The sequence below is a fragment of the Sulfitobacter sp. SK011 genome (assembly GCF_003352065.1).
Taxonomy (GTDB): Bacteria; Pseudomonadota; Alphaproteobacteria; order Rhodobacterales; family Rhodobacteraceae; genus Sulfitobacter.
This window is the reverse complement of record NZ_CP025803.1, coordinates 2396711-2512053: the sequence shown is the minus strand read 5'-3', so window position 1 is coordinate 2512053 and position 115343 is coordinate 2396711. Positions and strand designations below refer to the sequence as shown.

The window sequence follows — 115343 nt, the reverse complement described above, 5'->3', positions numbered from 1 at the left end:
TCAGCCGTAATGCGGGTGCCGTCGGCCATCTCAATGCCTGTCGCGCGACCATTTTCAACCGTGATCCGGCGCACTTGCGCGTTTGTCTTGACGGTCAGGTTCGGGCGGGATTTTGCGGGTGCCAGAAAAGCCATCGCCGCGGACGATCTGCGCGCATTGCGTTGGGTAAGCTGGTAGTATCCCGCACCGTCCTGCCTTGGGCCGTTTACATCCGTTGTCTTTGGAATGCCGATCTGTCCTGCGGCATCGATGAACGCATCGCAGATCGGCAAGGGGGCCGCTGGCATTGACACGCCCATGGGGCCGCCTTTGCCATGATATTCGCCGCTGTAGGTATCGTTGTCTTCGGATTTCCTGAAATAGGGCAGGACGTCGTCGTATGCCCAGCCTTCACACCCCATTTGCCGCCATTCGTCATAATCCTGCGCGGCACCCCTCGTGTATATCTGCGCATTGATGGCAGAGCCGCCGCCGATCACCTTGGCTTGGGTGTAGTTGAACACCTTGTCTTGCATTGACCTTTGCGGGACGGTTGACCAACCCCATGCGCCGATGCCCTTGGTCATTTTGGCAAAGCCAGCGGGCAGATGAAAAAACGGGTGCCAGTCGCTGCCGCCGGCCTCGAGCAGCAGAACGCGCGCCTGTGCGCTTTCTGACAGGCGCGCCGCAATGACCGAGCCTGCGGACCCGCCACCGATGACGATGAAATCGTAGCCCTCGACGGTCATGCGGCAAACTCCGTTTCCGCGATGTGGCGACCGGCGCGAAGTGCGAGAGCAGCGATCGTGAGGGCCGGGTTTACGGCGGCCGACGTGGGCAGAACAGAGGCGTCAACGATAAACAGGTTTCTGTGGTCGTGGCTGCGGCAGAATGTGTCAACAACGCTTGATTTCGGGTCTGCCCCCATCCGTGCCGTGCCGCATTGGTGCGACGGGGTGCGCCGATCAAACGATTGCGACAGAACAACCGGGAACCCCGCGCGGCGCAAGACGCGTTTCAGCCTGGCCACCAGCATTTCATGCGCATCCAAATTGGACCGCTGCCAGTCGAGTTTGATTTGCCCGGCCTTCAACGCCACTCTGCTGTCCGGGTTGGGCAGGTCTTCGGACATGGCGTAGAAATCAAAGCTGCGTGCGGCGATCCAGCCCGCCAGCCATGCGGGAAGCTTTGAATTGGCGGCAAGGATTGGTCCGGTGATCTTGCCCAGCATCTGCACATTGCCCAAAGGGGGTGCACCATCAGAGGCGAGGTAAAAATCGTTCAGCATCAGGGTCTTTTGATACACTGCACGATTGCGGCGCAGGGGATGCAAGGCCAACAGGGCCGAGCAATTATGGTTCATGAAGTTGCGCCCGACCTGATCAGAGCGGTTGGCCAGCCCGGTGTGCCAATTGTCGTTGGCAGAGGCCAGCAAAAGTGCTGCGGTTTGCACCGCGCCAGCGGCGACGACGACGATCGGGGTTTTGATCGTCTCTGAACTGCCGCCGCACTCTACGACAATGCTCGCAATCTGATCATCGGTCCCGGTTTGAAGCGCTGTCACACGACATCCCGTGCGCAGTTCAACATTCGGATGGGCCAATGCGGCTTTCAACCCGCAGGTTTCTGCATCCATCTTGGCACCGCACGTGTTGGGATAGCCATCCCAGGTTGTCTGCCCCGCAGCGAGCCATTCTGCCAGATCGACGCCCAGAGGAATGGAAGAGGGGTGCAGGCCCGCGGCCTTCAATCGCGCGCGCAAGTCCACGATGTCAGCTTCGTCGGGAATAGGAGCATGGGGATAACCGCCGGAATGCGGGGGCTCGGTCGGGTCTTCGCTTTGGGTTCCGCGTACGGCATAAAGCTGCTCTGCCGCCTGATAATCGCGTTCAAGATCATCATAAGAGATTGGCCAGCCCGGCGTTTGCCCCCCCCTATGGTGCACCGGGGCAAAGTCGGTTTCGCGGTACCGGATCAGCGCCGCGCCGTAAAATTTCGAATTGCCACCTACGTTGTAAAAGTTCCCCGGATTGAAAGGCGTGTTCGTGCCGTCAAGCCAATCCTCATCACTGCGGAAGGTACCTTCGCCAAAAATCGCAGCCGCGTCGCGATCTTGCGGCGACGGGCGCAGGTGCTCTCCGCGTTCAAGAATCAGGATCCGCCGCCCTGTGGGGGCCAGTGCCGCCGCCAAGGTCGCCCCGCCCATGCCAGAGCCGATGATGACGAGATCGGGCTGCATCAGGGCGCGATCCGGTTCTCGGTCTTGGGATCAAAGGCAACAGCCTTTTCCATGTTCACAGCAAAATCAAAGTCCGCGCCCGGACGCACATCCGCGTCAGAACGCATGCGCGCGATCACGTCCTTGCCGCCAAGTGTCATCGTCACGAAAGTATCTGAACCCGCCGGTTCGGTGACCACAATCCGGTTGGTCATCCGGGCGATGTTGGACGACTTGCGGTCTGCGGCGTCTTCATCGGTGATCGTCTCGGGGCGGACGCCGAGCAAGATGTCCTTGCCCGCCCAATCCGCCATATTATCCTGACTGAAGGGCAGCGCCACCAGCGCCCCGTCATGAAGGGCCACCTGCGCCACCGGGCGGCCGTTTTCCATCGCGACTTTGGCTTGCACCACATTCATCGCGGGCGATCCCATGAAGGTTGCGACAAAAATATTCGCGGGTGTGTCGTAAATTTCCTGGGGGGTTCCAAGCTGCTGGACATAGCCGCCGTTCATCACGGCAATGCGCGTTGACAGGGTCATGGCTTCGATCTGGTCATGGGTGACATAGACGATGGTGGTGCCCAGTTTCTGGTGCAGTTTCTTGATCTCGGTGCGCATATCCACGCGCAGCTTGGCGTCGAGGTTCGACAGCGGTTCGTCAAACAAAAACACATCCGGGTTGCGCACCAGGGCGCGGCCCATCGCCACCCGCTGACGCTGTCCGCCCGATAAGGCACCGGGTTTACGGTCCAGCAAGGCCTCGATTTGTAACAGGCTGGCCGCTTCTTTCATGGCCTTTTCCCGTTCCGCCTTGGGCACACCATGCATTTCAAGCCCAAAGGTAATGTTCTGGCCCACGGTCATGTTGGGGTAGAGCGCGTAGGACTGGAACACCATCGCGATATTGCGCTTGGACGGATGCACCCCGTTCATCAGATTGTCCTTGATGCGTATCTCACCGCTGGTGATTTCCTCAAGGCCCGCAATCATGTTCAACAGGGTGGATTTGCCACATCCGGACGGGCCAACAAGCACAAGGAATTCACCTTCCTGCACCGATATGTCGACGTTGTGCAGAACCTCGACTGATCCGTAAGCTTTGGTTGTGTTGTCGATATCAAGAAAGCCCATCGGTCTTATCCTTTGACTGAACCCGCCATCAGACCGCGCACGAAATAGCGGCCCGCGACGATGTAGACGAGAAGTGTTGGAAGTGCGGCAAGGATGGCACCGGCGAAATGGACATTGTATTCCTTCACGCCGTGGCTGGCCTGCACCAGATTATTGAGCGCAACCGTCATGGGCTGGCTGTCGGCACCCGCAAAAGAGGCACCGAACAGGAAGTCGTTCCAGATGTTGGTGAACTGCCAGATGACCGAAACAACGGCGATCGGCCCAGAGGACGGTAGCAGGATGCGCCAGAATATCTGAAAGAAACCGGCACCATCAATTTGCGCCGCGCGGATCAGCTCTGTCGGGAAGACGGCATAGTAGTTGCGGAAATAAAGCGTCGTGAAGCCGATCCCGTAGACCACATGCACAAGCACCAGACCCCAGGTTGTTCCGGCAAGCCCCATCAACCCCAGCATCTTTGCCATGGGGATGAGAACGATCTGAAACGGGATAAAGCAGGCAAACAATATCAGCCCGAACAGGATGGTGTCGTATTTGAACCGCCATTTGGTCAGCACATACCCGTTGAGCGCACCAAGCACGGTCGAAATGGCCACGGCGGGCACGACCATCTTGATCGAATTCCAGAAGTAGGGCGACAGGCCCGTTGGCTGAACACCAATCTGGGCCGAGGACCAGGCCTTGGCCCAAGGTTCAAGCGTAAAGACCTGCGGCAGGTTCATCATGCCGCCGCCAGTGATCTCGTCCAGTGGTTTGACCGAATTGATGACCATGACGTAGAGCGGCAGCATGTAGAACAGGGCGAACAGCAGCAGCACAAGATAGATCAATGTGCGCATGACGCGGCCCGTGCGGATGGCGGTATCTTGAGACGCGACTGACATCAGTTCTTCTCCCGCAGTTCAGCATAAAGGTAGGGGATCATGATCGCCGCAATCGTCATCAACATGATCGTGGCCGACGCCGCGCCAATGCCCATCTGGTTGCGCGAGAACGTGTAGGAATACATGAACGTCGCAGGCAGTTCCGTGGCCCGGCCCGGTCCCCCTCCGGTCAGCGCGATGACCAGATCGAAGGTCTTGATCGCCAGATGGCTCAGGATCACGAAAGCCGACAGAAATGCAGGGCGCAATTGCGGAATGATGATCCGTCGATACAGGTTCCAGTTGGACGCGCCGTCCATCTGGGCGGCCTTGAGGATTTCGTTGTCGATGCCGCGCAGCCCGGCCAGGAACATTGCCATGACAAACCCGCTGGTCTGCCAGACCGCCGCCAGGACAACGGTATAGATCGCAAAGTCGCGGTTCTTGATCCAGTCGAATTCGAAACTGGTCCAACCCCAGCTTTGCATGACATTTTCAAGACCGATCCCGGGATCAAGGAACCACTTCCAGGCGGTGCCTGTCACGATGAAACTGAGCGCCATCGGATAGAGATAGATTGTGCGGATCATGCCTTCGCCGCGAATTTTCTGATCAAGGAAGATGGCGAGGCCAAGACCCAGAACTGTGCAGATCCCGATATAGAGGGCGGCGAAAATGCCCATATTGGTGATCGATGTTTCCCAGTGGCTCAGACGCCAAAGCTTTGAGTAATTTTCCCAGCCCACCCAACCGAATGACGGCAGCAACCGGCTGTCGGTAAAGGACAGATACACCGAGAACAGAATGAACCCGTAGACGAACACCAACACCATCGCCAAGGATGGCGACAGTACCAGCTTTGGCAACCAATGCTGAAACCGTGTTTTAAAGTCTGCGTTGGCGGACAGGGGCATAAAGTAGCCTCCTTGTGCTCATGTGACGGGGCAGGGTAGGGACGGGGCAACAATTTTTGCTGCCCCGCCCGCGTGGTGGTTACTTGGCGATTTCGACCGCATCGACGAGTTCCTGGACAGCCGTTTCGCTGTCGTACTCGCCGTTAAAATGCGCGGTGATCACGTCATACATCGCGTTCTTGACGGATGCCTCATTGGCGTGCCCATGTGCCATGGACCCAAAAAGGTTGTTGCTTGCCGCAGCAGCAGCCAAGTCCGCCATGCCTTTCTGACCGCAGGCATCGAATGCCTCGTTAGACACATCGGTGCGTGCAGGAACGGAGCCTTTGACCACATTGAAGGCTGATTGGAACGACGGCGACAGGATCGCTGTTGCCAATGCGGCCTGCTCGGCGGACACGTCACCGCCTTGGTCGAACATCATGAACTGGTCGGCATTGAATGTGACCTGTTCAGATGTGCCGGGGAAGCGGAAACACAGGAAATCCTCGCCGGGGACTTTGCCTGCGTTGATGAATTCACCCTTCGCCCAGTCGCCCATCATCTGGAAACCAGCTTCGCCATTGATGACCATGGCTGTTGCAAGGTTCCAGTCGCGGCCCGAAAAGTTATCGTCCACATTGGCGCGGATCACGGCCATGCGGTCAAAGGCTTCTTTCATGCCGTCACCGCCCAGAACCGCTGGATCAAGGTCGATGAACGCCGCCTTGTAGCCGTCTGGCCCAAGTACAGACATGGCAACCGCATCAAAAACGGTGGCTTCCTGCCAGGCCTGACCGCCATGGGCAATCGGGGTGATGCCCGCTGCGGACAAAGTCTCCATTGCCGCGACGAAATCTTCCCATGTTTCGGGCATCGCGATGCCATTGGCATCCAGAACCGCCTTGTTGGCCCAGACCCAGTTGGTAGAGTGAACGTTTACAGGTGCAGAAACCCATGCGCCGTCAACTTTGGCAAATTGCTGCAAGGCTGCGGGCACGACATCGTCCCAACCTTCAGCCGCTGCCACATCATTGAGGTTCGCCAACGACCCCTGTTTCGCCCAGTCGAGGATGTCAAAGCCGAGACCTTGAACGGCGGTTGGCGCGTTGCCCGCTGTGACGCGCGCGCGCAGAACCGTCATGGCCTGCTCACCACCGCCACCGGCGACGGGCATATCGGTCCAGCCGATGCCCTGGCTTTCGAGGTCGTCTTTCAACACATTGAGTGCTGCCGCTTCACCACCGGATGTCCACCAGTGCAGAACTTCAACACCACTGTGGCTATCAGCAACCGCAGTGCCCGCGGTGACGGACAAAGCGAGCGCAATCGCTGTTTTCGTTTTCAAGAATGAACGCATGGTATCCTCCCATAATTGCGTTTCGTGTTTTGACGCCTGTCTTAAGCGTCTTGTTTTACCCAAGGTGTCCGGCTGCGCCCGACGCGCATAACCAGCGATTTTACCTCGAGAAATTCTTCAAATCCGTAGTGGCCGATCTCGCGGCCTTGACCTGATTGTTTGACACCGCCAAACGCAAGTTCAGGATAGCCGTCCATCCAGGTGTTCGTCCAGACCGTGCCCGCCTGAGCGCGCCGCGCAAATTCAAGACAGGTATGAATATTCTCGCTCCAGATCCCAGCCGAAAGCCCGTAGTCGCTGTCATTTGTCAGCGCGATGGCCTCGTCGAGGGTGCGGTAGGTCAGCACAACCAGAACCGGGCCAAAGACCTCTTCGCGCGCAATTGCCATGCTGGGCAAGACGCCACTGACAACCGTGGGTTGGTAAAACTGTTCGCCAAGACCACCAACAGGCAGCACACCACCGCCCAGTTCCAGTGTTGCACCCTCTGCAATCGCGGCCTGAACGTAAGTGTCAATCTTGGCATTGTGTTCGGCCGTCACGATGGCACCGACCTGCGTGTCGGGATCAAGCGGATCACCGAATTTCACCTTGCGCGACAGGGCCACAACGCGGGCCACGAAATCCTCTGCGATATCTTCATGCACGATGATCCGGCTTGAGGAATTGCAGCACTGCCCAACGTTGAAATAGACGCCAAACGTGACGGCATCAGCGGCACTTTCCAGATCGGCATCGGGGCAGATCACCTGCGGGTTCTTGCCACCCAGTTCCAGCGCCACCTTTTTCAGCGTGCCGGACGCGGCCTGCGTGATCAGCTTGCCGACCGCTGTTGATCCGGTGAATGTCACCATGTCTACATCCTTGTGGGATGACATCATGCTGCCCACGGGCTGGCCATGGCCCAGGACGATGTTGCAGACACCTGCGGGCAATCCGGCCTCCAGCAGCAATTCGCCCATCATCACCGTGGATGACGGTGTCATTTCGGACGGTTTCACAACGACGGTGCAGCCTGCGGCAAGTGCGAAGGGCAGCTTTTGGGACAAGATCCAGAATGGGAAATTCCATGGCGTGATGATCGACACAACGCCAATCGGATCTTTGATCACAACGCCCAACATGTCCGCGCCCAGTGTGTTGTGGCTGTCACCATGAGCCGTGCGCGCCAGAGACGCAGCAAAGCGCCACAGGTCCGCCGCACCGCCAACTTCACCGCGCGATTGGGAAATCGGTTTGCCGCTTTCCAATGTTTCAAGCAGCGCAATGCGGTCGATATTTGCCTCGATCAGGTCCGCAACTTTCAATAAGACCGCGGCGCGGTCCTTGCCAGAAATACGGCTCCAGGTGCCGGCCGCAAACGCACCGCGCGCCGCATTGATCGCTTTCTCGGTCACCGCCTCATCGCCTTGTGCGCAGACGCTGACCACGGTGCCGTGGGAAGGCGACACGCGCTCAAACGTCTCCGCGCTTTCAACCCATTCACCGGCAATCAAGTGCCTGCCGATGAAAGGCGAGGGAAGATCGAAATCAATCGCGTCGTTGATTGTGAGGTCTTTCATGGGTCACTGTCCGTTGAATTTAGGGGAACGCTTTTCGATGAAGGCTTGAACGCCTTCGTCGCGGTCAGCGCTTGCGGCGGCAGCAGCACTGCCCAGCATTTCAATCGCGGCGGCGCGATCTTCGCCCACCGCACCATGGATCATGGCTTTGGCAATTTCATTGGCGCGTGGGGATATGTCGGTGAGCGTTGCGACAATGTCCTGGGCCCAGATCATGGGATCCTCAACCACCTCAGCGGCAAACCCCAGTGCAAAGGCCCTTTCAGCAGAGATGCGGCGACCAAAGAGCGCCATTTCCTTGACCACAGCTTCCGGCAGCAAGCGCGCCACCCGTTGGGTGCCGGACCAGCCCGGCACAATGCCGACTTTTGCCTCTGGCAATGCAAGCGTGGCGCGGGGGGCCATTACGCGGATATCGCAACAGGCGGCAAGTTCCAGTCCACCGCCAAAGGCATGCCCGTTCAGCGCGCCAATTGTTGGCTTGGACAAGCGGGCCAGTCGATCAAAGACCCGGTGCCCGTCGCGGACCCAGTTGCGGGCGAACTCCGCCGGGGCGAGGGGCCCCCATTCGGCAATATCGGCACCGCAACAGAATGCCCTTGGCCCTTCACCGGTCACGATGACGGCGCGCACGTCGCTGTTGCAGTCAAGATCGGTCAAATGCGCCTCAAGCTGGTGCAGCATATCCGTGGTCAGCGCGTTCAACTTTGCCGGGTTGCACAGCGTCAGGACAGCAGCGCCGTCGTCGTATGTGCAGGTCACCGTGCTCACAGCGTCAGGCCCATTGGCGCTTCGGCCAAGAGAGATTTGGGCATGGTGGTGGCGTTTTCCGCCACCTGGACACGGCCCTTGGATGGACCCACGATATGTTTTTGCGGATCAATGCCCGGCATGATTTCGGTGGCCACCAAGCCGTTTTCCGTCAATCGGATCACGCAGCGCTCGGTGACGTAGATCACGTTTTGCCCCTGCTCAACTGCGCGAGGGCCCGAGAATGTGACATGCTCAACCTCATCCACCATTTTGGTGAATTTGCCGGGAGCGGCGATGTCGATGCCGTTCCCCGTCAGGTTGATCTTGGCCCCGGCCTCGAACCAGCCGGAGAAGACGATGTTTTTTGCGCGCGCAGTAATGTCCACGAACCCGCCACAACCAGCGGTCAGATAAGGTTTTTTGCCAAGCTTTGAGACGTTGACGTTCCCAAGGGTATCGACCTCTAGGAATGACAGGAACGAGATGTCGAATCCCGCGCCTTGGAAATAGATGAACTGCTGTGGGGACGGCATGAAAGCGTCGGCGTTTGACGCACAGCCAAACGCAAAGCCGGTCAGGGGTATGCCGCCGACGGCACCCTGTTCAATCGCCCATGTCACCGCGTCTTGATGCCCTTCTTCCAATAGAACGCGGGGGATCATTGCGCTGATGCCAAAGCCCAGATTGGCGGTCATGCCGCGACGCAACTCTTGCGCGGCACGGCGCGCGATGACTTTTTCCACCCCATGCTCTGGCAGACCGAAACTGTCCCATGGGCGCATGACTTCGCCAGATATTGCCGGGTCATATTGTGTTTCCGTGGTCTGCTTTTGATCGGGATCGACCACAATGCAATCGACCAGATGTCCGGGCACACGCACGTCATGGGGGCGCAGGCTGCCTGCTGCGGTCACCCGTTTGACCTGCGCGATGACCAGTCCGCCATTGTTTCGCACGCAGATCGCCTGTTCCAGCCCGCCCAGATATGCGCCTTCATGTTCATAGGTCAGGTTGCCCCGTTCATCCGCTGTGGTGGCCCGGATAATCGCGACGTTCGGCACGACATTGGGAAAATGCAGCCAGGTTTCACCGGCGAAATCGGTGCGGGACACGATCGGTGCCGCAGCACCCAGATCGTTCATCGCGCAGCCTTGCCTTTTGGGATCTACGAAGGTGTCCAGGCCGACCTTGGTCAGAACGCCGGGACGGTGCGCTGCGGCCTCTCGGTGCATATCAAACATGATGCCCGAGGGAACGTTGTATGCCGCGACACGGTTATCGACGATCATCTTCCAGATTTCCGGCATTTCAACGCTTGAGGGGCCGGATGGATACGAACCGGCAAGAACACGGGTCAGCAAGCCATCTTTTGCAATATGATCCATCCCTTTGACGCCATAGACGTCGCCCGCCGCAATTGGATGCAAAGATGTAATGCCGCGCGGATGTCCCTCGTGCGCAAACCGATCACCGATTGCCTTTAGAACAGCATCCGGGCATCCAAGGGTCGAGGACGACGAAACAGACAAGATCGCGGCGTCCGGAATACGGCCGACAGCCTCACTGACTGGAACGATCTTACTCATTGTAGCCCCCCGAGTGTCCAATCCCTGCATGTAGGGGCTGGAACGTTCCATAAATTGTTACTGGAACGTTCCAATTTTCGCAAGGAAAAAAATTTAACGCTGTAACGTCATGAAATTAGTAAGATTATTCCTTAACTCATTTCGTAAAGTTCGATGGGCAGCCCATCCGGATCGGCAAAGAAAGTGAATCTCGCCCCGGTGTTTTCATCGATTCTGACGTGTTCCATTGCGACGTCTTTCGACGATAGCAACCGCATGGAAGCGTCAAGGTCCAAGACCCGAAAGGCAAGATGCCGTAAGCCACAGGCCTCTGGTTGTGTCGGTCTCTCGGGCGTGCTGGGAAAACTGAAAACCTCCAGTTGTCCGCCATCGCTGAGCTGCAGGTCAAGTTTCCATGAGCGCCGCTCCTCCCGATAGGTCTCAAGGATGACTGGCAGACCGAGTGTCTCAGTGTAAAACCGTTTGGACGTCTCGTAATCACTTACAATAATTGCGACATGGTGAAATTTCAGATCCATCTGGGCCCCATTTGAACATCGGTTACAATGTCTATCTACATGTATTTGTTGATCAGGCTGACGACAATCTGCGCCGAACTTTGCGTTGATAGGAAAGTATTTTGATTTGAGCGATGAAATGCCAGTTCAGCCGAATTAACCCCCATCAATTCAGGATTTGGCCGTGGTTTACATGCTGTGGTGCGGGGCACCATGCTTCCGCAAATTGGAAGTGCTTCGGGACCTGATCGGTGAAACGAAAAAGGGCGTGATATGGCGAAGCTGACAAAACGGCTGATCGAAGGTTTAGAGGTCGAAAAAATGGTTTAACTCCTTTGGGATGATGAGGTGTCCGGCTTTGGCATTCGTGTTTTTCCGTCTGGTCGCAAAACGTACTTGGTCCAGTATCGCGCCCAAGGACGCACCCGGCGGCGGGCGATTGGACAACTTGGCGTACTGACCGCTGATGAGGCCCGCAAAGAGGCTCGTAAGCTGCTTGGTGAGGTTGCCAAAGGGGGGTAACCCGTCTGAGGAGCGCAAAAGGCACCTACAGGCCCCTGCAATGACCTTCCTGTGCGATAAGTTTCTTGGGGACTATGCGGCGCATCATTGTAAGCCTAGCACGGCAACGGGGTATGAAATTGTCAAGCTCGCGATCTCGGATCTGGTGCGGCTGATGAAGGGGCGGTCATCCCACAAGGTGCAGCGGGAATTCCCGCAATTGAAGCGCAGATATTGGGGACGACGCTTTTGGGGTCGTGGGTATTTTTCAACCACCAACGGTGCCGTCACGGAAGACATCGTACTTCAGTATCTGGAGTAGCACATCACCGATCCTACCGGTGCCAGCCGGTAGTGGTTCAGTTTTTTGGTGCCGATCACATGTAGTGCTTACAGTTTCCAAAAGGAGAGATGTGGCCGCAAGGGCGCATCTCGTTCCTTGACGGATCGAAGTGGAGGGGCAACTACTGCAGTTTTGGGTCGGTACCGAAACGTTGCGAAGCGTTTGTCTGGCTCATTTGGGCCCTGTCTGAAGAGGCACAGGCCGAAAGTGCCAAAACGCCCGTTAGCAACAAATGTTTCAATTGATATCCTTTTTCAGTGTCTGACGTCAGCACCCGCGGGACAGATTTGAGGGTTTGAATAAGGGAGGATTTCTGGTTCATCTTATCGATTAGGAGATCGAGATGACGAAGAAAGCCCAGACGTCCAAAGACGCTGCCGACAAGGTAGTTAAGAACATCCGCCGTAAGACCCGGCAGACATATTCAGCTGAAGAGAAGATCCGCATTGTATTGGCAGGCTTGCGCGGCGAGGAAAGCATCTCGGTGCTGTGTCGCCGCGAAGGTATCGCTGAGAGCCTTTATTACAGCTGGTCGAAGGAATTTCTCGAAGCTGGCAAGCGCCGGTTATCTGGCGACACGGCACGGCAGGCCACATCGCCTGAGGTAAAGGATTTGCGTTCTGAGTCCTTGGCCCTGAAAGAATGCGTTGCCGATCTGACCCTTGAGAACCGTCTGCTCAAAAAAGCATGACAGGGGCTGGGGAGTTCGAGGAATGAGATACCCTGCGTCTGAGAAACTGGAGATCATCCGCACCGTTGAGGGATCGCATCTGCCAGTCAAGCAGACCCTCGACATGCTGGGCATCCCACGCACGACATTCTATCGATGGTACGATCTCTATGTCGACGGCGGCCTGGATGGACTGGCTGACAGATCTCCACGCCCAAGATCGGTCTGGAACCGCATCCCGGATGCCCGCCGTGGCGACCTGATTGAGTTTGCGCTGGAACATGAAGAGCTGACCACCCGGGAACTGGCCGTCAAATACACGGATGAGAAGCGGTATTTTATATCTGAATCGTCAGCTTATCGCATTCTCAAAGCTGCTGATCTCATCACCGCACCGGATTACGTGGTGATCAAAGCGGCCGATGAGTTCAAAGATAAGACAACGGCCATCAACGAGATGTGGCAGACCGACTTCACCTACTTCAAGATCATTGGCTGGGGTTGGTATTATCTCAGCACGATCCTGGACGATTACAGCCGCTACATCATCGCCTGGAAGCTCTGCACAAATATGCGGGCCGAAGATGTGACAGACACGATTGAACTGGCTCTGACAGCATCAGGCTGCGACCAGGCTGTTGTGCGGCACAAGCCACGTCTGCTTAGCGACAACGGCTCATGCTACATCTCAGGCGATCTGACCAAGTGGTTGGAGGATCAAAAAATGACGCATGTCCGCGGCGCGCCATTCCACCCGCAGACCCAAGGCAAGATCGAACGCTGGCACCAGACCATGAAGAACAGGGTTCTGCTGGAGAACTACTACCTACCCGGTGATCTCGAACGCCAAATCGGGGCCTTCGTCGAATACTACAACAACCAGCGTTACCACGAGAGCCTGAACAACGTCACACCCGCAGACGTCTACTTCGGTCGCGACAAAGCCATTCTCAGGGAAAGGAAGAAGATCAAGAAACAGACAATCCAACAACGTCGCTTGCAACATCAAAAACAAGCAGCATAATCAATCACACAAACGAGCCAGAGCCTCCAATGCTCAAGCCGCTCTGATGTTCCATTTTATATGAAGACGGACAAACCACCCCACGACAGCGAAGCCACAATAAGAATGTAGTGATCTCACTCAGAAATGCGTTCTTGTAGGAACTCCCGGAATGTCAGATTTTCAACGATCACTGAGTTACTGGTGAGAGAGCCTGCCATTTCTTTCGGTAGGCCGAGGCGGAGATACCGACGCGCTTTCGGAATGCCGAGCGGAAGCTCGACGGTTCGGAATAGCCGACCTCTGCGGCGATCTCGTCGATCGGCGCACCGGTGGTTTCCAGAAGCTGCTTGGCTTCCTCGACCCGCAATGTCTGGATGTACTCGACAGGTGCTTGACCGGTCGCCCTTTTGAACCGGCGATGGAAGCCGCGTTCGGTCATGCCACTTCGTTCGGCCATGGCTGCAACCGGGCTTGACGTGTCGTAGTGCTGCGCCGCCCAGACCTGTGCCCCGGCGATCAACTGGTCCTGGTGCTGGCGCGAGGTGGTCAGCGAAGCATACATCAATTGCCCGTCAAGGTGCGGATCGATCAGATAAATCTTCGCGATCCTGCGCGCTTCCTCGGCCCCCGCGAAACGCCCGATCAGATAGAGCATGAGGTCTTCCCACGCCGACATGCCGCCGGCGGTGATGACGCGGTGACCCTCGCCTGCGGGCACGAGGATGCGTTCGCGACAGACGTTTACCGTGGGGAAATCCCGGCCCAGCATGTCGGCATAGCCCCAATGGGTCGTCGCCTCCTTCCCGTCGAGCACGCCAGCCATGCCAAGGAGCACCGCGCCAGAGCAGACCGAGGCGACGATGGCACCGCGCGCATAAGCATCGGCGATCGAGTCGGCGATCGAGGCGAAGTCTTCGGGCAGCCCGGTTTCCGGGGCAAACAAAAGATCGGGCACGATGATCAGGTCAGGCACGGGCGCTTCGTCCAACTTCGCGTCCGGCGTGATCTTGCGCCCGTTGACGTCCCAGTATGGTGCCCCGTCCAGGGTCCGCAGACTGACCTCGAAAATCGGTTCCGCCGCCGGGATGCCATGCAGCATGGCCCAGTCACGCCCGACCGAGGCCAGCACGTCGAGGATCGAGAACACCACAGAGGATCCGGCAAGGCGCGATCCGATAACAGCAGTATTTATGCTCATTTGTTCCTCCTGATCACTGAATTGGTCCGATAAGAACCGTTTTGGTCTTTTCCTCTTCTAACGCGACTCGCAGGCTGCGTCCATATGACAGCCCAGGAAACGGCCGTGTGGGCCAACCAAAAGCAAAAAAGGGACCAAGATGACTATTCAAAACCAAAGCCCGGCATTTCACACCGACGCGATCCGTGGCTACCTCGCCGACCCGCGCATTTACCTGACCGATGGCGGTTTCGAAACTTCCATGCTGTTCCTCGAAGGGTTCGACCTGCCGGCCTTCGCCGCTTGCGTCCTGCTCGAAGACGAGGCCGCCTGTGCGGCGATGGACCGGTATTTCGACCGCTATCTCGCGATGGCCGAGACGGCGGGAACCGGGTTTGTTCTCGATACCAACACCTGGCGCTCGGGGACGCATTGGGCCGAAGCAGTCGGCCGGTCGCCCGACCAAATGCAGGACCTCACCCGCGAGGCCGTCAGGTTTGCCATGGCGATCCGGGCACGGTGGCAAGATCGCGTATCGCCGATCCTAGTGAATGGCGTGATCGGACCTGCCGGTGACGCCTATGACGGTTCGCTCACCCTTGATGCGGCCACCGCCGAGGCTATCCACGCGCCGCAGATCGCGTTGCTTGGCTCATGCGGGGTTGATCTGGTCAGCGCCCTGACCTTCGGCAGCCTGTCCGAAGCGATCGGGTTCACCCGTGCGGGTGTCAAGGCAGGGGTGCCCGTCGTGATCTCCTACACGGTTGAGACGGACGGACGCCTGCCGGACGGAACGCCGCTCGAACGTGCCGTGCTCGAGGCGGATGCAGCAACCGAGCAAGCACCGCTCTACTACATGATCAACTGCGCACATCCTGAGCACTTTCGCGACGTTCTCAACAACCAAGCCTGGTGCCGCCGCATCCGCGGTGTCCGCGCGAACGCATCGCGGCTGAGCCACGCGGAACTCGACGCGGCAGAAACCCTGGACGATGGCGACCCTGAAGAGTTTGGCACCCTCCATGCCGCTCTGTCCCAAAAGTTCCCGGCGCTGAAAGTCGTCGGCGGGTGCTGCGGCACGGATCACCGGCATGTCGGTTGCATGGCAAACGCCATGCTTCCCTCGACCGCTGCCTGAAATCCTCGTCGCGTCAATGTTCACACGGAACGGATCTCGATCGACCGTTCTGATCTGGGTGTGGGCGCCCGAATGCAAAAATTATCACTCGCGCCTGAGCGCTTATCAACAAGGACGAACAACATGACCATGATTTCCATCCACGCCAGCGCTCCGCGCCGACACCTTTCGCGCATTGCCACGTCGCTGCTCAACCTGATGGCAGAAGCCGCGAAGCGGCGGCGCATCCGCAAGGAGATGAGAGAGCTGCCTCGGCTGCCCCGGCACCTCCTTCGGGACATGGGCCTCGAGCAGTACGCGGAGCCGCCCGATCCCATCATCCATCACCGTTTCTTTTAGTCGGGATCACCGACCACCAACCGAACAGCTTGAGGCACGCACTTCGCGCTTCGACTGTGAACTTTGTTTTTCAAATCAACCCAGAAAAGGAAATACCATGTTAAAACCAACTCTCTGTGCAATTGCCTTGATGGCGATGGCGACCACCCATGCCGTCGCGAGCGATACGCCGATGTCCTTCGACGTGGCCGAAGACATGAGCCGCTTCGTTTTTGCTTCGGCCCCTGTCTTCGATGACGGCATGCCTGCCTATGGCAATGCGTTCATCACGCAGGGCTACATCTACGAGGACGGCACGCTTGACAGCGGGGTCGAAGGCACGCTGCCCGACGGCAGCCCCGCCTTCCCAGACAAGGTGATCGGCCGCTGGACCTGTGACGGGTATTTCGTCGGTGACGGGATGCGCACGCAAACCGGTGCGGTGGTCATCACCCGGCAGGTTTTTGAATTCGACAACGGGGATATCCTGATCAACCAGGGTGCCGAACTGGTAGACATCAATGTCAAGGCCCCGCGTGTCATCACCGGCGGTACTGGCGCTTTTGCAGGAATGTCGGGGGAGATGACGCAGGTTCTCCTCGGCATGTCTGACGGCTACGGCGTGCGCCTGCTGATCGACGTCAAGCCTGAAGAGCATGCCAGCCTCTCTGTCGACCAGTTCGAATTTCACGAGGACTGAGGACGTCAAGCGACAAAGAAGTTCGCTTTCGCCGCCCTGGCGCGGCGAAAGCACCAACCGAGGACGTGATCATGAGATCCCCGCTAACCATCGCCTTGCTTCTGACCACCTGTATCGGTGCATATGCTGCCGATCTGCCCGATCCGCTGGAGGACAGGGATTTTCTATGGGACGGAGCCCCCAGCCCGGAGCTTTACGAGCTGGGGCGAAGCCTCTTCTTTGATCCCGTTCTTTCCGGCAATAAGAACATCGCCTGTGCGACCTGCCACGATCCGGCGCTCGGGACAGGCGATGGCGTCTCTTTGTCTATCGGCGAAGGAGGCAGCGGCTTTGGCCCCGAACGCGTCACGCAGGATGGTGTGATCGGGCGGGTGCCCCGCAATGCGCAACCGCTCTATAACATCGGTGCGCGCGCCTATACGTCGATGTTTCATGACGGGCGACTTGAGCTTGACCACATGGGTGGATTTCCAAGTCGTCTCAGAAGTCCGGCCAAAGAGCAATTGCCCGAGGGGCTCGACAACGCCCTGACCGCGCAAGCGATGTTCCCGGTCCTTTCAGCGATAGAAATGGCGGGCCAGCCCGGCGAAAACCCTGTCGCCGACGCCGTCGCGGAACGTGACTTCAAACAGGCTTGGCGCTACTTGGCTGTTCGGCTGGCCGCAAACCCTGCCTATGCCCAGCAGTTCATGACGGCCTTCGACGATATCGAGGTCGCGGGCGATATCCGGTTTGACCACGCCGCCACGGCAATTGCCGCCTTTGAAACAGCGGCCTTCCGGTCTGACTGGAGCCGTTTCGATGCGCGTCTTGCTGGCTGGCCGATGACCATGACCGAGGAAGCCGGGTTAGAGCTGTTCTATGGCAAGGCGGGGTGCAGTTCGTGTCACAGTGGCCCGTTGCTGACGGATCACGCATTTCACGCAATCGCGGTTCCACAGATCGGACCGGGCAAAGATCAGGGATCAGACGGCAGCTATGCTGTCCATTCCGGCTATCCGCATCGGGTCGAGGATCAGGGCCGTTTCAACGTGACCGGTGATGATGCCGACCTGTTCGCTTTTCGCACTCCGTCGTTGAGGAATGTCGCGCTGACCGGACCGTGGGGACATGACGGCGCCTTTGCCTCCCTTGAGGATATGGTGCGTCACCATCTCCATGCGGTGGCATCGCTGGCGCGCTACACCCCGGCAGAGCTTCCGCCGCTTGATACAGTGATCCAGCCGGTGCGCAGCAGAGCCGGCGTCAGCTACCAAGCCCTAAGCCCGATGCAGCGCGGCGCCTACGACATGCGCGACAGCTGGATTCACAGTTCGAAACCGCTGCGGGGCAGGATTGCCCGCGCCAACACACTCGCGCCGGTGGATCTGTCGGATGAAGAGGTGTCGCGCATTCTTGCGTTTTTGGAAACGCTGACCGACCCGACGGCGATTGATCGCTCATACCTTGTGCCGACAGCCGTGCCGTCCGGCCTGACGCCGCAACCCGGTCGTGACGACGCGTGCTTAAGAGACAGCCATTCCTTGGCAGGCGCAAAGGCATTGCCGGGAGAAGCGGAAGACCTGCCGGAGCCGCGCTGCGTCGGCCGGGGAGACAATACACAGCATTAGCCCAATACCACAGCGGCCCTGGCTTGCCGAAGCGGCCCCCCGAAAATTCTCACACGCATCAATACGAAAGTTACACCATGAAATACCTTATTTTTGCCTACGCGCTCATCACCTACGCCCTGTTTGGAGTTGTCTTTGTCTGGATTGCCGCCTTTCTGCACAATGTCGGGGATCTGCGCGGTCCGGCGTCACGTCCCGCAGTGGATGCCGCCCTCATCAATCTGGCGCTGATCCTGCTATTCGGCGTAGTTCACAGCGTGATGGCACGGCCCGCTTTCAAGAGGGTCTGGACCCGCATCATCCCGCCCGCGGCCGAACGCGCGACCTACGTGCTGCAATCCTCTTTGCTGCTGGGCTTGATCATCTGGCAGTGGCAGCCGATCCCGGCGGTCATCTGGCAGGTGGAAGGGCCGGCGGTCTGGATCTTTTTCGCAGCTTCAGCGCTTGGGGCGGTGATCATACTAGTCGCGACGTTTCTGCTGGGTCACTTCGAGTTCGTCGGCCTGTCACAAGCATGGCACAACCTAAGGGGCACCCCGACGCCGCCGGCGACATTCCGGACCCCGATGCTCTACCGTATCGTGCGCCACCCGCTGCAGTTCGGTCTTCTGATCATAATGGTCGCAACCCCTGTCATGACACTGGGCCATCTGATTTTCGTTCTGGCGATGGCCCTCTATATCGCCATCGGTCTGCGCTTTGAGGAACGTGCGCTGCTACGGGAATTCGGCGCGGCATACGCGGCCTACCAGCGTGACGTACCCATGCTGATCCCCAATCCATTCCGTCGCTCACGCGGGTCTGTTCGCGGTGCCCCTTAACGGCCCATCGCGAACCCGACCACTTCATCCTTAAACGTCTCAGTCGCCCAGTGGCGACCACCGAACAGAAAGACCAACCATGGAAACCAACATTCCAAATAACGTCCTGATCGTCGGTGCGGGCCTGTCCGGTCTGGCCGCTGCAGAGACACTCCGGCACCGCGGCATCGCGGTCACCATCCTCGAGGCGCAGGATCGCGTTGCCGAACCCTGGCGCAGACGCCATCCCGCATTGCGGCTTAACATCCATCGCCATTTCGCCCGGCTGCCGGGGATGCGCCCGCCACGCGCCGATGGCACCTATCTGCGGCGTGACAGCGTTGTCAGCTACCTAGAGTGCTATGCGCGCCAGATCGGGGTTCCTATCCGCTTCGGTGTGAACGTGGAGGCGATTGAACGCGACGGCTGTGGATGGCTCGTTCGCACCTCGGCAGGGGTGTTAGGTGCCGCGCATGTCATTTTCGCCACGGGACGCGACAGCGTTCCGCATGTCCCCGACTGGCCGGGATTGCGGGGTTTCGAAGGTCTGGTTTTGCATGCCGCTGACCTTGGTGATGTGGGCCGTTTCGATGGTAAGCGGGTCCTTGTGGTGGGCGCGGGCAATTCCGGCAGCGACGTGCTGAACCACCTCGCGCGCCATCAGCCGACGGACGTTATGATTTCCGTCCGATACGGCCCCGCGATAGTGCCCAATCGCGTTGTCGGGTTTCCATTGCACCGCGCGGCGCGATTGTTCGAGGCCTTGCCGATAACGCTCGTCGACCGCGCATTCTCACTGACCCAGCGGCTATTCTTTGGCGATCTGGGTCGCCATGGCATGACCACCCATCCGCTTGGCGGTGGCACCCGTCTGGCGCAGGACGGCACGGCGTTTGCCATCGACGATGGGTTTGTCGCAGCGATCAAGAGCGGTCGTTTCAAAGTCGTTCCGGCGGTCAGTGAATTCCATGGCTCTCAAGTCATCTTTGAAGGCGGAAGAAGCTTTGAACCCGATGTCGTGATCTGCGCCACGGGATACCGTACAAGTCTCGAACCGCTGGTGGGGCATCTCGGCGTTCTCGGCCCCGGAGGCAACCCTGTCCGCCCTGCGGGAGAACGTGACCCGAAGCACCCGGGGCTTTGGTTCACTGGCTACAAACCCCAGTTCACAGGTTACTTCGAAGCCGCGCGGATTGCAGCAAAACGCATTGGAAACGGCATTGCCTCTGACCTGCAACGTCCAGCTCAAAGTTCATCTTCATTCGACCAACGCAACGTGGTGCCCGAGGCTGCCGAAAGCTGACGGCCCTGCGGTTGCCAAGAAGTCCCGACACGATTGGTCGGGCCATACCCAGGATAAGATTCATGACCTCTTTTGATATCACGCGCCCAACGCGCCACGCTAGGAAGCGCTTAGGTCGCCATGTGAACAAATCGGAAGCCGGAGCAATCCTGCGCCTTGCCGCGCCGCTGACCGGCCTCGCTCTTGTCAACATGGCGATGAGTGTGACCGACACGATGATGACGGCCGCCTTCGGGATGGAGGCCCTTGCGGCGGTCGCCGTTGCGAGCGATTTCTATTCGATCTTCTTCTATCTCGCCATCGGCTGCATCGGCGGTCTTGGCCCTCTATACGCGGCGGCCCACGCTGCGGGTGATACGGGCCGGCTGGCGCGGCTCAGGACAGCGGGCGCTATTGTCTGGATTGTTCTTGCCATTCCGATTTGCTTCCTGTTGTGGCAGACGCCGTTGTTTCTCAGCCTGCTCGGCATCGAACCCGGTCTTGTCGAGGCGGGGACGGGCTACGTCCGTGCGATGGCGCTGACCTTGGTTCCGATGCTGGCCGTTGGCGTCTTGCGCACCCGGCTGACCGCGATTGAACGCCCAGGCGTCATGTTGCGAATTACGCTCTGCGCGGTGCCGCTGAACGGTTTCTTCAACTACCTGTTCATGTATGGCGCTCTGGGTCTGCCAGAGTTTGGCGTGACAGGTGCGGGCGTGTCCTCGCTGCTGGTTGGCTTACTGACCCTCGCGGCCTTGTCGTGGGAAACCCGCCGCGCCGGCGACAGTGGAGCGCGTTGGGCGGACCGGGGCGACGTTGTCGAGATATTCCGCATCGGTGTACCGATCGCGGTCGCCACGTTGGCAGAGGTTGGCATCTATCTGGGTGCCACGATCTATGCCGCATCACTTTCCGTGACAGACGCCGCGGCCCATTCCGTGGCGATCCGCTTGGCAGGGATCGGCTACACCTTTTACTTCGGCCTGCAACAGGCGGCGATGACCCGGCTTGCAAGAGTCGATCCCATGTCAGATCGCGCGAATGAAGTGAAGAACACGGCGATGCTGCTTGGCGTTGCAATCGGTGTGTCGCTTTGCGTGACCCTTCTGACAGTGGCGTCACCGGTTGCGCATTATATGCTACAGAGTTCGACACCTGCCGCCGTCAGTGTCGCAATTGCGGTCATCGGAGCGCTCGCCATGGCGGAGTTCTTTGGCCCGGCTGGAGCGGGAGCCGCCGGATTGCTGCGTGCGAGGAAAGTGACACGCCCTGTCATGATATACTCTCTGATCGGAAACTGGGGGGTGGCGGCACCCCTGATCGGTATTTCAACGATTGTCTTCGACATGGGTGTGATCGGCATCTGGATATCGATGGCGACAGGAACCATTGTGTATTCAGGGCTGTGTGTGCTGGCGCTTCGCAACCTGCCAGCCAACGGGGCGGCAGAATGAAACTCTATTTCATGCCAGGCGCTTGCTCTTCGGCGCCGCACATCGACCTTCTGGAGGCGGGTCTGCCATTCAGCCTTGTCGCGGTAGACTACCGGACGCGAAAAACGGCAGGCGGCGGCGACTTCTACAAGATCAGTCTCAAGGGTTATGTCCCCGCGCTGGTTCTGGACAATGGCGAGGTCTTACCGAGGTGCCGGTGATCTTTCAATTCGTGGACAGCAAGATGCCGGAGGCCGCCCTGTTGCCGGCCTCCGGCCTGAAACGTCTGCGGTCGCTGGAATGGTTGAATTTCATTGCAACCGAGATCCACAAGAGTTTCAGTCCGCTTTTCCGGCCCGAAACCCCGACGTCTTTCTGTGTGCCAGGCAGGTTGCACCTGTGTCGACGGCTTTCGATCGTCGAGGACCATCTTTGCCAACACGAATACCTGATGGGAGGCGATTTCTCTCTGGCGGATGTCTACCTGTTCGTCCTTTGCCGCTGGTTAACGGACCAGGACATGACGCTTGCGGATTGGTCGTCTCTGCACAGGCATTCCGAGAAAATCAGGATGCGCCCCTCTGTTCAGCAGGCAATGGGCTGGGAAGGATTGTTGTAATGCCCATTTCAAAAGACAAATGTGCCGACCGGCGCGCCATGTACCGCGAGTTGCAACGCACTATGCCGGGGCTCGACGGCATGTACCGGCTTGTTCACGCTCTCATTGCGGGCTGCGACGACAAGACGTCCGGGGTTCTGATCGTCGGAGCTGGCGGAGGCCGCGAGCTTGAAGAGCTTGCCAAGGGGCGGTTCGATGGCCAGATCACGGCGCTTGATCCGTCGGTGCCCAATCTCGATTTGGCACGGGATGTCGCCAGCGATCATGGATCATCTCTGGATGTCCGGTTTTTGGTCGGCACGGTGGACGATATCCCCCAAAGGGAGAGGTTCAAGATCGTCACGTCGCTTCTGGTTATGCACCATCTTCGGGACGACGGCGCAAAACTTGCCTATCTGAAAGGCCTTCTGGACAGGCTCGCCCCCGGTGGTCGCCTTGTCCACGCCGATGTTTGCTTCGATGAAATCGAGGACTTCGACCGACTGGCCCCAATTTATTTGGCGCACGCGGATATCTTCGGCGTGTCAGTCGACGCAACGCGTTTGGAACTAAATGCGATTCCCAACTTGCCGATCATATCAGGGACGCGCACCCGCGTGCTCTTTTCCGAAGCGGGTCTGACCGAGCCGTTCGAGATTTTCCGCAGTCTCTGGTACAGATGCTGGACCAGCAGCCGAGCCCCTAAATGATCAAGTCCGAATGCCGCAATTAAAGGAGACACACCATGCCCGACTTGCCAGTCTTGTTGACATATGTTGCCGTTTTGACAGGATTCGTCTTCTTTCCTGGCCCGTCGATCTTACTCATGCTCACCCGGTCATCAACCTCGGGAATACGCGTTGGTGTCGCAACAAGTCTTGGCATCGGACTCGGTGACCTCGTCCATACGGTTATGGCGGTTGTCGGAATTTCTGCGATCCTGCTGGCCTCGGCGCAGGCATTTACGCTGATCAAGCTGCTCGGAGCAGGATACCTGATCTATATCGGCCTGCGCTCCCTATTAGAGGGCCGCTTTCGCAAGACCTCTGGAGCCGCGCCGCCGATTTCGACAGGTCAGGCATTCAGACAAGCGTGTCTCGCCGAAATTCTGAACCCCAAATCCGCGATGTTCTTTTCGGCTTTCCTACCGCAATTGGTTGATCCGCGCCTCGGCCAGATCGCACTTCAACTGACGATTTTCGGATTGCTCTTCGTGCTTATGGGCACGCTGGCGACCCTGGTATTGGCAATCGCGGCTGGCCATACCGGTCGGTTTCTCCGGCAAAATCCGGATATCCAGCGCTGGCAGTCGAAAGTCGTGGGCAGCATCTACTGCGGGCTTTGCATCAGGCTGGCGTTTCAGGAGCGTTGACCGACTGGGATATCCGCCCAAAAACATCGCAAGTAAAGGTGAAAAAATGCAACAGCTCATTTACGACGTCGCCGTCTCAATCGACGGATACATTTCCGGGCCTGGCGGCGATATTTCGCAGTTTGCCCAGGAAGGTGCGGTGGTCGAAGACTATTCAGCCCGCCTTGAAACATACGCGACCGCGATCATGGGTCGGGCAACCTACGAGTTCGGCTATCGTTTCGGCATGCAGCCGGGCCAGAACCCCTATGCGCACATGGAAACCATCATCCTTTCGAAGTCGCTTGACCTGCCGGATGGCACCGATGTCGCAGTGCAGAGATCCAGCGACGCCGAGGCAATCGACGCCATAAGAACCCGATCTAGCGGGCCGATATACCTCTGTGGGGGAGGTGCGCTCGCCGGATCGCTTCTTGCCATGGGAAAGATTGATGTTCTGCGCCTCAAGCGTGCACCAATCATCCTCGGTGGCGGTGTTGCGCTATTCGGAGACACTAGGGAACCGTTCAGCTTAGAGCATACGGAAACACGAGACTATGGTGGTGGGTACCTGTTTCAGGAATACCGTGTTCTCCATGCGTAGCGATGGGCAACGCTGCACGCGCCATTTCACCTTCAAACAGGGGCACGAAAATGACTGCTCGAATACTACAGAAATGCCTTTCACTCATTTTTCTCCTATTGGGTTCGTGGTGCTTGTTCTTCCCGAGCATGGTCGTTGAAGTAACATTCCGCCCGGAGCTTGCTTTCGCCTCGGAGCAGGCTCGGTTCATCATGGGCTGCTTTGGAGCGCAGGCGGTGTTGACGGGCACAATTATTTTGACCGCCCGTTTTTCTTCAATGACTTTCCTTGTGTTCGGTTTGGCTGGGTCAGTCCCATTCTTCGTTTTCAACTTCTGGTTTCTGTACATCGAACCGGTCCTAGGCTCCAGACTCATTGATTTAAAGCCAGAACAAGACGGTGGCTGCGAGCGCGATGGCGGACAGGAACACTTTGGGGCTTCTGTCGTAACGCGTGGCCATGCGTCTCCAGTCTTTCAAGCGTCCGAACATGATCTCGATCCGGTTGCGCCGTTTGTAGCGACGCTTGTCGTATTTGATGGGCTTGTCGCGTGACTTCCGCCCCGGGATGCAGGGCGTTATTCCCTTGACTACAAGGGCCTCACGGAACCAATCCGCATCATATCCTCGGTCACCCAAGAGCCAGTCGGCGGCGGGTAGGCTATTTACCAAAGCCCTGGCCCCGGTATAGTCGCTGACCCACTGCCCGACAGTCGAAACGACGTTTCGATGAGAGGGGGGCCGGCGGTCATGAAGAACCGGATCGGCCGCCCACTTGCATCGGTGACGGCATGCAGCTTTGTGTTCATACCGCCTTTCGTTCGCCCCCCCTCTCATCGCTATAAACAGCGACTGCCGGGCAGTGATCAGACGTCCACGGCCCCCTTTTTTAACCGCAGGCTCGAGGCCGTGCGGTGCGCTTTGAGGTAGGTTGCGTCGATTGAGATCGTCTTATTGTCAGGTGCCTCGGCAGCCAGCCCCGTCATGATCCGCGCGAATACCCCCATGTCGCTCCACCGCTTCCATCGGTTGTACAGGGTCTTCGCCGGTCCGTAATCGGCAGGCGCATCACTCCATCACAACCCATTGCGATTGATGAAGATAATGCCACTGAGCACGCGCCGGTCATCAACGCGGGGCACACCATGGCTCTTCGGAAAGTATGGCCGAAGCCGCGCCATTTGCTCGTCGTTCAGCCAGAAAAGATTGCTCATCATACCCCCTTAAGTTTGGGAGCTTGAATCATGCGGCCAGAACAGCCTCAAGTCGATTAATGGGTCCAGACCCTAGCGCCAACATCTCCCAACGCGCATGCCCACAAGTACGGCGTGCTCTTCGTGTTTGCGGCGGGTATACTGTGGTCAACGGTCGGCCTTGGCATTCGCCTGATCGAAGATGCTGTCGTGTGGCAGATCCTGCTCTATCGGTCGATCAGCATGTCGCTGTTTCTCTACGTGCTTATCCGAGTGCGGTCGGGCGAAAGTCCCTTTGTTCAGATCCGCCGCATCGGTGCCCCTGCCATCATCGCTGGACTTTCACTGGTCGCAGCCTATTCGGGCGGCATCTATGCGATCCAGAACACTTCGGTTGCGAATGCCATGCTCTTGTTTGCGACCGCACCGTTTATGGCTGCGATGCTCGGATGGATCGTGTTGCGAGAACCCGTTCGTGCTGCAACCTGGATAGCAATCACCATCGCAATCGGCGGGATCGCGATTATGGTCGCAGATAAGTCCGGAGGCGTCGCCCTGAAGGGTAGCCTTGCCGCGCTTGGATCTGCATTTGGTTTTGCTGTCTTCACCGTGGCGCTGCGATGGGGCCGCACAGGGGAAATGCTGCCAGCGGTGTTCCTGTCGGGCCTCTTCGCGATCGTCATCACCTTGGCGATCTGCCTTGCCCTCGGTCTCTCGCTGGTGCTCAGCCCCAATGACGGCGGCATCGCTATGGGCATGGGGGTGTTCCAGGTTGGGGCCGGCCTGATCCTCTACACGCTGGGGTCGCGCAGCCTTCCCGCAGCAGAGCTCGCCCTGTTGTCCTTAGCCGAAGTGCTACTCGGCCCGCTCTGGGTCTGGCTGTTTCTGGGGGAAACAGCGACCGTAAATACCCTAATCGGAGGTGCTGTTCTGCTAGCGGCGATTGCGGGCAATGCGCTGTCAGGCAAGCGAAGAAAACCACCGCCCATCACCGCACCTTAGAAGGGGGAGCCCGGCCCATTGCCGACCTTGGTCGGATAGTCTCGTGCTGCGTTGCAGCCTCCGCATAGCGGGCATCTGCAAACTACGCAGCATTTTTCCATTTGACCGGGGTAACGTAAACGATGCCATCATCAACACTAACCATCACATCGCCGTCCTGAATATTAACTTGCAGCTTCATCGAGCGACTTGCCAGTTTGCTCAGTTCGTTGGTGTCCTTCACCGAAAAATTTATAACCCGAAGGTTATCAAACCGGGTGGTGCTATTTTTGATTTTCTCCCACCACACCTCAGCCGTCCTGCCGCCGTAACAATAGACAATCACCTTGTTGGCTTTACCGCAGGACTGGCGGACACTCTTCTCGCTGGGAAGTCCCAACGCCACCCATAAATCAAGCTCGCCGCTCAGGCTTTTTTGCCAAATGTCTGGCTCGTCATCAGTTGAAAGGCCCTTAGTCAGTTCCAATTGCTCGTGGGCATTCAGTGCAAAAGCGAGAATACGCACCATTAATCGTTCATCCGTCTCCGAAGGGTGTTTGGCAACGGTCAGTTTATGGGTCTCATAATAGTGACTATCCATATCGGAAACGGACAGTTCAACTTTATAAATGGTGGCTTTTTCTGCCATGGTTTTCCCAGAATTGCGAAGATTAGGGATGCCTAATGCGTCTGGTGACTTTGTGAAAGCAGATAAAAAAGGCACGCGGAACTTCGGCCCCAAGCCGACCTTCGTGGGCGGAGCAGCGAACGGCGGTTCATGGGCCCAAAGCAGACATGGTCCGGCATCTATACTCGCAGATGCAGCAACTCAGTTGAACGAAACCATTAGTTGCGCCGCAGAAAGAAAAGTGGCCGTTGGTGCAATCCGCAGCAAACTCGACAGGGACTATGACCGGGTTCACGCGAATATTTTCGGCTAACGAAAATGCTCCTACGGGCCAGAAATTCGCGCATTTCAAGCCCGAACCTACTCAATTGCATCGACCTGAAAGTCCCCAAGGCGATCTGATATCCTATCGTAAAAACCCGCCAGCCCCGGCTCGATTTCAAGGGCGATTGACCTGCATCGCTCAACGGCTTGTGTGGACCATATAGCCCCGCGATGTCCCTTCATTGCAGCAAGCAAATCAGAATGGTGGCTTTGCAACCTCTGGAAGATCTCCGATTGGCGGGTGTCACGACCTCCAACAACTAGAAAAAGAAGTTCGCGCTTGTTCACGCCTTTCAATGCCACGGACCCGCCTTGCAAAAGGGCCAGTTGATCGCGCGACGCTAGCGCCATAGTCTCGGAAATAACAACGTCATAGGCCAAGTGCCGACAGGCTGTTTCAATCCGTGACGCGACATTCACAACTTCGCCGATGGCCGTATAGTTGAACCGGTTTTGAGACCCAATGTTGCCAACACAAGCCTCTCCGGTCGCGCACCCGATCGCAATACCGATGGGAACTTGATGCCCCTCGCTCCTCACCGTGTTGAAATGCCTCAAAGAAGTACGCATCGCCAAAGCAGCATTTGCGCAATGTAGTGGGTGGTTTTCGACACGGACGGGCGCGTTCCAAAATGCCATGACCGAGTCGCCAATAAATTTGTCGATCGTACCACTGTGGGCAAGAATGTCCTGTCCCAATGCCGTAAACAATTCATTGAGCATCGCCACGAGATCGGTTGCGGGCATTGTTTCGCTCAAAGGAGTAAACCCGCGAATGTCCGCAAACATTACTGTGATTTCCTGGTTTTCGCCACCAAGCTGCAAGTCCTGCCCGCTTTCCTCAAGCCGTTCGAGAATTTCTGGTGCGACGTATTGAGAAAATGATCGCCGGATCGTGTTCTTCTCCCTTTCAGTCGCAAAAAACAAAAACCCTGCCAGAATGCCAAAATTCACCATGCCGCCAATCAGTGGAAAGGTGGCGTCAAACAAAACAGAGTTTTGTGTAAATGCGACCCAACTCAACGCCAGGACACTCGATGCCGCCACGCCGCCGGCAATAAATGATGGCACCGCGCCAGAAATTGACATGACACTGACAACAATCACCCCCAAAGCGATGAAAGCAACCAGTTCGAGTGCCGCTATGGTGTCGGATCGCTGCAACACTTTGTTTTCAAGGATTTGCTCGATCAACTGTGCGTGGATTGAAACACCTGGAACAGACTGACCCAGAGATGTTTCGCGAATATCAACCAGACCCGCGGCCGAAGTTCCGACCAATATTATCCGGCCTTCAATCTCAGAACGCAGCTGTTCATTATCTTTTTCATCCAAAACGTCTGCGGCCGATAAATAGAGGCCTGGATTGTCTGGACGGTAATGCATCCAAACCTGGCCGATTTCGTCTGTTGGGATATGAAATGCACCGAGCGATACAGAGAGAACTATACCCCTTTCGTTCTCGGCACCTTCGACAAAAATGTTCTGTTCTGCGATCGCGAGACGCAGGGCTTCGATACCGAGACCTGGTATGATTCCGGTTGGGCCTTGCCACAAAAGCGGAACCGTACGCACGACCGAGATTTGCCCAGCCGGGGACACATTGATCCCGCCTATTCCAACAGCCGTTTCATTCAAAGGCACCGCCAATGGCGTCCAAGACAAAGCCCGGGGCAGAAGAAGCCCTGGCTGGTCCCCTATTTCTATAATACCCGCCCGCGGCACTATTTGCTTCGTCTTCAGATCTGGCCTTGCTGCGACTCCCAAGGCGACTGGCCTTCCTGTAATCGCATTGGAAAACCTCTGATCATTGTCCAATTTATTGAGGTCGATTGCGTCCCGTAAATAACCTGCAAAAATCGGATCTTCCGCAAGGCGGTGCGGTGAATACCTGTCAGGCTCAGCAAAGAGTATGTCGAATGCAATCGACGCTGCACCATAGCCTTCCAGCTTTTCGACCAGTCTGGCGACTTTTGATCTGGGCCAAGGCCACTGGCCCAATTGCGACAAAGAGGCCTCGTCGATGTCCACCACACGGACAGGCAGGTCGGCATCAAAGGTTCTGGGTGCCAGCCTTTGCAGGAAGTCAAAATATATCAGGCGTGATATTTCAACCGGATAGGGATCTGACACGCGCAATATGCACCCCATTAGTACAAGAGCAAAACCCAGCCCTCGAACAATCCATTTACGATTGATCCGGAGTGAATTACCCGCCATCAAACCGCGCCCAGGTTTTTCATGAGAATAATTTCGCCTCCCCCCGGCGTTGCCAAAATCATTGTTGCCACCACAATTCTTGGTCCCTTAGCCATCATCGGTGCCAGCACCATTTTGCCCGGCGCTGCCCGAGTTGCCTGTGCCCTGACTGGGGCTGGAATTTTCGCTGGGCCCTCAAAATCCCTCAGAATTCTCTTCTGGAGCCGATGGCGGTTCCGGCGGGTCAGGGGCTTGTGGCTCAGGTTCAGGCTCAGGTTCAGTTTCAGTTTCAGGCTCAGTTTCAGGTTCAGGCTGAGGTTCAGGCTCAGGTTCAGGCTCGGTTCGTTCGATCGCCTTTGTTGGAGACGCGATATTGGCTCCCCGCGATGGCGGCATAAAATGCTGGCCGCAAGTCCCGACATTTGCGCGCAAGGGTTCGCGAAGCGAGCGTTGCGAAATGATGAAGGGGAATCCGTTGACAATAGTGCGTTCCGATTCCTCAATATCGCGTGGTGCGGCGACCTGACCTCGCGGTGATGTAGCGACAAGCTCGCATCTGCCTTTGACATTCCGACATCCACCACGCCCGCACATTCGTACGGATCCATTCAGGAGCGCGAGCGATGTCTGACGCTGATTCAGCACCCAAAAATCGAATGTGGTGCCTCTGATCCCCATGGTTGCTGTCGGGGTAGTAATCTTATAGGCGGACTTTTTACTGTTTCCGGAAATGAACCTGAAACTGCCACCTAATGCCTTGACTGTGAAACTATTCGCTCGATTGCCACCGCGCATCATCGACACGTCCAGCACCATGCTTGCATTGGGTCCGACGGCAATTTTGGTCTGATCAATAAAGATTAACTGGACAATTCCGGTGCTGTTGGTTCGGATCACGTCTCCGGATTCCACAGGCATTCCAACGCGCAGCTTAAGGTTGCGGCCACCTGTGGTAAGTGTCGCACCAGGATTGACTTCCAAAACTTTTCCAATTTCGGCATAGGCTGCCGGAACATTCAAAAAGAGAAAAAAAGAATAAACAATAAAAACGCATTTAATTCGAACATGCATCTCAACCTCACTTTCCTGAGGCCCGAGCAGGTTCCTGTTTCGGCAAAATTACCTCATGGAACCACCAAGCATGATCGCTGCATCAACGGCTGTTTTTTGATTTTCTAGAGATTATCATAATTCTACCGAGTTTGGCAATTACAAGACAACAAAGCACATTTAATAAGGTATTGAAAATGCGCCGCTAAAAGGTGTTGCGTTCCCGAAAAAGGTCACTCTAGGTTGAAGTTGACAATGTGCCAAATGGTACTTCCACGAATTTCCGGTTGATCGCAGGCACACTTATCCGTCTCGTTTTGTTCCGCTGCTGTCCAATGGCGATACCGCGCTTGCGGCTGTCTATCTTGACAGTCTGTAATTCGGGCAAAATCTGTCACTCGCATAATAGTCAGATCTTTCCATTCATATACAAACTGGATGGCCCTCAATCCCGAGACGCATTTCGCTGGTTAATGGAAAGATGAACGCAAATTTTGCTTGGCCGGGGCGCAAGTGAGGTCGAATGTCGATCTGCTGGATAAGAAAACCTCTGAATAGCCCCTGGATTTGTAGGCGCTTTCTTCCCTAACTTTGAGGCAAGGAGGCCGTTATGGGGAAGCCAGATTTCAGTGAAGATTTCAAGCGCGATGCAGTCCATCAGATAACAGCGCGGGGGTATGCCGTTCGCGAGGTTTCGGAGCGGTTGGGCGTCAGTACATATTCGCTCTACAAATGGATGAAGCTCTACGCAAAAGCTGCGTCACAGGCATCATCTGTTGACCATGAAGCTGAGAACCGCAGGCTCAAGCGTGAGCTGGCGCGGATGACGGAGGAGCGCGATATCCTAAAAAAGGCAGCCGCGTACTTCGCCAAGGATGCAAGATGAAGTACGCGTTCGTGGCCGAGCATCGCCCTCAGTATTCGGTGCGCAGGATGTGTCGCTGCCTCAACATCCATCCCAGCGGGTTCTATGCATGGATTAAGAATCCATTAAGCCACCGTGCGCATGAGGATGCCCGCCAAACCAAGCTGCTCAAAGATGCGTGGAAGGACAGTGGCAAGGTTTATGGGTATCGCAAGCTTCATGATGATCTCGTTGAACAAGGCGAGACCAGTTGCCCAAATCGTATTGCCAGACTGGCCCGTTTGGCAGGTGTCCAAGCTCAGATCGGCTACAAGCGCAGGCCTGGGACGTATGGCGGCAAACCATCTGTCGTCGTCGATAATACGCTAGACCGGCAGTTTGATGTGGCAGCACCAGATACCGCATGGGTGTCAGATATTACCTACATTAAGACCTGCGAAGGGTTCTTGTATCTAGCCGTCGTCATCGACTTATACTCACGACGTGTCATCGGTTGGGCGACACAATCACGGCAGCCCACAGACCTCGTGTTGCAAGCCCTGCTCATGGCCGTTTGGCGACGCAAGCCCAAGCAACCGATCCTGATCCACACAGACCAAGGTTCGCAATACACCAGCCGAGATTGGGCGGCGTTTCTAAGGGCCCACAACATTGAGCATTCCATGAGCAGGCGCGGCAATTGCCATGACAACGCTGTCGCCGAAAGCTTCTTCAACCTACTCAAACGTGAGCGCGTTCGCCGTCGGACCTACAAAACTCGTGAGGATGCTAGACGCGACATCTTCGACTACATCGAAATGTTCTATAACCCGAAACGCAAACATACCAGAAACGGGATGCTGTCGCCCGTCGACTTCGAAAACAGACAGCAAAATGTGAACCAAGAAGGTGTCTAGGGAACTAGGGGCTATTCATTAGAAGCAATTCTCCTATGCCAAATTACAACCCAGTTCGCGGTCTGCTGGCTAGACGTTCATGCGTCGTGGATGCAACCTCCGAGTAACAGCAGCGAAATGGATCAAAGAGGCGCAGTCCGCCGGTTGGCGTGTCACATCCGCCAAGGATCGCACAATACGAATGCAATGCGCAAAACAAGGCTGTCCGGGTGTGCTTTCCCTTCCCATAGATAACCTGGGGCCAACGCCCGCGACGTATGATCTGCCCCACGTGGGACAATACGGCGCGCCAGCCTATAATCAGTATAAAGCCCTCGTGGCGCAACTGGTGCGCAAGCGCCGCGCGCTCGGTATGTCGCAAGAGGATATCAACGCCGCCGCCGGGATGGCGGAGGCGCACCTAAACAAGCTAGAATCATTCGCCCGCACTGCACAATTTTCCACAATGCAGCTATGGGCCGAAACCCTTGGCCTCGCGATTACCCTAGCGCCCTCATCAATCCCCGCGGCTACGGCCCGCGCCATCGAAACACGGGTAGCGCAGCCCTTGTGCGAAGCCAAATCTCACTACAAACACGATGCGCCAACAGCACTGCAGCTTTCTCATGACCGATAAAGTCCCAGCCACCCCCAAGAAGAAAACCCGTGTTCGCATTAGCGACGAGATGCGCCAATGCGTTGAGCTCATGGCTACCGAGGGCCTACCAGTACATGTTGCCGCTGAACGCGCCAATATCACCCGTGACACAGCCGTGAGGAATATGCGCAAAGCCCACGTGTTGAAGCTGTTCAACCAGCGAGCAAAGGATGTGCGGGAAAACGCCTCACAGGCCGCCTACATGCGCATCAATCACCTTTCGGTGGCCTCGACAAACGAACGCGTAATGCTTGACGCTAGCAAGTGGGTGGCAGGTGTTGATGGGATATCTCCTGTTCAGAAAGTGCAGGGCCAGCACAATCACAGTCATGTATTTGGTGGTTTTGGGTATCCCGATTTGGATCCAGTAGACGTGACGCCGGAAGATGATAACTAACGATATTTCTCCGAGCAGGAAAGTCTGCTGTGCGGACTTTTCCAACCTTCGCTGCGGCTGTGCCAATGGCCGCTTAGGCGATTAAGTAAAACGTGGTAGGGTAGAAATTCACAAACTGGAAAAAGTTGATTGTCATGAATACCGATGAGAAAATTTCCATCCACTATCGCCACGGCGATCTGCTAACCGCGATTCAGGCTGGCCTTGAAAAACAGGGCATTAAACCTGAAAATGCCAGTGTTGAAGATCTTGGCCCAGTGGATGAATTTCACATTGGTGGGCGGGCAGCGAGCATTCATTTTCTGGACCAGTTAAAGATATCGCCGTCCCAAAGCATACTCGATATCGGTTGCGGCTTGGGAGGTTCGGCGCGTTTCGCTGCAAAGACTTACGGAGCAAAGATGGCTGGAATTGATCTGACTTCTGAATACGTAGAGGTTGGGCAGCAACTTTGCGGTTGGGTCGGCTTGTCCGATAGCATCAGATTGCAGCAAGGTAGTGCACTGTCGCTTCCTTTTGAAGATGCGAGTTTTGACGGCGCATTCATGATGCATGTCGGCATGAACATAGAAGATAAGCATGCGCTGATCGCTGAGGTGTCCCGTGTTCTGAAATCCGGTGCGAAGTTTGGTATCTACGATATCATGAAGGGCAACGAAGAAGAGCTTATTTATCCTGTGCCCTGGGCAACAACCTCTGAAACAAGCTGGGTTTCTGACCCCAAAGACTATAGAATGGCATTCGAAGCTAATGGTTTTGTAGTCGTCGAGGAAAATAACCGCCGCGAATTTGCTATGGATTTCTTTAAGAAAATGAAGGCCTCCAGCGGAGCCGCTGGAGGACCGCCCCCATTGGGTTTGCACGTTCTCATGCAGCAGGCGACCGCAGAAAAAATCCCAAATATGGTGGCAAATTTGGCTGCGGGGCGCATCTCACCTATCGAAATGATTGCGGTCAAGGGAATATAGACTTTAGGATATAGCGTCGCGCTCTCGGTGTAATGAGGACGGTCGGATTAACTTGGATGCATAGAACAGCGGACATCCGGGCAGCTTGCAGCATCAGTCGAAGAGGGCTCGAAGCGCCCGCCTTCACGAAAGGCGGAGAGCCGCCATTCGTCGCGCTCGCAAAGTAGAATGGGCAATCCGAAGAAAGCGGACGCTCGGGGCCGCGCCCGAGCACTTTTTGGGGTGCATACGCAGCGAAGGTCGGCAGTGAGTCGATTGTGTTGAAAAACTCTTTGTTTTCGACCTGTCGAAGTCGGCTATCGCGTTGATTTATTTGGAGCGTCCCTAGGTCGACCACCTTTTATCCGGTGGCGGGCACCATTGGCTTGAGTTTTGCTAGTTTGCGAAGGTTTTGGGCGGTAGCAGCGAGGGTAAATTCGTCCTGGACGCCACATGGGCCACGTAATCGGAGCCTGCCCAATCCGAGGATGCGTTTGAGATGTGCGAAGAGCATTTCGACTTTCTTGCGTCGGGCCTGAGCCTTCGGATTGAACTCCGAGGCTGTGCATGCTCGGGCAAAGTCTCTGACAACTTCATATTTCTCTCGATGAACCGAACGCCTTTCAGCGTTAGGGCAGCACTTTGCCTTTAATTCACATCCTGTGCAGTCTGACATCAGTGCTCGATAATTTCTGGCTTTCCAAACTGGCGCATTTCGGGCCGGATCGGAATAGTTTCGCCTCGTGTGCAACATCTCCTTGCCACCTGGGCAGATGTAGCGGTCGTTCTCGTCATCCCAAGTGAAGTCGGACCGCGAGAAGGTGCCGTCTTTGCGTTCACCTTTGTCAAAGACTGGGATGAACGGCAGGATTTTCCGCTTCAGTGTCAACCAAACCAGATTGTCGGCAGCACCATACGCGGTATCAGCGGCAATCCAATCAGGCTTCACACCAAAGCGCTCTTCGGTGCGGTCGATCATCTTGCGCATGGCTCCTACCTCGGCGGTTCTATTCGAGCGGCTGGCGTCGACGTCCATGATGATGCTGTGATCTGTATCGATCAGATAATTGGTAGAATAAGCAAAGAAAGCGGGGCCTTTGCGGGCTGCTGTCCACTGGCTAGCTGGGTCCGCATGAGCCGTGAACTTGGGCTTGGTCGTCGTGGCCGCACCAAAAGCCTCGTCGTCCAGCGTTTCGAGATATTCTCGCACCGCACGCGGTGCATCATTGGCGTCAGCCATACGGGCGACCCAGTCTTCAAGATTGCTGGAGTTCTGTTTCTGGACATCAGCACTGATCAAGCTGGCATCCACGGCAAATCCCTGACCGCCTACAAGGCCTTCTTGCATGCATCGCGCAACGGTCGTCTCAAATACGTGGCGCAGAAGATCGCTCTCGCGGAACCTACCATGACGGTTCTTTGAAAAGCTGGAGTGGTCAGGAATCCGATCAGTCAAATCAAGGCGACAAAACCAACGGTAAGCAAGGTTCAGATGCACCTCTTCGCAAAGCCGACGCTCAGAGCGGATGCCAAAGCAATAGCCCACCAGCAACATCCGGATCAGCAACTCAGGGTCGATGGAGGGGCGACCGGTGTGGCTGTAGAAGTCTGAAAGATGCGCACGGATACTGCTCAGATCAACGAACCGATCTATTGACCGCAGAAGATGATCTTGTGGGACATGATCCTCCGAGGAGAACTCGTAAAACAACGCCGCTTGCGCCACCTGCTTTGGTCCCATCATCGCCAAGTCCCCCAATCAATAAAGGAATTGAATCAGCGATTACCCCTTCGATCAAGCAACAGTTTTTCAACACAATCAGTCCAGACTACTGAACGCTGCACAATGTACGAAGGAATATCCGATCAAACCGTCTTCATCCAAACACCCTAAGAAATGTTTCCGCTCGATCAGCCGAACATGGTAGACAGGATCTGTAATTGGGGACTTAGCGAACATGGACCACCGCCTTGCAGTTGTTATGGCCACAGACATGGTCGGCTATTCGCGTCTTATGGAAATCGATGAATTGGGGGTTCTGGCGCGCCTCAAGAAATATCGTCAAGAATTAATCGATCCAGAAATTACCCGAAGTCGTGGCGATATTGTTAAAACGACTGGCGACGGCATGTTGGTCACCTTCGAGTCTGTTCGGGATGCTGTAGCTTGCGCGATCACGATCCAAGAGCAAATGGTTAGCTTTGAAGATGAGATCTGTGAGGAGAAGAAGATCCGTTTCAGAGTTGGTATCAATCTCGGGGATATCATCTTTGACGAGGATGACATATTTGGCGACGGCGTAAACGTCGCGGCGCGTCTCGAAGGCTTGGCTGAACCCGGAGGCATCTCCGTCTCCGATATCGTGCATCAATCGGTGTCGGATCGCATTGATGCCCCTTTCCGTGACATGGGCGCGCAACGGGTCAAGAATATTTCGCGACCTATCAGGGTGTGGCAGTGGGCACCGTACGAGCCGCCGACCCGGAAAGCCCCGGAAATCTCTCTGAATCAACGTGTGAATTATTGCCAGTCCGCAGACGGCACTCACCTTGCTTGGGCATCTACCGGAGCAGGAACGCCTGTCTTGAAAGCTCCGAACTGGCTCAACCATATCGAATACGAGTGGACCAGCCCGGTTTGGGGTGATTTTCTGTCGGAGTATTCCAAACTGTGCCGACTTGTCCGATTTGATCAGCGGGGTAACGGCCTTTCGGATTGGGAGGTCGACGACATCTCCGAAGACCGCATGATCGACGATATGTTGGCGGTAGCGGATGCCGCTGAACTCGAGAGTTTTGGTCTCTTCGGGATTAGTCAGGGAGCGGCCTTCAGCATGCGATTTGCTGCGAAATATCCCAAGCGGGTCAAATTTCTTATTCTTCTTGGCGGCTACGCACGCGGCAGGATGATGCGCGACGACCCCGATGCAGCCCAGTTCTACGAGGCTTCCAAGGCAATGGTTTCTGCCGGCTGGGGATCGCCCAGTCCTTTTTACAGGCATTTCTTCACGAGCGCCTATATTCCCGATGCCACAAAGTTGGAGGGTGATAGTTTCGACGAAATGCAGCGCGTCTCAACCAGTCCCGAAAACGCAATGAAGATTATGGGCATGAACGCATATGTGGACGCTCGTATAGAGGCGCGCAGTATTCGTGTTCCTACACTTGTGCTTCATGCCAAAGGCGACATGGCAGTACCTATTAAAGAAGGGCGGGAAATAGCGCGAACAATACCAGCAGCTGGATTTGTGGAATTGCCCGGTGCCAATCATTGTATGATCCGCGGCCACCCTGGGTTTGACGAATTCTTCCAAGAAATAGGGCCTTTTCTGACTGAGAACAGCATTTGAAAAATAAACCAACCATCCAGTACAATGCGTGAGTGGGAAGAGCGCCTGTTCAAGGTATATCTACTGGAAGTTTATGAGCCCTACCTACTGAGCCGTAATCGACTGGACGATCAAGGAAGCTACAATTCGGAATTTGAAGGACCTGTTGATGTTTGCTCAGGGACTATTCGCGATAGTCTGGACCTTGATGTGGAAGGCCCCAAGTTCCAATATATGGGCCGTCCTTGCAAGGCGTTGGTACATTACCGGCGAAAATGCTGCGATCTATCTAATGACGTCAGTGAGCCTCTGATTGTGAGTTGTGACTACGCTAATTGCGCCCAATGGTGTGAGGCTTGTCAAAGATTGTCGCATCTATCGGAGAGCCATCATTTTCAGTTGCGTGTTTATTGTAGGTGTCAAAATGCGGTGGAATTACCGTACCTTTCAGTGCGAAATCCAAGAAGATGTGTTTGGAGTTCTGCGGTGTAATTTTCAATCAGTTGGGGTCGTCGAGTGTTCCACCGTAGAGGCCAACAGCACCTTCAAAACGCTCAAAAGTCAAATACAACTTCGTTCCGCAGGTGTCTCAGAAATGGATGTTTACTTCCTTCCTACTACCCTCTGACACGTGCGTATAACGCTTCGGCTTGCCCCGAATTATTGTGAAGTCTGCGTCATCGAATACTGGCTCAACCAGATATGCGCCACCTGTCGCTCGTTGACAGAATTTGCAATGACACATGGACGTTCTTGCTGGTTGCTTTTGGACTTCATACCTCAGTGCTCCACAAAGGCATCCACCTTGGGCAATCGTCATCTTAGATACTCCCGACCATGAAAATCGCTACAATAGCACAAGTTCAGGTTGCTGTCTTGACGGAAGCTTTGTGCCACATACCGTGAGTTCGAGCAGCCTAAGACCACGCACCTGCAGCGAATGGCGGCAATACGGGCTGCGACCGCAGAATCCGAAGTTGGGTCGAGAGACCGCAATGGGCCGGAAACGCAGAGTCACTGGAACAGCGCCAGCATTGCCTCGAAGGGCTATATCCAGCGTCGAACCCGCTTCTTATAGGCAAGGTACTTGCCGCCGAACTTTCGTTCGAGATACTCCTCTTCTGGCAAAATCACTAAGAAATGCAGGAGCAGAGAGCAAACCGGCGTCAGAACTATAATCCAGATGTTGGCCAACAAAATGGCAAAACCAATGCATATCAGCACCATCTGTAGATACATAGGATTGCGCGTTAGGCGATACGGTCCTTTCTCGATGATTTCGGTGGTCGTCTTGTACGGATTTTCCGATTGCCCAGACCTGCGCATCATCGAGACGGCTCGAAAACCTAAAAAATAGATTGACCCAAGAATGATCGCGCCGCCCAACCAATACCGCAGCGGGCCGTCGGGCAACAAGCGTAGGCCAACCGGCCAAATCCACTCCAGCCCCGCGCCCGCAACAACCGTCCCAAGAGGAACGCCGGGCGGAAAAATTCGAACCGCCGCTGCGTCTTTCTCAGTGTTGCTTGAGGTTTTGGGTACGTCTGGCTCGGCCATAGCCCAAGCTTAGGATAAGTCAGCCGTTGAGTCACGAACCCGCGATGGCTTGCATCACAACGCCCATTTTGTTCCACCCTACTTGTCGCGAATGGCGCAAATTGCTGCGGTCTGAATTAATGTCCAGAATGCGAAAGCCGCACTGCGGCGCGGCTTAATTGCGCCAAGGGCAGCAAAGGGCCGTTCTCGTCATTCAACACTAATGGGCCGTTAACTATTCCGATATTCAAAGCAATCGGTCGGATCCTAGCTGAGGGCAAAGCCGCAAAGGTTGATTAATTGGTACCGCAGCATTGTTTGTACTTGCGGCCTGAGCCGCAGGGGCAGGGGGCGTTTCTGCCGACCTTGCTTCCATGAATCGGTGCTTGGGGTTGATTTGCCGCAGCCCAGGCGGGGAACGGAGCAGCGGACGTCCCGGATTTGGTCCAGGCGTTAAGGGTCTGCACCAAGTTTGGGATAATGTCCGGCGCTCCGGCAGTGAGAGTTTTGATTGACGCCTTGGGAAGATCGCTTTGACCTTCGGCAATGTTGAAAAGCGCCAGCATCATGTTGACTGATGCAGCAGCCTCCTCGTCTTTGCTCTCCGCAATCTGCTCCCACGCATCCGGCCGCAGACGCATTGCACGCTCGAACCCACAGCACCATGATTCCCAGAGGATTTCCCCTGTTTGGGTGTCTTCGTCATAGAGGGGACCGTAGTCATTTGCCGGAGGCATCAAGGACTGTGCGACGTTATTGTAGTGACGCATCAGCAGGTCGGTGACATTCTGCACATCCTTGGGTGTTTCCAAGTGTTCTGTGCTGCTCCCCCAGACACAAGATAACCATTCCCCAGGCATGACAATTTCTGGACAGACGATGAGACCGGCGCAAAACCCATCGAACTCACTGAGGAGCATGCCATCCTCATTGGTATGGGACAGCAGCAGCGCGTCCAATTGGTCAAGTTCGTCATCGCTTAGCATCATATCAGTCCAGTATCTGCAAACCCGCTAAAACCGTTCGACCCATGGGCGTACGACGACCTCATTGGTCCAGGCACTGCGGTCCTGCTCAATCAGATGGCGGTAGGTGCGGGCAATGGCGTCAGGCCGAAGCATGGATCCAGGTTTGTCGTCTGGCTCTGCCCGACCGGGGTTCAGTATGCCACCGTCGATGTTGACCCAAGCGACATGGACCCCTTGTGGGTGCAGTTCGCGTGCCATGCTTTCGGCCAAGCCGCGCTGGGCGAACTTGCCCATGGCAAATGGTGCAGATTGCGGAAAGCCTTTGACGCCTGCTGATGCTCCTGTGAAAAGAATGGTCCCTTTCTTCCCGTCAATGGCCTCTGCTTTTAGCATATGCTTTGCGGCGTGTTTGCCGGTCAGGAACGCGCCGATGGCGGTAACATCGACAGCCCGGCGCACGTCCTCGGTGGAGAGGTCGGTGATTGGTCCGCGAACACGTGCAGACGGGTTGTAGATGGCAACCCTCGGAGCTGCAGGCAGATTATCGAACAGAGCGGCGATAGCGCTTTCATCCGTTGCGTCCAAAAGAACTGTGCGTGCCCCGGTCTCGTCAGCAAGAGACTGCATCTTGTCCGCGCTGCGTGCGGCCAGCGTCAAAGAAAAATCTGCCATCAGGTTCCGCGCCAAAGCAGCGGACAGCCCGTCACCTACGCCAATGATAACAGCATTCGGTTTACGCATCGAAATTCCTCTCACTTTGTTCAGCAGATGCTTGACCTCTGAAAGAGCATGAAATACGACTTACCACGCTGAGCGGGCGTTGTGTAATGGTTAAGACCTCAGTTTTCCAAGCTGATACCTTTGAATAAGTGCTTGATCTGCCGAGAACAATTTTTTCCCGACAAATTACATACAAAAAGCAGCACGCACCTAGTCTAAGTTGCAGCATGTTTTTATTTATTAATGCCCTGTGACTATAAGGATGTTTGACCGTCCTGAATAAGGTCGTGATGATCGTACGGCTTTGAACTGAAAGCTACCTCTACAAACAATTTGTAAATTTTGGATGTTGTGGGCTGCAGGCTCCTAAAGCAGGAAGGGCATCCTCAGCCAGGTCCGTTGCTTTGCATTTGCAGCGCGTGAAATTCCACGTCCAATTTCCAGTCCCGAAAAATACAAAGTAAATTGCTATGCCCATTACGATGTGTTGAATATTTTTGGGTGGGTATGTGTCATCCAAATGAGGGCTTATGCAAAAAAAATGCTTAAGATCAGTATGTTGGCGATTTTATATGGAGGCGAGTAGGAGAATCGAACTCCTGTACACGGATTTGCAATCCGCTGATCTAATATTGAGAAGGTTTGGTGACAAATTCGGTGACAAGGCAATATTTCTTGATCAGGCCTTATATCAAAAAAACCACCAAACTATTGAGCTTAGTGGCTTTTTATGGCTCCGGCGGTAGGGATCGAACCTACGACCAATTGATTAACAGTTATAAGGTTACGGTTTCATAGGCTTTCATATAACTTCAAGGGGTTTCAGTAACACACTGTTTCTGCTTTCATATTTGTATTTTTGACAGGATTGCCTATCTATCTGTTTCAGAGAGCGGTGGCGACTCGGTGGCGATTCCGCCTTCTGATAGCCACTGGCAACCCCGGAGAGAGCAATGCCCGTTATCAAGATCGCCCGCCGCACTGTTGCGGCAATCCAGACGCCGAAAAAGCCGGTGGTCTATTATGACGAGGGCCTGAAAGGTTTTGGGCTTATCGTAAGGCCCTCAGGATCGCGCTCGTGGATTATAGAGTATCGCCCTGGGTCCGGAGGACGAGGGACTGCCAAGAAGCGTGTTGTGCTAGGCAATCCCGAGACCCTCACACCGGAGCAGGCTCGGGATATGGCTAAAGACATGCTGGCTAAAGTTCGCCTTGGGGCTGATCCTGCAGCTGATAGAGCCGAAGCGCGAGCCGCTGATACCGTTGCTGAGATCGCAGGCGAATGGCTTTCCCGCCATGTTGGACCCAAACGCAAGGCCGCAACGGCCAAGCAGTATCGCGCAGTTCTGGACACGCACATTCTTCCCGCCATTGGCACTCGGAAAGCAGCGACGCTGACCCGGAACGACATAGCCAAGCTGCACAGTGCAATCGCCTGCAAAAAGACCGGTGCGAAGAAACCCGGGGCGAGACGGACTGCGGCGCAGAAAACACGGGGCGGCCCGGTCATAGCAAACCGGGCGCTTGCTGTTCTCAAAGCGATGTTCTCTTGGGCAATTGGTCTAGGGCTGCTCCCCGAGGGCACGTCAAACCCTGCAACTGCGGTAGAGGCGTTCAAAGAGAAGGGTCGTGAACGGTTTCTTTCATCGGGTGAAATGCAACTGCTCGGGGACGCTCTTCGGCTCGCAGAAACGGATGGGTTGCCGTGGCAAGTTCAGGAGGATGGTCCCGGTGCAAAGTATTTGCCCGCGCCTGAAAAACGCAGGGTCAGCTTCGATGTTCATTCGGTTGCAGCGATAAGATTGCTTTTGCTGACCGGTGCGCGGGTGCGTGAGATACTCGATCTGGAATGGCAGCATGTCGATTTTGCGCGTGGTATCTTGCGCCTGCCAGACTCGAAGACGGGGGCAAAAGTGATCGTTCTTGGGGCGACCGCGCTATCCGTGCTTGAGGGGCTTCCTCGGGTCGGGCGCTATGTTATTGCATCCAGTTCGGCAGGGACACCGAACGAGAAGCCCCGCGCGGACTTAAAGCGCCTATGGCGTGCGGTTTGCCGAGCAGCCGGGATCGAGGGTACACGCCCGCATGATCTACGCCATTCCAACGCAGCGATAGGCGCAGGGGCGGGGCTATCACTTCATCAAATAGGCGGCCTACTTGGCCACTCTCAGACCAGTACCACGAAACGCTATGCTCACCTTGCCGCTGATCCTCAACGGCGTGCGGCGGACCTGATCGGGGCTGAGATTGGCGCGGCACTTGGTTTAGGTGCAGAAGTCGTGGCGATTGACACGGTTCGGAAGGGCAAGACAGCATGACCGAAGAGCAGAATAATCCATGGGTTTCTGTTCCTGAAGGTGATCCCGATCTTGTGGCTCGGCAACTCTTAGCACTCAGAGACTGGTTTGAACTTCGAGAGGTTTCTGTGAAGGAAGCTGCCTGTGTTATTGCCGGAGTCCTTCCGCCTGAAAAAATTTTAGACAAAAGGTCCATTGGCGCTCGGTTGCCCGGGGTCGGTGCGTGTCTGCCGGGGTTGATTGAATGGGAATACAATCGAGAACTCTTCGACGAAGTCATTGCCGACAGGATCAGAAGAATCGAGGCTTTGCTCGAAGAGAAAAGACCCTTCCGTGGAAAGTCGCTTTCTGACTTCGTCGTCCGAGGCGTTGCTGCTGGATACGCACCACCTTGGCTGGATGCGGCGCGGAATGATCCTGAGTGTCGCGAGTATCTACCCCCGAGTTTATTGTATGGCGAAGCAAAGACGAACCGGCGACCATTGACAGGTAAACAAGTGGCTTCCAAAGGGGGGAAAGCACGGTGGGGCAATGACGATCAAAGATCACAGTTTCTTCCTCTTGTAGAAGAAAAAGTGCGTGATGGAAAAGGTTCTACGGACATACTGAACGAACTGATAGATGAATTCGGTGATGCGCCGCCTCGCAGCACGGTCTTTGGTTGGGCGCAAAAGATTAGAGCAAAACTTAACGACGAAAAGTCAGAATAATCGGCCAAGAGTCTGAGTGCTGGCTCTCGGTCGGGAATTCTGAAAATCTGTGCTTCTGTTTGCGGGTAAATCAAAGCACGGAGACAGTAATGCAAACCGATACACTTCCAATTTACGTAGACACTCCCACGGCGGCTAAGCTGTTGGGCCTTTCCCGGTCATCGCTTGAGAAATACCGTTTCTACCGCGATCCCAGTGGCCCGCCCTATGCCGTTTTCGGGCGTGCTTCTATTCGCTACCACACGCCTAGCTTGCTCGAGTGGGCCGCCGGTCGCACCGTTACCTCGTAGCGGCTTTTATGCGGATTTGAGATCGCACAAAAAGCCGTCAACTGTCGGGCAAATTCTTAAAACCAGCTAAAGAAACGCCCCCTGCCGAGATCAACGGCAAGGGGCGTATATTCCAATACACCAAAGAAAATGGATAACTCAGATGCAAAAGATTAATGCAGTCAAGGCGAAGAGCGTGCAAGCGTTGGATCATCCGGTGACGATCACCAAATTCCCCAGCCAACGCGCTTTAGCAAAGAAGACCATGCGCATGTCCATGCGTAAATTGGCGGTCTGGATCGAACGCCAGACGGCGGCAAGTAAGGACAAGCTGCAGTGGATCAAGCTGTCCACCTTCGGCCCCATCAAGAGCGTCAAGGGGTGCCTTCGTTCAAATGTCAACGTCCTCACCATAACGGGCCTTGAAGCTGACTATGACGCGGGACTCATGACGCCCGAAGAGGCTCGCACAAGACTGGCGAAGGTAGGCGTGGCAGCCCTGATCTACACAACCCCTAGCCATACGGACGATGCGCCGCGCTGGCGTGTCCTGTGCCCCTTCAGCGACCCATTGCCGCCCGAAGCCCGGGATCACCTCATGGCGCAGTTGAACGGCATCCTTGGTGGTGGCTTGGACCCCGCTAGCTTCACCTTGTCGCAAGCCTACTATGCAGGTGGCGTGGAGGGCGGGGCCAAGGTGAAGACCTACCTTTCTGAAGGTGACTTCATCGACAACTTGGAGGGTCTGACCCCGATCTATAAGCACGGCGGCAAGACCAAACCGGAACAGGGCAAAAGCACCGGGGCAAAGACTGGGCTGTCACTGGCGAATTTCCGTGATGCGCTGATGCACGTCCCCAATGACGAGTCAGTGGACCGCTTGGCGTGGATCAAGGTTATGGGCGGCGTTCACCACGAAACGGATGGGGGTGAAGAGGGTCTGGACATGGTTCTAGACTGGTCAAAGCTGCACCCTGACTTTGACGCTGAAGAGACGGAACGGGTCTGGCACTCGCTGGGCCGCGAACAGGGCGGTGCGACCGGGGCGACGATCCTTTCTGAAGCGAAATACCACGGCAATTGGGTGGACCTGTCCGACTTGGACGATGAACCGGAAGGCGAGCCGCGCAAAATGACGCTGGCAGACATTGACGCATTGATGGACGATGATGTGGAGGAGACTAAGCAGCTTGCCCGGGGCTATGACCTGACTGAAGACGGTATTATCCGGGCCTTCACGGACCGGCATGAACGTGAACTTCTTTACGACCACACCGCAATCGCATGGTATCGTTTCGTGGGCCACGTCTGGGTCAAAGAAAAGACCCTGCTCGCGAGGCACTACGCCCGGGCCGTATCCACCGAACTGTCCAAGCGCGACCCCAAGGCCAAGCACCTGAAGAAAGTGGCCGTCTGGGATGCCGTAGAGCGCGGCGCGAGGACCGTCAGGGTTTTTGCGGTCACTTCTGAAGTATGGGACCGGAACCCTTACCTGCTGGGCACTCCCGGCGGCGTGGTTGACCTCAGAACCGGCAAGTTGCGCCCCGGACGCCCAAATGATCACATCTCCAAGGCTACGGCTGCCATGCCCGTTCCGCTGGCCACCTTCGATCCTGAGCGGCATTGTCCGCGCTGGATGGCGTTCTTGAACGAGGCCCTTGGCGGCGATGCGGAGGCTATCCGGTTTCTTCAGCAGTGGTTCGGCTACTGTCTGACCGGGGACACCAGTGAAGACGCTCTGCTGTTTATCTACGGCCCCGGCGGCTCTGGCAAAACGACTATCCTGAACATCATGGCTGAGCTGATGGGGGCCTATGCTATCAACGTCGCCACCAGCACCTTGACCAAGAAAACACACCAAGCCCACGCACAAGAATTAGCGCGGCTGGACGGGGCGCGGCTGGCGTCTGTCAGTGAGACGACCAAGGGAGTCAAGTGGGACGAAAACCTCATCAAATCCTTGACCGGCGGTGACAGGGTTACAGCCAACTTCATGCGCCAGAACAGCTTCGAGTTTGTACCTCAGATGAAGCTGGTCATCGTGGGGAATAATCAGCCTAGCCTGAGCGATGTGGATACAGCGATCCAGCGCCGGTTCAATATCTTGCCCTTCGATCACCCGCCCAAGCGCAAAGACCCCAAGCTGATGGATAAGCTGCGGCGCGAGTTTCGCGGCATACTTGCATGGGCAATGCAGGGCACGTTGGACTGGCAAGCGAACGGACTGGTGCGCCCGGAGGTGGTTCGGCGGGCAACACAAGACTACTTCGACACACAGGACACCTTCGGGCAGTGGCTGGAGGAGCATTGCGAGGTCGGGGCCGGTTATCAGGATACTAGCGAAGCCCTTTGGGTTTCATGGCTGGGTTACGCTAACGCCAACGGCGAAGACCCGGGCAGCAAGACTCGGACATTCCCTGAGACACTGAAGCAGCGTGGCTTCGAGTTGGTGAAAAATGTTCGGGGAAAAAGAGGGCGAGGTTTTAAAGGAATCCGTCTGAAAGAAGAATCTGATAACGATGACGATGAACTTATCTAAGCCATTGATTGAAAGAAATATGGGGCGTGTGAGGCATCTGTTCCGGTTTATCGCCTATGGGCAAAAAGTACTCATAAGAGCGGAATCGGAAGACATGCCCCACATGCCCCAAACACATTGATTGCAGGGCCTTATCTGGTGAAAGGCACGTTGGGTTATTGCAGATGGGCCATTGGGTCGCTCGGGTCCTTCCTCAGTGTGGTGCTCCGTCAGGGGGTGCGCTGAGCCCCGGTCTGCCAGAGTTTTTTGGTATAGGATGGAGAAAAACACCTATTTCTCATGGCGGGCATGTTGGCAGAATGAAATTCTGCAAGGTGAACCAGACTGTTGCGGCACATGTCTAGTCAACGGGGCGTATTTTGTTGAAAAACTCTTCCTTGATCGCGAGATGAACTGCTGATTCAATTCTTATAATTGAGGGGAGGATTGGCGATGATGGGACCCAGGCAGGAAGCTCAGCCAGAGCTGTTCTACGAGTTCTCTCTCGAGGATCACATCCCCATGGATCACCTGCTTCGATCCATCGACCGCTTCGTCGATCTGAGCAGCATCCGGGCCTATCTGGCGGAGTTTTACAGCCACACGGGCCGTCCTTCAGTCGATCCTGAACTGCTGATCCGCATGCTCCTGGTCGGGTATTGCTTCGGCATCCGATCCGAACGGCGGCTCTGTGAAGAGGTTCATCTGAACCTTGCGTACCGGTGGTTTTGCCGCCTGGATCTGAGCGACCGCGTTCCTGACTACTCTACCTTTTCGAAGAACCGGCATGGTCGCTTCCGCGACAGCGAGTTGCTCCGCCACCTGTTCGAGACGACCGTCGCGCGGTGCATCGCCGAAGGCCTCGTCAGCGGCCAGCGCATGGCCATTGATGCGAGTCTGATTGAGGCGGATGCCAACAAACAGAACTCAACGCCAAAGGAAGACTGGGACGCAGCGAGCATTGATCCGGTAGATGCACCCCGCGCAGTCCGCGAGTATCTCGACACGCTGGATGAGGCGGCATTCGGCGCGGCCAGCGAGGTACAGCCGAAGTTCACATCGCATTCTGACCCGGCGAGCCAATGGACAGCGGCACGCAAAGGTCCAGCATTCTTTAGCTACTCCGACAACTACCTGATCGACACTGATCACGGCGTCATTGTTGATGTGGAAGCCACGCGATCAATCAGACAAGCCGAGGTCGGGTCGACCAAGACAATGCTGAAGCGGGTAAAGGAACGGTTCGACCTGCATCCCGAACGCCTGATCGCGGACACTGCATACGGCACGGGGCCAATGCTGGGCTGGCTGGCCGACCGCAAAATCGCACCGCACATTCCTGTCTTCGATAAGTCTGGCCGCAACGACGGAACATGGACCCGCGCAGACTTCGAATGGGATGCCGAGAACGATCAATACATTTGCCCCGAGGGGCAGGAACTCAAGCAGTTCCGTCGCAATTATTCCGACCCAAGCAGAGGGCCGACCGGAAAAGGGACTGCACGATACCGTGCTCTGAAAGAGGTCTGTCAGGTCTGTCCATCCAAGGTCAAATGCTGCCCCAATGCCGATGCGCGCAAGATCACCCGCGAAGAACACGAAGACGCCCGCCAAGTCGCCCGCGACATCGCCAAGACCCGCCAGTACGACATCTCGATGAAGTTGCGAAAGAAAGTCGAAATGCTCTTCGCCCACCTCAAACGCATCCTTGGGCTGGGACGGCTCCGATTACGAGGCCCATGTGGCGCAAATGACGAATTCCTGCTCGCCGCAACCGCCCAAAACCTCCGCAAACTGGCTAAAATCTTTCCTGCACCGCAGCAAACGCGCAAAGCCTGATAAGAAAGGCACTCGGGCTCTATTTAGATCGCCACTTTCTGCGCTCGCAGCACGTTGTTTTTCCACAGAATGGGCGGATTCCAGACCTTCGCCGCGGATGCAAAGTCTTGCCGAAGATTTTCTCATACCGGCCATTCAATTAGAGAAGAGCCGGCACGTTTAATCAATGGCCCTTGTGCATACCTGGGAAGCACAACTCTGTCGGCGCAGAACGTGCCAAAATCTATTCGGCCACTGGCTGAGAACGGAACCAGAAACTGACGGAGGTTCGGGTGAGGACAAAGAGAAACATGAGTGTCACTGCTGTAAGGCAGTTGCCTTAATCTATCCCTTGAAAGGAAACGACTCGACGATTTTTCTACTTAGATATGGCGAATCTGATATGCTTGTTTTGTCAGTGGGGTCAAACCATGGGAATGCCGGTACTACAAATTGAAGAAGGACTTGAACTTCTTGACGTTGGGGTGGGCATTTTTGATCAGGAATTACGACTGACTTACTGTAATCCGGCGTTCCGTGATCTGAGGCAATATCCCGAATTACTGTGTCGCGATCGCGTGCCATTGCAGTCCCTTCTTCAGTTCAATGCCGAACGGGGCGATTTTGGGCCGGGGCGAGTAGATGAACAGGTGGCCGAGCGCATCGCCGAGATCGAATCCTCCCAGGAACGTGAGATAGAGCGCGAAATGGCGAATGGGCAGATCCTTAGGATCCGCTATCGCCGCACATCTTCGAGCGGGCTGGTGCTCACGTTTCAGGATTGTACTGCCGAACGAAACGCTCAACGTGTCCTTGAGGAAAGCAAGGAACGCTATGCTTTAGTAACGCGTGCAACAAGCGACGGCATTTACGACTGGAATGTTAAAGAGGATCAACTTTTCATATCGGACAGCCTGATCCGAATACTGGATTTTGACGCCAATATCGGCACTTCCCTGACTTGGGCCAACCGTTTACACCCGGACGATCTGGCCGGATATGTTGATGCCCTTCGCACCCATTTCAAAAAACAAGCCGAGGCGATCGAAATCGAATACCGGGTCCGCGCCAAGGCAGGTGGGTACAGATGGTTGCATGACCGCGGCGTTGCAGAGCGAGATCATCAGGGGCGGGCTGTGAGACTTGTCGGTGCTATTCGCGACATCACTGAAATGCGCGAGGCGCAGAGCGAACTGGAGCTCACCCGATCCCGCCTGATGGAATCACTGTCTACGATTTCTGATGGTATACTGCTGATCGACCCGGATGACAGGGTCGAGCTTTTTAATGATCGTTACGTCGAGATTTTTGGAAGTGCCGCAGGTAGCGCGGACATGTCCGACATAATTATGGTGGGGAGATCGTTCTTTGACATGATCCGGGACGGTTACAATCTGGGTATGTTCATACCGCATCCCGATGGCGTGGACGCTTGGATCAAGTCGCGCATCGAGGCCTGGGAACAGCCGGTTGCAAAGTGGGAACTTGAACTATCGAATGGGGTGTGGATCCTGCTCAACGAACGGCGCATGCCGGATGGCGGGCGTGTCATGGTTTACACAGACATTTCTGAGTTCAAACAGCGGGAGGCCGAGGCACAGGCGGCCAGTCAGCGGTTCGAAGAGGCGATCGAGGCAATCTCTTCGGGGTTCGCGCTGTGGGACGCGGATGACCGGCTGGTGACCTGCAATACGCGCTATCGCGAGTATTTCTCCGACCTTGATGATTATGTTGTTCCCGGCGCGGTGTTCACCGAGATCATTTCGGCTGGTCTTGAACGTGGATTATTTCCACGCGCGGGAGGGGACATTCCCGCCTATCTCGCGAACATTGCCGAAAAAAGGCAAAAGGCCATTGGGGAAAGTCGCGAACAGTTCGTCAATGGCATATGGTTGCAAATAACCGATCACCGCACCAAGGATGGTGGGATCGTTTCGATTTATACGGATGTCACCGAGCTGAAAAGCAGCCAGTTGGAGATTGAAAAGCAGTCGGATGTCCTGAAATTGACTCTTGAGAACATGGGCCAGGGCATCACCATGGTCGATAAAAACCTCAATACCATCGCCCTGAACGAGAAGTTTCTGCAACTGATGGATTTCCCCCCCGAGAAATTTCATCAGGGTTTCACGATGGAACAGGCGTTCAGATACAACGCCGAACGCGGTGAATACGGGCCCGGAGATTTTGAGGAACAGGTGCGCGAACGCCTGGTGCTATCTGCCAAGTTTCAGCCGCACCGGTTTGAACGCACCCGTCCCGATGGCACAATCGTCGAAGTCGTTGGAAACCCTATCGAGGGTGGCGGATTTGTTTCAACCTATACCGATATTACCGATCGCAAACAGGCCGAAGAATCCCTCAAATCCGCGCTGGCGGAATTCAATGCGGTGCTGGACAACATCGAATATGGCGTCGTGTTCATGGGGCCAGATCTGCGTGCACGGATAGCAAACCGGGCTTTCGCCCGGATCTGGAACGTACCGCCAGAGTTTATCGAAGAAAACCCGGATATTCGGACTCTTATATCATACGTTCAGAAAAACAATTTCTACGCTGTGGAGCCTGAGGATTGGGATAATTGGGTGGACAACCGGATCAAGGCGATCGAAGCTGGAAATATTGCGCCAACCGAGGTGGCGCGGACCGACGGAACGATCGTTAGCTATCAATGTATCGCACTTCCCGATGGTGGTCGAATGCTCACGTATTTCGATATTACCGATCTGAAAAACCGCGAAGCTGAAATTTCCAATGCACGGGATGCTGCCGAAGCGGCACTTGAAGACCTGAAAAATGCGCAACAGCGTCTGGTTCAGGCCGAGAAAATGGCTAGCCTGGGCCAACTGACCGCGGGGATCGCGCACGAAATCAAGAATCCGCTGAACTTCGTCAACAATTTTTCGAAGCTGTCCGCCGAAATGATAGAGGAACTGGCGGAAATTCTGGAAGATCCGATGGCCGCACTGAAACAAGAGGAACGCGAGAATGCCGAGGATCTGTTCGCGACGGTGCGGGAAAACCTGCTTAAGATCGACCAGCACGGCAAGCGGGCAGACAGCATTGTCAAAAACATGCTGCTGCATTCGCGTGAGGGTTCCAACGAGATGCAGATCGTGGATCTGAACGCGCTGACCAAGGAGGGTGTCAATCTTGCCTATCACGGAGCGAGGGCGGCTGACCAAGGCTTCAATGTCGATCTGGTGGTTGAATTGTCCGACGATGTAGGAGGCATTGAATGCCTACCGCAGGACCTGCAGCGGGTTATCCTGAATCTGTGCTCCAACGGTATGTACGAGGCCGCGAAACAGGCAGCATCAGGCGGCGATGCGGCCCGGTTGAATGTTTCGACGACAACTAATGACAACCGGTATCTAATAAAGGTTACAGACAACGGCGGCGGTATTCCCTGCGAAATGCAGGACAAGATTTTCAACCCGTTTTTCACCACCAAACCGTCGGGCGAGGGAACGGGGCTCGGCCTTTCGATCAGTTTCGATATCATCAAACAACATGGTGGCGAGTTGAGTTTTGAAACCCGGCCGGGAAATGGCACGACATTTATCGTAGCCTTGCCGGTGGCCGCATCTTCGGACAGATAGAGGAAACCCATGCTCAAAGTGCTTATGGTGGACGACGAACCCGATGCCGAACTGCTGTTTCGGCAAAATTTCCGACGTGAAATTCGCAAACACATATACGAGTTTCTTTTTGCCCAGTCGGGGAATCAGGCGCTGGAGATTTTGGGACGCAAAGAGTTTCCTGGCGAACTGGTTCTTCTGTCCGACATTAACATGCCGGGCATGACCGGTCTGGAGTTGCTTGACGAGGTCAAGCAGCGCACCCCGAAATTGCCGGTCATCATGATTACCGCTTATGGCGACGCAGATACGGAACACGATGCGAAAAGACGTGGGGCTGTACAACTGGTCTCCAAGCCGGTCGATTTTGAATATCTCAAGGCAAAACTGACGGAATTGTCGGCTCAGTCCGCGCAATGAGCGGCCCGGTTCGCATACTCGTCGTAGATGATGAACCGGATGTAGAGGCCTTGATAACGCAAAAATTCCGCCGTGATATTCGCAAAAAAGAAATGGAGTTTGTTTTCGCTCATGACGGGCAGGAAGCACTGGATGTGCTTGAAACCGATACGGATGTATTGATGGTGCTATCCGACATTAACATGCCTCGGATGGATGGGCTGACATTGTTGATGCATCTGGAGGAACGACATCAGGATTTGAAAACAGTTGTCGTATCTGCCTATGGTGACATGGAAAACATCCGCACAGCGATGAACCGTGGGGCCTTTGATTTTGTAACCAAGCCCATAGAGTTCGACGATTTAGAAGTCACCATCAAAAAGACATTGGGCTATCTGGAAGAACACCGGACTCTGCAGCGCGAAAAGGCCGAGGCAGAACTGGCCCGCGCCACGTTGTCTCGCTATTTTTCACCTAGCGTCGTTGAAACCATGTCGCAAAATTCGGGCCCGATGAAACCGGGCGGAGAGAGGCGCGAAGCTACTTTCCTTTTCACTGATCTAACGGGCTTCACAAACCTCGTCGAGACCACCGATCCCGACATCATTGTCGAGTTGCTCAATGCGTATATCGAAGGCGTTGCCCAGATCGTTTTTGCCAATGATGGCACCGTGATGAAGATTATCGGCGATGCGGTTCAGGCGACCTTTGGCGCGCCCATACGGCAAGCAGATCACGCCGCCCGCGCGGTCAAAAGCGCGCTGGAAATCGACGCCTTTGCAGAAGCTTTTCGATCCGGCTGGAAGGCTCGCGGTGTGGATCTTGGTACAACCCGGATCGGCGTCAATACCGGTGAGGCTATCATCGGCAATTTCGGCGGTGACTCGTTCTTTGATTACACCGCCTATGGTGATGCGGTGAACACTGCTGCCCGACTCGAAAGCGCCAACAAGACGCTTGGAACCCGAATTTGCGTCGGCGAAAGCGTTGTCGCCCAAATAGAAGGCTTCGCGGGCCGACCGGCGGGCCTGCTGATGCTGGCGGGCAAATCGAAGAGTCTGGCCGCATTCGAACCTCTTTCCCAAGAACAAAACCTTTCGGACGTGATGGATGCCTATCGGGCCGCCTATGAACAGCTGGCTTCCGGTGACACATCGGCAAGACAATCCTTTGCCGCCTTGGTCGCGGCGTTACCGGATGACCCTTTGATGCTTTTTCATCTTCAACGCGCCCTTGGCGGTACATTGGACACAATCATCGACATTTCCACAAAATGATTTGATGCAGCCCGTTGTTGGGGCTTTGCCAATGTACGGTTTCGTAAATGTGAGACTTGGGTGGGTGGGCAATCACCATTTTTTTATCAGGCTCGACTGTAGAATTCACGCTGCCATTGTCGGGATGAAGATTGCTGCGCGAATGGTCGAAATGCGAGAGCTGCAGCGCGGCATCAACGCGATCGGTGAATGGCCGGTTAGGGCCGGAATCGCCAAACCTTCCGGCGGGCAGCAGCTACCTGTTGGAATAGTGCGAGCCTGAAAGGCAACGCTCTCTGCTCGTCTGTTTTTTGAGGTTCGTTTGCAATGATGGAGGATGATTGGAAAACACTGGCGCGTTCATGTCCCAGTGTCGCCCTCCGTCTCGATTTTTAACGTTTCGCCGCAATGCTTGCAGTGAATCGCATCCGTTTCGTGCCGGTTCAGGCCGCATTCTGGGCATTTATGCTTGATCTTGGAAGGCTGGAAGATCGCGCGCGCCAACTGCACAAAAAGCGCGACGCCCACGACCATGATGAAAACCGACAACAGCTTTCCGCCGGTGGTCGTCATGGTGATGTCGCCAAAGCCCGTTGTCGTGAGCGTTGCCACAGTGAAATAGAGCGCATCAACATAGCCGGTCATGCCATCGGTTTCATCGAAAGCCAGCACGAAGACGAAAGACGTTGTCACGAAGATGAATACGAACAGGTTGACCGCAGCGAGGATCGCGTCCTCGTGCCTGCGGAAGAACAAGCTCTCGCGCCGAAGGTCACGCAGCAAGTGGTAGGCGTGGATCAGCCGCAGGCCCCGAAGCACGCGGAGGAACGCGAAGTTCTCGGCGAGAAGCGGTGCCAGCAGCAGGGACAGTACGACGACCAGATCAGCAAGGGTGTAGATGCGCGTCAGTTCCCGGCGCAGGTTGTCCGAGATCCAAAAACGGGCCGCGAGATCAAGAAGTATGAGCAGGCCGAGCCCTGTGTTCAACACCGTCATGGCTGGAGTCGTGGGCAGCGCCGCGGTTGCAATGAAATAGATAATGGACAAAGCATCGAAAACGATCAGTCCATAGCGGAACCGCCGAGCGCGCTGGCTTTGACCGGAGTAGAGCAACCTGATCGTTCTGTGCAGTCCTTCCATCTGCGTAACATGTCACAGGTTTTCGCCCACGGCCATGTTCCGAGGCCACGTTGAGCCTGCGGGCCCGCTCCGGACGCCCGCATTCTGATCACCTGAGGTCGCCAAATTTCCGCACCGCAGCCAAAGTCTGGTCTGATGGGCCGCACCGCAGCATCTCAACCACCTGGCCAAAGGCAGCTCTGGGCCGTTCGTATCCCTCGACACAAAGGGCGGATTTCGTTGAAAAACCCGCTGTTTTCGGCGTTGCTTTCTGAGCTAGTGCGTTGATTTTTTTGAGGGTCCGATGTTTGGTCCTGTTCTTAGCCAGTGGCGGGGACCATTGGCTTGAGTTTTGCCAGTTTCCGGAGGTTCTGGGCGGTGGCAGCGAGGGTAAATTCGTCTTGGACGCCACATGGTCCTCGTAGTCGGACGCGAGCCAAGCCGAGGATGCGTTTGAGATGTGCAAACAACATCTCGACCTTTTTGCGCCGTCTCTGAGCCGTTGGATTGAAGTCGGAGGCTGTGCACAGTCGGGCGAAGTCCCTGACGATCTCGTATTCTTCTCGGTTGACGGAGCGCGTTGCTGTGTTTGGGCAGCATTTGGGCTTTGATGGACATGTCTGGCAATCGAGTTTCAGGCTGCGATACTGTCGGCGGCCAGCCTTGGCTTTGTGCCTTTTGGGGTCAGAGTAATTTCGCCGGGTATGACGCAGCTCTTTTCCTTCCGGGCAAATGTATCGGTCATTGTCTTCGTCCCAAGTGAAGTCAGACCGCGACCAAGTGCCATCCTTGCGCTTTGAATGGTCAAAGACAGGGATGAACGGGAGAATTTTCCGTTTGAGCGTTAACCAAACGAGATTGTCAGACGAACCGTAAGCCGTATCCGCCGCAACCCAATCCGGCTTCAGGCCAAAGCGGTCTTCTGTGCGATCAATCATTTTGCGCATCGCACCGACCTCTGCCTGCCGGATCGACCGGCTGACGTCCACATCCATGATGATCCCGTGATCTGTGTCGATGAGGTAATTGTCTGAATACGCAAAGAAAGCGGGGCCTTTACGCGCGGCAGTCCATTGGCTGGCCGGATCGGCATGAGCGGTGAACTTGGGTGTTGTCTCGCTGGCACCACCAAAGGCTGCGTCGTCAAGAACGTCGAGGTATTCACGCACCGCGCGCGGCGCATCTGCTGCTGTGACCTCCCGAGCGGCCCAGTCTTGTGGGTTGCTGGAATTCTGCTTCTGAACATCAGCGCTGATCAAGCTGGCATCGACGGCGAAGCCTTCGCCACCAACAAGGCCCTCTTCTATACAGCGCGCAACTGTTGTCTCGAAAACATGACGCAGCAAGTCACTCTCGCGGAAACGGCCGTGGCGGTTCTTTGAAAAGGTAGAATGATCAGGAATGCGATCGCTTAAATCGAGGTGGCAAAACCAGCGATACGCCAAGTTCAAGTGCACCTCTTCACAAAGGCGGCGTTCAGACCGGATACCGAAGCAATAACCGGCCAGTAACATTCGGATCAGCAACTCTGGATCGATCGACGGGCGGCCTGTGTGACTATAGAAATTTGCCAAATGCCCCCGAATACTGCTGAGATCAAGATGTCGGTCAATCGAGCGCAATAGATGATCTTGTGGAACATGATCTTCCAGCGAGAACTCATAGAACAACGACCCTTGCGCTTCCTGCTTCGGTCCCATCATCGCCAATCCTCCCGCTCAATACAGGAATTGAATCAGCGACTTGCCTACGGATCAAGGAATAGTTTTTCAACGACATCGGCGGATTGCCGACATTCGCTGCGACCGCCATCTAACTGGGCTGTTTCAGCGGGAGCTGACATTCAGATGACATAGAAACCGGGTTTTGTTCTCCACCGTCCCAAAGCAGCTCGGAGCATAAAGCAGTCAGATATGCGGTTACGCCCAATACGCCTGGGAGAAATAGAGCTGGATCTACTCCGGTAACCCAGCCAGACGAAGTGAATTGCTGTCCCTTTCAAGTATTTCGATATTGGAGAAAAGCTGCGTCTTTGCCCACTCGGATATGGAAAACTGGGGTCGGTACAGCATAACCTGTTTCGCCTCGTGGCGTGCAGCCTCAAGGTTTCGCATCTCCGCATAGACAATCGCGAGATCAAGGTGACCGAACCCCTCTGCCTTTTGACCATATTCGGTGAAGGCCTCTATAGCTTCCTGATATCGGCCGCTGAGTCTGAGCCCAAGACCCAGCACGCCCGCGTACCAACCCGGATAATGTGGGTTGAGCGTGATCGCCTGTCGCGCAACCCGGATGGCTTCATGGGTCTGGCCACTAAAGGCGAGGGTCAACGACAGGCGAGCCGCGACATCAGCGTGGTTCGGGTTGAGCGCCAGTGCTTCGCTGAACTTCTCGATCGCTGAGCCGAGCTGTCCATCGATGGCGTCCGCAAATCCTGCGATTGCGTGGGCTTCGGGATTGTAGCTGTCAATCTCAAGAGCGCGTCGCGCGCAGTCTCTTGCTTGTGTCAGTGCAGCAGTCCGATCTGCGGCAAAGCTGTGCCGGGCCTCAACAGTGTAGACAAAGCCCAGGGTACAGAACGGTGCGGAGTAACTAGGATCGAGTGCGATTGCTTGTTGCGTAAAACGGCGGGCCTCGGCTTGCGCGTCCTTTGTAATGCTTCGCGAAGCTTCGACAGCATGTAGTTGCGCCGTCCATGCCTGCAGATTCTTTGTCCCCGCTCCTCGAAAGCGGGCCATCTCTCCGTCCAGCAATTCAACTTGAAGTTCGGTCGCAATTCTAAGGGCAATTTCGTCCTGAATTTCAAAGACATCCTCCATATCGCGGTCGTAGCGGTCGGCCCAAATGTGCATACCGGTCTTCGCATTGATCAGCTGTGCCGTGATCCGCACGCGGTTTCCGCTTTGGCGCACGCTGCCTTCGAGGACAAGATCGACGCCTTGTTCCAAGCCAACTTGTTTTACATCGACGGAACGACCTTTGTATACAAAAGTTGAGTTACGCGCGACCACGAGCAAGTTGGGCAGTTTTGACAAAGTAGTGATGATCTCTTCGGTGATACCGTCTGCAAAAAACTCCTGATCTGGGTCAGAAGACAGGTTATCGAAAGGCAACACGCCGATGAGCAGAGAATTCGAATGACTTGGTGGGGTAACGCGTGGTGGCGCGGATCCGGGGGATGACCACTGATAAACAGTGACCGGGTCGGGCGCATTCTTGAATTGCCGATCGCCAGCTCGTCGGAATAGCTCTGCCAGACGTTCATCAAGGCTGCGGTGTACAACATCTGAAATCAGCACTGCGCCCGTATCGGAGGCCTCTTGCAGTCGCACGGCTAGATTGATGCCATCGCCGAAAAGGTCATCTTCGTCGAACACGACATCACCCAGATGCACCCCTACTCGTAACTGCAGTTCAGATTGTCCTGGCACCTTGCTTTGGATGTCAATCGCACAGCGAACAGCTTCAGAGACTGAACCGAATTCAACCAGCCATCCGTCACCCATCCGTTTTACGATATTGCCACGATGATCGCTCACCAGCGGGTCGAACACCGCACGGCGCAGCTTCCGAAGCTCCTCAAGGGTTCTGTTCTCGTCCGCCCTAATCTGGCCTGAATAATTTACGACATCGGCAGAAAGTACGGAAGTCAGTCGTCGGATTCTGTTCATCGCTCATGTTTACTGCAAATTCTTTTAGTAGGGAAACCCCCGCCAGGAAGATGATTGCATTCCTTGGTCGGTGACGACTTTGTCCGCTGCCCGACGTTTCAGCCGACAAAACGCTGCGCTCTGCGCGAATGGCAGCAATGACGCGCTACACCGGAGCATCTTGAGTAGACCTTGGAGGCCGGCTCTGTTTCCATTTACGACTAGCACAGTCGCAGGCGGGAAACTCAGCGTTCGTTTGGAATTGCACTTATGGAAACAAAAACTACCAGTTCAGCCCGAAAACAGCAGAGTCAGCGGTGCCTTCATTCCTTCTTTGGAGATGCTGCGCGATGCACGAATGGCCGGAATGCGAAAGCTGCACCGCAGCATTGAGAAAGTCGATGCATGTCTCCTTTGGGCCGGGAGCGCCAACCTTTACACTGTTTGGAAAGCGGTCTTTTGCTGCGCAATGCACCGAAGACCGCATTGCGGACAATCCCGACTTTCGCCGCAACTGCGAAATCGGATGCGCTTGAAGTACCGCGCCGTCATGAAGGGCGTATTTCGTTGAAAAACTCTTCCTTGATCGAGGCATGAAGTGCTGATTCAATTCCCTTAACCTAAACTAGCGGACTCTCAGTGGAGCAGGCCAGTTCGAATTCGGTCATTCCGGATTTTCGCAGCGTAGTATGTATTTCCCAAAAAAAACTGGACAAAGAGCCGACTTCACGTGTGTCTTCATCAAGGTCATCGATCTAGTTGAACGCCGCCAGTGCTTCATCTTCATCCGGATAAAGACTCACGAGACTTGTAAAGCCAGAAGTCTCAAGCACTTTTTTGACGGACTCATTTGCGTTGCAGATATTCAATTGACCATTTGAGTTCTTGAGCAGCTTGGCCGCCACAAGGATACTTCTAAGACCTGCGCTGCTTATGAAGCTCACATCTTTGATGTTCAGAAGCAGCTTGTTTGCACCGCCCTGCACCAAACCCACAAGGGCGTCCATTACTTCGCCTGAGGTCGTGCTCTTTATCTCTCCGTCAAGATTCACAAACGACACTCCCGCAACTTCATTTGTCGTTATTTCCATGCCTTTTCACCTCTCTGCGAATTGCTGCTGTTTGTTCTTATCCCTGCGCTCAAGTCCGCGAGACGATGAAAACCTGCTCGGCGCATGATATGGATGCCTGCTCGCCCCGGTGAACGTGTTGCCATGGACGATGCGATTGGCTGGGGCGGAACCCATATCCATCAAAGTTGCTCCAGCGCTTCTTCCTCATTCGCATATGTCGGAAAGATTTTTGTGAAACCTGACATCTCGAATACGCTCTTGGTGGATTGGTTCATTGAGCAAACAGTTAGTTTATAACCCTTCCCACTGAGTTTCTTGCCCAAAGCAAGAATCACCCTCAGGCCGGTCGAGGCGATGAAATTCACCTTCTCCACGTTGATAACAACATGCCTCGCACCACCTTCAAGGAGCTCGGCAATTTCCTCCTCGACTTCGGGGCTGGTGTTGGTTGTCAGATCCCCGTCGACATAGACCACTATCGCTTTCTCGGTTTCGCGGTGTGTCACTTCTGTGTGCATCTTGTTCCCTCAGCTTTTCGTTTTTTATCCAAGCAACCAGCGGTTCAGGCCTGAATTCGTTTCATCAGTGTTGTTACGTTCTTGTTGCCGTCACGCCTGTAAAAATGATCATCCATAAGGTTTCGGATCAGATGTATCCCAAGCCCTCCAATCTGGCGTTCATCGATAGTCGCGTCGGTATCTGGCTCTTGAATCATGAACGGATCGAACTCAATGCCTTCATCAGTAACGGACACAATGAAGCGTTGGCCGTCAGTCGACAGGACAACGTCAATCGCGTGCTCGCCATCCTCTTTATAGGCGTAGTTGATAACGTTGTTTAAAAGATCGTCCAGAACAACCGAGAACGCATTTTGTATTTCAGCCGGAAGCTCAAAGCGTCTGCAGGTTTCTTCGAGAGCTTCAAGACAACGGTCAATTTCCGCAAGATCGTTGACCAGCCGGAGCTCGACAGTTCCCCGAGCATCCCGGACATCCCACGCCACATAGCGCAGGCAGAAAACAGTGATATCGTCTGATTGCTCTTCCTCACCAACGAATTCGTCTACATCGCGTACAAGAGACTCAACGAGATACTTTGTCCCAAGCTTCTTGGAACGCTGGATGAAATCTTCAAGTCTGCTCTCACCGTACTCCTTATTGTTGACGTCGAACGCTTCGGTGACACCGTCGGTGTACAGGACGATCTTGTCATCGATATCAAGCTTGATCTGAGACTCGCCATATGGGGCTCCGGGCATCACACCAACCATTGGGCCATGAAGCTGGTCCAGCGCCAGCATGGAACCGTCTGTCTTGACCAGATATGGCGGATTATGGCCAGCGTTGGTGTAGGTCATTTCGCCAGTCATAGTATCGATAATTGCGAAGAACGCAGTAATGAACATGCAATCGTCGTTGTTTTCGCTGAGTTCATTGTTCGTAGCAGAGATGATATTTTCTGTGGACCTCGTATCCTGGGATCGTGACTTGAGGAGCGTCTTGGCCACAGCCATCATCAAAGCCGCCGGTACGCCCTTACCGGACACGTCGGCGATTACAAATGCGAAATAGCGATCATCGATCATGAAGAAGTCGTAGAAATCCCCGCCAACCTCGCGCGCCGGACGAATATAGGCCCAAACATCCAGATCCTTGTGCTCTGGGAAGCGTGGGAAGGTTAGCGGGATCATACTCATCTGGATCTGGCGCCCGATGTTCAACTCGTCGCCCATGCGCTTGTTAGCAATAGCGAGTTGCCGCTCTAGCTCTTTTTGCTCGGTGATGTCTACGAACACACCCAATACGCCGCCCCGCGACCCGTCTGACAGGTCGAATGCCCGCGCCCAAAAGAGCATGTCATGCTCTTTCCCGTCACCGAGTATAACGCTTGTCTCCCGTTGACTGCTGCCGCCATCCCGGAGGAGCTGCAAATCCTCTTCATGCCGCCTGTATCGGTATTCCTCTGGAAAGAAATCCAACTCCTTTACGGATTTTCCGATGATGTCCTCGCGCTTCACACCGAAGGCATTTTCGTAGGCAGTGTTAAAATTTAGGTAACGTCCGGAAGTATCTTTGACAAAGATGGGATTGGGCACTGAGTCCACAAGAGTCGTTACGAAGCTTAAGTTGTCCGCAATTTTTTTCTCTTGTCGCTTACGCTCCGTAATATCCCTAATGATCCCAACAAACAGTTTTTCGTCTTCAAGCACGGCCTCGCCGACATGCAGCTCCAAAGGGAACTCTGTTCCGTCCTTTCGAAGCCCTTCGACCTCTCGGGTTCGATCGACAACACGTTTCTCGCCGGTGTCGTGGTAATGTTGGAGGTAACCGTCGTGGTGACGCGCATGCCGGTCCGGCATCAGTTCATCAATCTTCCCACCAATAACTTCACTCGCCTTGTAACCGAATGTGGCCTCCGCGCTTGGATTGAACTCACGGACAATGCCGTCACCATCTATGACGATCACACTGTCAGCCGCGTTGTTCAATATTGAGCGAGCCCTAACTTCGCTATCGGACAATTCCTTTGTTCGCTCCGCAACTTTTGTCTCGAGACCTTCAATCATTTCGCGCAAGGCCTGGCGCATCGCATCGAAATTACGGGCAAGCTGTGCGATCTCATCACCCCCCGTCGTATCGATCGTGATCCCCAGATCACCTTGCGCGATCCCCTTCGCCTTTTCCGTCAACTTCTGGATCGGTCGGGTCATCGTTCGTGCAAACAGGAATGATGCCAAGATAACACCGAGGGTCAGCGCGCTCATAAGAAGCAAAGTTCGATTGCGTAGGCGATGTGCAGGCAAGAGCGCCTCTGCCTCATCGACCTCGCTCATGATCACCCAAGACAATCCCGGAAGACCCAGAGGACGGTATGCCGACAGGACATTGACACTTCTATAGTCAGGGAAGATTTCAGTATTGGCCTCGCCGGCCAGCGCCGAGCGTGTTCCCACTGTGTCGACGGGCTGAAGACCGATCGACGTATTGAAAGTATCGATCCTTTCAATGATCTTCTCGTCGATGCCGCTTTCGCGGATTGCTTTAAGGTACGCTGCACGGTCCTCGATCAAGAAACGTGATTGATTGCGCATCAGAAGGTCTTCACCGACAATATATGTCTCGCCGCTGGCACCCAGCCCGACATCGCTCCAGGCGCGCTGGCTGGTCATGATGTTGTTGATCCGGTCGATCGGCATTTGGAACACCAAGACGCCAGTTATCTCGTTTTCATTGAAAATCGGCGAGGCGACAAACGAAGCGGGTGCGTTGTAAGAGGGAGCATAGGGCGCGAAGTCCTCAAATCGGACTATATCTGCAGAAGTCGCTTCGCGCACAGACCGGAAGGCTTCGGCGAAGTTCGTGTCCGCGTAGGGTCCGGTCAGAAGCGAAGTGCCGAAGTCCACTTCTTTGAAGACCGAATAGACGATCCTTCCCGTCTCGGCGTCGACCAAGAAGATGTCGTAGTAACCAAATCTTTCCAGAAAGCTTCTAATGGTCGAATGGTATTGCTTGTGAACAGCGCTGTATTGGGTGCCGTCACTGGCATCGTCCAAAAGGTGTTTTTCACCAGTCGGATTTCGATTTTTTGCGATATAGGCATCTTGTAGTACACGCGCGGTCCCGTCGCCCGGGATATAGCTGGATGAATTCTCCAAGTCTTCACCGAGACTATTCTGTCCAAGCCGTGGCAGAAATTCGCGGTCATAGTAGCTCTGAAGCAGTGTGGAAGCTCGGCTTCCGCTCCCTGTATCCAAAAGGGATGTAGCGTCCTGAAACTCTTGCATCGCTTTAACGATGGTTTGGCTCTCTGAAAGTGAGACAATCTGGTTGGAGATAAGATCGAAGTAGTCTTCAATCTGTTGCGCTTTCAACTCGCGGACGGCGGTAAGATTGCTGAAAGACTGCTCCAGCAGCGCCTTCTTCGCGGCCATGTATTCAATAACCGCATAAACGCCCGTGCTAGCGATGGCAACGAGCACCAAAACGATCAGAAGCTTTGTTCGGATCCTGAGGTTCCCGACAAATGAGCGGCTCGGATAAGTGGATTTATTTTCTGGTTCTTTGCCTGACCGATTTGTTTCGCCACCCATAGCCCCCATACCTTTTATCGATGTACGTTCGTAGTATGCTGGAAGAATTTCAGGTCAAATTCCCGGGCCACGACTATCAAATGGCTAAGGATGCTTGACTGTATATTCGAAAATTCGATCATACCCGTCTCACGGGCATATGCGAAAATTTGCATAGGCAGCCCATGGATTTCAGGCTCCAATGTCCGGACGAGTATATAGTATCTCTTCTGGTGCAAATCAGATCGCTGCCTCAAGTATCTGTCCACATATATTCGAAACAAGTCGTAGTTTGTAGCGGCGTCACTGGCGATAACCTGATCCTTTGGAGCATCGCCCTGTTCGCTTAAGGCCTCAAGCTTTGGTCCCACGATATCTGGCATCAGTGACGCCTTTTTCAGCTTCTCAAGCAAAGCTTGATCGCACAAACGCACGCTATCGATGTCGAACAAAACCTTGGCGACGAGTTGACGGGCTCGTGCTTCGTTCTGCATGCTGGAGTAGTTGCGGTTGGCAACCTCGAGCACCTTGTGCGTTGGAATAAGTGACGTCGTTTGGTCCCAGTTGCGGATTTTGATATCGTAGAGGCCGATATGTTCTACTGAACCGTCTGCGTCGAAACTCGGAACGGACAACCAATCGCCCTCACGGATCAAGTCAAATGAGGCAATTTTGATTCCTACAAATAATGAGTGAATGGTGTCGCGGAAGATAAACCCGGCAACTGCGGTAGCAGCCCCAAGTCCTGCGACAATCTTGGACAGTTCGGAATCAAGCGTGATTGAGGCAGCCACTGCCAGACCCACAAGCACAGTCAATATCTTGAGTAGGTCAATATACCCAGTGGAGCTAACGCCTCTTACACCCGCTTTGTGCCGGACAACGGCAGAAATGGCTCCAAGGATCTTTATGGCAAACTCGACGGCAAGAACGATCAGGGCCAAGCCGAAAACCAACCGGGCTTCATAGGTATACGATGCGACCCATTCTGACAGGTAGAAGCCCAAAAATGCAGGCAAGGCGTAGATGAACCGGAAAGGGCGCAGAGCGTCTACAATCAAGTCATCGACGACCGTCTCTGTCCGTATCGCAAACCGGAGTAACAGTGTACCTATCAGGCGCTGCAGAAAGGGAGCGACTACCAACGCGCCTAACACAAGGGCGATGTAGCTAACTTCTAGATTTTCCTGTACGAAACTCAAACGATGTGCCCCCCCTTACATGTTCTTTTGGGCCGCAGTCTTAGGAACGTTCGACTTCGCATTGCATAGCAGCAAACGCTTCTATGAAACAATACCGATGTGTACGCCGAAAACCAGAGTGTGTCTGCCATCCCGAGCACCGCGGATTCTCGGAATTGTTCGCGGGATGTCACCTCCTGGCGTCAGACCCAAGCTGACCTCGCGCTCCTCACCGTTCATACCACACAATCGAATGGCGTCCAGTTTGGGTCTGGACAGACTAAATCGTCTATGCAGCAAAGCAAGGTGGGGATCTTGCCAGTGGAAACAACACTTAGAGCGCGGCAGTTGGGTAATTAGAGCCGAGAGGCTGGCTTGTCCGCTGTCCGTCTTCATATAAAATGGAACATCAGAGCGGCTTGAGCATTGGAGGCTCTGGCTCGTTTGTGTGATTGATTATGCTGCTTGTTTTTGATGTTGCAAGCGACGTTGTTGGATTGTCTGTTTCTTGATCTTCTTCCTTTCCCTGAGAATGGCTTTGTCGCGACCGAAGTAGACGTCTGCGGGTGTGACGTTGTTCAGGCTCTCGTGGTAACGCTGGTTGTTGTAGTATTCGACGAAGGCCCCGATTTGGCGTTCGAGATCACCGGGTAGGTAGTAGTTCTCCAGCAGAACCCTGTTCTTCATGGTCTGGTGCCAGCGTTCGATCTTGCCTTGGGTCTGCGGGTGGAATGGCGCGCCGCGGACATGCGTCATTTTTTGATCCTCCAACCACTTGGTCAGATCGCCTGAGATGTAGCATGAGCCGTTGTCGCTAAGCAGACGTGGCTTGTGCCGCACAACAGCCTGGTCGCAGCCTGATGCTGTCAGAGCCAGTTCAATCGTGTCTGTCACATCTTCGGCCCGCATATTTGTGCAGAGCTTCCAGGCGATGATGTAGCGGCTGTAATCGTCCAGGATCGTGCTGAGATAATACCAACCCCAGCCAATGATCTTGAAGTAGGTGAAGTCGGTCTGCCACATCTCGTTGATGGCCGTTGTCTTATCTTTGAACTCATCGGCCGCTTTGATCACCACGTAATCCGGTGCGGTGATGAGATCAGCAGCTTTGAGAATGCGATAAGCTGACGATTCAGATATAAAATACCGCTTCTCATCCGTGTATTTGACGGCCAGTTCCCGGGTGGTCAGCTCTTCATGTTCCAGCGCAAACTCAATCAGGTCGCCACGGCGGGCATCCGGGATGCGGTTCCAGACCGATCTTGGGCGTGGAGATCTGTCAGCCAGTCCATCCAGGCCGCCGTCGACATAGAGATCGTACCATCGATAGAATGTCGTGCGTGGGATGCCCAGCATGTCGAGGGTCTGCTTGACTGGCAGATGCGATCCCTCAACGGTGCGGATGATCTCCAGTTTCTCAGACGCAGGGTATCTCATTCCTCGAACTCCCCAGCCCCTGTCATGCTTTTTTTGAGCAGACGGTTCTCAAGGGTCAGATCGGCAACGCATTCTTTCAGGGCCAAGGACTCAGAACGCAAATCCTTTACCTCAGGCGATGTGGCCTGCCGTGCCGTGTCGCCAGATAACCGGCGCTTGCCAGCTTCGAGAAATTCCTTCGACCAGCTGTAATAAAGGCTCTCAGCGATACCTTCGCGGCGACACAGCACCGAGATGCTTTCCTCGCCGCGCAAGCCTGCCAATACAATGCGGATCTTCTCTTCAGCTGAATATGTCTGCCGGGTCTTACGGCGGATGTTCTTAACTACCTTGTCGGCAGCGTCTTTGGACGTCTGGGCTTTCTTCGTCATCTCGATCTCCTAATCGATAAGATGAACCAGAAATCCTCCCTTATTCAAACCCTCAAATCTGTCCCGCGGGTGCTGACGTCAGACAAGCCCGGCAGCAGTCGTTCCAGCATATTCTATCATCCAACGAACATGATCGGCAGGGCTGGCGCTGTCGGCAGCTAACATTGTTCCGCCAGCAAGGAAAAGTTGACGGATGGCCCGATCAGCGACATCAGGCGCAATACCTTGGCTTGTGGCATGATCCACCATGCATTTAGCAAAATAGGCGACAAAACCGGGTACGGGGCCAGTCATTGCGGTGAAGTGGTCGAGCTGTTGCTCGTCGAAAACCTCATCCGTTGTCCCGCAAGCTCCAAAGATTTTTCTCACGATATTTCTGTCGGCCGCTGTAGTTTCAGCGCTTGCTATCCAAGGTGAATACGCCATGGACAAGGAAGCGGCCGGACTGCTCATGGCCCGCACGACACGAACAGCCGCTATCTTGGATTTCATTTCATCAATCGTCACACCGGCCATAACTGAAATGACCAACCTGTTGGGTGCGCGGATGTCGATGTCAGGAAATCGTGCAGGCGGCACACACAAAATGATGACATCGCAGGCGTCCACCAACTCCTGATTGTCTTTCGTGAAGTGAATAATCGAACTTTGTTCAACCCCAGAGGCATTGCCACTTCTGTTCGAAACCCAGAAATTCGATTGTTCAAACGCTCCGCTACCAAGAAGGGCACTCGAAATCGCCGATCCGAGCATTCCTGAACCACCGATGATACCGATGGTGTTGCCAGCAGTTTCCATTGAAAATCTCCGTTTGCGCTCAATTCACAACTTCTGAGAAATCACCAGTTCGTGTCAATTGTTCAAAGAAGAATGGTGGTCGCCAAGGGCTCTTTGCGGCCTTGCGGCGGCGTAGAGTTTCGCCACAGCGGGGCTCGCCTTTGTCGACGTGAGCGGCCCAAACCGGACTCTCAGCACCCAGTTGGCATTCTGCGGTTGCAACCCGCTTTGCGGTCATTCGCTGCAAGTGCCAAATCTGAACGAGGCTGAACTCACCCATTGCGTACGTTCCGGACGCTTCGAGCTGGGCAGTCTCGTTCGGTAAAGGAGTTCAACTCGTCTGTGATGCTTTGGGCATGCGCATCGTATGCACCGGATAGACCCTTGGGCCTTCGATGGCCCCGCCAAAGGAATGCGCATGGCAAGCGTATACAGGAAATCCTGCCGGAAATACGGTGCCACTTGGTGCCTCTTCGGCAAAAATGTAGACAGTATTCTCGGGTGTCCGCTCAAACCAGTTCGGTTCGTCGAAAGAGCCGCAGTATATGCCGACTCCTTTGGAGAAGTTTTCCCAAGTCATGAACATGGTGGTGTGACACGTAGGACAGGAATTTAGCCACATCCTTTTGCCGCTCCCCTCGGAGACATGTTCATAAACATCTGGCGTTCCTGAGAATAGTTCAAAATCTTCTTTGTAGAATGGTGCCATTGCGTTTCCTGCGGAGGCAGTCATCCGCTGACAGAAACGGCAGCTGCAAATGTATAGTCGAAGGGGTTTGCTTTGAACTGAATATCTAATGCGTCCACACAAACACCCTCCCTCTCTTCGCATATTCATACATCACCCTCCGCTTGTTCTGGCTCAGTTCTTTGTTCGTCCGACCTTACCACATCCGGTCGCTGCGGGCTCGGAGAAGACACCTGAGTCATTTAGTCTGATGACCGCATTATCGCAGTGTCCAGTCATTGGATTCCGTCGATTTGGAAATCCCGCCCCGAACGACCACTATTTCCAGCACCGGACGTTGGCAAAAATTCGGGTAACGACCGAGTTGCCGGACGATTTCTGCCGTTCGTGTCGGAACCGAAACCGCAAGTTGCCGCGAGCCAAATGCCAGTGAGGCAGGCGTCAATTTTGCAAACCACCAAGAAAGGTTTGCGCCTGTGGCACCCATTTCTCCGGCTCGACGGACGTAGAGTAATGCCCCATGTGACTGCTTACCTGATGAAAGGTCACGGAGGCTCCCGCTTTGCGCATTTCCTCGGCGACATTTTCCCCGATCGACGCAGGGTAAAACTCGTCCGTATCGCACAGCACGTAGAAAAACTTCGCGCATATACGATCCAGCTGATCAGAGACATTGAACCCCCCGATCGCCCTATTGAGAACGACAAGGCTCATCGGGTCGAACTCTTTCGCCCATTCCCTTGCAGTCTCGTGCAGCAGCTTCTCAACATCGCGTTTTGGCATCTGCCCTTCGAATTTTTCCATGAACTGATAGGAGAGCAATGTTCTGATGCGGATGCGCGTCATCACGTCTCCCAGACCGCCTGCCTCGGCATAGTGGCCATCGTTCCAGTTGGGATCGGCTTGCAGTTCCGCCACGAGTTCAGGCAGGGCAGCACTCGTTCCGAACCGGCTGACGGGGCCACAATCGGCCGCGATGATACCTCGCATCGCGTCAGGAAAAGTGACGGCCCACTGAAAGCCAAGCAATCCGCCGACTGATCCTCCCGCCACCGCAAGCAGCCGATCAATGCCTAGAGCGTCAATCAACGATTTCTGCGCTCGCGCCATGTCCTCAACTGTTATCTTGGGAAAATCGCCTCCCCACGCGCGCTTCGTGTCCGGATTGATGGAGGCCGGCCCGGTGGTGCCATAGGATGACCCGAGCATGTTCGATGAAATCACACAGTATTTATCCGTGTCGAACAACTTCCCCGGGCCGATGATGCCATCCCACCAGCCTTCCCTTAAATCGGGCGTCATTCGTCTGGCGGCATGGTGTGTGCTTGTCGTCCCGTGCTGGACAAGAATTGCATTCGACTTTTCGCTATTGAGTTCGCCGTAACACTCGTAGGCGACATCAAGTTCTGGCAACACGATGCCAGACTGAAGCCGAAACCCTTTCGTGCGATGCTGTGGAATGACGATCTCCCAAATCTGCACCTTCGAAAGCTACCACGAAACCTGCCAATGACCAAACTAGCAAAATTTTTCGAAGACGGCTTCGGGCTCGGAATAGACACTCGCCGAATTTTGGTGAGTATCTGCTGTGTCGCGTTTAGCAGCCGTTCACGACTGAAAATTCGAAGTTTTGGTTCTGAATGTCGGGTATCACCAGCAGCTGACTTTCGCTGCAGTCACAACGAAGGTCTCAGTTGCGGACAATCCAGACCTTCGCTGCGTGGCGGCACCCGGCGGCCATTTGAGTGGCCGCTCAGCAGGGAAAGCTGACCCTTAGCAAACTCGCCATATCGTCGGAAACCGACCCGTTGCGGTAGTTTGTCCGACGCGCAGGAAACAGCCGGCTCAAATTAGGGATATCCATATCTTACTAAGAATCTGGACTGCTTCTCGCCGTATGTGCCGGTACGCTGCAGCTGGATATCACCCGTTTTTCAGTGAAAGATTCTGTAACGTTTCCACAGAATGTTACAGAATACGCAGATTATTGGCGCAAATCAGTGCGTCGAAGGTCGATTTCTCACGATGGCGTGATGGGTAAATCTGAGCTCGGCCACGGGTACGTATCCCTTACACATGCAAATCAGCGTGGAAAATATTAAGGGAAGACATTCACATGACAACTATCCGCAAATTCGCCGCAGCCGCGGCAACCGCCATGACAATGGGTACCGCCGCGAGCGCGGCTGACATCGTCGAAATCGCATCGGGCGACGAGCGTTTCTCGACCCTTGTGGCCGCGGTCAGCGCTGCTGGCCTGGTTGAGACGCTGCAGGGCCCTGGCCCGTTCACTGTATATGCGCCCGTGAACGACGCTTTTGCTGCGCTGCCTGAGGGTACCGTGGAAACGCTGTTGGAGCCAGAGAACAAAGGCCAGCTGACCAATATCCTCCTTTACCATGTCGATGACCGTAAACTGACCGCCGAGATGATCCCGAGCGGTTCGAACTACTTCAAGCCAGTCTTGGCTTCGGAGCGGTTGTGCATCACTAAAGACTCGTCTGGCGTGTCGATCGCCGATGGCTCCGGCGAAAGCGCCAACGTGATTATCGCAAATATCGAGGCCGACAATGGCGTGATCCATGTGATCGACAAGGTTCTGCTGCCGGGCACCCGCCCAGCCTGCCACTGAAGAAAGCCCCACAATGGAATAAAGGCCCCGGCAACGCTGGGGCCTTTATCGCTTCCGTTTTGGGCTCGGAACGGTCCTTCGCCTAATTTTGGTGAGCGTCGGCTGTTTCGCGTTAAGCAGCCATCCACGACCGAAAATGCAAAGTTCTGGTGCTGAGTGACCGCTTTCACCAGCACCGGAAGTTAGACAAAAAATGGCGAGCGACTGTGTTGCGGACGAAGCTGCTGTTCAGCAAATTGTTTCGTCCGAGCCGGACAGATCGTCTATTATGTTGAAAAAGTGTTCGTCATTCTTTCGTTCGACAAGGGGGTAGACACTATGGGTAAAGAGAGTTTTCAAAACCCAAGAGCGCTCGTTGCAGGAGACTGGCTTGAAGCGCATTTATCCGATCCGGAAATCCGTATCTTCGATTGCACGTCCTTTCTGCGTTACGGTGAGAGCGACGATCATCCCTACCTGTATGTCAGTGGTCGCGCTGCATACGATGCGGGCCATATCCCCGGTGCGGCTCATCTGGATCTGCAGGGCGAGTTTTCGAATCCGGAAAGTCCCTATCTGATGACCCTGCCCTCGGCAGAAGCCGCCGCCGACGCATTCGCACGCCACGGCGTCGCCGAAGGCACGCGCGTCGTTCTGTACACCCGCGAAAGCATGCAGCGTGCAACGCGGTTCTGGTGGATGCTCCGCTGGCTTGGTTTTGACGAGGCCGCCGTGCTCGACGGCGGCTACGACAAGTGGTTTGCCGACGGGAGGCCGATATCTACGGAACCCGGCAAATATCCTCGCGGACAGTTTGCCCTCAACCCGAGGCCCGACGTCTTCGTGGGCAAGGATGAGGTTCTTGCGGCAATCGGGGAAGAGGATACATGTACGATTAACGCATTGAGTCCCAATCTGCACTCAGGTGCCGATCCCAGTTATGGGCGCCGGGGACATATCCCAGGAAGCGTAAATGTCTATGCCTCCGATTTGCTGAACCCAAAGACGCTGGAGATGCTGTCTCCGGACGAGGTAGGAGAGATTTTCAGGAGGGCAGGCGCAACGCCTGATAAACGGATCATCACCTACTGCGGCGGAGGAATCGCCGCGACCCTTGATGCCTTCCTGTTGCATCAGCTCGGCTACCGCAACGTCTCGGTCTACGATAACTCCATGAGCGAATGGGCCGCTGATCCCGATTTGCCGATTGAAACAGACTAACGACAGCAAACAGAGCCACGCTCATTGGTTCTCCAGATCGTGGGTGTGACCCAAGCCGACGTGGTTTTGGCGATGTGCCATCATCAGTCTTCTAAACGCCCGCTTAGGGCTGATTGTGTTGAAAAACTCCGATTTTGGCGAAAACCACCTAAAAAGTGTCTCATAGGAAGCCTGCCGGAAAATTTGACGAGGGGGTCGGCCAAATCGCTGACTTGGCAATGTGAGAGGTCCTCATTGCTTACACTGACCGTTCTGCGCCGACTTGGTTGATTCAATGGATTTTGGCGGAAAAATGTGGTGGTCGAATTTTCGAGTTTTTCAACACAATCGGCTCACTGCCGCCATTAGATCGTTCGCAGCATCGACGCTATGCAGGTATTTCTACACTGGCAAGAACGGCCCTTACATCAGGTCCCTTTTGAAGAAAAGGAGAGGCCTCGGGAACCTGAATGGAATGTCGTGAAATATCAAGATAATTTGCGGGAATATAGTGATTGGCCCAACGGCTGACGTGAATGACGAGCAGTAGATATCGGCCCAGAGCCGACCTCCAAGAGCTATTTGAGGCGCTGCGATGCGGCACGTCATTCCGGACACCCGTACATCGCGCAGCATTTTCGATGTGCGGTTGGCTGCAACGCGGGACGGGGCGGACATTTGTGCGACCTTGCAAGTACATCAGCCGCTCGCTGCCGATCTACTAAGCTCTTGGTTCAATCGCGAGGCGATCCAAGCTCCACCAAAAGATCGCCCGCGCATGGCTGCGCGACCAGGGGTATTCTTTGCTCACTTACTGGCTCGGACCAGCCCAAATCACTTGGTTGCCGGAAGGGTTGCAGTTAGGCTGTCCTTGGCGAAGGGGAGGACTGATGTCCGAAACGGTGGAAAAACGCCTAACCGCGATCCTGATAATGGATATCGTCGGCTACAGCCGCCAGATGGCGGCGAATGAGGCTGGAACGCTGGCACGTGTGACCGCCGCGCGGCACGAGGTATTCGACGGTGCTGTCACTGGCCATGGCGGACGTGTGGTCAAACTGATGGGCGATGGCGCGCTGATTGAGTTTTCCAGTGTCTCGGGGGCGGTGCTGGCGGCGCGCGGGATCCAGCGGGGACTTACCGAGTTCAATGCAGCGCGGCCGAGGGACGAACCGCTGCAGGTGCGCATCGGCGTGAACCTGGGCGAGGTAATTGTGCAGGACGGCGACCTTTACGGGGATGGAGTGAATGTAGCGGCACGGCTGGAAGCGTTCGCAGAACCCGGCACAATCCTCATTGCCGGGTCCGCACAGGCACAGCTGCGCGACCTTGACGGCGTTGGTTTTGAAGACCTCGGACCGCAGCGGTTCAAGAACATCCCCGAGCCTGTGCGTGTCTTCAGAATCACCGATAGCGGTGGTGTTGTGACCAGGCCCCGGCCGGTGCTGCGGTGGCGGCTGGCACCTGCTATCTTCGCGGCGGTGATCGTGCTGCTCGGCGCGGCGTGGTGGCTCGTGCCGCAGGGGCGGGATATCCTGGCACCAACCGCGCCGCCTGTAGTACCGCTCGCCTCCGAAAGCCGTCCCTCGCTTGCTGTAATGCCCTTTGAGAACCTCTCCGGCGACCCCGCGCAAAGCTATTTCAGCGACGGCATGGCCGACAGCCTGATCTCGGACCTGAGCCAGGTGAGCGGTCTTCTGGTGATCGCGCGCAACACGTCATTCTCGTTCCGTGACCGCGGCGAGTCGATGGATGCGCGCTTGGTTGGGGCAGAACTCGGGGTGCGCTACGTGGTGGCGGGTTCCGTCCAGCAGGCGGGGAGTAACGTGCGGATCAATGCCAACCTGACCGACTCCCTGACCGGCATCCAGCTTTGGGGCGAGCTGCTTGACCGCGAGTTCGAGGACCTCTTCGCGCTGCAGGATGATGTGACCAACCAAATCATCGGTGCGCTTCAGGTGGAGCTGTCGCAGGAAGAAAAGCGCCGGTTGTCGAAACACTATACGGACAGCCTCGATGCCTACGATCTCTACCTGCGCGCCTATGAGGAGATCTGGCGCTTCAACGAAGAGGCCCGCAAGACTGCGCAATCCCTCCTACTGCACGCCCTGCGCATCGATCCGGATTTCGCACTGGCCAAGGCTATGCTCGCCACCACCTATACAAACCGTGCAGGCGTCGCGCTTCTTGATAACGAGCAGGTCTTGGATGAGGGCTACCGGATTGCACTCGAGGCGGTCGCGATCGACCCGGACCTGCCTCAGGTTCATACCTCGCTGGGACTTGTGCACATGTTCCGGCGCGAATACGCTGAAGCGGAAGTGGCGTTCAAACGCGCTGTCCAGATCGACCCGAATTACGCCGACGCTTACGGGTTGCAGGGTTGGAACAGCCATTACGCCGGAAACTCGCAGGCCGGGTGGGATTCTTTTCAGTATGCGTTGCGGCTAAACCCCCGCGCACCGTTCCCCTATCTGAACGCTATGGCCGAGATTCAGTTCAGCCAGCGCAACTACGAGAAAAGTCTGGAGCTGGCACTGCAAGCGCTGGAACGAAACCCCGAGGCGCTGCGGCAACGTCTGTTCCTGGCCGCGACCTATATGGGATTGGAACGCATCGACGATGCAAACTGGGAAATCGAAGAGGCCCTTCTATTGCAGCCCGAGCTGCGCCTGAGCGACATGCCCTTCATCGCACCCTACCGCAAGCCCGAGGCAATGAGGCACCTGACCGGTCTTTTGCGCCGTGCCGGGTTGCCCGAATAGGCATTGATCGAGCGCCCGGTTGCGATCAGAAAAACGCATGGTCCGCCCCCCGACCTATCAGCACGCACCCGCTGAGTTGCGGACGACCAGGTCTACCGCCGTCTGACCGCGCCGAGCGACTGTCGCTGCGCTCAATCCGAACAATGCCTTCGGACTCGGACCTGCCTTCCGCAACGCAGCGAAAATCAGTAACGGCGTCTGTTTGAATGTCGGCTACGACCGATGATGCATTCTTGGATTACATCCGCAGCGAATGTCCGGAATCCGCCGATTCTGTGGAAAAACAACGTGTTGCTGGCGCAGAAAGAATGGCTCTGCCGAGGGCGTGAGTGCCTTTCTTGTCAGGCTTTGCGCGTTTGCTGCGGTGCAGGAAAGATCTTGGCCAGTTTGCGGAGGTTTTGGGCGGTTGCGGCGAGCAGGAATTCGTCATTGGCCCCGCATGGGCCACGTAATCGCAGCCGTCCCAAGCCAAGGATGCGTTTGAGGTGAGCGAAGAGCATCTCAACCTTCTTTCGGAGCTTAATTGAGATGTCGTATTGTTTGGTTTTGGCGATGTCGCGTGCGACCTGTCTGGCATCTTCGTGTTCTTCGCGGGTAATCTTGCGCGCGTCGGCATTCGGGCAGCACTTCGGTTTTGAGGGACAGGCTTGGCAGGTCAACTTCAAGGCCTGATATTTGGCGACGCCCTTGCCGGTCGGGCCACGGTTCGGGTCTGAGTAGTTCCGGCGGAACTGCTTGAGCGCCTCGCCCTCCGGGCAGATGTATTGGTTGTTATCGGCGTCCCACTCGAAGTCGGCGCGGCTCCAGGTGCCGTCTGTGCGTCCAGCCTTATCGATAACAGGGATGTGCGGGTTGATGCCATGTTTGACCAACCACCCCAGGTTCTTCCCCGAGCCGTATGCCGTATCGGCAATGAGGCGTTCAGGCTGCAGATCGAAGCGCTTCTTAACCCGGTCCAGCATTGTGCGTGAAGCTCCAACCTCCGCACTCAGGATAGATCGGCTGGCTTCAACATCAACGATGACAGCATGATCTGTGTCGATCAGGTAATTGGTCGAATAGGCAAAGAATGCAGGGCCTTTGCGCGCCGCCGTCCATTGGCTGGTGGGATCGGAATGGGAGGTGAACTTTGGTTTGACCGTCGTGGCTGCGCCAAAGGCCGCATCATCCAGCACATCCAGATACTCACGCACAGCACGTGGGGCATCATCTGGATTGATGGTGCTGTGATCCCATTCCTCTTTTGACGTAGAGTTCTGCTTGTTGGCATCGGCTTCGATCAAACTGGCATCTGCTGCAAAGCGCTGACCACTCACCAAACCATCGGCGATGCAACGCGCGACCGTCGTTTCAAACAAGTGACGCAATAAATCGCTCTCGCGGAACCGGCCATGGCGGTTCTTGGAAAACGTCGAGTGGTCTGGCACAGGGTCGTCCAGATCAAGGCGACAGAACAAGCGATAAGCCAGGTTCAGATGGACCTCTTCGCAGAGCCGCCGTTCCGAGCGAATACCAAGGCAATAACCGACCAACAACATGCGGATCAGCAGTTCAGGATCAACCGAGGGACGGCCGGTGTGGCTGTAGAAATCCGCCAGATGCTGACGGATGTTGCTCAGATCGACAAACCTATCAATCGACCGAAGCAGGTGATCTTGCGGAACATGATCTTCTAGCGAGAACTCGTAACACAACGCAGCCTGTGCTTCTTGCTTTGGTCCCATCATCGCTAAATCTCCTGCCTCTATAAGGAGATTGAATCAGTGACAGCCGCCTCAATCAAGGAAGAGTTTTTCAACGAAATACGCCCATAACGGTTATCTGTGCGAGATGCAGCATTGAGCATAATGGGCTCCTAGCCGACATGCGCTGCGACCGCGAATTCTCAACTCTTACGTGTGTTGAGCATTTTGAAAGGTTCCAAAAACGGTGGTTTTTGCGACACTTTGCCGGAAACTTGCATTTGCTGGTCCGACGCTGTTTCAAAATCGGTGTTCATAACCTTTTAGGTTTTGGAACGTTTATGATACACTTTGGAGATGATTATCGGATATGCTCGTGTCTCGACAAGCGATCAAAACCTTGATGGACAGATTGATGCGCTCAAGGCGGCAGGTGTTGAGAAAATCTTCCAAGAGAAGAAGACAGGAAAGTCACGGCAACGGCCGGAACTTGAGAGGCTGCTAGAACAATTGCGGTCAGGTGATGTGATCGTCGTGACGAAGTATGACCGACTGGCTAGGTCACTGCGTGATCTGATCGACCTGGTGGAGACCATCAGGGAGAAGGGTGCGGGTTTCCGTTCTTTGGGAGAAGACATCGACACGACTAGCCCGACGGGTCGACTGATCTTCCACGTCTTTGGCTCAATCGCAGAATTCGAAAGAGAGCGCATTGTGGAGCGTACACTCGAAGGCCTCGCCGCTGCCCGAAAGCGCGGCCGTGTCGGCGGCCGCCCCTCGGCGCTTTCTGAGGACGCCAAAATCGAAATTCGACGAATGAGGGATCAAGATCATCGCCCAATAGCCGAAATCGCTCGAGCATTCAAAGTCAGCCGTTCGACCATCTATCGATGTTGAGGGCGGAGAGCCGACTTTCGCCGCGTCTGCGAGTTTTGTGGAAAGCGGCCATTCACCTGAGGCCATGAGGCAAACCAAGCACAGTGTTTGTACTAGCCTTCAAAGGAATGGATAGTCTATTGTAAGCACGGCGGAAATTGAGGTCCAAACCAACGATGCAACAAGATTCAAAATTGTTCTTACACCTCTCGGATATTCACTTTGGTCAGGAAAAGGGGGGTACGCTTTTCGTCCACAACGATGTCAAGGAACGCCTAATTGATGATGTTTTGCACGTGGTTGCGAACGAACTTGAACGACCTCTTGCAGGTATAATTGTATCCGGAGACACTGCCTATAGCGGTACAGCCGAGGAGTTTAAGGAGGCCGGAAAGTGGTTGGATCGCGTTGCTGAAGCAGGAGGCTGTAAACCTACCGACGTGCACGTAGTACCCGGGAACCATGATATTGATCGCAAGAAAATATCGGGGGCAGCAGCATGGATGTTAGCTGAGATTCAGACGAAAGGTGAAGAAGCATTAGACAAGTTTCTCGCCGTCGACCGTGACTGTGAACTGCTCTATGATCGCCTTCGTGATTATCGATCTTTCGCAGAAGGTTACGGTTGTCCTCTCGACTTATCTGGGGGGCACGCAGGCGACGAGTTTACGTTTGAGCTCGGCTGCAAGAAAATAGTTCGATTCTTGGGCTTGAATTCAGCACTCGCTTGTTCCGAAAATGATAAAGAAGGTTTGCTACTTCTTGGAGCTAAGCAAAGAGTGCTCCGCGAGAGGGCGGGGGAGACTCTTATAGTCCTATGTCATCATCCGTTGAATTGGCTCAATGACGCGGCAGATGCATGGAAGTACCTACGTCGAACTGCGAGCGTCTTCATCTCAGGCCACGAACATGAACCATCGGTACAGCTGAAATCGGAAACAGGGCACTCGGATATCTTGTTGATCTCGGCTGGTGCAACAATTCCACCAAAGGCTGAAGGTCCATACAATTTTGCATACTATTTCTTGGAATTTGATTGGGAGACGGAGGCTGATAGTCTTGCTGTCTCAGTTCATTCGCGTTGCTGGGATGATGAAAAGAAACGGTTTGGGACTGATCAAGACGCGGCGAATCAAAAATCTGGCAAGTTCTTAATTACCGATCACTTGGACAATGCCGAATTGCAAAAACCTGTCCTCGAAGAGCAGCCAATAGACTTGGAGGAGACGGAGGAAGAGATCCCGAAGGAAGGGGCGTTGTTAAAAATGGAGGAAATTTCTGCCAATATCACGTTGCGATTTTTTCGCGATTTAACTGCTAACCAACGAAGGCAAATCTTTATCGAAAATGGCCTATTGCCAAGCGACTGGTCTGAACACATGAAACATTCAGTTGAGACTCTGTTGTTTAGGCAGTTACTCTCAAAAGGTAACGCTGCTGAACTCGAAAAGCTCATTATTAAACGAATAGAAGAATCCGGGGAGACTTCATAGGTGTATGATATCGCAGAACACATTAGAATTTTTGAGGCCAATCCCAGCGATGATTTCGTAACCAAGCGTGAGGCCGCAATTAAGACTGTTATTTCTAAGCTTCGAAAAAGTGTGAGTTTTGATGAACTACTTGAACTTGCTGACGACATCTCAACGTGTCTTTTTGATCTAAAGATTGCGGAGTCATCTGTCTGCGATCAAGTGATAGAGGCTTTGAAGTCGAAAAGCTCGTCATTCTCAGCGAAAGAAAATGAACTTCAAATTGCCGTTTGCGCTGCATTGGCTGTCCTAAAATTGATCCAGGATTCACCTGCGGCGAGTGGCAGAGTAACGACCATAGTGTTTTTAAGTTTTGCGTTGTGGTCAGCTTTGTCAGATCGAAAGCCAATTAAGGACGAAAAGCTTGAAAAGCTGCGGCTAGAAGTGCTTGATTCAGCAAGAGATTTGACACTTCGGAGTGCGAATTCTGGACGTGTTCGAGCAAAAATCCCTGATCTCAAATGGCCTAGCGAGGCTGTTGCTGGCGAAGACGATACAAGAGCACAAGACTTTGATGCCGCGGCAAAAAGCGCAATAGGTGCACTTGAAACCAACTCATCGCTTGACCGTGAGGAGCTGGACCTACTTTGGTGGGTTCTAGGAAGCTGGAGCGGCATCGCAAAGAGCAGGCTAGACAGTTTGTCTGAATTGAACCGAGCCCTGATTTCGGGCGTTGAGTTGTCAAAATTGCTTCGAAGAGTGCCAGGTGACGCACATCGCCATCTGGTGCTGCGAGGTGTCAGAGAGGACAAAGAGTTTACGTTGAATGAGGTCCTCACTGAGCTGGGCGAGTTGAAACAGGCACTGGCACAAGGGGTCAATGCGTCGGATCTGATTGAAGAAAACGCCGCAGCTCTACCTCTGCTGAACGCGATTTGCGTAAGTCCCGAGGGCTCGATTTTTGGAAACAGGAAGTTGAAGGTGTCTGATTGGGGCGCTCGCGCTCTGATGGAAGCAGCCTTGATTCGAATGGTGCAACTTACGGCATCCGCGAAATGACAGAGGCAACTTGTGCAAAGGAAGGGTGTACTTTCGCCGATACTGGCGTTTGCCTCCAGAATTTTAGCCCGCCGCAGGACTGTCCTGAGCTTGTATCTGTATCGGTTGTCGATTCCGCCGATATAGCTGAGAACGATGATGATATTGTCGAACTCGACTCAGTCGCACAGAGTTTGCCCAGTGGCCATGTAATGAACCTTTCCGACCTGTCTGTTGTGACGGCGAAGGAATATACTCGCCTCGTTGGTATCCTAGGTTCACCCAATGCAGGAAAAACTGCAGCGCTTGTAAGCCTCTACCTGATGCTTGCGAACGGAAAATTAGATGGATTTACGTTTCGAGATAGTAAGACTTTGCTAGCTCTAGAGGAGATAAGCCGTGGCGCGCGCCGATGGGGCAACGGCGTACAGCCAGAACAGTTGACCGACCACACAAGAAGTTTGGATGATCGTCAGCCTGGATTTGTGCATCTGAGACTTCATCGATTGGAAGATCAACACACAGTAACAATCGCTCTGCCCGATTTGCCGGGCGAATGGACAAAGAGTCTTGTTGATGAAAACAACTTCAATCGCCTGTCGTTTCTTAATGCCTGTGAAAAGATATGGATCGTAATCGATGGCCGGGACTTTCGAGATCAGTTAGGACGCCGGGTCGAAGTGAACCGAACGGAGCTTCTGCTTGAACGTCTAAAGCAAAATCTGGCATCGCCGACAAAACATGAGGTCATTCTTGTAATCACTCATGCGGACCTAGGAGAGCTTGCTAAAGGTACGTTGGAACCAGTTTTAAAATTTGCCGAAAGGCTTGGATTTAGAAGCGCGGTACATCATATTGCGTCATTTTCATCTTTGGACACTATTGCACCCGGTTCTGGTGTCGCTGAATTGCTTGCAAGCACTCTCAGCGATGGGAGTCGTTCTTTTCCAGATATCTGGCCCAAACGCACTGTTCGTGAGGGTCGACACATGATGAGGTTTGAAAAGATGGATGACCCATCATGATAGGGAAGACTATAGCTCTGATAGGCGGCCCAGAGACTGGCAAGACCAACTTCCTTGCCAGACTTTGGACAAGTCTCAGAAAGGGCAATGGCGCTCTTTCGTCTCAAACGATTCCCGAAGACATTGTTTACGTTGAAGATGCGGTAAAACACCTTCTGGTAGCTGAATTTGCACCACGCACCCAACAACCCGGAATTTCGGGGACTTTGGAAATACCGATTGAGGGTAAGGATGGAGCTAACGTGTCTTCGTCGGTGCTCAAAGTTCCCGACGTTATGGGTGAAGAGTGGGACAAGGTGGTACATGACAGGGAAGTTAAGTCAGAAATTCTGGAGGTGCTCAACGAAGCCGATGGGGCACTTCTGTTTGTTCGCATTTTATCCGACTTGAATGTAGCGCCGTTGGATTGGGTGACCGCCAGGCATCTGCTAGGATTGCCGTTTGAACAGAAAGAAACGACTGGCAAGCTACCCACTCAGGTTGCGCTATGTGAGCTCTTAAGCATTTTGGAATTCACCTCTGACCCAAATAGGGAGCCCAGAAAAGTTGCAGTGATCGTTACCGGATGGGACCTGCTAGATGCAGAAGCGGCAGCCAAGGGCCCTATGGCATACTTAGAAGGTGAGTTCCCTTTGTTTGCAGGCAGAATCAAAGATGCGTCATCCCTAGAAGTGAACTTGTACGGGTTTAGTGTCGTTGGAGGGGATCTGAACGACGACGAAGCATTTAAGCAGAAATTTCTTGAAAAGGATCTAAACCAGACCGGTTTTGTAGTGCATGAAGTAGGCGGAAAAGTGAGTACTTCTGAGGACATCACAGAACCGCTGCGTTGGCTTCTGGCAAGTTGATATGCCATGAAAATCATTGATATTGAACAGCAATTTCATGGATATCAACGCGGCCATCAATTGCTCGAAAGCAGCTGTCGTCTTGGTCGAGTGGATCAAGACATCATAACCTATTTGTCGGATTTGTCGGGGCCGTTAGAACCAGGTCAAACTTTTGCGCCGTACTTGACTGGTTACCCCACTCCGAGTGGTGAGTACTATGTCTTGGCCAAGACCTGGCAGGATCGTGATGTAAAGCGATCTGGTTGTGTTTTTACGCGGAGCTTTCTGATTCCTATGGAGGATTGGCTCTCCATCGACTACCTGTCTGGTTTGGCAGAGGATCTAGGGTCCGATGCGAAACCCAAACCCTCGTCGAATAGATATCAGTATTCAGATCAGCCGCGACTGATAAAGCGGGTCGAAGACGGTCGGGCGACTCTGATTGTTAGAACGATCTTTCTCAAGGATAAGATGCCAGTAACATGCTTTGGGCCTGGAGATGCAGAACCCATTGTTTTGCGCTTACTGCAGTCCGATAAATCAGATTTGCGACGTAACTTTTCGTTTTGTACATTCTCGCTTGCACCGCGCTCAATCGAAGGAAAACCACTTTCCCTTCAATTTGCGCCTATGAGTGGTAAGAGCAGGTTTGCTCAATGGTCTGGTAAAAAAATTGGGAACGACTTTGAAGGAGTTCAAGCCCAGAACGAACCAGAGCTTAAGGCATTGGTTGGAGCTATTTTTTTAGCCGAACAACCAGACATACGTTCAATCGATGGGACTGGACTATTTTGGAATGAGGAAAGTGAGCAGTCGGTCCCCATCAAGATAGTGTTTCTCTGGAATCGGATGTACCGCGAAGCATCTGGATCTGCTTCATCACTTCTGGGATTGTTGGACATATCTAGTACTTTAGGAACATTGACACCATCTGCGCTCCACCTTCTAAAGCCGCTAATTAGGAGTTGGCTTGATAAATGGTCTTCCGGGCTTTTTGACGAACGATCTGTCGAGATTCTTGCCTCATTAATTGCAAAAATTCAAAATACTGACTTGCAGATTTGGAGGGATGTCAAGCTTGGCTTAGCTGTTTCGTCCGCTGTGCGTCAGTTTCCCTCTTCAGCGGTTAAGACGCTATCACAGAACCTCAAAGCAACGAACTGGACATTCGATCTTGTTATGTCTTCAATCGGTGAAGCACTAACAGCCTTCAACCTGGTGGAACTTGAAAATGTGCTCCGTGATAGCCTTACTGATGACCAAATTTTTGCGATGATGATCAACAGCTATGAACTTTTGCAGCCCATCTCAGACACTGATATTCTGGATGGTGCAGTAGTTGCTAAAGAGTTCGAGTCCTTCTTGGATCGCTTGGAGCAATCGAAAGCGAATAGCATCCGCCAAGAAGTTCTCACAACGCTATGGAAGGATGAGCATCTACCTCTCCTAATCACCTTATCGAGCGAACTAGATCACCGCATGCTCAGGGAAAGCATTATCGGATTGTTTGGGAAAGAACGGTCTATTTCTGCCCAATTCGACCTAGAAATCCTAAGAAACCCAATCATTGAAAGTGGTTTGTCAGAATTGCTGCAAGACATGTTGGATACTGTCCAAACGAGCCAGGCAGATCGTTTTATAGCTGCTGGTATTGCGTTACAGCCTCAACAGTTCAGGGTATTAAGTCGATTTGATCAAAAATCGGTTACCCGCCTTCAGTCGATTTTGGCGCATCTTTTTGCAAACCATTCTGATCATGAATTGCAGGAAGTGTTCGGTTTGGAGGACAACGAAACGCAAGTGTTGGAAATCGCCAGTCATTTAGTCGAACTTGACGCTGAGACGGCAATATCCGTCTTGGCGTATGTTCGACACTCCAGCACAAGAGCAGCGGAAGTCGCATTTCAATGCCACAATAAGGCGCTTGATGAAGATATCGGAGAGGCTGCATTCCAATCGATCCGCTTTGCCCTTCAACTAGACGCCTCAGTGGCCAATGACATTTTGACTACTTTGGGGAACATATCAGTTAGTCGTCAACAAGCATCCAGGTTGAGCTTTGTGCAAAGTGGCTATCATCCTGAAATGATAGAAAGAAATTTGCGCTATTTATCAGAGAATTGGGGAAGCGCGGATCACGCCTTTCCTTTTAGTGGTGAGCAGATTTTGTCGCCTTTGTTGTCCTATGGGCTTAGCGAGTTTTCGTCGGATTTGTGGCCGCATGTTGAAAGGATCTTCGATAGAATATCCGACAAGAATCAAGGCGAGTACGAGGCATGGGCCGGCCACTTACTTGGGGCTGCGCTGGAGTTACCTCAGTCAGACGTCAGTGGAGTACTAGAGGTTACGTTTCCAATCGTGCATCGAGCATTAAAACGTAGCCGTCGTGAGCCATCATTTTTTTCCCCTTTTTATTATTCGGACTGGGACAAGTGTAAGGCTGCCAGGACAGAGCTTGTTAGAGCATACATGCGATCAGATTGGCCCGTAGAGAGCCTTCTTAAGATCGCCGTGAAGATTGGTGAAGCGTATTCAATTTTCAACATCATACGCTGGGAACGCGGTGGTGAAGAATTTACCAAAAGGCTTGTAGCATCTGTGGAGAAGCTACCACCCAATCTCCAGAAAACCTTGGAAGCCCAGTTGGAATAATCGACCAAAGCTCCCAGAAATTTCCATATTTTTATGGGTCTGGCACAGAGCTCACTCTGTCCTACTCCCGCTAGTGCGAAGCAACGCTAATGTCGGTTTTGCGGGATGTATCAGTAGCATCCAAGCACGGCACTGAGAGTCCGGTTTGGGCCGCCCGAGCTGTTTCAGGGTGTCAGCTCACCAATTTCGCCAACTCAGTCCCATAGTTGCAGCGATGGCCTCGGGACACCCTGCCTGAACACGACTACGGTATATTGCCAGCATTGGAGGCGGCGCATCTTGGAGACCTGCCGATTTCGGCGATCAGCTCTGCATTTCTAACATGGGATTACGGGCAGGAAGTTCGCGAAATTAACATCAGAGACTTCGACTGCGAGATTTTTAATAAGAGGTTGAGAGAGTGGCAGGAGGCTGTCGGATAGCAAACGACTATCCGTCCAGAGATATTGCCCCGCGTTTCCGCTCGATAACAGCTCCACAGTGATCGATCATGGTATGATGTTTCCATATGGAACCCTTCCAGACCAGTTCGCACCCCTCTCAACATGTGCGCCAGCACGATGAAGGTGTGGGCACCTGGCTGACTGTCTCCGCGTCGGTTCTTCACTGCACAGAGCGGGGTCTTCCCCGCACACCAAAGACCATCCGCAAATGGGCGGCACGATCTCATCTCTCCCCCGACAATGCGGATATCTCTGTCAGGCGAGAAGACACAGAGAACGGATTTCGCTGGTCGATTGAGGAAGCATCTTTGGATCGAAAGATCGATGAAGAACTGGAATTCGAAGCGCGAAAGCCTGGCGAACCTGAACGCACGGGTGCGAACCACTCCGGGCTGGTTCATCCACGTGATATGTTAAAAGCAGAGCCCGAACTAGAAGAAAACACGTCCGCACCGGTGCAAACGGGTCATCATGATCCCGAGCGCGCGAGCGGTATTGAAAAAGAGTTGCGAGCGCAGCTGAAGCACACCCAGGAGGAGGTTGAGTTCTTACGCGAAGAGCTCAAGCACCGCCGCAAAACCGACGAAGCCTTGGGTAGTGTCATTGAAGCTTTCCGATTAAATTCAGAGACGACGAAAACCAAGATGCTCGAGGTACAATCAGAATCGGAGCGAGCTAGTTGGGCAGGGAAGCCGCGTCATGACATTGTCCGCAATTTCGAAGATCAGAATGCAGAGTAGTGTATAATTTAGCCAAGTAACTATGAAAATTCTCGGTGCTTTAGTTCAAGAAAGAAACATCATCATCAGGGGCGGTGACGCGCTTTCGATGAATGGGTTTACCCAGGTTCCAAATGCAGTGCTCAAGAGCGATGACATTTCATCTGGCGCAAAACTGGTCTACTCACTTTTGCTTTCATACGCCTGGCACAACGATTTCTGTTTTCCAGGTCAGGATACACTTGCCACAGACATTGGGATTTCACGACAGAGCGTGAACACGCATGTAAAGGAACTCGAAAAGAAGGGGTTCATCAAGATCAAACGACTTGGACAGGGACGTGCCAATCTTTACGAGCTGAACCTCAAGGCCAAGGTGCTGAAGCAGCGGTAGCCAAAATTGGATGTCAAAATATTGGACATCTAGATGTCGCCAAATTGGACGACTGGCTGTCAAAATATCCGACACTAAGAATACTCATAGAAAACACTTAGAAAATAATATTCATAAGCCTTTAAAGAAAGGGAATGGGGATAACCGTCGCGTCATCCCATTTGATCGCTTGGCTCTCGTGTTTTTGCCGCCAGCATGCAACTTCATGTTGGGTGTACTTGTAACAAATTGGAATCCCTGAATTTTTGGATTCGTCGACTCATGTGTTTGAAAAATTTGCGCGCGAAATCGAGGATCGAAAAGCCTGTCTCCGCTTGCGGAGGTTAACGCTGCATTTGTAGCGAGTATCGAGCCAGTTTCCGCTTGCCGATGATTCATGAAAAATGTGTCTGAAACGTGTCTATGGTTCATGCCAATATCCTCTAAGTAATTGAGAATAATGGCTCCGGCGGTAGGGATCGAACCTACGACCAATTGATTAACAGTCAACTGCTCTACCGCTGAGCTACGCCGGAACGGTCTGGGCGATATAACAGTGAGGTTTTGGCGCGTCCAGAGGGATTTGCGGCAAAATCACGATTTTTGGACCATGCTGTCAACGCATGCGAAAAGTCGCTTTGGCATGAAGCGTTTTTTCAGGTTCAACGATGGATTTTTGGTAAAGATCAACGAGATGCGCAAGGACATTGCGTGTCGCTGCCCCCAAGAGCGCTGGCGGGGTTTCGGTATAGATCTTTGCCGCAAGGGTTTCGGCGGTGCCGGGGGCGCTTTGAAGATGTCCCAGAATGGCGGCTTCGCGTGACTGGCGGTGCGCCACCAACCAGGCCAACCGCGCCTCTGGGTCGTGCACCGGTGCGCCGTGACCGGGGTAAAACACCCGCCAGTCGCGGGATTGAAGCCGTGAGCAAGACGTCATAAAATCGCTCAGATCGCCATCTGGCGGCGATACAAGCGAAGAGGCCCAGCCCATCACGTGATCCGCCGTCAGACAGGCATCACCCCATTCAAGGCAGAGGTGATTGCCGATATGGCCCGGGGTGTGGATGGCGTTCAGCGTCCAACCCTCGCCTTGGATATGCTCACCATCCGCAACGGTTTGATCAGGTTGGAAATCAACGTCGATGCCTTCGCCACCCCCCATCAGGCCTGAGCCGGCAAGCTGCCGCATGACCTGTGAGCGGCCCGCATGGGCATGTCCAAACGCCAATACCGGCGCGCCGGACCGCTCGGCCAGAGGGCGTGCAAGAGGAGAATGATCCAGATGGGTGTGGGTCACGATGATGTGGCTGATGTACTGGCCCGGTTGCAGGGCTGCCAGAATGGCGTCGAGATGTGCGGTGTCCTCAGGTCCGGGGTCAATGACGGCCAGGCCTTTGTCACCGATGAGATAGGTGTTGGTTCCGCGATAGGTCATCGCAGAGGGGTTCGGGGCCACGATACGGCGCAGGCCCGGCTCCAACATCTCGGCCACGCCAATTTTGGGATCAAAGTCATCGGGGGGCAGCATGGATTTGCCTTTCACAGGGCTGGCACGTTGGCTAAGCTTTACGTCATGTTCTTTGCCTGGTCCAAACGATATATGCCGCGCGGCATCTATGGGCGTGCCGCCCTGATCCTGCTGTTGCCGGTGGTGTTCTTGCAATTGGTTGTTACCGTCATCTTTGCCCAGCGGCATTTTGAGGGCGTGACCTTGCAGATGACCGATACGGTGTTGCGCGAACTGAACATGGTCATGACTGAGGTGAATGGGGCCACAGATGCGGCGGCGATACCGATGCAGGTGCAGACGGTGGCAGAACCGCTTGATATCAGGGTGCGCACCGTGCCCGCCGCTGACGTGCCGCCTCAAAATACCCGCGTCTGGTATGATTATTCGGGGCGGGTCTTGACCGCACGTCTGGCGGATGAGTTGCCGGGCTTGCTGGCAGTTGATCTGAAATCGAATCCCGGCGTGCTGCTTTATGTGCAATCTGACAACGGGCCGGTTGAGCTTCAATTTGAGCGGCGCAGAATATCAGCGGCAAATCCGCATCAACTGTTTGTTTATACGGTATTCTTTGGTGTGGTGATGACGTTGATTGCGTCAATCTATCTGCGCAATCAGCTGCGGCCGATCAAACGTCTGGCCCGGGCGGCAGAGGCGTTTGGGCGGGGCCGTCATGAACCTTATTCGCCCAGTGGTGCCGTCGAAGTGCGCGCGGCGGGCAATGCTTTTGTCGATATGCGAAACCGGATTGAGCGTCAGATCGAACAGCGCACGCTGATGTTGTCCGGGGTCAGCCACGATCTGCGCACTCCGCTGACGCGGATGCGGCTGAGCCTGTCGATGCTGGAGGACGAGGATGCAGAGCCGTTGTTGCAGGATGTTGATGACATGCAAGGCATGTTGGACGAATTCCTGAACTTTGCCAAAGGGGCTGCCGAAGGGGAGCCTGAGGATGTTGATCCGCATGCCTTTGTCAGCCAGATCGTCAGCGAGGCCAACCGCGCCGGGCGTGATGTCACCTTGTTGGCCGCAGAAGGCGATGGCAGCGGCACGGTGATGATGCGCAAGGTGGCGATGCGCCGTGCGGTGGACAATCTGATCTCAAATGCGGTGCGGTATGGCGCGCGGGCAGAAGTGTCTGTCATGCTCAGCGAGAAAACATTGCGCATCCGGGTTGAGGATGACGGGCCGGGCATTCCCGAAGACCGCCGATCCGAGGCGACGCGCCCCTTTACCCGGCTCGACCCTGCGCGCAACCAGGACAAGGGCGGCAGTGTGGGGCTTGGGCTTGCCATTGCCACGGATATTGCACGTGCGCATGGTGGGGTGTTGAGGCTGGGAAAATCGACCCGCATGGGCGGCTTGCGCGCCGATATTGTGATTGCGCGTTAAGATGTGACGTGGCGGTACAATTGTCGGCACCGACCCAATCTGCGACGTCTCAATTCAACAGAGATTTGGAGCGCCGAACATGACCCCATATGACATGATCAAAGCACAGCTCAGCACCATCGTGCCGTTTCAGAACCATGTCGGCATCACATTGCTTGAGGTCGGTGATGGCAGCGCAAGTGCGGAATTGGTCCAGCGCGATGAGGTGTCGAACCATATCCAGACCATCCACGCCGGTGCGATGTTCACGCTTGGCGAGGCCGCGTCGGGTGCCGCAATGGCCGGGGCGCTGGCACCGGTTATCTTGTCGATGCGCCCGGTTGCGGCGACCGCCGACATCGCATTCAAACGCATTGCCAAAGGGACGCTGACCGCGCATGCCAAGACGTCTTCACCCGGTGCCACATTGATGAAAACGATCAAGGACGACGGCAAAGTGGCTTTCGACGTGACTGTGGATATTCAGGACGCAAGTGGCGAAACCGTGGTGGAAATGACGATCAACTGGCACGTCAGTGCGACGCGCTGAGGCGCTCTCATCCAACGGGTCGGGGTATGGTAGGCCCGGTAGGACTCGAACCTACGACCAAAGCGTTATGAGCGCTCTGCTCTAACCAACTGAGCTACAGGCCCGCCATGGGCGCTTGGGTATGCAGGCGGATGCGATACGTCAAGGTCTTATGATTGAGTTTGCACAATTTTGACGTTAAGGCAGCGCTAAAATCGTCCAAGGAAGACCGCCATGGCCCCTGACCAGATCGCCGACAGAACCCTGAACCTGAGATACCTGATCCTGCGCTATATCGTTGCGATGGTGCTGACAGGGCTTTTCTTGGCCGTGGTCGATTTCGCCTTACATTATTTCTGGCAGTTCCAAGGGGGCGCAGGGGTCGGCATTGTCGCGGCGATCGTACCCGCGATGGATGCAGGACAGGTGTTTGCCCGTCGTATGGGGCGTGTCCCTGCAAAAGGCGAAGCGTGGCGTTTGTCTGCCATTCTAATGGCGGTGAATGTGGCGTTCAGCGGGGTTATCGTCCTGGCGCTGGTCATTGGCACGGGCATCGCCGGACAGCTTGGCGACGTGATGAACGTAATATTTACGCCAGTGGGGCTGGGCCTGCTTGTCTTTATGCTGGTGATCTATTTGTTTGCCACGCGGTTTTTCCTTGGCTCCGGGGCCAAGAACGAAATCAAGCGTCAAACGCGGATTGCCAAAAAGCAGGAATAGACTCGGGTGCGCAGCCTTGTTAGGGCGACGCAGCGAAACATTGAGGGCAGGGGCGCAGATCATGGCCAATTCAAAGAACGGGATCACCTATGCGGATGCGGGTGTGGATATTGATGCGGGCAATGCGCTGGTGGAGCGGATAAAACCGGCAGCAAAGCGTACCGCACGTCCGGGCGTGATGTCGGGTCTGGGCGGCTTTGGGGCGCTCTTTGACCTCAAAGGGGCAGGGTTCTCGGACCCGGTTCTGGTGGCTGCGACAGATGGTGTTGGCACCAAGCTGCGCATCGCAATTGATACCGGCAACGTCGACAGCATCGGCATTGATCTGGTGGCGATGTGCGTCAACGATCTGGTCTGTCAGGGGGCGGAGCCGCTGTTTTTCCTCGATTATTTCGCAACCGGCAAGCTTGATCTGGATCAGGCCGCGCACATCATCGACGGGATCGCAGAGGGATGTGCGCAATCTGGCTGCGCGTTGATTGGTGGCGAAACGGCGGAAATGCCGGGGATGTATCACGGGGGCGACTTCGATCTGGCGGGATTTGCCGTGGGTGCAATGGAACGGGGCACCGAACTGCCGCGTGCCGTGGCCGAGGGTGATGTGTTGCTGGGCCTGCCAAGCGACGGGGTCCATTCCAACGGTTACAGCCTCGTGCGCAGGATTGTGGAACTGAGCGGTCTGGGCTGGGATGACCCGAGCCCCTTTGGCGACGGCAGTCTGGGGGCAGCCCTGCTGACGCCCACGCGGCTTTATGTCAAAGGTGCGGTGGCGGCACTGCGCGCGGATTGCGTCAACGCATTGGCGCATATCACCGGTGGCGGGTTGACGGAAAACCTGCCTCGGGTGTTGCCCGATGGGATGGCAGCAGAAATTGATTTGGGTGCATGGACATTGCCGCCGGTGTTCTCATGGCTGGCGCAGACGGGCGGCATGGCCGAGGCCGAACTGCTCAAGACCTTTAACGCAGGTATCGGCATGATTGCGGTGGTTCCTGCGTGGCAGGTTGATGCGGCCAAGGCGGCCTTTGCCACGGATGGACATGATGCGATTGAAATCGGGCGGATCACATCCGGCACCGGTGTGGCCTACACAGGCGCGCTGCTTTGACCAAACGGGTCGCGATTTTTGTCTCTGGGGGTGGCTCAAACATGCGGGCGCTGGTTGAGGATATGATCGGCGACCACCCGGCGCGGCCTTGCGTTGTCGTGTCCAACAACGCAGAGGCTGGCGGCATCGCATGGGCGAAAACCCAGAATATTCCAACAATAGTGGTGGATCATCGTCCTTACGGCGCTGATCGTGCGGCATTTGAGGCGGCACTGACCCAAGCGCTTGCCCCTCATGCCCCCGATATCATTTGTCTGGCGGGTTTCATGCGCAAACTGACGCAAGGGTTCACCGATGCCTGGGCGGGGCGGATGATCAACATCCACCCCTCTCTTTTACCGAAATACAAAGGGCTGCACACCCATGCCCGCGCGCTGGAAGCGGGCGATAAGGCCCATGGGTGTACGGTGCACGAGGTGACGGCCGCCCTGGATGATGGCCCGATCCTTGGCCAAGCCAGCATTGCGATTGAGGATGGGGACACACCCGACACACTGGCGGCCCGTATTCTGGTACAGGAGCATCGGCTTTACCCCCAGGTGCTGCGCCGATTTGCGGCAGGTGACCGCAGTCCGCTATTCTTGCAGGGGTGATCTGGTCAAAACGCCACCATTCCTATACGCCTGACCCGATTGCACCATATTGACCCCGTTCTATTGTAAAGTTTGTACATGAAAACCATCACAACCACTGCTGATCTTGCCGCTTTTTGCACGCAGGCTGCAGCGCATCCTTATGTCACCGTCGATACCGAATTCCTGCGTGAACGGACTTATTATTCCAAGCTCTGTCTGGTGCAACTGGCGATGCCGGGTCAGGATGACAGCAACGCGGTGCTGGTCGATCCGCTGGCGGATGGCATCTCGCTTGAGCCGCTTTATGACCTGTTTCGCGATACATCGGTGGTCAAGGTGTTTCACGCCGCGCGTCAGGATCTTGAGATCTTCTTTGTGGATGCAAAAGTATTTCCCGCGCCGTTGTTCGACACCCAAGTTGCCGCAATGGTCTGTGGGTTCGGCGAACAGGTGGGCTATGAAACACTTGTGCGCAAAATCACACGCGAAGGCGTCGACAAGACATCACGCTTTACCGATTGGTCCCGGCGTCCCTTGAGTGACGCACAAAAAACTTATGCGCTGGCTGATGTCACGCATCTGCGCCAGATCTACGAATTTCTTGCCGCCGAGCTCGACAAAAGCGGGCGTGGCCGATGGGTTGCCGAAGAACTGGAAATCCTGACCAACCCCGACACCTACATCAGCGTGCCGCGCGAGGCATGGAAGCGGGTGAAGACACGCACCAATTCGCCCAAGTTTCTGGCCATCGTGCGCGAGTTGGCCGCGTTTCGCGAGCAATATGCGCAGACCCGAAATGTGCCGCGCAGCCGTGTGTACAAGGACGATGCGCTGGTGGAATTGGCCAGCCTGAAACCCGGCACAATGGAAGAGTTGAGCCGTGCGCGTCTGTTGCTGCGCGATGCGCGCAAGGGCGAGATTGCGGATGGTATTCTAAGCGGGATCAAGGCGGGTGTTGCGTGCAAACCAGCCGACATGCCACAGCCGGACCGCAGCCGCGAAAAGCTGCAGGTCAATCCGGCGCTTGCCGATCTGCTGCGCGTCCTTTTGAAGGCAAAAACCGAATCTGCAGGGGTGGCCGCCAAGCTGATTGCGCCGGCGGCCGATCTTGACGGGATCGCCGCAGGATTGCGTGATGTGCCTGCGATGAAAGGCTGGCGACTTGAGGTCTTTGGCAATGACGCGCTGCGGCTCTGCGAGGGCAAGATTGCGCTGACTGCGCATGGAAATGACGTAAAAGTGGTTGAAGTATAACCTGCAATAATCTGAACTATATGGGAGTTTTTGAAAATGGCTAGTATTGAGCGCCACCATTCCAACCAACGCATGAGCCAGATTGTGGTGCATGGCGATACGATTTATCTGGCCGGTCAGGTCGGCACTGCGGGTGCCAGTGTGGCCCAGCAGACTCAGGATTGTCTGGACAAGATTGACGGGTTGTTGGCCGAGGTCGGGTCAGACAAGACACGCATCCTGCAGGCGGTCATCTGGCTGGCGGATATGGATGATTTTGCTGAAATGAACGGCGTATGGGATGCCTGGGCGGCACAGGGCCACGTGCCCGCACGCGCCTGCGGTGAGGCAAAACTTGCCACGCCGGAATACACGGTTGAGATTATCGTGACAGCGGCAAAAGCCTAATGCGGCGCGGTCAGTCGCCTAGCGGCGGCTGACCAATGCGTTCAACTGACCCTCAACACTGATGCTGCGCACCCCGCTCAGGTCCTGATCGGTGATGCGGCGTGCCGCGATCACTTCGCGGGTGGGCGTGGTGCCAACGGGTGTGTTCTTGCTGGGGCGGACCCCTTCAAGGCGATATGTCAAAACACCGTCAACGGGCAGTTCATCTTCGTTGGCTGGTGTCAGCTGCACTGCATAATACCCCTGACGCGCCGCCAGACCCGTGGCGCGGATGATCGCCCCACCCGGAATGCGTTCAATGGTCAGCGCTGTGACCTGTTCAAACGGGCGACCCAGATATTCGGCATCCTGCGCACGCAGACCCGCAAACAGGCCACCGCTGCGTTCAGGTATCAGGGGGTTGGTGTTTTTCTGTGTCTGAACAGCTTCGGACCGCGATTGGCCAAACCAGTTGAACGGGTTGATCCGGCTTTCGCGCACGGCCCCGCAGGCGGTCAGTGTCAGCGTTGATATCAAAATGATTGGAAGGGTCTTGCGCATGGGTCCGCCCGTGGAAATTTATCTGCCTTTTGACTACCCTATCACATGCGCCTTGGGAAGGGGGTGGACCTTTGCTTGCGCTGCTCCTACCTCTGGTCTTCATATCATTAACCCCAAAGGACTGTTTTGAGATGGCCACACCCGCCTTTGAAGAGCTTGTCGAAGATTTTGAATTTCTGGACGACTGGGAAGACCGCTATCGGCATGTGATTGATCAGGGCAAGGCGATGGACCCGCTTGCCGAGGCGTTTCGGGTCCCTGCGACCAAGGTAAACGGCTGTGCCAGTCAGGTCTGGCTGCATGCTCAGTTTGATGGCGGCAAGCTGCATTTTGACGGGGCCAGCGATGCAATGATCGTATCGGGCCTGATCGCGGTGCTGCGCACGCTTTACAACGGGCTGTCCGCATCCGAGGTGCTGGCCGTGGATGCGCGCGCAGAGATGGGGCGTTTGGGGTTGAACGACCATCTTTCGGCGCAACGGTCAAACGGGCTGCGTGCGATGATTGAGCGGATCAGGGAAACCGCAGCCCAAGTGGGCTAACGCGAGGCCGGGACAAGACAGGTAAGAAGACTTAGGGCTTCAGGTTTTCAAGGGCCGATTTCAGATCGCCATAGCCGGTAAAACGACGCTCAAGCGGCAGGCCGAGGACATCGGCACATTTTTGGGCTTTGTCGGCCAGTTCAGGGTCGTCCAATTGCGCCTGATACACGACTTTTTCGTAGTTCCCGAAATACATATCACGCAATTCCGGGTGACGATCGAGGCCGAGCGGCTTGACGATAAAGGCATCAAACTGGCGCACGGAAAAATCTGTAAGGTAAAAGGCGGTCATCTCATCCAATGCGGCAAAGGCGTCGTTACCTTCAAAAAAGCTGTAGCAATGGGGGCCTGCAATCATCTTTACCCCCAGCCTTTCGCAGGCGACCTCAAGCAGCCCTCCGGTGCCGCAATCGGCATAGACCACAAAGATGTCGTCAAACTCAGCGCGCCGTTCGGTCACCATCTTTTCGACGGCAGGGACGATTTTGTCGGGGAAATGGTGCAAGTTGGCGGGCAGGCAGTGCAGATGCAGGTGGTCCCATCCATTGGATTTGTTCAGAGCCAGAATTTCGCGGGCCAAAGCCCCGCAGGCGATCAGAAGGATCTGTCCCGGATTATTGGCACCCGGTGCTGCCCCTTGATCCGTGCGTGTCATTTCAGGCGCACGGCAGTGCCATAGGCCACAATCTCGGACGATCCTTTGGCAATGGCAGAGGTTTGCATGCGCATGCCGACGATTGCATCCGCGCCTTTGGCTTCGGCGTCGGCGATCATCCGGTCAATGGCTTGTTCGCGTGCACCTGCCAGCAGACTTGAGTAGCCGGTCAATTCACCACCAACCAGTTGTTTCAGGCTCGCAACGATGTCAGTACCCAGATGTTTGGCCCGGACGGTGGCACCGCGCACCAGACCGATGGTTTCGGCAATTTCGAGTCCGCTGATCGTGTCGGTCGTGGCAATCAGCATATCAGTGGTCCATTTCGTCATAGTGGTCTTCTTGTTTGTTACCCACGCGTTCAGCGATGACGCGAAACACGATATACCCTACCAAGGCGGCAGGAAGCAGGGCGATGCCCACAAAAGGCACGTTCACCGCAGCCAGAAGCACTGCGCCCAGCCAAACCGTGGCAGCGGCGGCAGTCAGCACGCAGACAATGATCAGAACAAGTTTATCAAGTGGCATTGCGATCCTCCTCATTTAAATGTGGGGGTGCTGGCGGCAAAAGAAAAGGCCCCGCGTTACCGCCGGACCTTCACTCTCGCAGTTTCAGCGCGCTCAGGCAGATTTTGCGCTGTTGTGCTTGCGCGCCATCCATTCCTTGGCTGTTTCCACCGCCACGGCGGCGTCCCGGCAGTAGGCGTCTGCGCCAATTGCCTTGCCAAACTCTTCGTTCAGGGGCGCGCCGCCGACCAGCACGATGTAGTCATCGCGAATGCCCTGTTCGATCATCGTGTCGATCACGACCTTCATGTAGGGCATCGTGGTGGTCAGCAGGGCGGACATGCCAAGGATGTCCGGTCCTTCGGTTTCCATCGCCTCAAGATACTTTTCAACGGCATTGTTGATGCCCAGATCGACAACTTCGAAGCCCGCACCTTCCATCATCATGCCGACAAGGTTCTTGCCGATGTCGTGAATGTCGCCTTTGACGGTGCCAATGACCATCTTGCCCACGCGCGGCGCACCGGTTTCGGCCAACAATGGTTTCAGAATGGCCATGCCACCCTTCATCGCGTTTGCGGCCAGCAGCACTTCGGGCACAAAAAGAATACCGTCGCGGAAATCTGCGCCAACAATGGTCATCCCGCCGACAAGCGCCTTGGTCAGCACGTCATAGGGTTCCCACTTGCGCTCCAGCAAGATGTTCACACCTTCCTCAATCTCTTCCTTGAGGCCATCGTAAAGGTCGTCAAACATCTGTTGAACAAGTTCTTCGTCGTCGAGTTCGGACAGGATGATTTCGTCGTCGTCGGACATGGGTCTTTCCTTCTGCTGGGCATTGCAGGTGCATCGCACTTGCGCCCTTTTGTCACGTAACGCCGCGTGAGGGTGCACATTTTGCGACATAGGCCGGATGTTGTGCGACGTGGCTGATGAATTTGCTACCTTGGAAAGGGGCGAGACGACAAGGGATTAGCAGCTTTCGATTGCGTGTGTTCTGGTTTTGTTCTAGATATTTGCCATGGATAGAGAAGACCAGCGTTACAAAATCCTCGGCCGTGCCGCTGGCAGCAACCAGGTGGGCCGTTTTGAACGGCATACCCAGGAGGCGGTAGATGATGGATGGGCGCGTGATGAGGTGCTGCCGGTGCTGCGGACCCAGACCGCGATTGAGGTGCCGCGCAGTGTGATCAGCTATAACACGTCACCTGATCTGCCATTTGACCGGTCCATCAATCCGTACCGGGGCTGCGAACACGGCTGCGTTTATTGCTTTGCACGGCCAAGTCACGCCTATCTTGGCCTGTCACCGGGATTGGATTTTGAAACACGTCTGATCGCCCGGCCCGAGGCCCCGAAGGTGCTGAGGCGGGAGCTTGCGGCCAAGGCCTACAAGGTCGCCCCCATGGCAATCGGGACCAACACGGACCCGTATCAACCCATTGAAAAGAAACACGAGATCATGCGCGCATGTTTGCAGGTGCTGTCAGACGCGGGGCATCCTGTGGCGATTGTCACCAAAGGCAGCCTGATTGAGCGTGACATTGATATCCTGGCCGACATGGCAAAGCGCGGTTTGGTGCGGGTCGGCATCTCTGTCACAACGCTCGACGCCAGGCTGAGCCGGTTGATGGAACCGCGCGCACCCAGCCCGCAGCGGCGGCTAAAAATGATCCGCACGCTTGCGAGCGCAGGCATCCCGGTGCGGATCATGGCCTCGCCGATGATCCCGGCGCTTACCGATCCGGAAATGGAGACGATACTGCAACTAGGCCGGGATGCCGGCGCGCGCCACGCCAGTTGGATCATGCTGCGTCTGCCGCGAGAAGTGTCGCCGCTGGTGCAGGACTGGCTGGCGACACATTACCCGGACCGGGCAGAGCGGATCATGTCTCGGCTGCGCGAAATGCATGGGGGCAAGGCATACGACGCCACATGGCATCGCCGGATGCGGGGGACTGGCCCCTATGCGGATATGGTGGCGCAGCGGTTCAAGGTGGCTGTCAAACGACTTGGGCTGGGTACCAAGGCACCATCGATGCGTCGCGATCTGTTTCGTGCGCCCAAGGAAGTGACGGCGCAGATGTCGTTATTTTGAAGCGGAATGTTCTGGTGATATGTGGTTACTGGCGTTCCAAGGCCGGGATTTGGCCAATGTCATATACCCAGTCAGGCCTGCCTTCTGTCCAAAAGGCCTTTTGTGGCACCGCAAAGCTGCAATCGTCAAAGTTTCCGGCACCGATCCCGATCCGACCCCCAGCGAAATCGGCTTTCCAATAAAGCGATACGCCACAGGCCGGGCAAAGGAAGTATCTCAGCGCACGGCCATCCTGGCACGGTCGCTGCCAGGTTTGAACATCGCCGGTGATCGTCACCGTGTCTGGCTCCCAATAGGTTGATACGGAAAAAGCTGACCCTGATTTGCGTCTGCAATCACGACAGGAACAGGTCATCACCCGCCACGGTTCGCCCCGCGTCTCAGCGGTCAAAGCGCCGCAAAGGCATTGTGCAAGTCGGACGAGTTGTTGCATCTTTTGCTCCCTGAGTTGAGAAAAGACTACCGAAAGAAAGCTGAGGTGGCATCACTTTTTATTGTTGGTGAGTGCGAGGAAGTGGCGGTTGAACGATTGGGTTTCGGGACAACAGCGTCATCCAAGCGGTGTGATTGGTTTTGGCGTCGAGAGGCGAGCTAGTGCAGTTATGGTTGGTTTGAGGTAGTATTTGGTGTCAGATGTGCGGGACGAAGCGGACGTTGGATTTGCATCTACTGAGTACCGATATGGCTAAACTTTCAGGCACTCGCACTCAGATTTGTTGTCTTTCTCAACGCCTGTACCTGTGTCCCTTCTGGTTTCTTCCTTGATTACCTGCGCACCCTTCGGCAGCATGAATGGACAAGTGGTCAAACAGAGCAGATTTCGGATGAAGAAACACACTTTCAGCGAGCTTCGCCAATGTGGGGATTATGAAGCGTGATTAAAACTTCTCCTGAGTTGCTTGCTGTTACGGAGCGCTGGTTTGAGGCGATCAGGACCCGCAGAACGCACGTTTTGAAGGATTACCTATCAGATTCATCCGAATTGCGTTTCATCGGAACTGGCGAAGATGAATTCTGGAAAGGCCAGGCCGTCCGCGACGGTGTCGCTGACTTCATTGGCGAAATGCCCGAGCCGGATGTGTGGGAAGTCCTTGAAGCTGAAGCCTTCGAAAATGGGGATACGGGCTGGTCAGCTTTCCTCCACCGGGTTGGATTTCCGGGACTTGGAAACGCCTTTATCGTCCGCACCGTGCTTGTTTTCGTGTTGGAGGGCGCATCCTGGAAAATCATAAATAGGCACGCGTCGCTTCCCTTTCCAAATATGGAATTCGTTGGCAGCGAGCAGTTGGCGATCCAGAGCCTTGTAATTGCCGCGTTGGAAGACGGCCCCGAATTACTTCAAACTGAAGGGCTGGCCTCGGTGCTCTTTACCGATGTGGAAGGCAGTACGACGCTCGCCGCCGCCATGGGCGACCAACGTTGGTCCGCTTTGATAGACCAACATTTTCAGACTGTTGAGAGTATTATTAAGGAGCATCGCGGACAGTTCGTAAAGTCGCTGGGAGATGGAACACTGTCCAGTTTTCCATCCGCAAATGAGGCGCTTCTCGCAGCGATCAAAATGCAGATGGCCGTAACCTTGACCGAAGCGGAGCCGCGTTTGGGTTTGCGGGTTGGCATTCACACAGGCGATGTCGTGTTGGCGCGTGGCGACTTCTTCGGAACCGTGGTCAACAAGGCGGCCCGCATAACTGCGTCAGCCAATGCAGGCGAAATTCTTGTATCGGACGTCACACGTGCCATGGTTGGCGGAAAACAGGAGTTCAACTTTTCGGACGCGAAATCGGTATCCCTCAAGGGGCTGCCAAAAGATCACACCGTCTACCGATTGGAATGGATGGAATAGTTTCGTCTGAACGGAGCAAAGATATAACAGCAAGACCAATTAATGATGGCGAACTTGGACCAAGTGAGGTCCGCTTTGGGCTCAAACCAGACATTCGAGAATTTATTCAACTCATTTGCGGGACACTTCTTACCCGCGACGCCGCCCGCGACGTTCTGCGCGAACCGGGCCTTTGCCATCCGTCCCATCACTTGCAGACGAAAATGCACCAAGTGCGGCAACAATTTCTTCCAATTCGGGTGCGGCCCCTTTGGGCCTTGTGTCTAGTGCGGTGCGCATCGCGACCAAGTGCTCGGGCATGGTGCCGCAGCAGCCGCCAATGATCGTTGCACCGCAATTGCGGGCCATAACAGCATATTCCGCCATCAGTTCGGGCGTGCCATCATAGTGAATGTGACCTTCATGGTATTTGGGGATGCCCGCGTTGCCCTTGGCGATGATCGGCAGATGGCCGCCTTTGGCGGCAAATCCAAGCACCGTGCGCAACAGGTCCGATGCGCCCGTGCCGCAATTGGCACCGTAGGCCTGTGGCGTGTTGTCGAGGCCATGCACCATGTCCACCATCGCCTCGGATGTCAGGCCCATCATTGTGCGCCCGGCAGTGTCAAAGCTCATGGTGCCAACCCAGTCCAGACCGGCAAGCGCGAAGCCTTCGGCGGCGGCCTTGTATTCCTCTGGCGCGCTGATCGTCTCTAACCAGCCGATGTCCGCACCACCGGCCTTGAGGCCATCGGCCGTTTCGTGGAACATCTCAACGGCAACGGCATGGCTGAGAGTTCCGACTGGCTCCATAATCTCGCCTGTGGGGCCAACCGATCCTGCGACAATGACTTTGCGGCCGGCTTTGTCGGCGACCTCGCGGCCCAGTTCGGCGGCGACCCTGGACAGTTCATGCACGCGCTTTTGTGCGCCGTGCAGCTTGAGGCGCGATGCATTTGCGCCAAAACTGTTGGTCAAGAATAAATCACTGCCCGCGTCTACGGCACCTTTGTAAAGAGCGATGATTTTCTTTGGCTCATCGGTGTTCCACATCTCGGGCGCGTCACCTGACATCAGCCCCATGTTGAAAAGGTTCGTGCCGGTCGCACCATCCGCAAGAAGCGTGCCTTTTTCGGCCAAAAGATCGGTAAAGGCGTTGGACATGCTGCAAACTCCGCACAAAAACAATTTACCCTGATCTCACACCGCCAACTATAGGGCAACCTCATAATCTTCATCTTGATTATGAAATTGGTGAAGGTTCAGCGCGGGGCGCAGCATCACAAGAAAAAGCGCCGTACAGTTGACTGCACGGCGCGTGTTTTTAAATCAAAGCCGGCGGTTAAGCCGCTGATTTACTGTATTTCCGTCATGATCTGCGCTTTGGCCTCGGCCATCAGCGACACCATCTTGGCGCGGATCGTTGCTTCATCGGCCTTATCGCCCAGATCGCCAGACACCTTGCGATAGACGTCTTCATCACCGGCTTCTTCGAAATCGGATTTGATCACCTCGCGGGCGTATTCGGCAGCCGCTTCGCCGGATTTCCCCAACAGTTCCGCGGCCCATAGACCCAACAGCTTGTTGCGGCGGGCTTCGGCCTTGAACTGCATGTCGGCGTCATGGGCAAATTTGTTCTCAAAGGCATTTTCGCGGTCGTTAAAGGTGCTCATCGTATGTCTCCGGTTTTTGGCGATGCGTTGGCTTATGATATGCGGCTTTGATCCTGTTTGCGCAAGAGGCACCCAATATGGCGGCAAAACCTTGCAGCGTATCGGGGGGTGTACTATGAGGCCCCTAAGCGGCGGGGGATACCCTCCCGGCCAAAAGACGGAAGGGATGCCAATGGCCCGGCGCAAAAAGATTTACGAAGGCAAAGCAAAGATTCTGTATGAAGGCCCGGAACCGGGTACAATTGTGCAGTATTTCAAAGATGATGCGACCGCCTTTAATGCGCAGAAAAAGGACGTGATCGAGGGCAAGGGCGTGTTGAACAACCGTCTTTCTGAATATTTCATGACCGGCCTCAATCAGATCGGCGTGCCCACGCATTTCATCAAGCGCCTGAACATGCGCGAACAACTTGTCCGCCAGGTCGAGATCGTGCCGCTTGAGGTGATCGTGCGCAATTATGCTGCCGGCACCATGTCCACGCGGCTTGGCATTGAGGAAGGCACGCAATTGCCGCGCCCGATTGTTGAATATTGCTACAAGGACGACGCGCTTGGCGATCCTTTGGTGACAGAAGAGCATATCGCGGCCTTTGGCTGGGCCAGCCAGCAGGACATGGAAGATATTCTGTCACTGGCGCTGCGGGTAAACGATTTTCTGTCTGGCGTGATGATGGCGGTCGGTATCCGTCTGGTGGATTTCAAGATCGAGATTGGCCGGGTTTATGATGGTGATTTCCAGCGGCTGATCGTCGCGGATGAGATCAGTCCGGACAGTTGCCGATTGTGGGACATCGAAACGGGTCAGAAGCTGGACAAGGATGTGTTCCGCCGCGATCTGGGCTCGTTGACGGATGCCTATACCGAAGTGGCCAAAAGACTGGGCGTGATGCCCAAGACATCGACACCGATCACAAAGCCGACTTTGATCAACTGAGGCTGATGTCGATTTTGAGTATTTTTGGCGAAAAGAAGCTGGGAGACATAGCGTGAAAGCACGTGTGCATGTGATGCTGAAGAATGGCGTATTGGACCCGCAGGGCGAAGCCGTGCGCCATGCGCTTGGGGCCATGGGCTTTGATGGCGTGAACGGCGTGCGTCAGGGCAAAGTGATTGAGCTTGATCTGGCGGAGGGGACCTCTGAGGCGGATGTGACGGCGATGTGTGAAAAGCTGTTGGCCAATACGGTGATCGAATCCTATTCGGTGGAGATGGGCTGATGCATGCTGCGGTTGTTGTTTTTCCCGGATCAAACTGTGACCGTGATCTGGCGGTGGCGTTCAAGGCCGCCGGTGCGCGGGTGACGATGGTCTGGCACAAAGACAGCGAACTGCCACAGGGTGTTGATATTGTGGGGATCCCCGGCGGCTTTTCCTATGGAGATTATCTGCGCTGCGGGGCCATCGCGGCCAATTCGCCGATCTGCAAATCGGTGGCGGCCCATGCGGGGCGCGGCGGGTATGTATTTGGGGTGTGCAACGGCTTTCAGGTCCTGACAGAGACCGGATTGTTGCCGGGCGCTCTGCTGCGCAATGCCGGGTTGAAATACATCTGTAAAACCGTGGGGCTGAAGGTCGAAACATCGAGCAGCGACTATACCAAGGGGTATAATGCGGGCGATGTGATCAACATTCCGATTGCGCACCACGATGGCAATTATTTTGCCGATGCTGACACCATTGCAGAGCTGCAGGGCGAGGACCGTGTTGCGTTCACCTATACGGACAATCCCAACGGGGCACAGGCCGATATTGCCGGCATCCTGTCTGAGAACCGGCGCGTGTTGGGGATGATGCCCCACCCCGAACGGGCCGCGGATGCAGGGCATGGCGGTACCGATGGGACGGCGCTCTTTCGCGCATTGGCCGGGGCGCTGATCACAGCGTGACTTGAGTGCGCCCTGCCATCGGCGTAGATTACGCCCATGAGCGACGCCCCCGAACAAAATACCAGCCTGGCTGTTTCATGGCGGATCAGGTTTGCCATTGCAGTGCTGATGGCGTTTGCGGTTGTGACGATCTCGATCACCAACAAGCTGCTGACCAACCGTTTCACCGAAAGCACGCGCAGCCGGGCTGAGCTGCGTATCGCACTCTACAGCGGTAATTTGCTAGCTGAGCTGCGCCAAAACGCGATTGTGCCGCAGCTTCTGGCGCGTGACCCGACGCTGATCAACGCCTTGGATCTGGCCAATTATTCCTTGTCCACACAGCGGCTTATTTCGTTTGTCGATGAGATCGGTGCCGCGTCCCTGATGCTTTATGACATTGACGGGCGCACCGTGGCGGCCACGGATCGCAATCATTTGGGGTCCGCGCATCGCTCAGAGCCCTATTTCGTAGACGCAATCCGGTCCAACGCGACCATTTTCAGCACCATCAAGCGCGAAACCGGCGGATATCGCTTTGTCTATTCGCGCCGCATCCAGGACGGGGGCACAACTTTGGGTGTGATCGCTGTTGAGGTCGATCTGCAGAAATTTGAGCGCGCATGGGCGGGCATTTCGGACGCGGTCATCGTGATGGACAGTTCGGGCGAGATTATTCTGGCGACCGCCCCCAAATGGCGTGGGCTGACCGAGCCGGAGGCTTTGGCCAGTCACACCCCGCAAAGTGCCATTGAACGCGCGATCAAGGCCACCGCCGATTGGACGGCTTTGCCGCCTGATGCCTATCTGCAGGGCGAGGCGGTGATGCGGCTTGAGAACAAGATCCCGTTTCGGGGCTGGCGGATGACCAGCTATACCACTTTCGCTTCGGTGCGCGAACGGGTGAACGGCGTGTTGGCCCTTGAAGTGATGGGGTTTGCGATTCTGCTGGCGCTGACCTTTTATTTCCTGAGCCGCCGGACAGCGGGACGGCTGGCGATTTTCCAACGGGAGTCGGCCAAACTTCGCGCATTGAATGCCGCACTACAGCGAGAAATTGCCGAACGTAAACGGGTGCAGGAAACGCTTGCCGTGGCCGAACAAACCCTTGAACAATCCAGCAAATTGGCCGCTTTGGGCGAGATGTCTGCGGCTGTCAGTCACGAGCTTAACCAGCCCCTTGCGGCGATGAAGACCTATCTGGCAGGTGCGCGTCTGTTGCTGCGGCGAAACCGCCCCGAAGAGGCGCTGTCATCCTTTGGGCGCATCGATGATCTGATTGAGCGGATGGGGGCGATCACCCGGCAGCTCAAATCCTATGCCCGCAAGGGTCAAGAGGCGTTCAGCCCTGTGGATATGGGGGCTGCGCTGGCTTCCAGCCTGTCGATGATGGAACCGCAATTGCGCCAGCGCCACGTTCAGATCAGCCGTATTCTGCCGGAGACACCGGTTGAGGTGATGGGCGACCGGATGCGCATTGAGCAAGTGATGGTGAACCTCTTGCGGAACGCGCTGGATGCCACCAAGTCAGAACGTAACCCGCAGGTGGATATCATTCTGTCGGCGGGCGAAACTGCGACACTGACGGTGCGCGACAATGGCCCCGGCATTGAAGACCTCGATGCGCTGTTTGAGCCGTTTTACACGACCAAGCAGCCGGGCGACGGTGTGGGTCTGGGGCTTGCCATTTCGTCGGGTATCGTGAACGACCTTGGTGGACGGCTGACAGCGCGCAATGGCCAAACAGGCGGCGCGGTCTTTGAAATGCAACTGCCCATTCTGGGCGCTGAGACAAATGTAGAGGCGGCGGAGTAAGCACATGGCACAGGCAATGAAAATCGCGATCGTCGACGACGAACAGGACATGCGCCAGTCGATCAGCCAATGGCTGGCGCTGTCGGGATATGACACCGAAACTTTCGCAAGTGCCGAGGATGCGCTCAAAAACCTTGGCCCTGATTATCCGGGCATTGTGATCTCGGACATCAAGATGCCGGGCATGGACGGCATGCAGTTCCTGAAAAAGCTGATGGGATCAGACAGTGCTTTGCCGGTAATCATGATCACCGGGCATGGCGATGTGCCAATGGCGGTTGAGGCGATGCGCGTCGGTGCGTTCGATTTTCTGGAAAAGCCGTTCAATCCGGACCGGATGAGCGAGCTGGCGAAAAAGGCGACCAATGCGCGGCGGCTGGTGATGGACAACCGGGCACTGCGCCGTGAGCTTTCAGATGGCGGCCAGTTGATGAAAAAGCTGATTGGCCAAAGCCCGGTGATGGAGCGGTTGCGCGAGGATATACTTGATCTGGGTCAGGCCGATGGTCATGTCTTAATCGACGGCGAAACCGGTACCGGCAAGACGCTGGTCGCTCATGCGCTGCATGCAGTGGGGTCGCGCGCAGGCAAGAAATTTGTGCTGGTCAGCTGTGGTGCCTTCGAAGAAGACGCGCTGTCAAAACGCCTGTTTGGCCCGATGCAACCCGAGGACGCGCAATTGCCCGCCATCGAAGAGGCACGCGGTGGCACCCTGGTGTTGGAGGATATCGAAGCGCTGTCAGAGACATTGCAGGCGCGGTTGCTGAGCGTCATCAATGAACAGGGCACGCCGGCTGAAACCCGGATTGTTGCCATCTCGAACCTGCAGGAAGCCGGGCGCACGTCAGAGGATGCCTTGCGCAGCGATCTCTTTTACCGGCTGGCGGCCTTGCGGATCACTGTGCCGCCGCTGCGCCAGCGCGGTGAGGATATTCTGACATTGTTCACGCGGCTAAGCGATCAGTTTGCCGATGAATATGGCTGTGACGCACCGCAGGTGTCTGCGCAAGAGGCCGCACAACTGCTGCAGGCCCCGTGGCCCGGCAACGTGCGTCAGTTGATCAACGTGGCGGAACGCGCCGTGCTGCAATCGCGACGGGGGTCGGGCACCATCGCGTCCTTGCTGATGTCTGACCACGATGAGATGCAGCCGGTGATGACGACCGAGGGTAAACCGCTCAAGGAATATGTTGAAGCGTTTGAAAGGATGCTGATCGACAACACGATGCGCCGCCACAAAGGGTCGATTGCCAGTGTGATGGATGAGTTGTGCCTGCCGCGCCGGACATTGAACGAAAAGATGGCCAAATATGGCTTGCAGCGGTCAGATTACCTCTGACCGCATCACATGTCACAAACGGGCCGGATCAGCCGGTTTGCTGTTCCACAATCTGTGTTGCCTTGCCATTGGCGTCGGTCACACATGTCCAGCTTCGCGCGTTCGGGACGTCCACGATGTGGCGGCCCGTTTCAATGACAGGGATTGTTGTGTTGATCGCTGCGGATTTATTGCCCGATTCCTTGGCAACCGCCGCAACACAAGATTTCTGACCGCGCACTTCAGCCAATGCGACAGTATCGCCCGCGACGGCAACTTCGTCACAGGCGGCAACAGCCAGCAGGGAAAGGCATAGGGCAGGGCGCAGTAGATATCGCATGAGGTGGTTCCTTTGGGTCTTGGCTGCCGCAACATGTGCCCCGGCAAAATTGGCAGATGATCCAGAAGGGGCAGGCCGATCCGGGAGTGGCGAATGTTCCTAGCATCGGTGTTTTTGTCAAGCGATGCAGACATAAAATACGCATTGCCCAAATTGAGCCGAGATTGCCCATTGTCATTTGACCTGCAAACACTTTAACTAGGATGATAGGGACACTGACGCTTTTGGGCGTCTGATGTATCTCTTGAAAGTTTCGCTGCATTTGCAGTCTACGTTAGGGACGCAATGCAGACCGATTGGGCCAGAAATGGCCGGAGAACCGCTGATGCTTTGATGAGTTAAGGCTCTGAAGAGAAACAGTAAATTAATGGATGTGAAGCGACGTTGCGTTGACTTCATGTCGGAGAAGAACCGCGATGACGCGCGCAGAAGCCAAGAGCAGACGATCAGAGGCCGTTTTCGGCCCCGTCCTGTCCGTGTCCAAATTCGCCCTGACAAGTCACACCCTGCAAACCAAAGGCCCCCCAGGGTCTGTCGTTTCGCGGGCATTGTGCAAATTGGACTTATGCCTAAAAAAATGCTTATCGATGCCACCCACGCCGAAGAAACGCGCGTGGTTGTGGTGGACGGAAACAAAGTTGAGGAATTTGACTTTGAATCTGAAAATAAACGCCAGCTCGCCGGGAACATCTATCTAGCCAAGGTCACGCGGGTCGAACCGTCGCTTCAGGCGGCGTTCGTGGACTATGGTGGAAACCGTCATGGATTTCTGGCGTTCTCGGAAATTCACCCTGACTATTACCAGATCCCCGTGGCCGACCGTCAGGCGCTGCTCGAAGAAGAGCGCGCCTATGCCGAACAGCAGGCGGCAGAGGATGAAAAACCCAAACGCACGTCACGCTCACGGTCGCGCAGCCGCTCCAAGCCCAAGGCTGCGGACACCATCAGCGATGATGCGACAACCTCAACCGAGATTGAGGGCATGGAAACCGTTGATCTGGCGGATGACGAAGAAGTCGAAGTCGATGAAAACGTGGCCTCCTCGCCGATGGAGCGGGTTTCAGAGACGCCTGTAGAGACCCCCGCAGTTGGCGAAGAAGACGATTCGGATGACGATGATGATACCGCGGGTAACAGCCCGGATGCGGCTGAAAAGGATGAGAACATCGAATCTGTCGCCGATGAGGACGACAGCGAGGACATTCGCCCGGCGCGCAAGCCACGGCCCAAGCGCTATAAGATTCAGGAAGTCGTAAAAGTCCGCCAAATTCTGCTGGTTCAGGTGGTCAAGGAAGAACGTGGTAACAAGGGTGCCGCCCTGACGACATATCTGTCTTTGGCCGGTCGCTATTGCGTCCTGATGCCCAACACGGCGCGGGGGGGTGGCATCAGCCGCAAGATCACCAATGCCGCGGACCGCAAGAAGCTGAAAGAAATCGCCAACGAGATCGAAGTGCCACGGGGCGCAGGCCTGATTGTGCGCACCGCCGGTGCGAAACGCACCAAGGCCGAGATCAAGCGCGACTATGAGTATCTGCAACGTCTGTGGGAACAGATCCGCGAACTGACGCTGAAATCCATCGCACCTGCAAAGATTTATGAAGAGGGCGATCTGATCAAACGGTCGATCCGCGATCTTTATAACCGCGACATTGACGAGGTGTTTGTCGAAGGTGAGCGCGGCTACCGCATCGCCAAAGATTTCATGAAAATGATCATGCCGAGTCACGCCAAAAACGTGAAACTCTACTCAGAGAACCTGCCGCTGTTTGCGCGCTATCAGGTGGAAACCTATCTTTCGGGCATGTTCAACCCCACGGTTCAATTGCCGTCGGGCGGTTATATCGTGATCGGTGTGACCGAAGCATTGGTGGCGGTTGACGTCAACTCTGGCCGGGCAACCAAGGAAGGCTCGATTGAGCAAACCGCGCTCAAGACCAACCTGGAGGCCGCTGCAGAAGTGGCGCGCCAGTTGCGTTTGCGCGACCTTGCCGGTTTGATCGTCATTGACTTTATCGACATGGACGAGCGCAAGAACAACGCGTCCGTCGAAAAGATGATGAAAGACAAGCTCAAGACCGACCGTGCGCGCATTCAGGTGGGCCGGATTTCAGGCTTTGGCCTGATGGAAATGTCGCGTCAGCGTCTGCGCCCCGGAATGATCGAGGCGACAACGCAACCCTGTCAGGCCTGTCACGGCACCGGGTTGATCCGGTCTGATGACAACCTCGCGCTCGCCATTCTGCGCCAGATCGAAGAAGAAGGCACCCGCCGCCGGTCACGCGAAGTGCTGGTGCGTGCGCCGGTGGGCATCGCCAACTTCCTGATGAACCAGAAACGCGAACATATCGCCCATATCGAGGCGCGCTATGGTCTGTCGGTGCGGATCGAAGGCGATCCAATGTTGATCAGCCCTGATTTCTCGCTTGAAAAGTTCAAGACCGCGACGCGGGTTGTGGCCCCGGCATCGGCGCATGTGGTGTCGGTTGATACATCTTTGATGGATCAGATTGACGAGGATGAGGCCGACACATCCAACGGTGATGACGAAGCACCGGAAGCTCCGGGCAGCAGCACGCCAAGCAACGGTCACATCCAAAATGATGAGAATGGCAAGGGTGACGGTGAAGGCAAACCCAAACGTCGTCGCCGGCGGCGGCGCAGCCGCAAAAAGCCGGGCACCGGTGATTATCAGAATGGTGATGCTCAGAATGGCGATGCCAGTGACGGGTCGCCGGAGGGTGATCGGCCTGAACAGCCTCAGTCAGAGGATGCGTCTGCGCCCAAGGATGCGACGGCAGAGGCCGCTGATGGTGACAAACCAGCAGACAAGCCAAAGCCAACCAGCCGCAGCAGATCGCGCAGCAGCGCCAGCAAATCCAAGGCCAAGGTCGAAGCCGAAGGCGCTGTTGATGCGGACGCCAAGACGTCAGAGGCGGTTGAGGAAACCGCCAAAGCCGAGGATGCGCCAAAGCCCAAGGCAAAATCCACACGCGCGCGCACCACAAAGCCGAAGGCGGAAAAAGCTGACGCAAAGCCGGATGAGGCTACAGCAGAGGATGCAGGCGAGGAAAAGCCCAAGCCAAAGTCGACTCGCAGCCGTGCCAAGCCAAAACCAAAGGCAGAACCTGCGGCAGAGCAGGCACCTGAGCGGGTGGCAAAGGTCGAGCCAGCGCCTGAGGCAAAGCCGGAACCGACACCCGAGCCTGTGGCCGCCGAACCCGCCCCTGAGCCGGAAAAGCCCGTCGCCAAAAAGCCCAAGCGCAAGGGGTGGTGGTCGCTCGGCGGTTAAGGTTGGGAGTGATACTAACAAGAAAGGCAGGCCCAGCGGCCTGCCTTTTGCGTTAACCGCCTTTACGCACCAGATAAATCTGGGCCGCACCTTCGGTTGATGTCTCGATCAGGTGATGCCCGGCTTCGGTACAAAAGTGCGGCACGTCGATAATTGCCGCTGGATCATCCGCGCGGACCCGCATGCAATCGCCCGGCGTCAAAGCGGCCAGCCGCTTTCGCAATTTCAAAACGGGCAGGGGGCAGAGCAGCCCGGTCGCATCAAGGTCATGTATCTTCATAACGAGTGAGATAGGCCAGATGTTACATCCCGTCCACAGGCTTGTGACCGAACGGCGGTGCAACGGGGCGTGACGGCGTCAGTGATCCCCGCTAAGGGTAGGGCATGTTTGGAATAGAATTGATCGACGCCGGGTTAATCCCTGCCATGATGATCGCCTTGGTCGCGGGCGTGATCAGCTTTTTGTCGCCCTGCGTTTTGCCCATCGTGCCACCCTATCTGGCCTATATGAGCGGGGTGTCCCTGGGCGATATGTCCAATGTTGCGGCTGCACGCCGGCGCGCGACGGTGGCGGCAGTGTTCTTTGTTCTGGGGCTGAGCACGGTCTTTTTGATCCTTGGCTTCACGGCATCTGTCTTTGGGGCTTTTTTCCTGCAAAATCAGGTGCTTTTTGCCAAGATATCCGGGGTCGTTGTGATCATATTTGGTCTGCATTTTCTGGGCGTCTTTCGCATCCCGTTTCTGGATCAGGAGGCGCGTCTGGACGCCGGCGACAAGGGGGGATCCAGCTTTGGGGCCTATATCCTTGGGCTTGCTTTTGCCTTTGGCTGGACGCCCTGCATCGGCCCGCAACTGGGTGCGATACTATCCCTGGCGGCGACTGAAGCATCCGTGGCGCGCGGCACATTGCTTTTGGGGATATATGCCGCTGGTCTGGGCATTCCTTTCCTGCTGGCCGCGATGTTTATCACCCGTGCAATGGGCGTGATGAACCGCATCAAGAAGCATATGAAGCTGATTGAGCGCGCGATGGGCGTGCTGCTGGTGGCAGTTGGACTGGCGCTGCTGACAGGGGCCTTTACGACTCTTTCCTTCTGGTTGCTTGAGACATTTCCAAGCCTCGCCACCTTGGGCTAAACGTCTTACTCTTGCCCAAAAACGCAGGTAAGCTGCGGGACAAGAGGGCAGACATGGGCAATCACACTTCAGGTCAGGTGACACGTCGCCGGGTGTTTTACATTCCCGGCTACGATCCCATTCACCCCCGCCGCTACCGCGAGCTCTATCGCAAGGAAGGGGCCGCGCAGGCCGCGATTTCGGGCTATGATATTGCGCTCGAACCCAATTCGGGAAGTGAGAACTATGGCTGGCAGGTCAAAGGGTTGATAGGCGGCGTTGAAGTGGATGCGCAGGTCGACGTGCTGGTCTGGTCCGACATTGTGCGCGAGAGCATGAACACCTCGATCCCAGCCACCTATCTGCAGCTTTTGCGCACCGCCTGGGTCTATATCGCCTCAGGCGCGCTTTGGCGGCTGATGAAACTGCGCAAGGGTCCAGTGATTGCGGCGCTTTACCCGGTGGGGATGTTGCTGGTTCAATTGATGCTTGCGGCGGTGCTAGGCTGCGTAGTGGTCTTTGGAATATCTGCCCTTCTTGTCCCTTTCATCGGGGTCTTTGCCTATGTCCTCGCACTTCTTACCGGCGGGGCGTGCTTTTATGCGCTGCTGCGCTGGTTCAAAAAGAAAGATGGCAGGTTTTTTGCCTACTACCTGATGCATGACTATTCCTATTCTGCATCTTCAAAAGGGGCGATTCCACCTAAGTTGGAAACGCGTATTGCCGCGTTTTCCAACACCATCGCAGTGGCCTTGGCAGAGGATGTGGATGAAGTGTTGATCGTGGGCCATTCATCTGGCGCACATCTTGGCGTGTCGATCCTGGCCGATCTGATCCGTACGGGCGGCGTGCCCGGCGATGGCCCTGCGCTGTCATTTCTGTCACTGGGACAGGTGGTGCCGATGGTATCGTTCTTGCCAGATGCCCATCGGCTACGCGCGGATTTGCAGTATCTCTCTGCACGCGATGAAGTGACGTGGGTCGATGTGACCGCCCCCGGCGACGGCTGCGCCTTTGCCCTGTGTGACCCGGTGTCGGTGTCGGGCGTGGCACCCCCTGATAAGAAATGGCCCCTGGTGTTTTCCGCAGCATTTTCCCAAACCCTCAGCCCTGAAAGGTGGAAAGACCTGAGGTGGCGGTTTTTTCGCCTGCATTTTCAGTATCTGTGCGCCTTTGATCAACCGGGCGACTATGATTATTTTCAGATCACGGCGGGGCCCATGACCTTGGCTGCGCGCTATGGTGCCCGTGCGCCCTCCAAGTCGCGCATTGACCATGCGGTCAGTAAATACAGGTCTGTTGCTGCATGAAACCGCCACCCAAGCCCGCCAGCCGCCCGGACAAGGTATCGCTCTGGCGGTATGCCAGGTTGTTCCGTGCTGACATCCTGTCGGCCCAGCCGGCGCGGCTTTATCGGGCGTGGATGGCTGAATTCAGGACGCCGTTTTTTCGCAGCTATCTGATCAACCAACCCGAGTTGATCAAGACCGTGCTCAAGGACCGTCCCGATGATTTCCCCAAGTCGGACAGGATCAGCGAAGGGTTGCGGCCCTTGCTGGGCAAATCGGTGTTCCTGACCAATGGCGAGACATGGAAACGCCAACGCCGCATCATTGACCCCGCGTTTGAAGGGGGCCGCCTGCGCGAGGTGTTTCCAGCCATGTGGGATGCCGCAGAAGCGACAGCGACACGGCTTGAGGCTCAGGTCGGTCAGGTGATCGAAGTTGAGGTTGAAACCAGCCATGCGGCGGCAGATGTGATCTTTCGCACGCTCTTTTCAATCCCGATTGACCATCATCTGGCCCGTGCGGTTTTTGACGCCTTCAAAACCTATCAACGGTCGCAGCCATTATTGAACCTTGCGGCCTTTATCCCGCTACCGCGCTGGATGCCGCGGCTCTTTCGCAAAGGCACACGCACCAGTGCTGCAAAAATTCGCAGCCTGATCACCGAACTGACCACGATCCGCATGGCCGATATTGAGGCCGGTACCGCCCCTGACGATCTGGCGACCAAGATCATGACCACCGCCGACCCGGTGACAGGGGATCGCTTCAGCACCGATGAAATGGTTGATCAGGTAGCGATATTCTTTCTGGCCGGACATGAAACAAGCGCGTCGGCATTGGCGTGGACGCTCTATCTGATGGCGACCCATCCCAACTGGCAGGACAAGCTGGCAGAGGAAGCCAAGGCATTGAAGACCTGCGATTTTGCTGTGATGTCGAAGCTTAAGCTCAGCCGTGATGTGTTTCGTGAGGCACTGCGGCTTTATCCGCCGGTGCCGATGATGGTGCGCGAAAACACCTGTCCTGAGCGGTTTCGCGACCGGGATGTGAAACCGGGCGCGCAGCTTGTGCTCAGCCCTTGGCACCTGCACCGTCATGAACGGCTTTGGGACAACCCGGATGGCTTTGACCCGACCCGCTGGCACAGTGAGAACGGTCAAAAATGCGCGCGCGAGGCTTTTATTCCGTTCTCATCGGGTCCGCGTGTGTGCACAGGCGCGGGGTTTGCGATGGTTGAGGGGCCATTGATCCTGTCGCGGATATTGCGCGATTTCCGCGTTGCCGCAGTGCCGGTGCGCGTGCCGGTCCCAGTGGCGCATCTGACCGTGCGCTCGGCCAGTGGTATATGGCTGAGACTTGAGCGGCGGTAGGTTCTATCATCGCAGCGGCCTTTGGATTAACATCAGGTTTAACGGAATCAGTAGACGAAGGTGAGTGTTTCATGGCGATCAACAATGCACAAAAAACGCAGATTGAAAGCGGTAAGGGATTTATTGCGGCCTTGGATCAATCGGGCGGTTCCACCCCCAAGGCGCTTGCCCTTTATGGTGTGCAGCCAAGTGACTATTCGGGCGATGCCGAAATGTTCCAGGCGATGCACGACATGCGGGCGCGGATCATTCTTGCGGATGATTTTACCAGCGCCAAGGTGATCGGTGCGATCCTGTTTGAACGCACGATGGACGATACCATCAACGGCAAACCGGTCGCGCAACTGTTGTGGGAAGACCGGGGCGTCGTGCCATTTTTGAAGATCGACAAGGGGCTGGAAGAGATCGCTGATGGCGTGCAGCTTCTCAAACCGATGCCAGAACTGGACAGCTTGTTGGCGCGTGCGGTTGCTGCAGGGATTTTTGGGACCAAGGAACGTTCGGTGATCCACGAGGCTGACGCAGGCGGCATTGACGCAGTTGTCGCGCAACAATTTGAAGTGGCAAAACAGGTTTGCAACGCAGGTTTGGTGCCGATTCTCGAACCTGAGGTGAACATCCATTCAAAGACCAAAGCGGCGGCAGAAGACCTGCTGCGCGATGCCCTTTTGAAGCATCTTGACCAATTGCCAGCGGGTGAGATGGTGATGCTCAAGCTCACCATTCCGGATGTTCCGGGGCAGTATGATGAAGTGGCCCAGCACGCGAATGTGCTGCGGGTTGTGGCATTGTCGGGTGGCTATTCGACGGATGAAGCTTCCGCCAAACTCAGCCAGAACAGCAGCATGATCGCAAGCTTTTCGCGTGCCTTGACCGAAGGGTTGAATGTGTCGATGTCCGATGCGGAGTTCAACGCGGCATTGAGTGGGAATATCAACAAGATCTATGCGGCGTCGGTGGCTTGAAGGGTCTCGGAATTTTCGAAAATTCCGATCCGGTCTTTTTCAAAAAAATCGTTTAGAGAATAATGCGTAACGGTTCTTGATTGCAAAAAAATTACCATTTGCCCAGCGTTTTCAATGGCATGATATCCGCGACGTGCAAGTTCGGTTTCAAAAGCGTTTCTGCCAACGTATTTTTCAATGTCTCGCAGCTTTCTGCGAACAATACCGCCTTCGCGGGCGGCCTTTGCACTGAAAACATGGATCATCCATGCGTCAGCAGAAAGAGGGGCTGGAATCGTCATACTCCAACCCTATCGCCATCAAGGTAAACGATCCTTTAATGTCTGCAGCACATAGAGCCTTATTGCAGAAGCCAGACCCATATCAACGCCGCGCGCCACATCAATTTCCGCCACCAACACATTGATTGGCATGTTTTTTTCAGCAGCGATTGCGCGGAATTCGTTCCAGAACTCATCCTCCAGCGACACCGAGGTGCGATGGCCTCGCAGTGTCACGGAATGTTTGACAGGCCGCGCGTTCATTTTTCGCGTTTGTGCGCCTCAAGGTTGCGCGCGATCAGTTCTGCGCGGGCTTTCAACGCTTCTTTTTGCGCTTTGGTCTGGCCAAAACCCACGGCATTTTCATCGGCGCGTGCCTTGCGTGAGGCGCGGTTGTGTTCTTTCTTGATCTTGTTCAGGTTCAGAGGAGCGCTCATTTTGGTCCAATCATATCTTCGGGCCGCACGACCCGATCAAAAGTTTCCGCATCGACAA

Annotated in this window: 105 protein-coding genes, 3 tRNA genes and 3 pseudogenes (2 of these 111 running past the window's edge); 60 read left to right on the top strand and 51 right to left on the bottom strand. The window is 55.2% G+C overall.

Annotation, left to right across the window (positions count from 1 at the left end):
- The 10 genes from C1J02_RS12355 to C1J02_RS12310 all read right to left on the bottom strand — a co-directional run.
- Positions 1 to 728, bottom strand: the start of a protein-coding gene (locus C1J02_RS12355) for a GMC family oxidoreductase (RefSeq protein WP_114878854.1). Its footprint begins 868 nt before the window's first position; 728 of the gene's 1596 nt are visible here — the first part of the coding sequence; the start codon lies at positions 726 to 728; the stop codon falls past the left edge of the window.
- Positions 725 to 2218, bottom strand: a complete 1494-nt coding sequence (locus C1J02_RS12350; RefSeq protein ID WP_114878853.1) for an FAD-dependent oxidoreductase — start codon at positions 2216 to 2218, stop codon at positions 725 to 727. The genes C1J02_RS12355 and C1J02_RS12350 overlap by 4 nt, the downstream gene beginning before the upstream one ends.
- The gene (locus C1J02_RS12345) at positions 2218 to 3330 is read right to left on the bottom strand and encodes an ABC transporter ATP-binding protein (protein WP_114878852.1); all 1113 of its coding nucleotides are present in this window, start codon (positions 3328 to 3330) and stop codon (positions 2218 to 2220) included. Before C1J02_RS12345 ends, C1J02_RS12350 begins: the two co-directional genes overlap by 1 nt.
- A gap of 5 nt (positions 3331 to 3335) precedes the next feature.
- Entirely contained in the window at positions 3336 to 4217 is an 882-nt protein-coding gene (locus tag C1J02_RS12340) for a carbohydrate ABC transporter permease (RefSeq protein WP_114878851.1), read from the bottom strand.
- Positions 4217 to 5110: a carbohydrate ABC transporter permease gene (locus tag C1J02_RS12335; protein ID WP_114878850.1), complete on the bottom strand. Its 894-nt coding sequence runs from the start codon at positions 5108 to 5110 to the stop codon at positions 4217 to 4219. Before C1J02_RS12335 ends, C1J02_RS12340 begins: the two co-directional genes overlap by 1 nt.
- Before the next feature lie 79 nt (positions 5111 to 5189).
- Complete coding sequence (locus tag C1J02_RS12330; RefSeq protein ID WP_114878849.1) at positions 5190 to 6449, bottom strand: ABC transporter substrate-binding protein; 1260 nt, start codon at positions 6447 to 6449, stop codon at positions 5190 to 5192.
- Between the two features lie 41 nt (positions 6450 to 6490).
- Positions 6491 to 8011 (bottom strand): aldehyde dehydrogenase family protein, encoded by a 1521-nt coding sequence (locus C1J02_RS12325; RefSeq protein WP_114878848.1) that lies wholly within the window; start codon positions 8009 to 8011, stop codon positions 6491 to 6493.
- A gap of 3 nt (positions 8012 to 8014) precedes the next feature.
- Positions 8015 to 8782, bottom strand: a complete 768-nt coding sequence (locus C1J02_RS12320; protein ID WP_114878847.1) for an enoyl-CoA hydratase/isomerase family protein — start codon at positions 8780 to 8782, stop codon at positions 8015 to 8017.
- Positions 8779 to 10350, bottom strand: a complete 1572-nt coding sequence (locus tag C1J02_RS12315) for an acyl CoA:acetate/3-ketoacid CoA transferase (protein ID WP_114878846.1) — start codon at positions 10348 to 10350, stop codon at positions 8779 to 8781. The genes C1J02_RS12320 and C1J02_RS12315 overlap by 4 nt, the downstream gene beginning before the upstream one ends.
- A 131-nt stretch (positions 10351 to 10481) precedes the next feature.
- Positions 10482 to 10868 (bottom strand): VOC family protein, encoded by a 387-nt coding sequence (locus tag C1J02_RS12310; protein WP_114878845.1) that lies wholly within the window; start codon positions 10866 to 10868, stop codon positions 10482 to 10484.
- A gap of 327 nt (positions 10869 to 11195) precedes the next feature.
- Between C1J02_RS12310 and C1J02_RS21310 the strand changes: the two genes are divergently transcribed.
- The 3 genes and pseudogenes from C1J02_RS21310 (at position 11196) to C1J02_RS12290 (ending at position 13385) form a co-directional block, all read left to right on the top strand.
- Positions 11196 to 11369 carry an Arm DNA-binding domain-containing protein gene (locus tag C1J02_RS21310; RefSeq protein ID WP_114878844.1) on the top strand — a complete coding sequence of 58 codons (174 nt, stop codon included), beginning with the start codon at positions 11196 to 11198 and terminating at the stop codon, positions 11367 to 11369.
- Between the two features lie 124 nt (positions 11370 to 11493).
- Positions 11494 to 11670 (top strand): annotated as a pseudogene (locus C1J02_RS12300) (transposase); the annotation flags it as partial.
- A gap of 364 nt (positions 11671 to 12034) precedes the next feature.
- Positions 12035 to 13385 (top strand): IS3 family transposase gene (locus C1J02_RS12290; RefSeq protein ID WP_114877554.1). Its coding sequence is split into 2 segments (ribosomal slippage): positions 12035 to 12372 and positions 12371 to 13385, totalling 1353 coding nucleotides; the frame shifts between segments, so codons are not numbered across the junction.
- Between the two features lie 169 nt (positions 13386 to 13554).
- Here C1J02_RS12290 and C1J02_RS12285 read toward each other — a convergent pair.
- Entirely contained in the window at positions 13555 to 14565 is a 1011-nt protein-coding gene (locus tag C1J02_RS12285; protein WP_114878842.1) for a GlxA family transcriptional regulator, read from the bottom strand.
- Positions 14566 to 14704: 139 nt separating this feature from the next.
- Here C1J02_RS12285 and C1J02_RS12280 point away from each other — a divergent pair, with 139 nt between their 5' ends.
- The 12 genes from C1J02_RS12280 to C1J02_RS12225 all read left to right on the top strand — a co-directional run bounded on the left by C1J02_RS12280 (position 14705) and on the right by C1J02_RS12225 (position 24378).
- Positions 14705 to 15682: a homocysteine S-methyltransferase family protein gene (locus C1J02_RS12280; RefSeq protein WP_114878841.1), complete on the top strand. Its 978-nt coding sequence runs from the start codon at positions 14705 to 14707 to the stop codon at positions 15680 to 15682.
- Between the two features lie 123 nt (positions 15683 to 15805).
- Positions 15806 to 16021, top strand: coding sequence for a hypothetical protein (locus C1J02_RS12275; RefSeq protein ID WP_114878840.1), 216 nt, complete (start codon positions 15806 to 15808; stop codon positions 16019 to 16021).
- 97 nt (positions 16022 to 16118) lie between these two features.
- The gene (locus C1J02_RS12270) at positions 16119 to 16700 is read left to right on the top strand and encodes a hypothetical protein (RefSeq protein ID WP_114878839.1); all 582 of its coding nucleotides are present in this window, start codon (positions 16119 to 16121) and stop codon (positions 16698 to 16700) included.
- 71 nt (positions 16701 to 16771) lie between these two features.
- Positions 16772 to 18310, top strand: coding sequence for a cytochrome-c peroxidase (locus tag C1J02_RS12265; RefSeq protein WP_114880536.1), 1539 nt, complete (start codon positions 16772 to 16774; stop codon positions 18308 to 18310).
- A 77-nt stretch (positions 18311 to 18387) separates the two neighbouring features.
- Entirely contained in the window at positions 18388 to 19131 is a 744-nt protein-coding gene (locus C1J02_RS12260; RefSeq protein ID WP_114878838.1) for an isoprenylcysteine carboxylmethyltransferase family protein, read from the top strand.
- A gap of 79 nt (positions 19132 to 19210) precedes the next feature.
- Positions 19211 to 20413, top strand: a complete 1203-nt coding sequence (locus C1J02_RS12255) for an NAD(P)/FAD-dependent oxidoreductase (RefSeq protein ID WP_114878837.1) — start codon at positions 19211 to 19213, stop codon at positions 20411 to 20413.
- Positions 20414 to 20535: 122 nt separating this feature from the next.
- Positions 20536 to 21846, top strand: coding sequence for an MATE family efflux transporter (locus C1J02_RS12250; RefSeq protein WP_162798315.1), 1311 nt, complete (start codon positions 20536 to 20538; stop codon positions 21844 to 21846).
- Positions 21843 to 22046, top strand: a complete 204-nt coding sequence (locus tag C1J02_RS12245; RefSeq protein ID WP_114878835.1) for a hypothetical protein — start codon at positions 21843 to 21845, stop codon at positions 22044 to 22046. The genes C1J02_RS12250 and C1J02_RS12245 overlap by 4 nt, the downstream gene beginning before the upstream one ends.
- Positions 22043 to 22444 (top strand): glutathione binding-like protein, encoded by a 402-nt coding sequence (locus tag C1J02_RS12240; protein ID WP_162798314.1) that lies wholly within the window; start codon positions 22043 to 22045, stop codon positions 22442 to 22444. Before C1J02_RS12245 ends, C1J02_RS12240 begins: the two co-directional genes overlap by 4 nt.
- A complete protein-coding gene (locus C1J02_RS12235) occupies positions 22444 to 23133 on the top strand; it encodes a bifunctional 2-polyprenyl-6-hydroxyphenol methylase/3-demethylubiquinol 3-O-methyltransferase UbiG (protein ID WP_114878833.1) in 690 nt (229 codons plus the stop codon). The genes C1J02_RS12240 and C1J02_RS12235 overlap by 1 nt, the downstream gene beginning before the upstream one ends.
- Before the next feature lie 35 nt (positions 23134 to 23168).
- Positions 23169 to 23795, top strand: coding sequence for a LysE family translocator (locus C1J02_RS12230; protein WP_114878832.1), 627 nt, complete (start codon positions 23169 to 23171; stop codon positions 23793 to 23795).
- Positions 23796 to 23841: 46 nt separating this feature from the next.
- On the top strand, positions 23842 to 24378 hold the full coding sequence (locus tag C1J02_RS12225) for a dihydrofolate reductase family protein (RefSeq protein WP_114878831.1): 537 nt from the start codon (positions 23842 to 23844) through the stop codon (positions 24376 to 24378).
- Between the two features lie 359 nt (positions 24379 to 24737).
- Here the strand turns inward: C1J02_RS12225 and C1J02_RS12215 are convergent.
- A pseudogene (locus C1J02_RS12215) lies at positions 24738 to 25570 on the bottom strand (IS5 family transposase).
- A gap of 114 nt (positions 25571 to 25684) precedes the next feature.
- Here C1J02_RS12215 and C1J02_RS12210 point away from each other — a divergent pair.
- Complete coding sequence (locus C1J02_RS12210) at positions 25685 to 26551, top strand: DMT family transporter (protein WP_114878830.1); 867 nt, start codon at positions 25685 to 25687, stop codon at positions 26549 to 26551.
- Positions 26552 to 26633: 82 nt separating this feature from the next.
- Here C1J02_RS12210 and C1J02_RS12205 read toward each other — a convergent pair whose 3' ends face one another.
- The 3 genes from C1J02_RS12205 to C1J02_RS12190 form a co-directional block, all read right to left on the bottom strand.
- On the bottom strand, positions 26634 to 27179 hold the full coding sequence (locus C1J02_RS12205) for a YaeQ family protein (protein ID WP_114878829.1): 546 nt from the start codon (positions 27177 to 27179) through the stop codon (positions 26634 to 26636).
- Positions 27180 to 27518: 339 nt separating this feature from the next.
- Entirely contained in the window at positions 27519 to 29702 is a 2184-nt protein-coding gene (locus tag C1J02_RS12195; protein WP_254693093.1) for a CHASE2 domain-containing protein, read from the bottom strand.
- Between the two features lie 174 nt (positions 29703 to 29876).
- Positions 29877 to 30752 (bottom strand): FecR domain-containing protein, encoded by an 876-nt coding sequence (locus tag C1J02_RS12190; RefSeq protein ID WP_114878827.1) that lies wholly within the window; start codon positions 30750 to 30752, stop codon positions 29877 to 29879.
- Between the two features lie 589 nt (positions 30753 to 31341).
- Here C1J02_RS12190 and C1J02_RS12185 point away from each other — a divergent pair.
- The 4 genes from C1J02_RS12185 (at position 31342) to C1J02_RS12170 (ending at position 34494) form a co-directional block, all read left to right on the top strand.
- Positions 31342 to 32492, top strand: a protein-coding gene (locus C1J02_RS12185) for an IS3 family transposase (RefSeq protein ID WP_114878826.1) whose coding sequence is annotated in 2 segments (ribosomal slippage) — positions 31342 to 31588 and positions 31588 to 32492 — 1152 coding nt in all. Because the reading frame shifts where the segments join, the coding sequence is not laid out codon by codon here.
- A gap of 181 nt (positions 32493 to 32673) precedes the next feature.
- Entirely contained in the window at positions 32674 to 33108 is a 435-nt protein-coding gene (locus tag C1J02_RS12180) for a helix-turn-helix domain-containing protein (protein ID WP_162798313.1), read from the top strand.
- Entirely contained in the window at positions 33098 to 33526 is a 429-nt protein-coding gene (locus C1J02_RS12175; protein WP_114878824.1) for a hypothetical protein, read from the top strand. The genes C1J02_RS12180 and C1J02_RS12175 overlap by 11 nt, the downstream gene beginning before the upstream one ends.
- A gap of 134 nt (positions 33527 to 33660) precedes the next feature.
- Positions 33661 to 34494, top strand: a complete 834-nt coding sequence (locus tag C1J02_RS12170; protein ID WP_114878823.1) for a class I SAM-dependent methyltransferase — start codon at positions 33661 to 33663, stop codon at positions 34492 to 34494.
- 340 nt (positions 34495 to 34834) lie between these two features.
- Here the strand turns inward: C1J02_RS12170 and C1J02_RS12165 are convergent, their stop codons facing one another.
- A complete protein-coding gene (locus tag C1J02_RS12165) occupies positions 34835 to 36217 on the bottom strand; it encodes an IS1182 family transposase (RefSeq protein WP_114877574.1) in 1383 nt (460 codons plus the stop codon).
- Positions 36218 to 36431: 214 nt separating this feature from the next.
- Here C1J02_RS12165 and C1J02_RS12160 point away from each other — a divergent pair, with 214 nt between their 5' ends.
- On the top strand, positions 36432 to 37823 hold the full coding sequence (locus C1J02_RS12160) for an alpha/beta fold hydrolase (protein ID WP_114878822.1): 1392 nt from the start codon (positions 36432 to 36434) through the stop codon (positions 37821 to 37823).
- Positions 37824 to 38391: 568 nt separating this feature from the next.
- Here the strand turns inward: C1J02_RS12160 and C1J02_RS21240 are convergent.
- The 5 genes from C1J02_RS21240 to C1J02_RS20910 all read right to left on the bottom strand — a co-directional run bounded on the left by C1J02_RS21240 (position 38392) and on the right by C1J02_RS20910 (position 41712).
- Complete coding sequence (locus tag C1J02_RS21240) at positions 38392 to 38622, bottom strand: GFA family protein (protein ID WP_205389801.1); 231 nt, start codon at positions 38620 to 38622, stop codon at positions 38392 to 38394.
- Between the two features lie 227 nt (positions 38623 to 38849).
- Positions 38850 to 39359: an isoprenylcysteine carboxylmethyltransferase family protein gene (locus tag C1J02_RS12150; protein ID WP_114878821.1), complete on the bottom strand. Its 510-nt coding sequence runs from the start codon at positions 39357 to 39359 to the stop codon at positions 38850 to 38852.
- Between the two features lie 275 nt (positions 39360 to 39634).
- The gene (locus C1J02_RS12145; protein WP_114878820.1) at positions 39635 to 40327 is read right to left on the bottom strand and encodes a UPF0149 family protein; all 693 of its coding nucleotides are present in this window, start codon (positions 40325 to 40327) and stop codon (positions 39635 to 39637) included.
- Positions 40328 to 40351: 24 nt separating this feature from the next.
- The gene (locus C1J02_RS12140; RefSeq protein ID WP_114878819.1) at positions 40352 to 41047 is read right to left on the bottom strand and encodes an SDR family NAD(P)-dependent oxidoreductase; all 696 of its coding nucleotides are present in this window, start codon (positions 41045 to 41047) and stop codon (positions 40352 to 40354) included.
- A gap of 552 nt (positions 41048 to 41599) precedes the next feature.
- A tRNA-Cys gene (locus C1J02_RS20910) sits at positions 41600 to 41712 on the bottom strand.
- A 267-nt stretch (positions 41713 to 41979) separates the two neighbouring features.
- Here C1J02_RS20910 and C1J02_RS12135 point away from each other — a divergent pair.
- From C1J02_RS12135 to C1J02_RS12115, 5 genes and pseudogenes are all read left to right on the top strand, one after another.
- Complete coding sequence (locus tag C1J02_RS12135) at positions 41980 to 43344, top strand: site-specific integrase (protein WP_114878818.1); 1365 nt, start codon at positions 41980 to 41982, stop codon at positions 43342 to 43344.
- The gene (locus C1J02_RS12130; RefSeq protein WP_114878817.1) at positions 43341 to 44033 is read left to right on the top strand and encodes a hypothetical protein; all 693 of its coding nucleotides are present in this window, start codon (positions 43341 to 43343) and stop codon (positions 44031 to 44033) included. Before C1J02_RS12135 ends, C1J02_RS12130 begins: the two co-directional genes overlap by 4 nt.
- Before the next feature lie 432 nt (positions 44034 to 44465).
- Positions 44466 to 46841, top strand: a complete 2376-nt coding sequence (locus tag C1J02_RS12125; RefSeq protein WP_114878816.1) for a phage/plasmid primase, P4 family — start codon at positions 44466 to 44468, stop codon at positions 46839 to 46841.
- Positions 46842 to 47273: 432 nt separating this feature from the next.
- Positions 47274 to 48659: an IS1182 family transposase gene (locus C1J02_RS12120; protein ID WP_114878815.1), complete on the top strand. Its 1386-nt coding sequence runs from the start codon at positions 47274 to 47276 to the stop codon at positions 48657 to 48659.
- Between the two features lie 368 nt (positions 48660 to 49027).
- Positions 49028 to 51367 (top strand): annotated as a pseudogene (locus C1J02_RS12115) (PAS-domain containing protein); the annotation flags it as partial.
- 431 nt (positions 51368 to 51798) lie between these two features.
- Here C1J02_RS12115 and C1J02_RS21305 read toward each other — a convergent pair.
- Complete coding sequence (locus C1J02_RS21305) at positions 51799 to 51924, bottom strand: zinc ribbon domain-containing protein (protein ID WP_368073785.1); 126 nt, start codon at positions 51922 to 51924, stop codon at positions 51799 to 51801.
- On the opposite strand from C1J02_RS21305, the gene C1J02_RS21300 reads away from it, so the two are divergent.
- Genes C1J02_RS21300 through C1J02_RS12105 form a run of 3 tightly spaced genes read left to right on the top strand, consistent with a single transcriptional unit; the run spans position 51872 to position 53898 of the window.
- The gene (locus tag C1J02_RS21300; protein WP_368073784.1) at positions 51872 to 52240 is read left to right on the top strand and encodes a sensor histidine kinase; all 369 of its coding nucleotides are present in this window, start codon (positions 51872 to 51874) and stop codon (positions 52238 to 52240) included. The genes C1J02_RS21305 and C1J02_RS21300 overlap by 53 nt on opposite strands.
- A 9-nt stretch (positions 52241 to 52249) precedes the next feature.
- The gene (locus C1J02_RS12110; protein WP_114878813.1) at positions 52250 to 52639 is read left to right on the top strand and encodes a response regulator; all 390 of its coding nucleotides are present in this window, start codon (positions 52250 to 52252) and stop codon (positions 52637 to 52639) included.
- On the top strand, positions 52636 to 53898 hold the full coding sequence (locus C1J02_RS12105) for an adenylate/guanylate cyclase domain-containing protein (RefSeq protein ID WP_114878812.1): 1263 nt from the start codon (positions 52636 to 52638) through the stop codon (positions 53896 to 53898). Before C1J02_RS12110 ends, C1J02_RS12105 begins: the two co-directional genes overlap by 4 nt.
- Positions 53899 to 54237: 339 nt before the next feature.
- On the opposite strand, the gene C1J02_RS12095 is transcribed toward C1J02_RS12105, so the two are convergent.
- The 11 genes from C1J02_RS12095 to C1J02_RS12045 form a co-directional block, all read right to left on the bottom strand.
- The gene (locus C1J02_RS12095) at positions 54238 to 55017 is read right to left on the bottom strand and encodes a potassium channel family protein (protein WP_114878810.1); all 780 of its coding nucleotides are present in this window, start codon (positions 55015 to 55017) and stop codon (positions 54238 to 54240) included.
- Positions 55018 to 55316: 299 nt separating this feature from the next.
- Positions 55317 to 56699, bottom strand: coding sequence for a transposase (locus C1J02_RS12090; protein ID WP_114877634.1), 1383 nt, complete (start codon positions 56697 to 56699; stop codon positions 55317 to 55319).
- A gap of 252 nt (positions 56700 to 56951) precedes the next feature.
- On the bottom strand, positions 56952 to 58667 hold the full coding sequence (locus tag C1J02_RS12085; protein WP_114878809.1) for an adenylate/guanylate cyclase domain-containing protein: 1716 nt from the start codon (positions 58665 to 58667) through the stop codon (positions 56952 to 56954).
- A gap of 734 nt (positions 58668 to 59401) precedes the next feature.
- Entirely contained in the window at positions 59402 to 59737 is a 336-nt protein-coding gene (locus C1J02_RS12080) for an STAS domain-containing protein (protein WP_114878808.1), read from the bottom strand.
- Between the two features lie 161 nt (positions 59738 to 59898).
- Positions 59899 to 60237 carry an STAS domain-containing protein gene (locus C1J02_RS12075; protein ID WP_114878807.1) on the bottom strand — a complete coding sequence of 113 codons (339 nt, stop codon included), beginning with the start codon at positions 60235 to 60237 and terminating at the stop codon, positions 59899 to 59901.
- Between the two features lie 44 nt (positions 60238 to 60281).
- Entirely contained in the window at positions 60282 to 63809 is a 3528-nt protein-coding gene (locus C1J02_RS12070) for a SpoIIE family protein phosphatase (protein WP_162798311.1), read from the bottom strand.
- Between the two features lie 14 nt (positions 63810 to 63823).
- Positions 63824 to 64990: a mechanosensitive ion channel family protein gene (locus tag C1J02_RS12065; RefSeq protein ID WP_114878805.1), complete on the bottom strand. Its 1167-nt coding sequence runs from the start codon at positions 64988 to 64990 to the stop codon at positions 63824 to 63826.
- A gap of 435 nt (positions 64991 to 65425) precedes the next feature.
- Positions 65426 to 66777 (bottom strand): IS3 family transposase gene (locus tag C1J02_RS12060; RefSeq protein WP_114877554.1). Its coding sequence is split into 2 segments (ribosomal slippage): positions 65426 to 66441 and positions 66441 to 66777, totalling 1353 coding nucleotides; the frame shifts between segments, so codons are not numbered across the junction.
- A 78-nt stretch (positions 66778 to 66855) separates the two neighbouring features.
- Positions 66856 to 67575, bottom strand: a complete 720-nt coding sequence (locus tag C1J02_RS12055; protein WP_114878804.1) for a pyrroline-5-carboxylate reductase — start codon at positions 67573 to 67575, stop codon at positions 66856 to 66858.
- Positions 67576 to 67885: 310 nt separating this feature from the next.
- Entirely contained in the window at positions 67886 to 68386 is a 501-nt protein-coding gene (locus tag C1J02_RS12050) for a GFA family protein (RefSeq protein ID WP_302622765.1), read from the bottom strand.
- Between the two features lie 297 nt (positions 68387 to 68683).
- Complete coding sequence (locus C1J02_RS12045; protein WP_114878802.1) at positions 68684 to 69724, bottom strand: alpha/beta fold hydrolase family protein; 1041 nt, start codon at positions 69722 to 69724, stop codon at positions 68684 to 68686.
- A gap of 634 nt (positions 69725 to 70358) precedes the next feature.
- On the opposite strand from C1J02_RS12045, the gene C1J02_RS12040 reads away from it, so the two are divergent.
- The 3 genes from C1J02_RS12040 (at position 70359) to C1J02_RS12030 (ending at position 74818) form a co-directional block, all read left to right on the top strand.
- Positions 70359 to 70874 (top strand): fasciclin domain-containing protein, encoded by a 516-nt coding sequence (locus C1J02_RS12040; RefSeq protein ID WP_114878801.1) that lies wholly within the window; start codon positions 70359 to 70361, stop codon positions 70872 to 70874.
- 318 nt (positions 70875 to 71192) lie between these two features.
- Complete coding sequence (locus tag C1J02_RS12035; protein WP_114878800.1) at positions 71193 to 72074, top strand: sulfurtransferase; 882 nt, start codon at positions 71193 to 71195, stop codon at positions 72072 to 72074.
- Positions 72075 to 72943: 869 nt separating this feature from the next.
- Positions 72944 to 74818, top strand: a complete 1875-nt coding sequence (locus C1J02_RS12030) for an adenylate/guanylate cyclase domain-containing protein (RefSeq protein WP_114878799.1) — start codon at positions 72944 to 72946, stop codon at positions 74816 to 74818.
- A 341-nt stretch (positions 74819 to 75159) separates the two neighbouring features.
- Here the strand turns inward: C1J02_RS12030 and C1J02_RS12025 are convergent, their stop codons facing one another.
- The gene (locus C1J02_RS12025; protein ID WP_114878798.1) at positions 75160 to 76545 is read right to left on the bottom strand and encodes an IS1182 family transposase; all 1386 of its coding nucleotides are present in this window, start codon (positions 76543 to 76545) and stop codon (positions 75160 to 75162) included.
- Between the two features lie 312 nt (positions 76546 to 76857).
- Here C1J02_RS12025 and C1J02_RS12020 point away from each other — a divergent pair, with 312 nt between their 5' ends.
- From C1J02_RS12020 to C1J02_RS11980, 8 genes are all read left to right on the top strand, one after another.
- The gene (locus tag C1J02_RS12020) at positions 76858 to 77397 is read left to right on the top strand and encodes a recombinase family protein (protein ID WP_114878797.1); all 540 of its coding nucleotides are present in this window, start codon (positions 76858 to 76860) and stop codon (positions 77395 to 77397) included.
- 155 nt (positions 77398 to 77552) lie between these two features.
- Positions 77553 to 78869 carry a metallophosphoesterase gene (locus C1J02_RS12015; protein WP_114878796.1) on the top strand — a complete coding sequence of 439 codons (1317 nt, stop codon included), beginning with the start codon at positions 77553 to 77555 and terminating at the stop codon, positions 78867 to 78869.
- Positions 78870 to 79907 carry a GTPase-associated system all-helical protein GASH gene (locus C1J02_RS12010; protein ID WP_114878795.1) on the top strand — a complete coding sequence of 346 codons (1038 nt, stop codon included), beginning with the start codon at positions 78870 to 78872 and terminating at the stop codon, positions 79905 to 79907. It abuts the gene before it with no gap.
- Positions 79838 to 80911 carry a hypothetical protein gene (locus C1J02_RS12005; RefSeq protein ID WP_205389800.1) on the top strand — a complete coding sequence of 358 codons (1074 nt, stop codon included), beginning with the start codon at positions 79838 to 79840 and terminating at the stop codon, positions 80909 to 80911. Before C1J02_RS12010 ends, C1J02_RS12005 begins: the two co-directional genes overlap by 70 nt.
- Positions 80908 to 81759 carry a hypothetical protein gene (locus C1J02_RS12000; protein ID WP_114878793.1) on the top strand — a complete coding sequence of 284 codons (852 nt, stop codon included), beginning with the start codon at positions 80908 to 80910 and terminating at the stop codon, positions 81757 to 81759. The genes C1J02_RS12005 and C1J02_RS12000 overlap by 4 nt, the downstream gene beginning before the upstream one ends.
- A gap of 6 nt (positions 81760 to 81765) precedes the next feature.
- The gene (locus C1J02_RS11995; protein WP_114878792.1) at positions 81766 to 84393 is read left to right on the top strand and encodes a hypothetical protein; all 2628 of its coding nucleotides are present in this window, start codon (positions 81766 to 81768) and stop codon (positions 84391 to 84393) included.
- A 508-nt stretch (positions 84394 to 84901) separates the two neighbouring features.
- Entirely contained in the window at positions 84902 to 85576 is a 675-nt protein-coding gene (locus C1J02_RS11985; protein WP_114878790.1) for a hypothetical protein, read from the top strand.
- Positions 85577 to 85598: 22 nt separating this feature from the next.
- Positions 85599 to 85949: a helix-turn-helix domain-containing protein gene (locus C1J02_RS11980; RefSeq protein WP_114878789.1), complete on the top strand. Its 351-nt coding sequence runs from the start codon at positions 85599 to 85601 to the stop codon at positions 85947 to 85949.
- A 440-nt stretch (positions 85950 to 86389) separates the two neighbouring features.
- Here C1J02_RS11980 and C1J02_RS11975 read toward each other — a convergent pair.
- A tRNA-Asn gene (locus C1J02_RS11975) sits at positions 86390 to 86464 on the bottom strand.
- 80 nt (positions 86465 to 86544) lie between these two features.
- Positions 86545 to 87456, bottom strand: a complete 912-nt coding sequence (locus C1J02_RS11970) for an MBL fold metallo-hydrolase (RefSeq protein ID WP_114880534.1) — start codon at positions 87454 to 87456, stop codon at positions 86545 to 86547.
- A 45-nt stretch (positions 87457 to 87501) separates the two neighbouring features.
- On the opposite strand from C1J02_RS11970, the gene C1J02_RS11965 reads away from it, so the two are divergent.
- The gene (locus C1J02_RS11965; protein ID WP_114878788.1) at positions 87502 to 88827 is read left to right on the top strand and encodes an ATP-binding protein; all 1326 of its coding nucleotides are present in this window, start codon (positions 87502 to 87504) and stop codon (positions 88825 to 88827) included.
- 79 nt (positions 88828 to 88906) lie between these two features.
- Positions 88907 to 89356 carry a DUF4442 domain-containing protein gene (locus tag C1J02_RS11960; RefSeq protein WP_114878787.1) on the top strand — a complete coding sequence of 150 codons (450 nt, stop codon included), beginning with the start codon at positions 88907 to 88909 and terminating at the stop codon, positions 89354 to 89356.
- 27 nt (positions 89357 to 89383) lie between these two features.
- Here the strand turns inward: C1J02_RS11960 and C1J02_RS11955 are convergent.
- Positions 89384 to 89460, bottom strand: a tRNA-Ile gene (locus C1J02_RS11955).
- A 109-nt stretch (positions 89461 to 89569) separates the two neighbouring features.
- Between C1J02_RS11955 and C1J02_RS11950 the strand changes: the two genes are divergently transcribed.
- The 5 genes from C1J02_RS11950 (at position 89570) to C1J02_RS11930 (ending at position 93379) form a co-directional block, all read left to right on the top strand.
- A complete protein-coding gene (locus tag C1J02_RS11950) occupies positions 89570 to 90055 on the top strand; it encodes an ABZJ_00895 family protein (RefSeq protein WP_114878786.1) in 486 nt (161 codons plus the stop codon).
- Positions 90056 to 90116: 61 nt separating this feature from the next.
- Positions 90117 to 91163, top strand: a complete 1047-nt coding sequence (gene purM, locus C1J02_RS11945) for a phosphoribosylformylglycinamidine cyclo-ligase (protein ID WP_114878785.1) — start codon at positions 90117 to 90119, stop codon at positions 91161 to 91163.
- Positions 91160 to 91756: a phosphoribosylglycinamide formyltransferase gene (gene purN / locus C1J02_RS11940; RefSeq protein ID WP_114878784.1), complete on the top strand. Its 597-nt coding sequence runs from the start codon at positions 91160 to 91162 to the stop codon at positions 91754 to 91756. Before purM ends, purN begins: the two co-directional genes overlap by 4 nt.
- 78 nt (positions 91757 to 91834) lie before the next feature.
- Entirely contained in the window at positions 91835 to 92992 is a 1158-nt protein-coding gene (rnd, locus tag C1J02_RS11935; protein WP_114878783.1) for a ribonuclease D, read from the top strand.
- A gap of 36 nt (positions 92993 to 93028) precedes the next feature.
- Positions 93029 to 93379 (top strand): RidA family protein, encoded by a 351-nt coding sequence (locus C1J02_RS11930; protein ID WP_114878782.1) that lies wholly within the window; start codon positions 93029 to 93031, stop codon positions 93377 to 93379.
- An 18-nt stretch (positions 93380 to 93397) separates the two neighbouring features.
- On the opposite strand, the gene C1J02_RS11925 is transcribed toward C1J02_RS11930, so the two are convergent.
- The gene (locus C1J02_RS11925; RefSeq protein ID WP_114878781.1) at positions 93398 to 93919 is read right to left on the bottom strand and encodes a hypothetical protein; all 522 of its coding nucleotides are present in this window, start codon (positions 93917 to 93919) and stop codon (positions 93398 to 93400) included.
- Between the two features lie 131 nt (positions 93920 to 94050).
- On the opposite strand from C1J02_RS11925, the gene C1J02_RS11920 reads away from it, so the two are divergent.
- A complete protein-coding gene (locus C1J02_RS11920) occupies positions 94051 to 94461 on the top strand; it encodes a SufE family protein (protein ID WP_114878780.1) in 411 nt (136 codons plus the stop codon).
- A gap of 31 nt (positions 94462 to 94492) precedes the next feature.
- Here the strand turns inward: C1J02_RS11920 and C1J02_RS11915 are convergent, their stop codons facing one another.
- The 4 genes from C1J02_RS11915 to C1J02_RS11900 all read right to left on the bottom strand — a co-directional run bounded on the left by C1J02_RS11915 (position 94493) and on the right by C1J02_RS11900 (position 96439).
- Positions 94493 to 95116 carry a DUF1638 domain-containing protein gene (locus C1J02_RS11915; protein WP_114878779.1) on the bottom strand — a complete coding sequence of 208 codons (624 nt, stop codon included), beginning with the start codon at positions 95114 to 95116 and terminating at the stop codon, positions 94493 to 94495.
- Positions 95113 to 95448: a YbjQ family protein gene (locus tag C1J02_RS11910; RefSeq protein ID WP_254693091.1), complete on the bottom strand. Its 336-nt coding sequence runs from the start codon at positions 95446 to 95448 to the stop codon at positions 95113 to 95115. Before C1J02_RS11910 ends, C1J02_RS11915 begins: the two co-directional genes overlap by 4 nt.
- Positions 95429 to 95644, bottom strand: coding sequence for a hypothetical protein (locus C1J02_RS11905; RefSeq protein WP_114878777.1), 216 nt, complete (start codon positions 95642 to 95644; stop codon positions 95429 to 95431). Before C1J02_RS11905 ends, C1J02_RS11910 begins: the two co-directional genes overlap by 20 nt.
- Before the next feature lie 93 nt (positions 95645 to 95737).
- The gene (locus C1J02_RS11900; protein ID WP_114878776.1) at positions 95738 to 96439 is read right to left on the bottom strand and encodes a B12-binding domain-containing protein; all 702 of its coding nucleotides are present in this window, start codon (positions 96437 to 96439) and stop codon (positions 95738 to 95740) included.
- 205 nt (positions 96440 to 96644) lie between these two features.
- On the opposite strand from C1J02_RS11900, the gene C1J02_RS11895 reads away from it, so the two are divergent.
- Positions 96645 to 97721, top strand: coding sequence for a PA0069 family radical SAM protein (locus C1J02_RS11895; protein WP_114878775.1), 1077 nt, complete (start codon positions 96645 to 96647; stop codon positions 97719 to 97721).
- Positions 97722 to 97746: 25 nt separating this feature from the next.
- On the opposite strand, the gene C1J02_RS11890 is transcribed toward C1J02_RS11895, so the two are convergent.
- Entirely contained in the window at positions 97747 to 98154 is a 408-nt protein-coding gene (locus C1J02_RS11890) for a GFA family protein (RefSeq protein WP_114878774.1), read from the bottom strand.
- 441 nt (positions 98155 to 98595) lie between these two features.
- Here C1J02_RS11890 and C1J02_RS11885 point away from each other — a divergent pair, with 441 nt between their 5' ends.
- Positions 98596 to 99567, top strand: coding sequence for an adenylate/guanylate cyclase domain-containing protein (locus C1J02_RS11885; protein ID WP_114878773.1), 972 nt, complete (start codon positions 98596 to 98598; stop codon positions 99565 to 99567).
- Positions 99568 to 99696: 129 nt separating this feature from the next.
- On the opposite strand, the gene bmt is transcribed toward C1J02_RS11885, so the two are convergent.
- Both bmt and C1J02_RS11875 read right to left on the bottom strand, forming a co-directional pair.
- The gene (gene bmt, locus C1J02_RS11880; RefSeq protein ID WP_114878772.1) at positions 99697 to 100710 is read right to left on the bottom strand and encodes a betaine--homocysteine S-methyltransferase; all 1014 of its coding nucleotides are present in this window, start codon (positions 100708 to 100710) and stop codon (positions 99697 to 99699) included.
- 191 nt (positions 100711 to 100901) lie between these two features.
- Positions 100902 to 101219 carry a DUF1476 domain-containing protein gene (locus tag C1J02_RS11875; RefSeq protein WP_114878771.1) on the bottom strand — a complete coding sequence of 106 codons (318 nt, stop codon included), beginning with the start codon at positions 101217 to 101219 and terminating at the stop codon, positions 100902 to 100904.
- 172 nt (positions 101220 to 101391) lie between these two features.
- Here C1J02_RS11875 and purC point away from each other — a divergent pair, with 172 nt between their 5' ends.
- Genes purC through C1J02_RS11850 form a run of 5 tightly spaced genes read left to right on the top strand, consistent with a single transcriptional unit; the run spans position 101392 to position 106237 of the window.
- Entirely contained in the window at positions 101392 to 102153 is a 762-nt protein-coding gene (gene purC / locus C1J02_RS11870; protein WP_114878770.1) for a phosphoribosylaminoimidazolesuccinocarboxamide synthase, read from the top strand.
- 52 nt (positions 102154 to 102205) lie between these two features.
- Complete coding sequence (gene purS, locus C1J02_RS11865; RefSeq protein ID WP_114878769.1) at positions 102206 to 102436, top strand: phosphoribosylformylglycinamidine synthase subunit PurS; 231 nt, start codon at positions 102206 to 102208, stop codon at positions 102434 to 102436.
- A complete protein-coding gene (gene purQ, locus C1J02_RS11860) occupies positions 102436 to 103104 on the top strand; it encodes a phosphoribosylformylglycinamidine synthase subunit PurQ (RefSeq protein ID WP_114878768.1) in 669 nt (222 codons plus the stop codon). Before purS ends, purQ begins: the two co-directional genes overlap by 1 nt.
- Positions 103105 to 103140: 36 nt before the next feature.
- Positions 103141 to 104898, top strand: coding sequence for an ATP-binding protein (locus tag C1J02_RS11855; protein WP_114878767.1), 1758 nt, complete (start codon positions 103141 to 103143; stop codon positions 104896 to 104898).
- A 4-nt stretch (positions 104899 to 104902) separates the two neighbouring features.
- Positions 104903 to 106237, top strand: coding sequence for a sigma-54 dependent transcriptional regulator (locus C1J02_RS11850; RefSeq protein WP_114878766.1), 1335 nt, complete (start codon positions 104903 to 104905; stop codon positions 106235 to 106237).
- Positions 106238 to 106265: 28 nt separating this feature from the next.
- Here C1J02_RS11850 and C1J02_RS11845 read toward each other — a convergent pair whose 3' ends face one another.
- Entirely contained in the window at positions 106266 to 106556 is a 291-nt protein-coding gene (locus C1J02_RS11845; RefSeq protein WP_114878765.1) for a hypothetical protein, read from the bottom strand.
- A gap of 565 nt (positions 106557 to 107121) precedes the next feature.
- Between C1J02_RS11845 and C1J02_RS11840 the strand changes: the two genes are divergently transcribed.
- On the top strand, positions 107122 to 109848 hold the full coding sequence (locus C1J02_RS11840; RefSeq protein ID WP_114878764.1) for a ribonuclease E/G: 2727 nt from the start codon (positions 107122 to 107124) through the stop codon (positions 109846 to 109848).
- A 52-nt stretch (positions 109849 to 109900) separates the two neighbouring features.
- Here C1J02_RS11840 and C1J02_RS11835 read toward each other — a convergent pair whose 3' ends face one another.
- Positions 109901 to 110128 carry a sulfurtransferase TusA family protein gene (locus C1J02_RS11835; RefSeq protein WP_114878763.1) on the bottom strand — a complete coding sequence of 76 codons (228 nt, stop codon included), beginning with the start codon at positions 110126 to 110128 and terminating at the stop codon, positions 109901 to 109903.
- Between the two features lie 104 nt (positions 110129 to 110232).
- Here C1J02_RS11835 and C1J02_RS11830 point away from each other — a divergent pair, with 104 nt between their 5' ends.
- The 4 genes from C1J02_RS11830 to C1J02_RS11815 all read left to right on the top strand — a co-directional run bounded on the left by C1J02_RS11830 (position 110233) and on the right by C1J02_RS11815 (position 114588).
- Positions 110233 to 110985, top strand: coding sequence for a cytochrome c biogenesis CcdA family protein (locus C1J02_RS11830; RefSeq protein WP_114878762.1), 753 nt, complete (start codon positions 110233 to 110235; stop codon positions 110983 to 110985).
- A 53-nt stretch (positions 110986 to 111038) separates the two neighbouring features.
- Complete coding sequence (locus tag C1J02_RS11825; RefSeq protein ID WP_114880533.1) at positions 111039 to 112274, top strand: hypothetical protein; 1236 nt, start codon at positions 111039 to 111041, stop codon at positions 112272 to 112274.
- A complete protein-coding gene (locus C1J02_RS11820; RefSeq protein WP_114878761.1) occupies positions 112271 to 113623 on the top strand; it encodes a cytochrome P450 in 1353 nt (450 codons plus the stop codon). The genes C1J02_RS11825 and C1J02_RS11820 overlap by 4 nt, the downstream gene beginning before the upstream one ends.
- A 71-nt stretch (positions 113624 to 113694) precedes the next feature.
- Complete coding sequence (locus C1J02_RS11815; protein ID WP_114878760.1) at positions 113695 to 114588, top strand: fructose bisphosphate aldolase; 894 nt, start codon at positions 113695 to 113697, stop codon at positions 114586 to 114588.
- Here C1J02_RS11815 and C1J02_RS11810 read toward each other — a convergent pair.
- The 4 genes in view from C1J02_RS11810 to fumC are tightly spaced (at most 18 nt apart) and all read right to left on the bottom strand, a layout consistent with a single transcriptional unit that may run on beyond the window.
- Positions 114567 to 114869, bottom strand: a complete 303-nt coding sequence (locus C1J02_RS11810; RefSeq protein WP_368073756.1) for an N-(5'-phosphoribosyl)anthranilate isomerase — start codon at positions 114867 to 114869, stop codon at positions 114567 to 114569. The two genes, C1J02_RS11815 and C1J02_RS11810, sit on opposite strands and share 22 nt — an antisense overlap.
- Before the next feature lie 18 nt (positions 114870 to 114887).
- Entirely contained in the window at positions 114888 to 115112 is a 225-nt protein-coding gene (locus tag C1J02_RS11805) for a ribbon-helix-helix domain-containing protein (RefSeq protein ID WP_114878759.1), read from the bottom strand.
- Positions 115109 to 115285 carry a DUF4169 family protein gene (locus C1J02_RS11800; protein WP_114878758.1) on the bottom strand — a complete coding sequence of 59 codons (177 nt, stop codon included), beginning with the start codon at positions 115283 to 115285 and terminating at the stop codon, positions 115109 to 115111. The genes C1J02_RS11805 and C1J02_RS11800 overlap by 4 nt, the downstream gene beginning before the upstream one ends.
- Positions 115282 to 115343: the 3' end of a class II fumarate hydratase gene (gene fumC, locus C1J02_RS11795; RefSeq protein ID WP_114878757.1), read on the bottom strand. It continues 1330 nt past the right edge of the window; 62 of the gene's 1392 nt are visible here — the last part of the coding sequence; its start codon lies off the right edge, out of view — the gene reads right to left on this strand; it ends in the stop codon at positions 115282 to 115284. Before fumC ends, C1J02_RS11800 begins: the two co-directional genes overlap by 4 nt.

What these genes read in the sequence shown, in the direction of transcription:
- C1J02_RS12350 (WP_114878853.1), bottom strand. Translation starts at nt 2,218, where the DNA reads ATGCAGCCCGATCTCGTCATCATCGGCTCTGGCATGGGCGGGGCGACC.
- C1J02_RS12345 (WP_114878852.1), bottom strand. Translation starts at nt 3,330, where the DNA reads ATGGGCTTTCTTGATATCGACAACACAACCAAAGCTTACGGATCAGTC.
- C1J02_RS12340 (WP_114878851.1), bottom strand. Translation starts at nt 4,217, where the DNA reads ATGTCAGTCGCGTCTCAAGATACCGCCATCCGCACGGGCCGCGTCATG.
- C1J02_RS12335 (WP_114878850.1), bottom strand. Translation starts at nt 5,110, where the DNA reads ATGCCCCTGTCCGCCAACGCAGACTTTAAAACACGGTTTCAGCATTGG.
- C1J02_RS12330 (WP_114878849.1), bottom strand. Translation starts at nt 6,449, where the DNA reads ATGCGTTCATTCTTGAAAACGAAAACAGCGATTGCGCTCGCTTTGTCC.
- C1J02_RS12325 (WP_114878848.1), bottom strand. Translation starts at nt 8,011, where the DNA reads ATGAAAGACCTCACAATCAACGACGCGATTGATTTCGATCTTCCCTCG.
- C1J02_RS12315 (WP_114878846.1), bottom strand. Translation starts at nt 10,350, where the DNA reads ATGAGTAAGATCGTTCCAGTCAGTGAGGCTGTCGGCCGTATTCCGGAC.
- C1J02_RS12310 (WP_114878845.1), bottom strand. Translation starts at nt 10,868, where the DNA reads ATGGATCTGAAATTTCACCATGTCGCAATTATTGTAAGTGATTACGAG.
- C1J02_RS12285 (WP_114878842.1), bottom strand. Translation starts at nt 14,565, where the DNA reads ATGAGCATAAATACTGCTGTTATCGGATCGCGCCTTGCCGGATCCTCT.
- C1J02_RS12280 (WP_114878841.1), top strand. Translation starts at nt 14,705, where the DNA reads ATGACTATTCAAAACCAAAGCCCGGCATTTCACACCGACGCGATCCGT.
- C1J02_RS12275 (WP_114878840.1), top strand. Translation starts at nt 15,806, where the DNA reads ATGACCATGATTTCCATCCACGCCAGCGCTCCGCGCCGACACCTTTCG.
- C1J02_RS12270 (WP_114878839.1), top strand. Translation starts at nt 16,119, where the DNA reads ATGTTAAAACCAACTCTCTGTGCAATTGCCTTGATGGCGATGGCGACC.
- C1J02_RS12265 (WP_114880536.1), top strand. Translation starts at nt 16,772, where the DNA reads ATGAGATCCCCGCTAACCATCGCCTTGCTTCTGACCACCTGTATCGGT.
- C1J02_RS12260 (WP_114878838.1), top strand. Translation starts at nt 18,388, where the DNA reads ATGAAATACCTTATTTTTGCCTACGCGCTCATCACCTACGCCCTGTTT.
- C1J02_RS12255 (WP_114878837.1), top strand. Translation starts at nt 19,211, where the DNA reads ATGGAAACCAACATTCCAAATAACGTCCTGATCGTCGGTGCGGGCCTG.
- C1J02_RS12245 (WP_114878835.1), top strand. Translation starts at nt 21,843, where the DNA reads ATGAAACTCTATTTCATGCCAGGCGCTTGCTCTTCGGCGCCGCACATC.
- C1J02_RS12235 (WP_114878833.1), top strand. Translation starts at nt 22,444, where the DNA reads ATGCCCATTTCAAAAGACAAATGTGCCGACCGGCGCGCCATGTACCGC.
- C1J02_RS12230 (WP_114878832.1), top strand. Translation starts at nt 23,169, where the DNA reads ATGCCCGACTTGCCAGTCTTGTTGACATATGTTGCCGTTTTGACAGGA.
- C1J02_RS12225 (WP_114878831.1), top strand. Translation starts at nt 23,842, where the DNA reads ATGCAACAGCTCATTTACGACGTCGCCGTCTCAATCGACGGATACATT.
- C1J02_RS12205 (WP_114878829.1), bottom strand. Translation starts at nt 27,179, where the DNA reads ATGGCAGAAAAAGCCACCATTTATAAAGTTGAACTGTCCGTTTCCGAT.
- C1J02_RS12195 (WP_254693093.1), bottom strand. Translation starts at nt 29,702, where the DNA reads ATGGCGGGTAATTCACTCCGGATCAATCGTAAATGGATTGTTCGAGGG.
- C1J02_RS12190 (WP_114878827.1), bottom strand. Translation starts at nt 30,752, where the DNA reads ATGCATGTTCGAATTAAATGCGTTTTTATTGTTTATTCTTTTTTTCTC.
- C1J02_RS12180 (WP_162798313.1), top strand. Translation starts at nt 32,674, where the DNA reads ATGCAATGCGCAAAACAAGGCTGTCCGGGTGTGCTTTCCCTTCCCATA.
- C1J02_RS12175 (WP_114878824.1), top strand. Translation starts at nt 33,098, where the DNA reads ATGACCGATAAAGTCCCAGCCACCCCCAAGAAGAAAACCCGTGTTCGC.
- C1J02_RS12170 (WP_114878823.1), top strand. Translation starts at nt 33,661, where the DNA reads ATGAATACCGATGAGAAAATTTCCATCCACTATCGCCACGGCGATCTG.
- C1J02_RS12165 (WP_114877574.1), bottom strand. Translation starts at nt 36,217, where the DNA reads ATGATGGGACCAAAGCAGGTGGCGCAAGCGGCGTTGTTTTACGAGTTC.
- C1J02_RS12160 (WP_114878822.1), top strand. Translation starts at nt 36,432, where the DNA reads ATGGACCACCGCCTTGCAGTTGTTATGGCCACAGACATGGTCGGCTAT.
- C1J02_RS21240 (WP_205389801.1), bottom strand. Translation starts at nt 38,622, where the DNA reads ATGACGATTGCCCAAGGTGGATGCCTTTGTGGAGCACTGAGGTATGAA.
- C1J02_RS12150 (WP_114878821.1), bottom strand. Translation starts at nt 39,359, where the DNA reads ATGGCCGAGCCAGACGTACCCAAAACCTCAAGCAACACTGAGAAAGAC.
- C1J02_RS12145 (WP_114878820.1), bottom strand. Translation starts at nt 40,327, where the DNA reads ATGATGCTAAGCGATGACGAACTTGACCAATTGGACGCGCTGCTGCTG.
- C1J02_RS12140 (WP_114878819.1), bottom strand. Translation starts at nt 41,047, where the DNA reads ATGCGTAAACCGAATGCTGTTATCATTGGCGTAGGTGACGGGCTGTCC.
- C1J02_RS12135 (WP_114878818.1), top strand. Translation starts at nt 41,980, where the DNA reads ATGCCCGTTATCAAGATCGCCCGCCGCACTGTTGCGGCAATCCAGACG.
- C1J02_RS12130 (WP_114878817.1), top strand. Translation starts at nt 43,341, where the DNA reads ATGACCGAAGAGCAGAATAATCCATGGGTTTCTGTTCCTGAAGGTGAT.
- C1J02_RS12125 (WP_114878816.1), top strand. Translation starts at nt 44,466, where the DNA reads ATGCAAAAGATTAATGCAGTCAAGGCGAAGAGCGTGCAAGCGTTGGAT.
- C1J02_RS12120 (WP_114878815.1), top strand. Translation starts at nt 47,274, where the DNA reads ATGATGGGACCCAGGCAGGAAGCTCAGCCAGAGCTGTTCTACGAGTTC.
- C1J02_RS12110 (WP_114878813.1), top strand. Translation starts at nt 52,250, where the DNA reads ATGCTCAAAGTGCTTATGGTGGACGACGAACCCGATGCCGAACTGCTG.
- C1J02_RS12105 (WP_114878812.1), top strand. Translation starts at nt 52,636, where the DNA reads ATGAGCGGCCCGGTTCGCATACTCGTCGTAGATGATGAACCGGATGTA.
- C1J02_RS12095 (WP_114878810.1), bottom strand. Translation starts at nt 55,017, where the DNA reads ATGGAAGGACTGCACAGAACGATCAGGTTGCTCTACTCCGGTCAAAGC.
- C1J02_RS12090 (WP_114877634.1), bottom strand. Translation starts at nt 56,699, where the DNA reads ATGATGGGACCGAAGCAGGAAGCGCAAGGGTCGTTGTTCTATGAGTTC.
- C1J02_RS12085 (WP_114878809.1), bottom strand. Translation starts at nt 58,667, where the DNA reads ATGAACAGAATCCGACGACTGACTTCCGTACTTTCTGCCGATGTCGTA.
- C1J02_RS12080 (WP_114878808.1), bottom strand. Translation starts at nt 59,737, where the DNA reads ATGGAAATAACGACAAATGAAGTTGCGGGAGTGTCGTTTGTGAATCTT.
- C1J02_RS12075 (WP_114878807.1), bottom strand. Translation starts at nt 60,237, where the DNA reads ATGCACACAGAAGTGACACACCGCGAAACCGAGAAAGCGATAGTGGTC.
- C1J02_RS12070 (WP_162798311.1), bottom strand. Translation starts at nt 63,809, where the DNA reads ATGGGTGGCGAAACAAATCGGTCAGGCAAAGAACCAGAAAATAAATCC.
- C1J02_RS12055 (WP_114878804.1), bottom strand. Translation starts at nt 67,575, where the DNA reads ATGGAAACTGCTGGCAACACCATCGGTATCATCGGTGGTTCAGGAATG.
- C1J02_RS12050 (WP_302622765.1), bottom strand. Translation starts at nt 68,386, where the DNA reads ATGCGAAGAGAGGGAGGGTGTTTGTGTGGACGCATTAGATATTCAGTT.
- C1J02_RS12040 (WP_114878801.1), top strand. Translation starts at nt 70,359, where the DNA reads ATGACAACTATCCGCAAATTCGCCGCAGCCGCGGCAACCGCCATGACA.
- C1J02_RS12035 (WP_114878800.1), top strand. Translation starts at nt 71,193, where the DNA reads ATGGGTAAAGAGAGTTTTCAAAACCCAAGAGCGCTCGTTGCAGGAGAC.
- C1J02_RS12030 (WP_114878799.1), top strand. Translation starts at nt 72,944, where the DNA reads ATGTCCGAAACGGTGGAAAAACGCCTAACCGCGATCCTGATAATGGAT.
- C1J02_RS12025 (WP_114878798.1), bottom strand. Translation starts at nt 76,545, where the DNA reads ATGATGGGACCAAAGCAAGAAGCACAGGCTGCGTTGTGTTACGAGTTC.
- C1J02_RS12020 (WP_114878797.1), top strand. Translation starts at nt 76,858, where the DNA reads ATGATTATCGGATATGCTCGTGTCTCGACAAGCGATCAAAACCTTGAT.
- C1J02_RS12015 (WP_114878796.1), top strand. Translation starts at nt 77,553, where the DNA reads ATGCAACAAGATTCAAAATTGTTCTTACACCTCTCGGATATTCACTTT.
- C1J02_RS12000 (WP_114878793.1), top strand. Translation starts at nt 80,908, where the DNA reads ATGATAGGGAAGACTATAGCTCTGATAGGCGGCCCAGAGACTGGCAAG.
- C1J02_RS11995 (WP_114878792.1), top strand. Translation starts at nt 81,766, where the DNA reads ATGAAAATCATTGATATTGAACAGCAATTTCATGGATATCAACGCGGC.
- C1J02_RS11985 (WP_114878790.1), top strand. Translation starts at nt 84,902, where the DNA reads ATGGAACCCTTCCAGACCAGTTCGCACCCCTCTCAACATGTGCGCCAG.
- C1J02_RS11980 (WP_114878789.1), top strand. Translation starts at nt 85,599, where the DNA reads ATGAAAATTCTCGGTGCTTTAGTTCAAGAAAGAAACATCATCATCAGG.
- C1J02_RS11970 (WP_114880534.1), bottom strand. Translation starts at nt 87,456, where the DNA reads ATGCTGCCCCCCGATGACTTTGATCCCAAAATTGGCGTGGCCGAGATG.
- C1J02_RS11965 (WP_114878788.1), top strand. Translation starts at nt 87,502, where the DNA reads ATGTTCTTTGCCTGGTCCAAACGATATATGCCGCGCGGCATCTATGGG.
- C1J02_RS11960 (WP_114878787.1), top strand. Translation starts at nt 88,907, where the DNA reads ATGACCCCATATGACATGATCAAAGCACAGCTCAGCACCATCGTGCCG.
- C1J02_RS11950 (WP_114878786.1), top strand. Translation starts at nt 89,570, where the DNA reads ATGGCCCCTGACCAGATCGCCGACAGAACCCTGAACCTGAGATACCTG.
- purM (WP_114878785.1), top strand. Translation starts at nt 90,117, where the DNA reads ATGGCCAATTCAAAGAACGGGATCACCTATGCGGATGCGGGTGTGGAT.
- rnd (WP_114878783.1), top strand. Translation starts at nt 91,835, where the DNA reads ATGAAAACCATCACAACCACTGCTGATCTTGCCGCTTTTTGCACGCAG.
- C1J02_RS11930 (WP_114878782.1), top strand. Translation starts at nt 93,029, where the DNA reads ATGGCTAGTATTGAGCGCCACCATTCCAACCAACGCATGAGCCAGATT.
- C1J02_RS11925 (WP_114878781.1), bottom strand. Translation starts at nt 93,919, where the DNA reads ATGCGCAAGACCCTTCCAATCATTTTGATATCAACGCTGACACTGACC.
- C1J02_RS11920 (WP_114878780.1), top strand. Translation starts at nt 94,051, where the DNA reads ATGGCCACACCCGCCTTTGAAGAGCTTGTCGAAGATTTTGAATTTCTG.
- C1J02_RS11915 (WP_114878779.1), bottom strand. Translation starts at nt 95,116, where the DNA reads ATGACACGCACGGATCAAGGGGCAGCACCGGGTGCCAATAATCCGGGA.
- C1J02_RS11910 (WP_254693091.1), bottom strand. Translation starts at nt 95,448, where the DNA reads ATGACGAAATGGACCACTGATATGCTGATTGCCACGACCGACACGATC.
- C1J02_RS11905 (WP_114878777.1), bottom strand. Translation starts at nt 95,644, where the DNA reads ATGCCACTTGATAAACTTGTTCTGATCATTGTCTGCGTGCTGACTGCC.
- C1J02_RS11900 (WP_114878776.1), bottom strand. Translation starts at nt 96,439, where the DNA reads ATGTCCGACGACGACGAAATCATCCTGTCCGAACTCGACGACGAAGAA.
- C1J02_RS11895 (WP_114878775.1), top strand. Translation starts at nt 96,645, where the DNA reads ATGGATAGAGAAGACCAGCGTTACAAAATCCTCGGCCGTGCCGCTGGC.
- C1J02_RS11890 (WP_114878774.1), bottom strand. Translation starts at nt 98,154, where the DNA reads ATGCAACAACTCGTCCGACTTGCACAATGCCTTTGCGGCGCTTTGACC.
- bmt (WP_114878772.1), bottom strand. Translation starts at nt 100,710, where the DNA reads ATGTCCAACGCCTTTACCGATCTTTTGGCCGAAAAAGGCACGCTTCTT.
- C1J02_RS11875 (WP_114878771.1), bottom strand. Translation starts at nt 101,219, where the DNA reads ATGAGCACCTTTAACGACCGCGAAAATGCCTTTGAGAACAAATTTGCC.
- purC (WP_114878770.1), top strand. Translation starts at nt 101,392, where the DNA reads ATGGCCCGGCGCAAAAAGATTTACGAAGGCAAAGCAAAGATTCTGTAT.
- purQ (WP_114878768.1), top strand. Translation starts at nt 102,436, where the DNA reads ATGCATGCTGCGGTTGTTGTTTTTCCCGGATCAAACTGTGACCGTGAT.
- C1J02_RS11855 (WP_114878767.1), top strand. Translation starts at nt 103,141, where the DNA reads ATGAGCGACGCCCCCGAACAAAATACCAGCCTGGCTGTTTCATGGCGG.
- C1J02_RS11850 (WP_114878766.1), top strand. Translation starts at nt 104,903, where the DNA reads ATGGCACAGGCAATGAAAATCGCGATCGTCGACGACGAACAGGACATG.
- C1J02_RS11845 (WP_114878765.1), bottom strand. Translation starts at nt 106,556, where the DNA reads ATGCGATATCTACTGCGCCCTGCCCTATGCCTTTCCCTGCTGGCTGTT.
- C1J02_RS11840 (WP_114878764.1), top strand. Translation starts at nt 107,122, where the DNA reads ATGCCTAAAAAAATGCTTATCGATGCCACCCACGCCGAAGAAACGCGC.
- C1J02_RS11835 (WP_114878763.1), bottom strand. Translation starts at nt 110,128, where the DNA reads ATGAAGATACATGACCTTGATGCGACCGGGCTGCTCTGCCCCCTGCCC.
- C1J02_RS11830 (WP_114878762.1), top strand. Translation starts at nt 110,233, where the DNA reads ATGTTTGGAATAGAATTGATCGACGCCGGGTTAATCCCTGCCATGATG.
- C1J02_RS11825 (WP_114880533.1), top strand. Translation starts at nt 111,039, where the DNA reads ATGGGCAATCACACTTCAGGTCAGGTGACACGTCGCCGGGTGTTTTAC.
- C1J02_RS11820 (WP_114878761.1), top strand. Translation starts at nt 112,271, where the DNA reads ATGAAACCGCCACCCAAGCCCGCCAGCCGCCCGGACAAGGTATCGCTC.
- C1J02_RS11815 (WP_114878760.1), top strand. Translation starts at nt 113,695, where the DNA reads ATGGCGATCAACAATGCACAAAAAACGCAGATTGAAAGCGGTAAGGGA.
- C1J02_RS11810 (WP_368073756.1), bottom strand. Translation starts at nt 114,869, where the DNA reads ATGACGATTCCAGCCCCTCTTTCTGCTGACGCATGGATGATCCATGTT.
- C1J02_RS11805 (WP_114878759.1), bottom strand. Translation starts at nt 115,112, where the DNA reads ATGAACGCGCGGCCTGTCAAACATTCCGTGACACTGCGAGGCCATCGC.
- C1J02_RS11800 (WP_114878758.1), bottom strand. Translation starts at nt 115,285, where the DNA reads ATGAGCGCTCCTCTGAACCTGAACAAGATCAAGAAAGAACACAACCGC.